This window comes from Oerskovia enterophila (genome assembly GCF_044748475.1).
GTDB lineage: Bacteria > Actinomycetota > Actinomycetes > Actinomycetales > Cellulomonadaceae > Oerskovia > Oerskovia enterophila.
The window spans coordinates 211,296-326,638 of sequence record NZ_JBIVFZ010000004.1 but is presented as its reverse complement, the minus strand read 5'-3'; the positions used below and the strand labels follow the sequence as shown (position 1 = coordinate 326,638).

At 71.0% G+C, this 115,343-nt stretch carries 83 protein-coding genes, 1 tRNA gene and 1 riboswitch (2 of these 85 cut by a window edge); of the genes, 46 read left to right on the top strand and 38 right to left on the bottom strand.

Translation table 11 applies throughout. The features are described from left to right. The 5 genes from ACIPWA_RS14435 to ACIPWA_RS14415 form a co-directional block, all read right to left on the bottom strand. Positions 1 to 674: the 5' portion of a tyrosine-type recombinase/integrase gene (locus ACIPWA_RS14435; RefSeq protein WP_400291188.1), read on the bottom strand. The gene continues 355 nt to the left of window position 1, outside the view; the window shows 674 of its 1,029 coding nt (coding positions 1-674); its start codon is at positions 672 to 674; its stop codon lies off the left edge, out of view. A 104-nt stretch (positions 675 to 778) separates the two neighbouring features. Continuing rightward, entirely contained in the window at positions 779 to 979 is a 201-nt protein-coding gene (locus ACIPWA_RS14430; protein WP_400291187.1) for a helix-turn-helix domain-containing protein, read from the bottom strand. Between the two features lie 163 nt (positions 980 to 1,142). After that, positions 1,143 to 2,543, bottom strand: coding sequence for a replication initiator (locus ACIPWA_RS14425; protein ID WP_400291615.1), 1,401 nt, complete (start codon positions 2,541 to 2,543; stop codon positions 1,143 to 1,145). Between the two features lie 26 nt (positions 2,544 to 2,569). Further along, positions 2,570 to 3,652, bottom strand: a complete 1,083-nt coding sequence (locus ACIPWA_RS14420; protein WP_400291185.1) for an FtsK/SpoIIIE domain-containing protein — start codon at positions 3,650 to 3,652, stop codon at positions 2,570 to 2,572. Between the two features lie 344 nt (positions 3,653 to 3,996). Beyond that, entirely contained in the window at positions 3,997 to 4,407 is a 411-nt protein-coding gene (locus ACIPWA_RS14415) for a plasmid replication, integration and excision activator (RefSeq protein ID WP_400291183.1), read from the bottom strand. A 159-nt stretch (positions 4,408 to 4,566) separates the two neighbouring features. Between ACIPWA_RS14415 and ACIPWA_RS14410 the strand changes: the two genes are divergently transcribed. Beyond that, positions 4,567 to 5,400, top strand: a complete 834-nt coding sequence (locus ACIPWA_RS14410; RefSeq protein WP_400291181.1) for a GntR family transcriptional regulator — start codon at positions 4,567 to 4,569, stop codon at positions 5,398 to 5,400. A gap of 569 nt (positions 5,401 to 5,969) precedes the next feature. Here ACIPWA_RS14410 and ACIPWA_RS14405 read toward each other — a convergent pair. The 6 genes from ACIPWA_RS14405 to ACIPWA_RS14380 form a co-directional block, all read right to left on the bottom strand. Continuing rightward, the gene (locus tag ACIPWA_RS14405; protein WP_400291179.1) at positions 5,970 to 7,766 is read right to left on the bottom strand and encodes an AAA family ATPase; all 1,797 of its coding nucleotides are present in this window, start codon (positions 7,764 to 7,766) and stop codon (positions 5,970 to 5,972) included. Positions 7,767 to 7,771: 5 nt separating this feature from the next. Continuing rightward, positions 7,772 to 8,251: an ABC-three component system middle component 2 gene (locus ACIPWA_RS14400; RefSeq protein WP_400291177.1), complete on the bottom strand. Its 480-nt coding sequence runs from the start codon at positions 8,249 to 8,251 to the stop codon at positions 7,772 to 7,774. After that, positions 8,248 to 9,171 carry an ABC-three component system protein gene (locus ACIPWA_RS14395; protein ID WP_400291175.1) on the bottom strand — a complete coding sequence of 308 codons (924 nt, stop codon included), beginning with the start codon at positions 9,169 to 9,171 and terminating at the stop codon, positions 8,248 to 8,250. Before ACIPWA_RS14395 ends, ACIPWA_RS14400 begins: the two co-directional genes overlap by 4 nt. A gap of 393 nt (positions 9,172 to 9,564) precedes the next feature. Then, a complete protein-coding gene (locus ACIPWA_RS14390; protein ID WP_400291173.1) occupies positions 9,565 to 10,098 on the bottom strand; it encodes a hypothetical protein in 534 nt (177 codons plus the stop codon). 232 nt (positions 10,099 to 10,330) lie between these two features. Further along, positions 10,331 to 12,961, bottom strand: coding sequence for a family 20 glycosylhydrolase (locus ACIPWA_RS14385; protein WP_400291171.1), 2,631 nt, complete (start codon positions 12,959 to 12,961; stop codon positions 10,331 to 10,333). A 269-nt stretch (positions 12,962 to 13,230) separates the two neighbouring features. Continuing rightward, positions 13,231 to 17,145, bottom strand: coding sequence for a ThuA domain-containing protein (locus tag ACIPWA_RS14380; RefSeq protein ID WP_400291169.1), 3,915 nt, complete (start codon positions 17,143 to 17,145; stop codon positions 13,231 to 13,233). Positions 17,146 to 17,399: 254 nt separating this feature from the next. Between ACIPWA_RS14380 and ACIPWA_RS14375 the strand changes: the two genes are divergently transcribed. From ACIPWA_RS14375 to ACIPWA_RS14365, 3 genes are all read left to right on the top strand, one after another. Then, complete coding sequence (locus ACIPWA_RS14375) at positions 17,400 to 18,293, top strand: sugar phosphate isomerase/epimerase family protein (RefSeq protein WP_056764557.1); 894 nt, start codon at positions 17,400 to 17,402, stop codon at positions 18,291 to 18,293. A gap of 85 nt (positions 18,294 to 18,378) precedes the next feature. Then, positions 18,379 to 19,005 (top strand): TetR/AcrR family transcriptional regulator, encoded by a 627-nt coding sequence (locus ACIPWA_RS14370; RefSeq protein ID WP_400291167.1) that lies wholly within the window; start codon positions 18,379 to 18,381, stop codon positions 19,003 to 19,005. A gap of 214 nt (positions 19,006 to 19,219) precedes the next feature. Next, positions 19,220 to 20,443, top strand: a complete 1,224-nt coding sequence (locus ACIPWA_RS14365) for a substrate-binding domain-containing protein (protein WP_400291165.1) — start codon at positions 19,220 to 19,222, stop codon at positions 20,441 to 20,443. A gap of 105 nt (positions 20,444 to 20,548) precedes the next feature. On the opposite strand, the gene ACIPWA_RS14360 is transcribed toward ACIPWA_RS14365, so the two are convergent. The 5 genes from ACIPWA_RS14360 to ACIPWA_RS14340 all read right to left on the bottom strand — a co-directional run bounded on the left by ACIPWA_RS14360 (position 20,549) and on the right by ACIPWA_RS14340 (position 30,581). Then, positions 20,549 to 21,043: an LbetaH domain-containing protein gene (locus tag ACIPWA_RS14360; protein ID WP_400291163.1), complete on the bottom strand. Its 495-nt coding sequence runs from the start codon at positions 21,041 to 21,043 to the stop codon at positions 20,549 to 20,551. A gap of 70 nt (positions 21,044 to 21,113) precedes the next feature. After that, a complete protein-coding gene (locus ACIPWA_RS14355; RefSeq protein ID WP_400291161.1) occupies positions 21,114 to 22,649 on the bottom strand; it encodes a GmrSD restriction endonuclease domain-containing protein in 1,536 nt (511 codons plus the stop codon). Between the two features lie 168 nt (positions 22,650 to 22,817). Then, a complete protein-coding gene (locus tag ACIPWA_RS14350; protein WP_400291160.1) occupies positions 22,818 to 23,186 on the bottom strand; it encodes an ArsR/SmtB family transcription factor in 369 nt (122 codons plus the stop codon). A gap of 67 nt (positions 23,187 to 23,253) precedes the next feature. Continuing rightward, positions 23,254 to 27,252 carry a discoidin domain-containing protein gene (locus ACIPWA_RS14345; RefSeq protein WP_400291158.1) on the bottom strand — a complete coding sequence of 1,333 codons (3,999 nt, stop codon included), beginning with the start codon at positions 27,250 to 27,252 and terminating at the stop codon, positions 23,254 to 23,256. Between the two features lie 86 nt (positions 27,253 to 27,338). After that, positions 27,339 to 30,581 (bottom strand): GH92 family glycosyl hydrolase, encoded by a 3,243-nt coding sequence (locus ACIPWA_RS14340; protein ID WP_400291156.1) that lies wholly within the window; start codon positions 30,579 to 30,581, stop codon positions 27,339 to 27,341. A 206-nt stretch (positions 30,582 to 30,787) separates the two neighbouring features. On the opposite strand from ACIPWA_RS14340, the gene ACIPWA_RS14335 reads away from it, so the two are divergent. The 6 genes from ACIPWA_RS14335 to ACIPWA_RS14310 all read left to right on the top strand — a co-directional run bounded on the left by ACIPWA_RS14335 (position 30,788) and on the right by ACIPWA_RS14310 (position 42,956). After that, positions 30,788 to 31,999: a LacI family DNA-binding transcriptional regulator gene (locus ACIPWA_RS14335; protein WP_400291154.1), complete on the top strand. Its 1,212-nt coding sequence runs from the start codon at positions 30,788 to 30,790 to the stop codon at positions 31,997 to 31,999. Positions 32,000 to 32,554: 555 nt separating this feature from the next. Beyond that, positions 32,555 to 33,844 (top strand): ABC transporter substrate-binding protein, encoded by a 1,290-nt coding sequence (locus ACIPWA_RS14330; RefSeq protein ID WP_068710067.1) that lies wholly within the window; start codon positions 32,555 to 32,557, stop codon positions 33,842 to 33,844. A gap of 195 nt (positions 33,845 to 34,039) precedes the next feature. Next, positions 34,040 to 34,945, top strand: a complete 906-nt coding sequence (locus ACIPWA_RS14325; protein ID WP_056652734.1) for a carbohydrate ABC transporter permease — start codon at positions 34,040 to 34,042, stop codon at positions 34,943 to 34,945. Then, complete coding sequence (locus ACIPWA_RS14320; RefSeq protein ID WP_082609024.1) at positions 34,942 to 35,856, top strand: carbohydrate ABC transporter permease; 915 nt, start codon at positions 34,942 to 34,944, stop codon at positions 35,854 to 35,856. Before ACIPWA_RS14325 ends, ACIPWA_RS14320 begins: the two co-directional genes overlap by 4 nt. A gap of 285 nt (positions 35,857 to 36,141) precedes the next feature. Then, positions 36,142 to 41,610 carry a GH92 family glycosyl hydrolase gene (locus ACIPWA_RS14315; RefSeq protein ID WP_400291151.1) on the top strand — a complete coding sequence of 1,823 codons (5,469 nt, stop codon included), beginning with the start codon at positions 36,142 to 36,144 and terminating at the stop codon, positions 41,608 to 41,610. A gap of 98 nt (positions 41,611 to 41,708) precedes the next feature. After that, entirely contained in the window at positions 41,709 to 42,956 is a 1,248-nt protein-coding gene (locus tag ACIPWA_RS14310; RefSeq protein WP_400291149.1) for an AGE family epimerase/isomerase, read from the top strand. 63 nt (positions 42,957 to 43,019) lie between these two features. Here ACIPWA_RS14310 and ACIPWA_RS14305 read toward each other — a convergent pair whose 3' ends face one another. The 3 genes from ACIPWA_RS14305 to ACIPWA_RS14295 form a co-directional block, all read right to left on the bottom strand. After that, on the bottom strand, positions 43,020 to 45,278 hold the full coding sequence (locus ACIPWA_RS14305) for an ABC transporter permease (protein WP_400291147.1): 2,259 nt from the start codon (positions 45,276 to 45,278) through the stop codon (positions 43,020 to 43,022). A gap of 88 nt (positions 45,279 to 45,366) precedes the next feature. Then, positions 45,367 to 46,227, bottom strand: coding sequence for a molybdate ABC transporter substrate-binding protein (modA, locus tag ACIPWA_RS14300; protein WP_400291145.1), 861 nt, complete (start codon positions 46,225 to 46,227; stop codon positions 45,367 to 45,369). Beyond that, positions 46,224 to 46,631 (bottom strand): TOBE domain-containing protein, encoded by a 408-nt coding sequence (locus ACIPWA_RS14295; protein ID WP_056653484.1) that lies wholly within the window; start codon positions 46,629 to 46,631, stop codon positions 46,224 to 46,226. Before ACIPWA_RS14295 ends, modA begins: the two co-directional genes overlap by 4 nt. A gap of 155 nt (positions 46,632 to 46,786) precedes the next feature. Here ACIPWA_RS14295 and ACIPWA_RS14290 point away from each other — a divergent pair, with 155 nt between their 5' ends. Continuing rightward, on the top strand, positions 46,787 to 46,972 hold the full coding sequence (locus ACIPWA_RS14290) for a hypothetical protein (RefSeq protein ID WP_056764564.1): 186 nt from the start codon (positions 46,787 to 46,789) through the stop codon (positions 46,970 to 46,972). A gap of 65 nt (positions 46,973 to 47,037) precedes the next feature. Here ACIPWA_RS14290 and ACIPWA_RS14285 read toward each other — a convergent pair. Next, positions 47,038 to 47,108, bottom strand: a tRNA-Gly gene (locus tag ACIPWA_RS14285). Between the two features lie 136 nt (positions 47,109 to 47,244). Between ACIPWA_RS14285 and ACIPWA_RS14280 the strand changes: the two genes are divergently transcribed. The 11 genes from ACIPWA_RS14280 to ACIPWA_RS14230 all read left to right on the top strand — a co-directional run bounded on the left by ACIPWA_RS14280 (position 47,245) and on the right by ACIPWA_RS14230 (position 58,784). Next, on the top strand, positions 47,245 to 47,886 hold the full coding sequence (locus tag ACIPWA_RS14280) for a TM2 domain-containing protein (RefSeq protein WP_400291142.1): 642 nt from the start codon (positions 47,245 to 47,247) through the stop codon (positions 47,884 to 47,886). A 197-nt stretch (positions 47,887 to 48,083) separates the two neighbouring features. Continuing rightward, complete coding sequence (gene dcd / locus ACIPWA_RS14275) at positions 48,084 to 48,659, top strand: dCTP deaminase (protein WP_056652708.1); 576 nt, start codon at positions 48,084 to 48,086, stop codon at positions 48,657 to 48,659. Positions 48,660 to 48,724: 65 nt separating this feature from the next. After that, positions 48,725 to 49,816, top strand: coding sequence for a hypothetical protein (locus ACIPWA_RS14270; protein WP_400291139.1), 1,092 nt, complete (start codon positions 48,725 to 48,727; stop codon positions 49,814 to 49,816). A gap of 136 nt (positions 49,817 to 49,952) precedes the next feature. Next, positions 49,953 to 50,588, top strand: a complete 636-nt coding sequence (locus ACIPWA_RS14265) for a PadR family transcriptional regulator (RefSeq protein ID WP_400291137.1) — start codon at positions 49,953 to 49,955, stop codon at positions 50,586 to 50,588. 255 nt (positions 50,589 to 50,843) lie between these two features. Further along, positions 50,844 to 53,912 carry a Na+/H+ antiporter subunit A gene (locus ACIPWA_RS14260; RefSeq protein ID WP_056764571.1) on the top strand — a complete coding sequence of 1,023 codons (3,069 nt, stop codon included), beginning with the start codon at positions 50,844 to 50,846 and terminating at the stop codon, positions 53,910 to 53,912. A gap of 89 nt (positions 53,913 to 54,001) precedes the next feature. After that, positions 54,002 to 54,556: a Na(+)/H(+) antiporter subunit C gene (locus tag ACIPWA_RS14255; RefSeq protein WP_056653481.1), complete on the top strand. Its 555-nt coding sequence runs from the start codon at positions 54,002 to 54,004 to the stop codon at positions 54,554 to 54,556. Beyond that, a complete protein-coding gene (locus ACIPWA_RS14250) occupies positions 54,553 to 56,127 on the top strand; it encodes a Na+/H+ antiporter subunit D (RefSeq protein WP_400291135.1) in 1,575 nt (524 codons plus the stop codon). The genes ACIPWA_RS14255 and ACIPWA_RS14250 overlap by 4 nt, the downstream gene beginning before the upstream one ends. Continuing rightward, positions 56,124 to 56,816 (top strand): Na+/H+ antiporter subunit E, encoded by a 693-nt coding sequence (locus ACIPWA_RS14245; protein WP_400291133.1) that lies wholly within the window; start codon positions 56,124 to 56,126, stop codon positions 56,814 to 56,816. Before ACIPWA_RS14250 ends, ACIPWA_RS14245 begins: the two co-directional genes overlap by 4 nt. Continuing rightward, entirely contained in the window at positions 56,813 to 57,268 is a 456-nt protein-coding gene (locus tag ACIPWA_RS14240) for an MrpF/PhaF family protein (RefSeq protein ID WP_082609020.1), read from the top strand. The genes ACIPWA_RS14245 and ACIPWA_RS14240 overlap by 4 nt, the downstream gene beginning before the upstream one ends. Beyond that, entirely contained in the window at positions 57,265 to 57,714 is a 450-nt protein-coding gene (gene mnhG / locus ACIPWA_RS14235) for a monovalent cation/H(+) antiporter subunit G (protein ID WP_082609019.1), read from the top strand. The genes ACIPWA_RS14240 and mnhG overlap by 4 nt, the downstream gene beginning before the upstream one ends. 44 nt (positions 57,715 to 57,758) lie before the next feature. Next, a complete protein-coding gene (locus tag ACIPWA_RS14230) occupies positions 57,759 to 58,784 on the top strand; it encodes a cation diffusion facilitator family transporter (protein WP_400291130.1) in 1,026 nt (341 codons plus the stop codon). Positions 58,785 to 58,892: 108 nt separating this feature from the next. On the opposite strand, the gene ACIPWA_RS14225 is transcribed toward ACIPWA_RS14230, so the two are convergent. Then, the gene (locus ACIPWA_RS14225; RefSeq protein WP_400291128.1) at positions 58,893 to 59,852 is read right to left on the bottom strand and encodes an alpha/beta hydrolase; all 960 of its coding nucleotides are present in this window, start codon (positions 59,850 to 59,852) and stop codon (positions 58,893 to 58,895) included. 215 nt (positions 59,853 to 60,067) lie between these two features. Beyond that, the gene (locus ACIPWA_RS14220; protein ID WP_400291126.1) at positions 60,068 to 60,733 is read right to left on the bottom strand and encodes a hypothetical protein; all 666 of its coding nucleotides are present in this window, start codon (positions 60,731 to 60,733) and stop codon (positions 60,068 to 60,070) included. A gap of 285 nt (positions 60,734 to 61,018) precedes the next feature. Between ACIPWA_RS14220 and clpB the strand changes: the two genes are divergently transcribed. The 4 genes from clpB to thiC all read left to right on the top strand — a co-directional run bounded on the left by clpB (position 61,019) and on the right by thiC (position 67,963). Then, complete coding sequence (clpB, locus tag ACIPWA_RS14215; protein ID WP_056652684.1) at positions 61,019 to 63,637, top strand: ATP-dependent chaperone ClpB; 2,619 nt, start codon at positions 61,019 to 61,021, stop codon at positions 63,635 to 63,637. A 203-nt stretch (positions 63,638 to 63,840) separates the two neighbouring features. Continuing rightward, positions 63,841 to 64,926 carry a CAP domain-containing protein gene (locus ACIPWA_RS14210; protein WP_400291124.1) on the top strand — a complete coding sequence of 362 codons (1,086 nt, stop codon included), beginning with the start codon at positions 63,841 to 63,843 and terminating at the stop codon, positions 64,924 to 64,926. 67 nt (positions 64,927 to 64,993) lie between these two features. Further along, complete coding sequence (locus ACIPWA_RS14205) at positions 64,994 to 65,977, top strand: diacylglycerol/lipid kinase family protein (RefSeq protein ID WP_056652677.1); 984 nt, start codon at positions 64,994 to 64,996, stop codon at positions 65,975 to 65,977. A 140-nt stretch (positions 65,978 to 66,117) separates the two neighbouring features. Beyond that, positions 66,118 to 66,227, top strand: a riboswitch (TPP riboswitch). A gap of 56 nt (positions 66,228 to 66,283) precedes the next feature. Beyond that, on the top strand, positions 66,284 to 67,963 hold the full coding sequence (gene thiC / locus ACIPWA_RS14200; protein ID WP_449870953.1) for a phosphomethylpyrimidine synthase ThiC: 1,680 nt from the start codon (positions 66,284 to 66,286) through the stop codon (positions 67,961 to 67,963). Between the two features lie 99 nt (positions 67,964 to 68,062). Here thiC and ACIPWA_RS14195 read toward each other — a convergent pair whose 3' ends face one another. The 4 genes from ACIPWA_RS14195 to ACIPWA_RS14180 form a co-directional block, all read right to left on the bottom strand. After that, positions 68,063 to 68,725 carry a response regulator gene (locus ACIPWA_RS14195; protein ID WP_400291120.1) on the bottom strand — a complete coding sequence of 221 codons (663 nt, stop codon included), beginning with the start codon at positions 68,723 to 68,725 and terminating at the stop codon, positions 68,063 to 68,065. Further along, the gene (locus tag ACIPWA_RS14190; RefSeq protein ID WP_400291119.1) at positions 68,722 to 70,212 is read right to left on the bottom strand and encodes a sensor histidine kinase; all 1,491 of its coding nucleotides are present in this window, start codon (positions 70,210 to 70,212) and stop codon (positions 68,722 to 68,724) included. Before ACIPWA_RS14190 ends, ACIPWA_RS14195 begins: the two co-directional genes overlap by 4 nt. 202 nt (positions 70,213 to 70,414) lie before the next feature. Beyond that, positions 70,415 to 71,308 carry an ABC transporter permease gene (locus tag ACIPWA_RS14185; protein ID WP_056652637.1) on the bottom strand — a complete coding sequence of 298 codons (894 nt, stop codon included), beginning with the start codon at positions 71,306 to 71,308 and terminating at the stop codon, positions 70,415 to 70,417. Next, positions 71,308 to 72,021 carry an ABC transporter ATP-binding protein gene (locus ACIPWA_RS14180; RefSeq protein WP_400291117.1) on the bottom strand — a complete coding sequence of 238 codons (714 nt, stop codon included), beginning with the start codon at positions 72,019 to 72,021 and terminating at the stop codon, positions 71,308 to 71,310. Before ACIPWA_RS14180 ends, ACIPWA_RS14185 begins: the two co-directional genes overlap by 1 nt. 195 nt (positions 72,022 to 72,216) lie before the next feature. Between ACIPWA_RS14180 and ACIPWA_RS14175 the strand changes: the two genes are divergently transcribed. The 3 genes from ACIPWA_RS14175 (at position 72,217) to ACIPWA_RS14165 (ending at position 74,467) form a co-directional block, all read left to right on the top strand. After that, positions 72,217 to 73,143: a hypothetical protein gene (locus ACIPWA_RS14175; RefSeq protein ID WP_400291115.1), complete on the top strand. Its 927-nt coding sequence runs from the start codon at positions 72,217 to 72,219 to the stop codon at positions 73,141 to 73,143. Next, complete coding sequence (locus tag ACIPWA_RS14170) at positions 73,140 to 73,523, top strand: GntR family transcriptional regulator (protein WP_400291112.1); 384 nt, start codon at positions 73,140 to 73,142, stop codon at positions 73,521 to 73,523. Before ACIPWA_RS14175 ends, ACIPWA_RS14170 begins: the two co-directional genes overlap by 4 nt. Before the next feature lie 206 nt (positions 73,524 to 73,729). Next, positions 73,730 to 74,467: a TetR/AcrR family transcriptional regulator gene (locus tag ACIPWA_RS14165; RefSeq protein WP_082609014.1), complete on the top strand. Its 738-nt coding sequence runs from the start codon at positions 73,730 to 73,732 to the stop codon at positions 74,465 to 74,467. Positions 74,468 to 74,654: 187 nt separating this feature from the next. Here ACIPWA_RS14165 and ACIPWA_RS14160 read toward each other — a convergent pair whose 3' ends face one another. The 3 genes from ACIPWA_RS14160 to ACIPWA_RS14150 form a co-directional block, all read right to left on the bottom strand. Next, positions 74,655 to 76,979 carry a glycoside hydrolase family 3 C-terminal domain-containing protein gene (locus ACIPWA_RS14160; RefSeq protein WP_400291109.1) on the bottom strand — a complete coding sequence of 775 codons (2,325 nt, stop codon included), beginning with the start codon at positions 76,977 to 76,979 and terminating at the stop codon, positions 74,655 to 74,657. 97 nt (positions 76,980 to 77,076) lie between these two features. Continuing rightward, complete coding sequence (locus tag ACIPWA_RS14155) at positions 77,077 to 77,736, bottom strand: DUF4190 domain-containing protein (RefSeq protein ID WP_400291108.1); 660 nt, start codon at positions 77,734 to 77,736, stop codon at positions 77,077 to 77,079. Next, entirely contained in the window at positions 77,733 to 78,395 is a 663-nt protein-coding gene (locus tag ACIPWA_RS14150) for a DUF4190 domain-containing protein (protein ID WP_400291106.1), read from the bottom strand. The genes ACIPWA_RS14155 and ACIPWA_RS14150 overlap by 4 nt, the downstream gene beginning before the upstream one ends. A 303-nt stretch (positions 78,396 to 78,698) precedes the next feature. Here ACIPWA_RS14150 and ACIPWA_RS14145 point away from each other — a divergent pair, with 303 nt between their 5' ends. Both ACIPWA_RS14145 and ACIPWA_RS14140 read left to right on the top strand, forming a co-directional pair. Further along, positions 78,699 to 80,921, top strand: coding sequence for an NTP transferase domain-containing protein (locus ACIPWA_RS14145; protein ID WP_056764607.1), 2,223 nt, complete (start codon positions 78,699 to 78,701; stop codon positions 80,919 to 80,921). A gap of 127 nt (positions 80,922 to 81,048) precedes the next feature. Then, positions 81,049 to 83,505 (top strand): glycoside hydrolase family 94 protein, encoded by a 2,457-nt coding sequence (locus tag ACIPWA_RS14140; protein WP_400291104.1) that lies wholly within the window; start codon positions 81,049 to 81,051, stop codon positions 83,503 to 83,505. Between the two features lie 88 nt (positions 83,506 to 83,593). Here the strand turns inward: ACIPWA_RS14140 and ACIPWA_RS14135 are convergent, their stop codons facing one another. Further along, positions 83,594 to 84,385 carry an exodeoxyribonuclease III gene (locus ACIPWA_RS14135; RefSeq protein ID WP_400291102.1) on the bottom strand — a complete coding sequence of 264 codons (792 nt, stop codon included), beginning with the start codon at positions 84,383 to 84,385 and terminating at the stop codon, positions 83,594 to 83,596. Between the two features lie 125 nt (positions 84,386 to 84,510). Between ACIPWA_RS14135 and ACIPWA_RS14130 the strand changes: the two genes are divergently transcribed. From ACIPWA_RS14130 to ACIPWA_RS14110, 5 genes are all read left to right on the top strand, one after another. Further along, positions 84,511 to 85,278, top strand: a complete 768-nt coding sequence (locus tag ACIPWA_RS14130; protein WP_400291100.1) for an SDR family NAD(P)-dependent oxidoreductase — start codon at positions 84,511 to 84,513, stop codon at positions 85,276 to 85,278. A gap of 61 nt (positions 85,279 to 85,339) precedes the next feature. Beyond that, the gene (gene pyrE / locus ACIPWA_RS14125) at positions 85,340 to 85,924 is read left to right on the top strand and encodes an orotate phosphoribosyltransferase (protein ID WP_400291098.1); all 585 of its coding nucleotides are present in this window, start codon (positions 85,340 to 85,342) and stop codon (positions 85,922 to 85,924) included. Positions 85,925 to 85,984: 60 nt separating this feature from the next. After that, the gene (locus ACIPWA_RS14120) at positions 85,985 to 86,719 is read left to right on the top strand and encodes a hypothetical protein (RefSeq protein WP_400291096.1); all 735 of its coding nucleotides are present in this window, start codon (positions 85,985 to 85,987) and stop codon (positions 86,717 to 86,719) included. Positions 86,720 to 86,863: 144 nt separating this feature from the next. After that, positions 86,864 to 87,460 carry a LemA family protein gene (locus ACIPWA_RS14115; protein ID WP_056652604.1) on the top strand — a complete coding sequence of 199 codons (597 nt, stop codon included), beginning with the start codon at positions 86,864 to 86,866 and terminating at the stop codon, positions 87,458 to 87,460. 245 nt (positions 87,461 to 87,705) lie between these two features. Beyond that, positions 87,706 to 92,781, top strand: a complete 5,076-nt coding sequence (locus ACIPWA_RS14110) for an HtaA domain-containing protein (RefSeq protein WP_400291094.1) — start codon at positions 87,706 to 87,708, stop codon at positions 92,779 to 92,781. Between the two features lie 563 nt (positions 92,782 to 93,344). Here the strand turns inward: ACIPWA_RS14110 and ACIPWA_RS14105 are convergent. The 3 genes from ACIPWA_RS14105 to ACIPWA_RS14095 form a co-directional block, all read right to left on the bottom strand. Then, positions 93,345 to 93,608, bottom strand: coding sequence for a hypothetical protein (locus ACIPWA_RS14105; RefSeq protein ID WP_400291092.1), 264 nt, complete (start codon positions 93,606 to 93,608; stop codon positions 93,345 to 93,347). Positions 93,609 to 93,764: 156 nt separating this feature from the next. Then, a complete protein-coding gene (locus ACIPWA_RS14100; protein ID WP_056652593.1) occupies positions 93,765 to 94,538 on the bottom strand; it encodes an HAD-IIA family hydrolase in 774 nt (257 codons plus the stop codon). Next, positions 94,538 to 95,488: a DedA family protein gene (locus ACIPWA_RS14095; protein ID WP_400291090.1), complete on the bottom strand. Its 951-nt coding sequence runs from the start codon at positions 95,486 to 95,488 to the stop codon at positions 94,538 to 94,540. The genes ACIPWA_RS14100 and ACIPWA_RS14095 overlap by 1 nt, the downstream gene beginning before the upstream one ends. Before the next feature lie 117 nt (positions 95,489 to 95,605). On the opposite strand from ACIPWA_RS14095, the gene ACIPWA_RS14090 reads away from it, so the two are divergent. Continuing rightward, entirely contained in the window at positions 95,606 to 96,352 is a 747-nt protein-coding gene (locus ACIPWA_RS14090) for a TrmH family RNA methyltransferase (protein WP_400291088.1), read from the top strand. A 162-nt stretch (positions 96,353 to 96,514) separates the two neighbouring features. Further along, positions 96,515 to 97,537: a class II fructose-bisphosphate aldolase gene (fbaA, locus tag ACIPWA_RS14085; RefSeq protein ID WP_056652591.1), complete on the top strand. Its 1,023-nt coding sequence runs from the start codon at positions 96,515 to 96,517 to the stop codon at positions 97,535 to 97,537. Positions 97,538 to 97,694: 157 nt separating this feature from the next. Here the strand turns inward: fbaA and ACIPWA_RS14080 are convergent, their stop codons facing one another. Further along, positions 97,695 to 98,150 carry an STAS domain-containing protein gene (locus ACIPWA_RS14080; protein WP_082609009.1) on the bottom strand — a complete coding sequence of 152 codons (456 nt, stop codon included), beginning with the start codon at positions 98,148 to 98,150 and terminating at the stop codon, positions 97,695 to 97,697. 114 nt (positions 98,151 to 98,264) lie between these two features. Between ACIPWA_RS14080 and ACIPWA_RS14075 the strand changes: the two genes are divergently transcribed. Beyond that, a complete protein-coding gene (locus ACIPWA_RS14075) occupies positions 98,265 to 100,655 on the top strand; it encodes an ATP-binding SpoIIE family protein phosphatase (RefSeq protein WP_400291085.1) in 2,391 nt (796 codons plus the stop codon). 39 nt (positions 100,656 to 100,694) lie between these two features. Here ACIPWA_RS14075 and ACIPWA_RS14070 read toward each other — a convergent pair whose 3' ends face one another. Further along, positions 100,695 to 101,036 carry an STAS domain-containing protein gene (locus ACIPWA_RS14070; RefSeq protein ID WP_056764619.1) on the bottom strand — a complete coding sequence of 114 codons (342 nt, stop codon included), beginning with the start codon at positions 101,034 to 101,036 and terminating at the stop codon, positions 100,695 to 100,697. Between the two features lie 69 nt (positions 101,037 to 101,105). Here ACIPWA_RS14070 and ACIPWA_RS14065 point away from each other — a divergent pair, with 69 nt between their 5' ends. The 7 genes from ACIPWA_RS14065 to purD all read left to right on the top strand — a co-directional run bounded on the left by ACIPWA_RS14065 (position 101,106) and on the right by purD (position 108,174). Next, the gene (locus ACIPWA_RS14065) at positions 101,106 to 101,546 is read left to right on the top strand and encodes a DUF3151 domain-containing protein (protein WP_400291083.1); all 441 of its coding nucleotides are present in this window, start codon (positions 101,106 to 101,108) and stop codon (positions 101,544 to 101,546) included. Positions 101,547 to 101,913: 367 nt separating this feature from the next. Beyond that, positions 101,914 to 103,200 (top strand): adenylosuccinate synthase, encoded by a 1,287-nt coding sequence (locus ACIPWA_RS14060; RefSeq protein ID WP_056652581.1) that lies wholly within the window; start codon positions 101,914 to 101,916, stop codon positions 103,198 to 103,200. Between the two features lie 348 nt (positions 103,201 to 103,548). After that, positions 103,549 to 104,088, top strand: a complete 540-nt coding sequence (locus tag ACIPWA_RS14055; RefSeq protein ID WP_400291081.1) for a SipW-dependent-type signal peptide-containing protein — start codon at positions 103,549 to 103,551, stop codon at positions 104,086 to 104,088. Position 104,089: 1 nt separating this feature from the next. Next, positions 104,090 to 104,809, top strand: a complete 720-nt coding sequence (locus ACIPWA_RS14050; RefSeq protein ID WP_400291079.1) for a hypothetical protein — start codon at positions 104,090 to 104,092, stop codon at positions 104,807 to 104,809. 121 nt (positions 104,810 to 104,930) lie between these two features. After that, a complete protein-coding gene (locus ACIPWA_RS14045) occupies positions 104,931 to 106,286 on the top strand; it encodes an RCC1 domain-containing protein (RefSeq protein WP_400291077.1) in 1,356 nt (451 codons plus the stop codon). Then, the gene (locus tag ACIPWA_RS14040) at positions 106,283 to 106,864 is read left to right on the top strand and encodes a signal peptidase I (RefSeq protein WP_400291075.1); all 582 of its coding nucleotides are present in this window, start codon (positions 106,283 to 106,285) and stop codon (positions 106,862 to 106,864) included. Before ACIPWA_RS14045 ends, ACIPWA_RS14040 begins: the two co-directional genes overlap by 4 nt. An 11-nt stretch (positions 106,865 to 106,875) precedes the next feature. Then, positions 106,876 to 108,174 (top strand): phosphoribosylamine--glycine ligase, encoded by a 1,299-nt coding sequence (gene purD, locus ACIPWA_RS14035; protein WP_400291073.1) that lies wholly within the window; start codon positions 106,876 to 106,878, stop codon positions 108,172 to 108,174. Positions 108,175 to 108,290: 116 nt separating this feature from the next. Here purD and ACIPWA_RS14030 read toward each other — a convergent pair whose 3' ends face one another. From ACIPWA_RS14030 to ACIPWA_RS14020, 3 genes are all read right to left on the bottom strand, one after another. Then, positions 108,291 to 111,017 (bottom strand): cellulose binding domain-containing protein, encoded by a 2,727-nt coding sequence (locus tag ACIPWA_RS14030; RefSeq protein ID WP_400291071.1) that lies wholly within the window; start codon positions 111,015 to 111,017, stop codon positions 108,291 to 108,293. Between the two features lie 185 nt (positions 111,018 to 111,202). Continuing rightward, entirely contained in the window at positions 111,203 to 113,269 is a 2,067-nt protein-coding gene (locus tag ACIPWA_RS14025; RefSeq protein ID WP_400291069.1) for a cellulase family glycosylhydrolase, read from the bottom strand. 83 nt (positions 113,270 to 113,352) lie between these two features. Further along, positions 113,353 to 115,343 carry the 3' portion of a glycoside hydrolase family 6 protein gene (locus ACIPWA_RS14020; RefSeq protein WP_056652563.1) on the bottom strand. The gene runs 256 nt beyond the window's last position, so the window shows 1,991 of its 2,247 coding nt (coding positions 257-2,247); the start codon falls outside the window, past its right edge — the gene reads right to left on this strand; its stop codon occupies positions 113,353 to 113,355.

Genomic DNA, 115,343 nt, shown 5'->3' with positions numbered 1-115,343 from the left:
GCCTTGGCGGCCATCGACGGGATCTGGAGTGCCCGGATCGACGAGCGGGTCTTCGGAGGGGCCGTCACGAGCTCCGTGCCGATGCGCTGGAGCGACCTCCGGATCATGAGGCTTCCGCCCGCCAGGTCGACGTCATGCCACTGGAGCCCGAGCAGCTCGCCCTTGCGGAGACCCATGGTGATCGCGACGATCCAGAGCGCCTCCCAGGGATCGCCGCGCACAGCCTGGAGAAAGGACCGCGCCTCATCCGAGTCGAACGGGTTGATCGACGACTCCCGTTCGATCCGGACAGACATGCTCCCCGCGACGTTGGCCGGTACGAGCCGTTCCCGGACGGCGTGCTGGAGGGCCACACGCAGCGTCGCATGCATCTGCCGGACAGTTCGAGGAGCGAAGCCCTCCTTCCGCTTGGCGGCGATCAGTGCCCGCACGTCGTCGGAGGACAGCGTGCCGATCCGCTTGTCGCCGATCACCGGGACGATGTGCCGGTTGACGAACAGCCGGTAGTTTACGAGCGTCTTGGCGCTGACCTTCTCGGCAGCTACGGCATCGAGCCAGTGCGCGAGGTAGTCACGGAGCGGCATTCCCCGGTCGTAGGCCGGGATGCCCTGTGCCGACTGCTCCTGGAGAGTGCGGAGCTTCGCGGCGACCTCACGTCGGGTCTTGCCGTACACGGTCCGACGACGCCGAGCACCGTCACGCGTGATGACGTACGCGGCCCCGGCATAGCGACCGTCCTGACGGGCGTAGATACTGCCCTCGCCGTTGGCGTTGCGACTCACGCGGTCACCGGCGCAAGAGACTGCTCAGCGACGAACCGGCGGAGCTCATCGACTGGAATCAACCGCGAGCGGCCGATCTTGATGCTGTGGAGCTGGTTGGTGCGCAGCAGGTCGTAGATGCGTGACTTGGAGACCCGCAGCGCTTCCGCGGCCTCCTCGGGCGTCGCGCAGAGCCTCTCGATCGGTGTGATGGTCATGCTTGGTCGTTCCTTCCGTGCGTCGTTGGCGGTCGGAAGGCGACGCCCTGATGCGCCAGTGTCCGAGCCGCTCGGCGCCATTCAAGGGCGCCTTCGGCGTCACTACGTGATCGGGCTCCGCCCGACCCTGGAGCGGCACCGAGCGGCTCTGGGGGCGCAGGTATCAGGACGACGCCGGGGTGTGACGTCGGTGTGCGCGGGTGACCTGCCACTCCCGCGCGGCTGCCGCTGCCTCGGCGGCCAGATCTGCGTCAGCCGTGGTGAGCCAGCCGCTACCGGCATAGACGAAGCTGTTGAGGGTGACGGTCGTCGACTCGTCGAGCTCATCCTCGTGCGAGAGCTCGGCGACAGGGCCGGTCGTCTGGAGGCTCTGTCGACGCTGGAAACGGCGGCGGGCTTCCCTGAGTCGGCCCATGGTCGTGGAGAACCGGCGCGACTTGCTGCCGACGTGACCACGGAACCCGAGCGCCCGGCTCCACTTCGCGAGGAGCAGGTAAGGCGATTCAAGGCCCTGGGAGACGCAGGCGCGCTGGGCCAGTCCTCGAGCGCAGTCGCGGATCAGGCCGAAGTGCCGCGATCGACCATCCGGCTCGGCGTCGGCAGCAGCCTTGGTCACGTACTTCGCGAGATACCCGGCCACCATGCGCGGGCTGATCTCGCCACCGTGCTCGAGCGCAGAATGTCGCACCGGGCGGGCATCGACCTGAACTCCGAACCGCAGCGCTCGAACGGAGTCGTGATCGTCGACGCCAGGCGCGATCACACGAACTGAGCGCGCAGCATCGGGAACCAGTGAAGCGAGGCCTGCCGCGGTGAGCGGGATCGGGGAAGCGGGGAAGGCGTCCTCGTCTGTTGCTGCACCGTCGAGCCGGATGAGTGCGTGGAAGTGGATCGCACCCCGGCGCTGGTACTCGGCGACCTTGGCGTACTGGAGACGAACGATCTTGCGCGCCGCATTCTCGGAGAGACCGAGGTGCTTGGCGAGGGTCCGGGACAGCGAGATGGTGAACCGGCGCCAGAGCTCGCTCGCGTGCCACTGCCACACGACGTGGCCCGCGTAGTCATAGCACTTGCCGCAGAGCGGTGAACCGACCTCGGCGTCGTCGATCGAGTGCACGCGCGTGCACGAGACGACCGTGCCGTGCTCGCAGAACCGTGAGCGCGAGCGCGGATGGCAGGCTGCCGAAGCCGAGCCGGGCTTCTTGGCTGCGTGGACTGCGCCGAACGAGGGGGCCGTGAGGGTCACGAAGACCAGCGGGTGGGAGGCGATCGATTCGGGGACTCCTTTGTCCCCACCGGCGACCCCGGCCGTCACGAGGTGCCAGTAGTCGCCCTGGTACTCACGAGAGCACGAGGGGCATTCTGACGACCTACGGTTCCCACACCGGACATACATGACGCCGTCCGGAAGGTCTTGGGTGTGCATCGAGCCGACGAGCTCGCCGGTCGACGTGTTGAACCGGTCCGCACTGCCGATGAGGCGGATCGGCCGGGCGCAGAACCCCGTGGAGGCAACCTGAGCCGCCCACTCGTCGAAGCGTCGCGAGACGATCCGTCGAGCCATCACCTCGGAGCCCTGCGCCCTGCCGTTCACGCCGCGCTCTCCTGCGTCTGACGCGACCGACGGCGTGGCGCGGAAGCGTCCGTTGCTGGCTGCTTCACGACGACCGGGATCTGTACCGGTGCAGCAAAGAGCGCCGCTGTGTACCGGATCGTCTCGTCGTCCACGCGCCATGCCCGGACACGGACGGGAGTGCCGCCCTCCGGCGGGACGACGAACGCGACACCAGGCGACGTCGCCGGGATGGTGTGGCACGCAGCCCCCGAAGCGACCGCCCCGTCACCGAGCACCATTGCTGTCTCCTCGCGGTCACGCAGCCGAAGCCCGACCGTCTGCGTGAAGAGTCCACGCATTCCCAGCACCTCCTTACGGGGGTCTTGGAGGCACGCCACGACCGAGACACCGAGCGCCCTGCCCTGCGAGCACAGCAGCGCGAGTGCGTCGTTCGCACGCCTCTTGAGGTCCCGGTCGTTCAGGTATGCCGTGAGCGCCGCGACCTCGTCTATGAGGACGACGACGAACGGATCAGCCGCGCTCGGCGTGTGCTGACGAGTCACCCCGGCCAGCCGAGCCGCACGTTTGCGCATCCTCTGGACCGCCTCCTCGAGCAAAGCCACCGCTTCCTCCGGTTCGGTGGCGTAGCAGGTGAAGAGCGGACGCCCCATCGAGAGCTCCATGCCCCCCTTGAGATCAACACCCCAGAGCTGCACCACGCCTGAGTGCACAGCCGGCGCAAGGCCGAGCGAGACGCCCCAGACCAGCGACGCCTTCCCGGATCCGGAGCAGCCGGCCACGAGGGTGTGCGTGCCGGCCAACCTGAGACGCCACTGCACGCCGTCCTCGGCGATGCCCATGGTGATCTCCCCGATCTCGGGCTCCGCAGTGAGCTGCGGACGAGGTCGAGGGACGACGTGTGCGAGCGTGTCGCTGAACGACAGGGTGACCACGCACTCGCCGTTCGAGATGACGTGGACCCGCGTTGCCCCGAAGGTCTGGCGGAACCGCTCGGCCGCCTGGAGGTAGTCCTCGACGGTCTGCCCGACGAGTAGCCGAGGCCGGAGTGTCAGGAGGCCGTCACGCCACCGAACACGCAGGGCAGGGACGACGAGCACCGGTTCACCATTCCGCCCCTTCCCGCGACGAGTGAGCCCCGAAACACCGGCAAGGGCCGGCCACGTGGCCTGGACATTGCGACGGACACGACGACGCCACAGCGGACCAGAGACCCATCGCCAGTGCGACTGCGGCGCGAAACGCAGCCAAGCCGCGAGACCGCCGAACCATGCGCCGACTAAGACGTACGGGGCCGTAGAACCACCGATCGCCGCGACTGCAGGCACGACGATCGTGAGGATCAGCCACCATCGCCAGGACAACGAGTACCGCCAAGCGAACTCACGCGCCGCCCAGCGCACCTCCAGCCAGATGCCTCGGAACACCACTGTCACCATCGCGCTCACGCAGCCTGGGTGACCTTGGCGGACTTCGGCGCACGCATCGCCGTCGCTCGGAACGAGTAGGCGAGCCGGGGTCGAGACCCGTTCGTGTCGACGTACGGCGTCACCGTGAGGTTCTCGAACTCCACCGGACGCAACGGCAGGCCGGGGAGCTCGGCAGGCGGCACGGGCTGGTGGTCCGCCAGGATCTTCACGGTCACCTCGCCGGAGCCCTTGCGGCCCGCGGGGTCGGTGTCCAGGACACGCACGTTCCACACCCGCTGGCCCGTCTCTTTGTCGCGCCGCTGCGGGTCAACGACGCCGCTCTTACGGATGTCGTAGTCCTCGTCCGGCATGACCTCACCGATCACGAACGCTCCGGACGGGAACACGTCGGTCATCTCCACCCTGATGCGGGTCTGCACAGCCATGGTTCGCTCCTCTGCTTGAGCCCTCGTCGACGACGAATAGGGGAGGCTCTAATCAGATCGAAGCAGTCCGAAGCGTTGCTGTCAATAGAGGAGGCTCTAATAAGTCACGACTCTTGGCGTGGTCCCCGGTAGGCTCGTCGGCACGAGGAGGTGTAGATCATGGCGGCGCAGTACGAGGAGATCGCAACCAAGCTCCGGGCGGCGATCGAGCGAGGCGAGTACCCAGCAGGGTCTACGCTCCCCAAGCAGGAGGTAATCGCCCAGCAGGAGGGCGTGAGCATCAAGACCGTGCGCGCGGCGGTCAATTTGCTCGCGCGTGACGGAGTGGTGACGCCGGTTCGCCGCCGCGGGACCGTCGTTCGGGAGACGCCGCGTCGGATTGGCCTCGGGGCGCTAACAGGGACGACCCGCGCTAGAGCCCACGCTGTGGAACTTCCGCTTAAGGAGGTCGGCTCGATCGGGGCGCTTACCTTCGGGTCGGCAGTGGAGGAACGGCTAGCGCGCAAGCTCGCAGAAAGTCTGCTTGAAGTCCGCCCGGTGGCGGGAGCCACGCGCGAAGTTGCGGAAGGACTCGGAGTGGAGATCGGCACGAAGGTGCGGTCGCGCAGATTCCTGATCAGCGACGAGCCTCCTGCCGTCACCAGGAGCATCACGACCTACGTTCCCGCAGCGATCGACGATGCGCTCGGTGCGCCGCCAGCCTGCCTTGACGACCAGGGGATGTTCATGGAGAGCCTCACCGCCTACGCCAACCTTGGCGTCGTCGTCGGTGAGTTGCGGGAACGCCTCATCAGCCGGCTTCCGACGCCAGAGGAGCGAGAGCTCATGGCCCTGCCGGAAGGGGAGTCCGTCATGGAGGTCCACCGCTCGGCGACGACCGGTTCAGGCGAGCCTTTGGAGTACTCCGTGTGGATCTGCCGAGGTTCGTACTTCGAGTGGGAGTACAAGTTCGAGCCTAGCGAGCAGAACGGCGCAACAGCCCGCCTCGGCTAGGAGACCGGGGCGCCGGGTGGTGGAATCTGTGGTCCTACGCGGGAGCCTGCCACCGACTGCTCGCTGTGCTCATCCCTCGTGCAAACTGAAGTGCCAGTTCGGGGTCGCGGAGATCAACGGCCGGACCGAGGTACAGAGTGTGCACGTCCTGAAGACCGCGCCAGCGAGACTCGGATGCAGCAACTTGCACGTCCACGGACGTCACGCCCTGCGCCTGCCGAACAGCCAACGTGTATGCAGCAGCGACGGGAGAGTGCTCGAAGAAGTACCAGTCGGACGTACCGGCTCGAACGGCCCATCCATGTTGCACCACGCGGCCTTCGCTGTGGACCTTCGCCGGGAGCACAGATGTCGCCGGAAGAACAATGACCTTCGAGAAATAACCAGTCACACCAGCACCATTAACCTCAAGCCGCATCTGCGTCATCCTTCTAAGCTGGATCGGGTGTGCGTTCTCAGAGATGTTCCAAGAACATGCCAGGGGAGATACTGCGGCCTAGGGCGCATCTAGCTAGCAGCGAGGCTAACGAGGACGAGGAGGCCGCCTTCGCGAAGTGAATTCACGGAATCTAAGAACGGTTCGGAAATAGCCCGTACCGACCAATCGTCAGGTTCTTGGAGAACTCGATGACCGTGGTGTCTGACATCACGTCGATCGTCGGTGCCATGTTCTCCAATACCAGTGACTGCCCGGGAAAAGTGCGATCCAAATACCGATAGAAGCGTTCCCCGACCTCCGGTGAAAGGCCCTCGGCGTCGCGGCCTTCATCCGCAGCTCGGTACGTAACTAGTGGTGAGTCAAGGACTATGAATCCAGGATGGGCGGTGCCAGCCTCGAAGCAGTACTCTGCCAGGGCCACCGTGAACGCAGCGTGCAGGAGAGCTCGCACACCTTTACCATGTGTCTTACGTGGTTGGTCACCGGTGAAGATCTCAAGTGTAGTGCGATCGAAACGCACATCTTGAGCTTCTGGATATCCCCATGCGTCCAAAATGCGAACCAAATGATGGGACAATCTGTCGGCCACTGCCGGAGAAATCTCGCGAAACTGCAGTTCGCCCGGATCGCCTGGATCTTCCGCAACGATGAGACTCTCAAGCCTCTCAATTTGCTCATGGATTGAGATCTCGCGTGCGATCTCGGCCCGGGATTCTGCCAGCGCGGCCAGTTCACCACGGCTGGGTGTGAGCTGACTGTCAAGCGTGCCAAATTCGTCATGGGAGGAAGTCAATCGCGCCGCCTCATGGCCCCAAGAATCTTCGAGACCCGAGATTTCGTTCGCTAGCGCGTCCTTCGCATCGCTTAGGTCCCTGAGTAGCGCGCTAGTTTCAGTGCGTTCTGCCACCACTGCGAGAGACATGTCCGGAACGGCCACCTCGGATCCATCGCGATGTTGGTGCTCGACGGATGCCCCACAGAATGGGCATGAACCAGGCGTGAGGTAGTTTAGGAGTGAACCAAATTCCTCGACTAGCGCAAGACGCTCCAAGTCCGAACGGTACTGGTCTTCCAGTAGTTCAAATCGAAACTCCAGACCCTTTAGCTCGCCAAGTTTGGCATCAATATTGCGCATCGAGGACTCGATCGTTTGTATAATTCCCAGAACTCGATCACGTTCCATGAAGCCGACCTGCATGTCCTGGGTTATGACATCGAGGCGTAGGTCTATGATTTCCGCTCGCTCTGAAAGTTCAGCGAACGGGGTCGTCGCTGATTCACGCAGCGAGTAGATTGCGGCCTCGATTCCAGATGTCTTCGCAGCGCCTATCGCAGCGGCCGTTCGGTCCACCGCAGAAGACTCCAGTCGAGAGTCATCTTGTCCGTCAAGCAAGTAACGAAGCGCGGAAGTCTCTGCGGTTCGAGACGTTGGAATTCCCGACAGGGCTGGCGCCTCGTCATCTTGGATCTTTGTTTCGTCGATTATTGAAAAGTGTGCCAGTGTCCTAATGGTGAACTTCTGGGTCTCCCCAAGTGCGTTCTTTCGTAGCATCACTCCGTTGATGCCAAGTTCGGAAAGGAGGAATGTGGAGTACGACTTTTTTGCGTTGTGACCTGCAGCGAACGTTTCGGATACGTCCGATCGAGGACCTCCATCGGTCGTTATGAAGAACTTCCCTCCAACCGTCGACCGTTGGATCTTGAGACTACGACCCTCAGTAGCCGTGAAGGCAATATGAACGTCGTCATAGGCCGAGCTTTCGGGGATCTGCTTTAGGCGAGATCCACCTAGCATGAAGCCGATCGAATCCGCGATAAATGATTTACCCGTGTCGGAGGGGCCGTGCACCACATTTAACCGTGGTCCGAACTGCAGACGAACTTCCTGGGCTGATGGTCCGGTGAATGAGAGGCTCTCGATCCACATCCGATTCATCCTGAGGTCTCCTCGGTGCCTGGTGTTTCAAACTCGTGCTGCCATTCGGAGGTGATACCACGTAGCACCTCACGCAATTGGTCGCGTGTGAGCCCTACTAGATTTCCCGCGATCCATTCAGAACGTTCTCGCAGCCGGACCCCTTGATCCGACTGGATGAGTTCGACGAAGGCGCCAGCAGATTCGCTCGCAGAGTACGCGATACCCGCATCTGTGGCTGTTGCGTCTATAAGGCCATGACGGATAAGTAGTGCGATGGCGGTCTGAAGTGTGGGCCGCCTGACCGCAAGCTCCCCCTGCTTTCCAGGAGTTGCAGGGTGGAGGCTCGGTGGGCCGCCAAGTTCCTCACTGTGGACAAGTGCGTAGTCTAGGAGAGCAAGGCTATTAAAGGTCACTCCTTGTGGCCATGCCGCGTCGAGTATGTAGAGGATGCGATTGGCGAGCTCGAAGGGGCCATTGAGGACCGTTGGTGTCATTCGGCCATCACCCAGTGGATCCTGTTCTGATTGGCCAAGTGGTGACAGATGCCGTTTCGATCGGCGTTTGTCACTCGGGTTGCTAGGAGATGGTTTTGGAGTGGTAGCAAGAGCGCCACTTTCTGGACTCCGTGAAGTCTCTCATACCCGCTCTGATTTGGTTGGTGGACCGTCTCGATGACCCCGTCGTGGACGTCGTCGAGTAATCTCTCAAAGTTGCCATCCGGTGTGTTGTCCCGCGCGTACATTCGAAGGGATTCTGCGCTGTAAAAGGAGATGCGTTGCCTTGCTAGGTGTTGCGTATCCCTTGGCCCGAGAGATGTTGGGATGGCTTCGGCGCCGTTTGCTTTCGCAGACTCGCCGTAGATATCCATGAGCCGCTGAATGTAAGTGGCTTCTTCGGGTTGCACTTCGTCGGGCGCGGGTTCCGGTTGTTGCCGAGGCGCGAGTGCTGTCCCAAATCTATAGGCATGGTATCGACTCGTGGAATGTGTGGTCAAGAGTTCATCCCGATTCAAGCAATCGAAAATCGCGAAATCTGCGGTTTCGGCAAATTGGCCTACTTGGTCGATTTCATCGCTCGGCGGCGGAGCGGATCGCTTGGGGAGACCTTCGAGGTGTTTGATGAATTCTTGACGAAGTTCGGTTGGAGAGCTCAGGAGGCGATCGAGGCTCTTACCGCAGTTCTGGGGCGCAATGAAACGGTATCTTCTAGGTAAGGTATATGACCCGTCGAGGACGTGTCTAAATAGCTTATAGATCTCCGGAAATGCGACAGCTTGTGTAATTGGCTTATTGTAGTGCTTTGCCTGGAAGCAATCCCACTCGCCTTCCCATCCGGATTCGGTCAGGAATCCGGCGATATCTACACCGCGGTCGTTCGAACCGCCAAGGCGTTTTACCGCAGCGTAGTCAAGCACGGTTGCCCACTCTCGAATCAGTTCTTCCCATTCGTCTGGGCTGTAAAAGTGTACGAGCTTGGCGGGAGTGGGCATTGGGCCGGAGAAAGCTGAGCCTGTGGTCGGCACTGGTGCGGGCGCTGGCAGTGCACTCACCGACGTCCTGCTCTCGGACATTGCGAATCTCCGTTCTCCGATGTGCCGAGGGTCACACTGCTGGCCTGATGGTACAGGTGACTCGTGAGGAGTTTCTCTACTCGTTCAAGGCAGCGGCTCCGCCGCTGCGGGCGCGCCTGACGCCGGCTGCGCCCGCGTGTCCTCGCTTCGCTGCGGGCCGCGGTACTCGCCAACGCCAGACACGCCAGAGGGGCAACCACTCTGTGATGGAGTGTCTGCCCCTAGGACATCGTCGCGCTACGTGAGTTCAGCCTGCGCGATCAGGGGGACGCCGGCTTCTCTCAGCATCGACACATCGACCCGCCACTCGATCGCACTTCGACGACGCCAGACCTCGAACGCTCGATCGATGTGCTCGAGGAGTCGGAGCTCGTCCCACCCGTTGAGGGCGATCATTCTCTCCTGGGCGGCCTCGACGTCGCCCTCGAGTTCGTTGTGACCGTAGTGGGTCGCCGCGTGACACCCGTCGCACAGGCACATCAGGCGCCTGAGCGTTTGGCTGCGGGTGGTCTCGTCGAAGTCCCACCGCTCGTGCGCTGCGTGGTACTGGCGGTTCGCGGGGTCGGCGATAGCCCCACACACCTCGCAGGTCATGTCTGCCCGTTCCCGGACAGCGAGGCTCACTCGCTTCCACGTCTCGGAGCGCATCGCGGATCGAGCGTAGCTGTACCAGCTCGATCGAGGGATGAGGTCGATGTAGAGACCGTTGCCGAAAGTGCGGTCTTCGCCGGGGATTGGGTCGGGCAGGGGCCAGGGCTTGCGACGGGCCATCGTGGTTCTTCGCCTTGGGTTGTGACAGCAGCAGTGACAGCAACGTAGGGAAGAGTGGTGGGGATCGACCGGCCCGGCAGGGGGAGTGGATGACAGGTATCCACAGGGATCCGGTGGTTTGCGCACAACTACGGATCAGAAGGTTGGGGGTTCGAATCCCTCCGGGCGCACAGAACACGAAGGCCAGGAACCGCAAGGTTCCTGGCCTTCGTGCTTTTCGCTGGTCTCTCGGTCAGCCGCAGTCCAGCGCCGGGTGGCCGGCCGTGACCTCGCTCTCGGTGCCCCCCGCCCCGCCCGTCGTGACCGTCACGGTCCCGGCGTCGATCGTCGAGGCACGGGTCGCGAAGGACTGGTGCGCGCTGGCCCCGGGGGCGACCGCGCTGAACGACTTCTTGCCGGCCGCGGTCACGACCTGGAGGTCGACCGCCACGTCACCGACGTTGACCGCACGGACGCTGATCACCACCCTGCCGGCGACGCAGCGCGTGGTCGCGTCGACCTCGACCGTCGCGGGGGTCGGCGAGACCACGTCCCAGAGCGCACCGACCGCGGCCCGGTCGAGGGCACCGGTGTAGACCCGCAGGTCGTCGACGTCGACGGCCGCCGCGTCGCTCGCACCCGGCCACCCCGGGGCGTTCATGAGCCGTCCGAGCTGGGCCAGCCCGAGCGTCGCGGTACCCGGGACGGTCGAGACCTGCGCACCGTCCGCGTAGACCGTGATGGTCGCGCCGTCCGAGACCAGCGTCAGGTGCACCCACTCGTCGAGCGGGGTGGCGTACTCGGACCGATGGTCGGCGACGCCGAGCTGCGTGAACCCGACCTTGGCCGTGGCCTTGTACTGCTCGAGCTTGATCGCGGTGCGCACCCCGGACGAGGTGTCCGAGAGCAGGGCGGAGCTGCTCCTGGCGCCCGTGCGACGGACCCAGGACGCGACCGTCCACGGTCCGCTCACGGGAGCGGCGCTGAGTGCCACCCCGTCGTCCACGCCGTCGAGGCTGACCGCACCGCCCAGCTGGCCGGGGGTCCAGGTGCCGCCGTCCACCGCGGCCCGCACACCGGTCACGACGTCCAGGGCCGACTGTCCGCTCGTCTCGTCGAAGGCCCAGTGGTGGACCAGCTCGGGCTCCACGGGGACGACGGGCTCCCACTCGACGTCGGGCGCGCGGAACCACTCGTACCCCAGGGCGTCCCAGCGGTCGTCGTGCTGCGTGAGGCGGGAGAGGAACTCGGTGTAGTCCTTGTCCTGCGCCGGTGACCAGGCGATCTCGGCGATCGCGGGCATGCGCGGGAAGATCATGTGGTCGGTGTACTGCTCGACCGGGATGAACTGGGAGTGGCTCGTGGGCAGGCTCGTGCTCCCGCGGTAGGCCCGGTCGGCCCACAGCGAGGCCTCGACCCCCGCGACCTGCTCCTCGGTCACGACCTTGACCGTGCCGTCGGTGCTCGAGAGCTCCGTCACGGGGTCCCAGTCGTAGGCGCGTCGCAGGTTGACGAGGCCGGCCCACGAGAGGCCGTAGGCCGTCGAGGAGCTGTACTTCATGTCGGTGTAGGACCGGTCGGCCGGCGACACGACGACGCGCGCCCCGGCCGCCAGGGCCGCGCGGACCTCACGGATGTCCGCGCTCTCGGCGCCCACGCCGATCTTGGGACGGTTGACGCGCCCCTCGGCCCAGTACTGGACCAGGCTGCCTGCGGGCAGGGTCGCCCCCTGTGCCCACTGGTGCCATCCGACGATCGTCTTGCCGTGCTCGGTCGCGATCTCGTTGGCCATGGCCGTGTACGCCTCGTACCAGCCCGCCGGCGGGTTGGGGACCTCGTCGCCGCCGAGGTGGATGTACTGGCCGGGGTTCTGCGCGGCGACCGAGGAGATGACCTTCTCGAGGTAGTCGCGGATGTTCGCCGAGTTGGCCTCGGTCGCGCAGACCATCGGCAGGTTCACGTCGAACCCGTAGTACGGCGCGGTCGGCACCCCGTCGCACGTGAGGCCCGGGACGGACGCCTGTGCCGCGAGGGTGTGTCCCGGGCCGTCGATCTCGGGGACGACCTCGATGTAGCGCGAGGCCGCGTACTCGACGATCTCCGCGTAGTCCGCAGGGGTGTAGAACCACGGATCGCCCGTGTTGCTGCCCGGGGCCCAGCCGCTCTGCGTCGAGGCACCGATCTCCGTCAGGGCGGGGAGCCCGTCGATCGCGATGCGCCAGCCCTGGTCGTCCGTGAGGTGCAGGTGCAGGGTGTTGAGCTTGTAGAGCGCGATCTGGTCGATGTAGCGCTTGACCGCGTCGACGGGGTAGAAGCGGCGGGCGACGTCGAGCATCGCGCTGCGGTACTCGAACCGGGGCTCGTCCTCGATGGTGACTGCGGGGACGACCCAGTCCGCGTCCTGCACCTGGGTCGCCTCGACCGCTGCGGGGAGGAGCTGACGGAGCGACTGCACACCGTGGAAGAGCCCGGCCGCCGTAGGTGCGTCGATCGCGACGGCCCCCTCGGAGACGGTGAGGTCGTAGCCCTCGGGGTCCGTCGAGGCGGCGTCGGTCAGGGTGAGCGTGATCGCGCCGGTCGCGGCTGACGCGTCGGAGACCGGCAACGAGAACCCCGTGGACGGTCGGAGCAGGTCGGCGAGGTACTCGCCGACCGGCGCGGCGTCGTCGGGAGCGACGATCACGCTCGTCGGGCCGAGCCGGAACCCGGACCCGGGCCCTCGCTCGAGGCTCACGGGCCTCGGGACGAGCGCGAGGGGTGCCTCGTCCTCGGAGGCGGCGGCGGGGGCGGCGGACGACCAGGCGGTCGTCGCCACGGCAGGACAGATCAGGGCAAGGGTCACGGCGACGGCTGCGACGCCGCGACCACGGTGCGGGATTCTCACGGGCACTCCTCATTGAGCGGTCGGGAACCCTTCGAGCCTCAGCCATCCCGACCAGTATGTCAATATCTGACGGATTACCAGTTCAAACAAGCATGAAAGTGCACCAAGCCTGCTGAGGGTACGGCAGAGCGCCCCGCCCCCGGGGAGTCGGGGGCGGGGCTGAGGACGAGATCGGCGTCGCTGTCCGACAGAAGAACGACGCTGACCTCGACCTCGGGTGGGGCCTCGCGCGCCTCAGGAGTGGAAGACGCGCGCGGCCTCGTGAAGCGTCAACCGCAGTCGACCGCCTCGTAGCCGGTCACGATCTGCGTGGTGATCGGACCGGATCCTGTGTCGCCCGTCGCGGTCACGGTGACCTCGCCGGCCGGGATGCTCGCGGCACGGGTCGCGAAGGACTGCTGGGCCGACTTCTCGGGAGCCACGCCCGCGAAGGTCTTGCGGCCGTGCGGGGTCTCGACGACGACGTCCACGGGGACGTCCTCACCGTTGACCGCCCGAACCGTGAGCGTCGTACGCCCCGCGACGCACTTGGCGGTGACCGTCGCCGTGACGGCGAGCTCGGGCTGCTCGACGTCGGGCACGTCGAGGAAGATGCCGCCGATCACGGCGTTCGGGCCCGTGACCTTGTCGGCCTTGACCCGGACCGAGGACTCGATCCGGTAGGTGAGCCACACGCCCGCCGCGTTGTCCGCGACCGAGAACGCCGGGTAGAGGACCGAGCCGTCGGCCCGCAGGACCTGGACGTCCTGCGTCCTCGCCGTGTCGTGGCTGTTGACGTAGACCGACAGGTCGTAGACCGAGCCCTCGGGGACCGTGACGTCGACCGCCGCCCCGGCGCCGAACCACGTCGATGCGCGACGCGCGGCGCCGTCGGGCGGGACCTGGAGCGCCGAACGCTTGGTGGTGCTCTGCTCCCACGTCCAGGCCTGGGTCCCCGTGACCGGAGCCACCGTGACGCCCTGGGGCAGCTGCGTCCCGATCTGAGGGATCGCGTAGCCCGCCGTGCCGTACTTCCCGATCCAGTCACCCTGGGTCGAGGTGTCCTGACGAGGTGCGCCCTCCGGTGGGACGCCGACGCCGGACCCGACGGCCTCGAACACGTCGAGCGTCATCGACCAGTTGACCCCGGGGTTCGAGCGGAAGACCAGGTAGACGTCGTGCGTCCCGGCGGGGGCGGTGATCGGTGTCGGGTCCGTCTCCTTGAACGTGAACCATCCGCCCGTGCTGTTCACGGGTGTCGTGGCCACGAGCTGACCGGTCGGCGAGCCCAGACGCATCTCGATCCGTCCGCCGCCCTCCGGACCTGCCGACACGCGATACCGCACGGCGTCGATCCCCTGGAAGTTCATGTCCTCGTAGCGCAGCCAGTCGTTGTCCTGGATGTCGCCGACGTACTGACCGAGCTCGGCCGCGGCGTTGTTCTCGACCGCGACCCCCTTGACCTCGTCCCAGTAGTGCGCCTGGAAGCGCGTGGGGCGGTAGACGTTGGTCGCGCTCGTCGTGATCGGCTGGACGCCCGCGGCCCCGCCCTTGTCGGTGTAGCGCGCGTCGATGACCCAGAACGCGTCCGCCTCGAGGTGCCCCTCGTCGAGGATCGTCGAGGCCTCGCCCTCGCACGCGTTGACGGGCAGCGTGGGGTGCGCGTGCTCGTCGTGGCCCAGGGCCGGCTGGACCGTGACGTCCTTGCAGTCGATCTGGCCGTCCTCGGCGTCGGTCACCTCGACCTTCCACGGCAGGACGTCGTTCCAGCGGAAGAAGCTGCCGTTCGGCGGAGCCGTGATCGTCACGACCGGGCTCGTGTTGCCCACCACGATCGGGACCGTGGCGGTACCCGTCTTGGCGGACTCCGTCTTCTCCGTGACCGTCAGGCGCGCTTCGAAGTTGCCGTTGGTCGTGTAGACGTGGGTCGGGTTCTGCTCGGTCGAGGTGCTGCCGTCGCCGAAGTCCCAGGCGAACTCGAGCTCGTCGCCGTCACGGTCGACGGTGCCCTCGCTCGAGAACGTCACCGACAGCGGGGCGAGACCGGTCGTGACGTCGGCCGTGGCCTGTGCCGTGGGAGCCCGGCCGTCGGCCGCGTAGTCGACGCGGTACAGGCCCGAGTTGGGGTTGTCACGGCCGAAGCCGCCGCCCCACTCGAGGAGGTACAGCGCGCCGTCGGGCCCGAACTGCAGGTCGAGCGGCGAGAGGAACTGCTGGCTCGAGAGCACCGGGTTGATCGCGAGCAGCGAACCGTCCGCGGCCAGCGGGAACTCCTTGATGAAGTTGCGCCCCCACTCGAAGAACAACGGCGTGCCGCTGAAGTACTCGGGCCACTTGCGGTCCGAGTCGAGCGCCTGGTCGAAGTGGTAGACCGGCCCGGCCATGGGCGCGCCCGCGCCGCTGCCGAGCTGCGGGAACTCGGCCGAGGCGCCGTACGAGTAGTAGACCTCGGCGGGGATCGACGGCGGCAGCGCGGTCAGCCCGGTGTTGTTCGGGGACGTGTTGACCGGGTTGGCGCAGTCGAACTTCGCACCCGACGTGTTCGTCACGAAGTCGAAGTCGTTGTACGCGATGTTGTTCGCGTGGCAGTACGGCCAGCCGTAGTTGCCCGGGGCCTTGATCGACTGCCACTCGACGTAGCCCGCGGGGCCACGGTTCGGGTTGGCGGTGCCGGCGTCGGGCCCGTAGTCGGCGAGGTAGACCGTGCCGTCGACGTCGACCGTGAAGCGGAACGGGTTGCGGAAGCCCATCGCGTAGATCTCGGGACGGGTCTTGTCCGCCGTGTCCTCGGCCTCGGGGAAGAGGTTGCCCTCGGGCACCGAGTAGGTGCCGTCCGGCTCGGGCGTGATGCGCAGGAGCTTGCCGCGGAGGTCGTTGCTGTTGGCCGACGTGCCCTGGGCGTCGAAGTGCGCGCGGCCCGGACGCTCGTCGATCGGGGTGTAGCCCGAGGACTCGAACGGAACCACGTCGTCGCCGACCGACAGCCACAGGTTGCCCTGGCCGTCGAAGCGCAGCGTGCCACCGGTGTGCCCGATCTCCTTGTCGTCACGGCCGGCGGGGATCTCCAGCATCACGACCTCGGAGTCGAGGTTCATGGTGTTGCCCTCCATGGTGAAGCGGGAGAGTCTGTTGACCGAGCCGCCGTCCCGGGGGGAGTAGTAGAGGTAGACCCAGTTGTTCTGCGCGAACTGCGGGTCGAGCGCCAGGCCGAGCATGCCGTCCTCGCCGCCCCCGTACACGGGGATCGTCGCGGCCGTCACGGTGCTCTTGAGCTCCGGGTCGTAGATCCGGACCTGGCCGCGGACGAGCTCGGTGAAGAAGACGCGGCCGTCGCCTGCGACCGCGATGCCCCAGGGGGCCGAGGTGTTGGTGTCGAGCGGCACCTTGTCGAAGTTGTCCCACACCGTGCCGCCGCACGCTCCGGGCTCGACGCCCGCCGCGTAGCGGATGCCGCCGAGGGCGTGCTTGCGCACGTTCTCCTCGCTGTACGACGACTTGGCGTGGCCGACCGAGGTGACCCAGGTCCGGCCGCCCTCGTAGTCCGAGCACCACGTCACGGGGTGGTCGAGCATGCGTCCGGGGGTCGAGGTGGGGACGCTCGTCGGGTCGAGCTGGGCCAGGACGTGCTTGTCGCCCCGGACCGACTTGGTGAAGCCGTACCACTCCTCGTTGCGCTCCCAGCGCTCGGGCAGGTCAGCGGTCGACGGGTGCTCGCGGTCGACGACGGTCATCTCGCCCGGCGTCCCGGCGGCGGAGTGCGCGGTGAACTCGGTGCCGATGAGCGCACGGTAGAACGGGAAGCCCGGCTCCATGTCGAGCGGGTTGTGCATGGCGACGACGCCGCCGCCCCCGCGCACGTACTTCTCGAAGGCCTTCTCCTCGGCCGGGTTCCAGACGTCCCCGGACGCCTGGGCCAGCACGATCACGTCGAAGTCCGCGAGGCCCTCGTCGGTGAAGAGCGTCGAGTCGGTCGCCTGGACGACCTCGAATCCGCCCTCGGCCGCGAGCTCGTCCCACATGGCCTTGGCCTCGGGGACCGAGTCGTGCACGAACCCGGCCGTCTCCGAGAAGATCAGCGCCTTGAACTCCGGGTTCTCGGGGTGCTCGTGCCCCTCGTGGGCGCCGGCCGGCGCGGTCAGCACCCCGGCCAGTCCTGTCGACAGTGCCAGGCAGGCCGCGATGGCTGCCCCTCTGCGCGTTCTCATCTGTGCTCCCTCATGTCCGCTCCGTTGCGTCGGGCCCCTGCGATCTGTTCATACGGCGATCTGGCAACTTTTGATCGATGGTCGTCAGAACGTGATCGTGATGCTAGTGTCAGCGGCACCACATTGCAATACTGGTCAGTATGGTGAAGACGTGCAAGGCTGAATGGCCCGACGGAATCTCAACGATGAGGCCCGCAGAACCGGATCTCAGACCCGCACCGACCAGTACGTTCCTATCCCGATGGAGGGGTCCCATGCCACAGATCGGAATCGGTTTCCACACCGACGCCTTCAACTCCAGCCACAAGTCGTTCGAGCAGGCGTTGGCCTGGGCGCAGGAGAACGACGTCCACTACATCGAGCCGGGCGTGATCGAGGGCGCCTGCTGGATCCACGGGCTCGGCTACTTCCCGCACATCTCGCTCCTCGAGGACCCGGCGCTGCTCCGCAAGAAGATGGAGCGGTACGGCGTCGAGTTCTCCCAGATCGACGCGGCCTACCCGCTGTCCGGCCGGGACGGGCTCACGGTCGGCGTCCCGTACGTCCAGAAGGCCATCGCCTGGGCCGCCCTCGCGGGCTCTCCCCGCGTCGCGACGACCGACGGGCTCCACAAGCCCGAGGGGCTCGAGGACCGCGAGGCCCTCGACCTCATGAAGCGCAGCTACGGCGAGATCATCCGGGTCGCCGAGGCGCACGAGGTCGTCGTGACGATCGAGGTCCACGGGTACTTCACGACCAGGGCCGACTGGCTCGCGGAGATGCTCGCGTTCTGCGGGGACTCGCCGTGGCTGCGCCTGAACCTGGACACCGGGAACACCTTCATCGCCGGCAACGACCCGGTCCAGTTCGCCGACCGGTTCCTCGACAAGATCGACCACGTGCACATCAAGGACGTCTCACAGTCGCTCGCCGACGCCGTCCGTGGGGGCGCGACGGGCATCGCGATCAGCCACGTGGCAGCAGGGGACGGCGTGAACGCCGAGAACATCCGGCAGATCCTCGCGAAGCTCAGCGACAACGGGTTCGACGGCGTCCTGAGCATCGAGTGCGAAGGGCAGGGCGGGCCGATGCTCGCGGACTCGTTGTCGTGGCTCCGCAAGGAGATCGCGGCGGCCGGGTTCACCGAGCGCGTGCCCGCGTTCGCCTGAGCTCCCCCGGTCGCGCGTCGGCAGGTGCGCGACGGGGACCGTCCCGTTCAGTACCGACGAGTATGGAAGGAGGTAGGGTGGCGTCATGCCGACGTCCTCGCCCACTGTTGCCAAGCCCGACGAGCTCGCGCTCGCAGCGTTCACGCTGTTCTCGACGCGAGGCATCGCCGGGGTCAACATGGACGCGATCGCGGCAGGCGCCGGGGTGACCAAGGGCAGCCTGTACTGGCACTACTCCTCGAAGAAGGAGGTCGTGCTCGCAGCGTGCGGGGTGTACTACCGCCAGTGGCGAGAGGCGATCACCGCCGCGACGGAGCAGTCGACCGGCGCGTTCGCGAAGGTCGAGGCCGCCGTGGAGTACTCGGTGCGCAGCTGCCTGCTGGACGATGCGAACCGTGTCTTCACGATGGAGATCGTCGCGCAGGCGCTCTACGACCAGGACGTCCGCGTGAGCTGGGCGGGCTTCCTGGACGAGGCCGAACGGTACTTCCTGGGACTGACCCATCGCGCGGTCGGTGCCGGAGAGCTCGAGTGCGACGACGTGGACAGCGCGGTCAGCGTGATGTTCTCCGCGATGGAGGGCATCAAGCAGATCTCGTTGTTCCGGCCGCAGTCCTGCGCGCCGGAGAGCGAGCTCCGGATCAGGGCCCAGCTCCTGTCGCTCCTCGGCACCCCCGTCCCGGGGCGTCCCGCCAAGGCCCCGAAGGCCTAGCGTCACCCCCCGCAGGCCCTGAGAACAGGACCTGCACCTTCTCCCGGCCGGGCTCGGTGTCGAGCCCGTGGCCCGGGAGCACCCTCGAACACCCTGTTCGACGCGGCGTACCCGTTTCCTGCCGGGCGGCTCGCCGCTGCCGTCATCACCCCGTTCAGCACCACCGTTCAGCGCATCCATCAGACGACGACGTCTCGATCATCAGGAGCAGGAAATGCGTTCTTCTCGAGTTCTCATGGCAGGGGCCGCGACCGCGGCACTGCTTTTCACCGCTGCGTGCACCACCGACGCCCCCACCGACGCGGTCCCCGAGGCGGGGGGCACGGCCTCGGAGGAGGCCGGGGCCGACGAGTCCGGTGCGAACAGCCAGTGGTTCGTGCAGGCCGACTACGAGCGCCAGCTCGCGCAGCGCTCGGCGGTCCCCGAGGGCCCGGCCGACCAGCCGTGGCTGCAGGCGATCGACCCCGAGTTCGTGGACACCGCGCAGTACGCCAAGGAGGGGGGCAAGAAGCTCTGCTTCTCCAACGCCTCGCTGTCCAACCCGTGGCGTGTGACCGCCTTCATCACGATGCAGCAGCAGGTCGAGGTCCTCAAGGCCTCGGGCGAGATCTCGGAGTTCCGCGTCTCGGACGCGGCCGACGACGACAACAAGCAGATCACCGACATCCAGGCGTTCGTCGAGGCCGGTGACTGCGACGCGATCATCATCTCGCCCTCGACCACCGCGACCCTGACCCCGGCGGTCGAGGCGGCGTGCGAGAGCGGCAAGCCCGTGATCGTGTTCGACCGCGGCGTCAACACCGACTGCATGGTCACCTACATCCACCCGATCGGTGGCTACGCCTACGGCGCCGACGGCGCCGAGTTCCTCGTGGACAACCTCGAGCCCGGCTCGAAGGTCCTGGCGCTGCGCGTGCTGCCGGGCGTCGACGTGCTCGAGAACCGTTGGGCCGCCGCGGACAAGATCTTCTCCGAGAGCGAGATCGAGGTCGTGGGCCAGGAGTTCACCGGTGGTGACGGCGCCAAGATCAAGGACATCGTGACGCAGTACCTGCAGCGCGGTGACGTGGACGGCATCTGGATGGACGCCGGTGACGGCGCCGTCGCGGCGGTCGAGGCGTTCGAGGACGCCGGCAAGCCCTACCCCGTGTTCATGGGCGAGGACGAGCTGAGCTTCATGCGCAAGTGGCAGGAGACGGACATGACCGCGCTCGGGACGGTCTACTCGACGTTCCAGTGGCGTACGCCCGTGCTCGCGGCCCAGAAGATCTGGAACGGCGAGCAGGTCCCGGTCGAGTGGGTCCTCCCGCAGTCGCCCATCACCGAGAAGGACCTCGACAAGTACCTCGAGGCCAACAAGGACATGCCGTCGCTGCACTACGCCAAGTTCGGTGGCGAGGACCTGCCCGGCTACCCCGAGGCCTGGTCCGACCGCTGAGCCGTCACCTCTCGAACGGAGCACACCGGGCCGCCCCGTCCCTCGACCGACGTCGAGGGACGGGGCGGCCCGCTGCGCGGCGGGTCTGGAGGGGGGCGGGCTGGATCAGAGGACCGCCTGTGCGCCCGTGAGGTGGGCGGGGTCGGGATCGAGCGCGACGTCGTCGGGCGTGACCCCCACCGACCTGGCGAGCGCCTCGACGTCGCTGCCCTGCAGGAGCGGCAGCGACTCCCGGACGTGCTCGTCGTCCCAGGTCCACCACCGGGCCCGCCAGAGCAGCTTGCGCCGCAGCGCGTCGAAACGATGGCGCACCACGCGCCCGTCACCCACGACCACAGCGAAAGGAGCGACGTCCTTCGCGACGACGGCGCGCGCCCCGATGATCGCACCCACCCCGATCTGCACGCCGCCCAGGATGGTCGACTCGTACCCGGTCCAGACCTCGTGCCCCACGACGGTGTCACCGATCGGCTTCCAGGCGTCGGCCGCGCCGTCGACGAAGTTGAACCCGTACGCGGTGACCGCGTCCATGTCGTGCCCTTGGTTGCCGCCCAGCAGGAAGGTCGTCCCCGACGCGAACTGGCAGAAGTTGCCGATCACGAGCTTGTCGGTCGGGACACCGTGGTAGGTGGGGGAGTCGGCGAAGAGGTACCGCGCGCGGTCGGCAAGGTCACCACCAGGCCCGCTTGAACCCTGCGGCCTCGGCCTCCTTGCGGTTGTCGAAGCACACGTCGGCCACGACCTCCTTGAAGTTCCACTCCTCGCCCCGCACGTAGTAGACGTTCGTGGCGCCGTCGGTCGGGCGCAGGAAGAGACCCTTCACCTTGCAGTCCTTGGGGATCGGCGTGGTCGTCGGAGTAGGAGTCGGAGCGGGCGTCGGTGCAGGCGTCTCGGGAGGCGCGGGCTCGGCCGCGACGGGCGGCGCCTCCTGCGTCGGGGTCGGCGTCGGGCTGGGCGTGGGCTTGGGCTTGACCGGTGCGGGGACGACGGGGTCGCGGGGCGGGGGCAGCGTCGACCCGGTGGGGAGCGGTTCGTCGGGGCACGTCGAGAGGACCGCGACCATGGCGGCCTGCTCGGCGGCCGAGACCCGCAGGCCGTACGTGTACTTGACCGCGACCTGGCGGGCGACGTAGGCGCACCGGAAGGACTCGGCCGGCGGGAGCCAGGCCGATGCGCTCCCATCACCCTTCTGCTGGTTGAGCGTGCCGTCCACGACCAGGAGGTTGAGCGGGTCGTTGGCGAAAGCCTCGCGGCGCGGCACGTCCCACGACTGTGCGCCGTGGCGCCAGGCGTCGGTCAGGGGCACGACGTGGTCCACCTGGACCGCGCCGGACGACAGGGGGCCGCGCTCGAACGCGACGTCCTTGCCGCTGTACGGGTCGCTCAGGAGCCCGGTCATGACCACGCAGTCTCGCGTCCCGGGCTTGAACGAGACCCCGGACAGGGACCGCGCGAGCGCGTCGTTGCGCGTGTCGCAGCCGTTGCCGTCGGTGTCCGCGAAGCGCGTGCCGAACGCGTCGGCCGAGTACCCGGTGACGGGGTTCGGCTCGCCGACCTCGAGGAGCGCGACCGTCGCGAGAGCGCTCTGCGACGGTGCCGCCGCCGTCACGGTCGCGATGTCGAGGGCCGCGAGCTCGAGGACGGCCGAGTTCGCGACCTCGATGTAGTCCGGGGTGCTGTCCTCGGGCGCCTCGTCGACGGGCGTCGGGGCGGTCGACGGCTTGGCGACCACGGCCGGCGGTGCCGGGTCTTCACCCTGCCCGGCGAGGGCCGCGGCGCTGCCGGTGACCGCGACGACCAGCACGGCAGCCCCGACCCAGAGCGCGGGCCTGGAGAGAAGACCCCGCTGCGGGGCGGGCCGACGCGCTCGGGTGCGCTGCGCCGTCGGGCCGGACGGGTGCGGGCCCGCGGGAGGTCCCGACCTCACGGCTCCCGCCGGCGGAGGCGGCACGGGGGGCAGCGCGCGCACCGAGGAGGCCGGCGCATACGTCGCGGGCTGCTCCTCGATCGATGGCCTGACCTCGGCGAACGGGGTCGCGGGCTGGTCCGTGCGGGGGAGCGCTGCGCCCACTCCGAGAGGCAGGCGCTGCGTGCTCGCGGGCAGGGCCGTGGGGCGCGTGTGCTGGGACCAGCGGTCGCCGTCGAACCACCGCTCGGTGCCGGCGGCCGAAGGATCCGAGTACCACCCGGGAGCGGTGCGACCCATCAGGCCTCCTGCTGCTCTGGCCGCCTGCGAGCAACCCTCCGGCGGCGTCCTGGACCGGCAGGGCGATCGAAGATTAGCCGAGGGTGGAGCACGGCGACGAATCCGTCCGGCCCGACGGCGGAGCGCGCCCCGGTGGTCGTCTCGCCCCGGTCGCACGGGCACCGGTGCTCAGGCCGTGGCCGACACCTGGACGGGACCGCGCGAGGAGGCCACCGGCTCCGGTGCCAGCAGGTACCGGCGGAGCGTGGCGAGCATCCGGTCGACCTTCTCGACGTCGGCGGAGTACCGCACGCGCCGTCCCTGGCGAGCCTCGCGCGGTTGGTCGGCGCGGACCAGGCCGTGCCGTTCGAGCCGACCCAGGACGTGCAGGACGGACTGCTGGTGGGCCCCCGTCGCGAGGGCGAGCTGACCGCTCATGAGACCGCCGTGGGTCGTGAGCTGCCGCAGCACCGCGCGGGTCAACGGGCTCGTGAGCTCGTCGATGACGGACTGGACCGCGTCGTTCTCCGGGTCGGGGACGTAGGCGTAGCGCGACATGGACTTCTCCTCGGGGTGGGGCCGCCGCGCCGCCCGGGGGGACGGGCGACGCGGCGGCGGCGATGGGCTACCCGCAGGCGGCCGGCTGGAAGGGGGACTCGACGACGGTGGTGCCGCCGCCTGACCCCGTGGCGGTGGTCTCGACGATCCCGGTGGCGTCACCGGCCTCGCGGACCCGGAAGGTCTGCGACGCGGACCGTCCCGGTGCGACCCCGACGAACGTCTTGGTGCCCGCGGGAGTCCGGACGACCACGTCGAGCGGGACCTGCTCGCCGTTCACGACGCGGACGGACAGGTACTGGACCCCGGCCGTGCACTTCGTGGTGACCGTCGTGCCGATCGACAGGTCGGTCGCGAGCCGGGGGTCCGCGGCGCCCGGCGCGAGGGCCTGGAGGCTCGAGAGCCCCGGCCCGCCGGCAGCCCACCCGTCGACGGTCAGGGCGACGTAGCGCGTGGTGGCTCCGACGTCGAGCGAGCCGCGGCCGGACCCACCCTCGATCCGGCCGACGTCCGTGAACGTCAGACCGTCGTCGCTGACCGAGACCGTGGCCGCCGGGGCGTCCCCGTCCCAGCGCGTGACGACCCGGCCGACCTCCTGCGGGGCGCCGAGGTCGGTGACCATGCGTCCCGTGGCGGAACCCGGCGACCAGGCGGTCGACGGGTCGCCGTCGACCGCGAGCGACGGCGACGTCATGCCCGACGGGAGCACCGAGGCCGGGAACGTGAGGGTGCTCAGGGCGTGGTCCGCCACGGGGAACGGGGTCGCTCCCCGGAAGCGGAGCGTGGTGGGCGTCGCCGTGCCCGGGACCGCGACCTCGCGGGCGTCGCCCGTCTCGGCATTGCGGACGACGAGCGAGACGGGGGCCGCCGAGGTGAGGACCACGGTGCGTGCGTCGGTGACGTCGGCGTCGAGCGACCCGGTGACCTGCGAGACGTCGAGCGTCGCACGGGGTGCCAGGACGACCGCGCTGCCGGCCGGGACGCTCACCTCGACCTGGGACCCGGCAGCCGTCACACGCTGCCTGCCCGGGTAAAGGGCCGCCGTCGAGGCGTCGTGGGCCACGGTGACCGTCGTGGTGACCGGCGCACCGGTGAGGTTGAAGACCGACAGGTAGCCGTCCAGACCGCTCACGAGCGTCCCGGGCGAGCTGCTCGTCGGGACGGCGCGCGCGGCCTGCTGCGCGGTCGTCGCCGCGTCGCCGACCACGGCCTCGACGAGCCGGGGGCCCGTCGCGCCGTCGGCCAGGCGCACGACGTGCTTGGCGTCGCCCGAGCGCGAGACGGTGACCGGGGCGTCCGTGCCGCGGACCACGAACCCGCCCTTGCCCTCGATGTTGATCCAGCCGCCCTGCGAGCGCAGGACCTCGGTGCCCTTCTCCTCGTGCCGCCCGGCGTCGTGCCAGGTCGTGCCGTCGGTCGAGGTCTGGATCACGTACACGTCTCCGGCCGACGCCTCCCAGCCCAGCTCGACCCGGGACACGTCCTGGACGGTGCCGAGGTCGATCTGCACCCAGGAGTCGGGCCGGGTGCGGTCCGTGCGCGAGACGGCCCAGCGGGTGTCGGCCTTGCCGTCCGTGACTGCGGTCGCGGGCTTGCCGTCGTCGGCGCTCGACGCGGTGGCGGGCCTGCCCGCCGCGAGGTTCGTCGACCCCTGCGGGCCGAACGCGCGCAGGTGGTAGAGCGAGTACCCGTAGTCGGCGTTGCCGCGGACGCCCTGCATCCGGACGAAGCGCGCGGGGGCGGGGGAGGACCCGTCCGCCGCCGTGAGGTCCACGGTGTCGAGGCGCGCGACGTTGGCGTCCTGGGCCGACTTCCCGTACCGGGTCGCGACGGTCCAGGTCGTGCCGTCGAGCGAGGTCTCCACGGTGTACTCGGCGCCGGCCGAGGCCTCCCACGCCAGGCGCACAGAGGCCAGGGTCCGCACCTCGCCCAGGTCCACCTGGACCCACGAGTCGGGGCGGGTGCGGTCGGTCTTGGAGACCGCCCACCGCGTCGTGGGGCTGCCGTCCGTGACGCGTGCGGCCGTGCGGCCGCCCTCGGCGTCCTGGCTCGACGCGGTCGCGGGCTTCTTCGCGGCCAGGTCGGCCGCCCCGTCCGGGCCGTAGGCGTGGAACGCGTACATCGAGTACCCGTAGGTCGCGTTGCCGCGGATGCCCTTCATCCGGACGTAGCGGGCCTGGACCTGGTCGAACGGCAGGTCGTCGACGCGCGCCGCGTTGGCGTCGGCCGGGTCCGTGGCCGGGACGACGGGGTTGGCCGCGGTGACCTCTCCGTCGGACGTCGTGTAGGTGCGCGACCCGTCGAGCCCGTTGTACCCGCCCATGTCGAGGTTGCGGACCGTCACGGTCCCGTCGGTGGGACCCGCGCCCGTCGAGGCGTAGATCGCAGACCCCGTCGGGAGCGTCACCTGGCCCGCGTACCCGTCCCCGATCCGGAAGACCGAGGCGGTCCCGTCGAACCCGTCCCTGGCAGCGGTCGAGACGTCGACCGACCGGGCGCTCACCTGGGCCGATGCGTTCGGGTAGAGGAAGGGCGAGCTGCCCGAGAGGTGGAAGAGCCACGAGTCCTGCTCGGGGACCCAGGGGAACTTGACGAAGCCCTGGCGGCTGACCGCGCCGGCCCAGGCGTTCGCGGACTGCTGGACGACCAGGCCCGGGCCCGCGCCGAAGTCACGGACTCCCGCGAGGCGCTCGAAGAGCTCGTCGGAAGGGGTCGGGACGACCGGACCCTCGGGGGACTCGGCGCTCGCGACGTGCAGGAGGTAGGAGATCGCGATCTCGGCGCGCGCCTCGGGCTCGTACTTGGCCTCGCCCGAGAACTTCGTCAGGCGGTAGACCGGCGCGTACATCTGGTAGTCCGCGAGAGCGTCCGCGAGGCTCGCCTCGGCGCGCGCCGCGTCAGGGTCACGCAGGACCTGACCGAGGAACGCCACGGGCAGCACGTCGCGGCCGTAGAGGAACTCGCGGTCGTTGACCATGGGCATGAACGGCTCGCCCTGCTCCGACATGACGAGCTGGATGGACCGCCACAGCTCCGCGGAGTTGGGCTGCTCGAGCAGGATCTCCGGGATCGGCTCGCCGGCCAGGAGGAAGTGGATCGCGTTGCGCGCCCCCGAGCGCCACACGTCCGACTGGTAGTGCGGCCCGAACGACCCGTGGTTCTCCACGATGTAGGTGTCGTAGATGTTCTGCATCGTGTTGTCCGAGACAGGAGCACCCGCCACGACCGCGGGGTTGTTCTTGTCGGCCGTCGGCTGGCCCGCGGCGTTGCGCCCCCAGGTCGCGAGCTGGTCGGCCCAGCGGCCGGCGTCGGGGTCGTCGGGCGCCCAGGCGAGGCCCGGTGCGAGGGCCTGCGTGTAGACGCCGACCTCCTCCTGCGCGGTGTCGCCCTTGTACCCGCCCGTGGGCCAGTGGGCGTTCCAGCCACCCGACAGCGGGTCCTGGGCGAAGTTCAGGTCGGCCGCGTAGCGCGACTGCTCGGTCGCGATCGTCGTGAGGTTCGCGCGCGTCGTCGCGTCGAGGTCGTCCCACAGGAGGCGGCCCGCGGCGAGGAAGTACGACTGGAAGGTCGACTCCCAGAACAGCTTGCGCCCCCAGGTGCCCTGGGGGTTCACGAGGCGGTTCGACGCCGCGTAGTGCGTGATCGTCGAGAGCGTGTGCGCCTTGAGGTCCTCGCGCGAGATGCCGGCGAGCTCGGCGTCGTACTCGCCCTGGGTCACGAGCACGGCGTTGCCGAGCACGACGGCGAAGTTCATGTCCTTGAGCTGGTAGACGCCTGCGGCAGGGTCGTAGACCGACTCGACCCAGCGGGTGTGGCGCAGCAGCGCCTCGTAGTACGTGGCGGCCGTCTCGTCGGGGGCGCCGTAGGCCGGGGCCGTGGACGAGGTGCTCGCGCCGGTGGTCGCGGGCACCCCGGTCGCGGAGGCCGTGGCCGTGAGGCCCGCGAGGAGGAGCGAGCCCGAGGTCAGGGCGACGACGGCGGTCCGGAGCGCACGTCGCCGGGGCCGGCGCGAGGGCCGTGGCTCGGGAGCGCGGTCCGCCCGGGGACGGAGGGGCGTGCGGTGCATGGTCGGCTGCTTCCTGCGTCGTCGTCGACGCATCGGAGGGGTGGAGCCCCGGGGGCGGGAGGGCGGTCCCGCCCCCAGGGTCGTGCTCACTGTCCGCAGGTCACCGCCGCGTGCTCGACGTCGGTGACGGTCTCGCGCACGTCCTGCGCGTCGCTCGGCCGTGCGGTCACGGTGACGCTCCCGGCCTCGACGTCGGCGGACCGGGTCGAGAAGGTCTGTGCGGCGGACCTGCCGGGGGCGACCTGCGAGAAGGTCTTGGTGCCCCACGCCGTCGCCACGACGACGTCGAGGGGGACCGAGTCGTCGTTGACCACGCGGACCACGACGGCCCCGGTCCGGCCCGTGCACTGCGCCCTGGCGCTCGCGACGACCTCGACCCCCCGGTCGACGATCGGCTCGGAGGTGCCGACCGCGAACAGGTGCATCACGCCCTTGTCGGTCCCCTGCGGCAGGATCACCGACTCGATCGTGCGGGTCGGGTCGACCGACACCGGCACCGTCCCGAAGACCTTGGCCTGGGTCGTGTCCTTGGTGCCGTTGGCCTTGTTGCGACCCGTCGTGGTCACGACCGGGACGTTGCCGAACTGGTAGGTGGTCCCCGGGGTCCAGTCCGTCAGCTCGACCTGGACGTCCTGCCGGGTGCCGTCGGTGTAGACGACCGTCGCCGTGCCCTTGGCCGGCCCGTTGGTGGCCAGACCGAGGAACGAGATCTTCTCGACCCGGACGCCCATCGGGACGCTCTGGCCGTGGGGGATCCAGTTGTCGGGCGCACCCGGCGCGGCATCCGGCCAGGTGTAGGTGACCCCCGTCGTGCCCAGGGGGAGGCGAGCGCCGGGAGTCGCGCCGGCCGCGGCAAGGTCGGCGCGGGACAGGGTGTTGTCGGACGCGTCGATCGAACCCGTCGCGCCCTTGCCGTCCGTCGTCGTGCCGATGTTGTTGAAGACGTCGCTCCCGTCGGTGAACGACGGCGGGACGTCGGCCTTCCCGGTGCCCCAGGTGCCCGGGGTCGAGCGCATGGTGAGGTCGAGCGTGCCGCCCTGCTGGGTGAAGGACTCCGGGAGCCACGAGGCCGAGGACGTGACGCCGTCGACCCGGAGCGAGTCCACGTAGCGCGATCCGCTCGACGCGCCGGGCGCCGTGAGCGAGATGACCCGGGGCGCACCGTCGGCGACCCGGCTCGTGATGGTGACCTGGTCGAACGCGGGCGAGGACACGAGCAGCTCGGCGCGGCCGAAGATCGCCGGGTAGAGGCCGAGGTTGGACCAGACGAACCACGACGAGAGCGAGCCCAGGTCGTCGTTGCCGGGAATGCCTGTGGGAGCGGTCGTGAAGAGCTCGGCCCGCGCCCGGTCCAGGGCGTCCGTCGTCTTCGCGGGCTGCTGGAGCCAGTGGTAGACCCAGGGCGTCGAGGTGCTGGGCTGGTTGCTCATGTAGGCGTACGGGGTGTTGTAGACGCCTGCGTCGAGCCGCGTGAGGTGCTTGTCGAGATCGGCCGTGACCTTCTCCACCCCGCCACGCTTGGCGATGAGCGTGCTCATGTTCTGCGGGACGGCCCAGCCGTACTGGTAGCCGGTCGCCTGGTCGAACTGGTTGCCCCGCTCACCGAGGTTGAACGCGCGGTCGAAGCCGTTGCGACCGCGGGGACGGATCTCGCGGGTGACGGGGTCGAACACGTTCTGCCAGTTCTGTGCGCGCTGCATGAACCGGTCGTACGCCGCGTCGTCGCCCAGACGCTGGGCGAGCTGGGCGATCGAGAAGTCGTTGGTCGCGTACTCGAGCGTCGTCGAGGTCGAGACGGCGTTCTTCGCGTTCTCGACGAACCCGAGTCCTGCGAACTGGTACCCGTTGTCGCGCTTGTTCCGCGCGGCGTCGAGAGGCAGGGCCTGCGAGGAGACGAGGTGCGCGAGCGCCGCCTCGCGGTCGTAGTCGGTGCTGCCGAACGCGTCGATGACCGAGAGGACGGTCGGCAGGGAGTCTCCGCTCATCTTCTGCTGCGCCACGCCGAGGTGCGGCCAGTTGGGCCAGTAGCCCGACTGGCCCACCAGGTCGACGATCGACTGGTTGATGTCGGACGCGACGTCGGGGAAGAGCATCGCGACGAGCTGTGCCTGGCCGCGGTACATGTCCCAGCCGGAGTACGTCGCGTAGTGGTGACGCCCGGGTTCCACCTGGCGGACCGTGCCGTCGTAGCCGAAGTACTCGCCGTTGACGTCGTCGTAGGTGTTCGGGTGCAGCAGCGAGTGGTAGAGCGCCGTGTAGAGGGTCACCTGCTCGGCCTCGGTGCCCCCCGCGACGTCGATCGTGCTCAGGGCGTCGCGCCAGGTGGTCTCCGCCGATGCGCGCGCCTCGTCGAACGTCACGTGGCCCGCCTCCGTGGTGGCGTTCTCCGCGGCGTTCTCGATGCTCACGTAGGACAGGCCTGCCTTGACCGTGACCTCGGCCCCGTCGGGGAAGGTCACGAAGACGCCCGCACCGTGCCGCTTCTGTGCGGACGCGCTGGTCGAGCCGACCGTGACGTCCCCGCCGGTCCAGGTGCCGGACGAGACGATCGGCTGGTCGAACGTCGCCGAGTAGTACGCCTTGTAGCGCCCGCCGCCTTCGCAGACCGGTGCGGTCTCGACCCAGCCGGAGATCGTGCTGCCCTCGATGGTCACCCCGCTGCCGAAGACGCTGTTGTTCGAACCCGTGGTGTTGAAGATCAGGGTCGACGAGTCGGCGTCCGCGGGGAAGTCGAAGCGGCTGATCGCGGTGCGGGTCGTCGCGGTGAGCTCGGTGGACACGCCGTTCGCGAGGTCGACCGAGTAGTACCCGGGTTCGCCGACCTCGTCCGCGTGGTCGAACGCGAGGTAGTACGGCTTGATGTCGTCGCCGGGGGAGGACGGGAGAGCGCCCTGGGCGGTGAGGGGGCCCGCGTAGGGCAGGACGGGAAAGTCGAACGCGCCGTTGCGGTTGACGCATCCCGTCCCGGACAGGCGGTTCATGCCGAACCCGCGGATCTTGTCGGCGCTGTACTCGTAGCCGCCACGCATGTCGCCGTCGCGGCTGCGGAAGGTCGTGGGGCTCGACTGCACCATGCCGAAGGGCACCGTCGCGCCGGGCCAGGTGTTGCCGTACGCCGCGTTCCCCTTGTTCTGGGAGAAGTCCTCGGCGGTACCGATCCAGGGATCGACGGCAGCGAAGGGGTCCAGGTTCACGAGGTCGGCGCCGGCGACGGGCTGGGCCGTGGCGGTGCTCGGGGCCGTGAGGCCGAGGCCTGTGACGAGGGCCGCCGCCGCGACCAGCGCGGGCAGACGGCCGCGGGTGCGGGAGGGGGAGGCTGGGACGGGCAAGGGACGTGTCCTCTCGGGGGTGCTGCCCACCCCGGGGCGCGCCCGGGAGCGGCGTCGCGCGTGGGGTGCGCGGCGCCGTCGGGCAGGTTCGGGGGTGAGGCAGGTGGTGCGAGGGTCGGGCGGGTGTCGGGTCTGTCGCCGCGGGTTGGGCGGCGGGCTGGTCCGCTGTCCTGTCTGTGTGCTCGTCTCGACTTGACAGCGCTGTCATGGTCGGGTGTACTCACCCTATACACACCGGGGTCGTCCTGACCAGCCCCTCGTTGCGACGAGTCGGTCAGGTGGCACTCCGGGCCGGGGCGCGCTGGGGTGTGGAAGAATCCCCGCCAGTCAATCGTGCGGGGGTGGATGTGGTGGCCAAGGACGGCCGAACTGCACGCGGTGGAGGTCGACCGACCCTCGCCGCGGTGGCCGAGGCCGCAGGAGTGAGTCTCAAGACCGCCTCCCGCGTGCTCAACAACGAACCCAGCGTCTCCGAGTCGACCCGGCTCAAGGTCCGTGCAGCGGCCGACGCGCTCGGCTTCCGTCGCAACGCCGTGGCGGCCGACCTCGCGCGCGGAGGCGTCTCGCGGCTCGTCGGCTTCGTCACCGGTGACATCGCCAACCCGTTCTACTCGGACCTCGCGAGCGGGATCGAGCGCGAGCTGCGCAAGCACGGGCTCCAGCTCATCACGGCGAGCTCCGACGAGGACGTGGACCGTGAGCGCGAGCTGATCGACGCGCTCATCGAGCGCCGGGTCGCGGCTCTCTTCATCGCCCCGACGGCCGACGACCACTCGTACCTGCGTTCCGAGCTCGCCGACGGCGTGCCGATCGTCTTCCTCGACCGCCCGCCGGGCGGGATCGACGCTGACACCGTGGTGCTCGACAACCGGGCCGGGGCCGCGGCCGCCGCGCGCCACCTCGTCGACCAGGGGCACCGCAGGATCGCGCTCGCGGGGGACCTCCCGCGGCTCTGGACGTTCCGCGAGCGTCGTGAGGGCTTCGTCAACGCCCTGCGGGACGCGGGCATCGGCGACCCCGAGCGCTACGTGCGCGACGGGCTGCACGACGCCGAGACGGCACGCGTCGCGGTCGAGGAGCTGCTGGCGCTCGACGAGCCGCCCACCGCGATCCTGACGGCCAACAACAAGATCACCCAGGGGGCGCTCCGGGCGCTGCACCCCGCGGCTCGTGGGGCGCGGCGCGACGTCGCCCTCGTCGGGTTCGACGACTTCGAGCTCGCGGACATCCTCGAGGTCAGCGTCGTCGGCTACGAGGTCTCCGCGATGGGCCAGGAGGCCGCGCGGCTCGCCGTGGCGCGCATCGAGTCGCCCGGCGAGCCTGCGCACCTGCGTGTCGTGCCCACGGTCCTCATCCCGCGCGGGTCGGGCGAGATCGCCCTGGCGGCGCCCCTGGAGGGCGTGCCGGCAGTCGGCTGAGGCGCACCCGTCGGCGGTGACGTCTCGATCCTCGGGCGCCCGCGCGACCCGTGCTCCCGCAGGGCGCCGCGTCCGCGCGGTGCTGCGGCGCCGCCCCGCGGCACCGCTGCCCGCTCCCGTGCCCACCGGTGCCTGCTCCCGTGCCCACCGGTGCCTGCTCCCGTGCCCACCGGTGCCTGCTCCCGTGCCCGCCGGTGCCTGCTCCCGCGGCGCATTCACGCCCAGGTGCCCGGTGGAGGTCGTGCGCGGCGGTGTCGGCTGAGCGGGACTGGGGCCCGCCCAGCGCAACGTGGATTCGATCAGCGCAACCCGTGCCGTCGGGAGTCAGGGCGCCACCGGGTGATCCGCGGAGCCTGCCCTGCCGCCCCTCGGACCGTGAGGAACCGCGGGATGTCCGGGTTCGTGGGGGAGGCCGCTTTGTCGCCGACGTCCTCTTCGGGGCGCCCTGAGGTCTCCCCCAGGTAACGATTCGGCGCAGCTCTTTGACAAGTGGCGTCGGGCCGCCGTACGTTCGTCCTGTTCCTGACAGCGCTGTCAACACGAAAGTAGGATCCCATGCGTAACGGATTGCGTGTCGCTGGGGCACTGGTGGGCACCGCTGCCCTCCTGGCCCTCGCAGCTTGCAGCGGAGACACCGGCAACGACTCGACCGAAGGTGGCACGGACGCCGCCTCGGGCGGCAACGTCGAGGTCTTCACCTGGTGGGCAGCCGGTTCGGAGAAGGCAGGGCTCGACGCCCTCGTCACCGTCTTCGACGAGCAGCACCCCGACTTCACCTTCGAGAACGGCGCGGTCGCCGGCGGTGCCGGTTCGGCCGCGAAGGACCTCCTCCAGACCCGCCTCCAGGCCAACGACCCGCCGGACACGTTCCAGGCGCACGCCGGCAAGGAGCTCACGGACTACATCGACGCCGCACAGCTCGAGGACATCTCGGACCTGTACGACGAGTACGGCGTCAAGGACGTCTTCCCCGCGGACCTGATCGACCTCCTCACGGTGGACGGCAAGATCTACTCGATGCCCTCCAACATCCACCGCTCCAACATGGTCTGGGCCAACCCGGCCGTGCTGACGGAGGCGGGCCTCGACCCGGCCGCCACGTACGAGACCATGGACGACTGGTTCGTCGCCCTCGACGCCGTCAAGGCCACGGGCAAGACCCCGCTCTCGGTCGCCACGACGTGGACCCAGGTCAACCTGCTCGAGACGGTCCTCATGGCCGACCTGGGCGCCGAGGCCTACAACGGCCTGTGGGACGGTTCGACCGACTGGGAGAGCGCCGAGGTCACGGCCGCTCTCGAGGACTTCCAGAAGCTCATGAGCTACACCAACACCGACCGTGACGGTCTGGACTGGCCCGAGGCGACGCAGCTCGTCATGGACGGCCAGGCAGCGTTCAACGTCATGGGCGACTGGGCCGTGGCGGCGTTCGAAGAGGCCGGCAAGACCGCCGGCACCGACTTCACGTACTTCCCGGTCCCCGGGACGGACGGCATGTTCGGCTTCCTCGCCGACTCGTTCACGCTCCCCGTGGGTGCCAAGAACGCCGACGGTGCCAAGGCCTGGATCGAGACCGTGTCCAGCCTCGAGGGCCAGACCGCGTTCAACAAGGCCAAGGGCTCCATCCCGGCCCGTACCGACGCGAACCCTGCTGACTTCTCCGAGTACCAGCAGACCGCGATCACGTCCTTCGCGGACGACACGATCGTCCCGTCGCTCGCTCACGGTGCGGCTGCCTCGATCGCCGTCCTGAACGGCATCTCGGACGCGACGAGCAAGTTCACCTCCGGCGCCTCCGACCTCGCGCAGTACCAGGCCGACCTGGCCGCCGCTGCCGCCGAGTAAGGACGCCTGACCCGGCCGACCGGGGTCGTCCGTCGCGGAGCTGCTCGCGCAGCTCCGCGACGGGCCCCGGACGGTCCGCCCCACCCCGCCGTACCCGCAGCTCGTTTCCACCGCACCGTCCCCGGCAGGGCCCCGTCGCACCTTCGTGCGCCGTGAGAGCCGTCGGGAGGTGCCCACACCTTGGGAGGATCACCGGTGATCCAGTCCGCTCGACGATGGGGCCCGCCACTGCTCCTCGTCGCCCCGTCACTGATCTTGGTGGGGGTCTTCGTCTACGGCCTCATCGGGATCAACTTCTCCACCTCGACCACGGACATGCACAAGGCCGCGCAGTCCACGGGGCAGGCCCCCGTCTCGCGGGTCGGCTTCCAGAACTACCTCGACCTGCTCGCGAGCCCTGAGTTCCAGCACTCGCTGATGAACCTCCTGATCTACACCGTGGTCTTCCTGGTCGGCACCATGGTCGTCGGCTTCGTCTGGGCCTGGCTCCTCGACAAGCCCATCAAGGGCGAGGGCTTCTTCCGCGCCGTCTACCTCTTCCCCATGGCGGTCTCGTTCGTCGCTTCGGGTGTCGTGTGGCGCTGGCTCCTCAACTCCAACCAGGGCGAGAACGCGAGCGGCCTCAACCGGCTGTTCCAGATGATCGGTCTGGACGCCCTCCAGAACAACTGGTGGAACAACGTCACGTTCGGCATCGCGGCCATCGCGATCCCCGCGATCTGGCAGCTCTCGGGCTACGTCATGGCACTGTTCCTCGCCGGCTTCCGCGGGATCCCCGAGGAGCTGCGCGAGGCGGCCCGCATGGACGGCGCCAACGAGTGGAAGCTGTACCGCCACGTGCTGTTCCCGCAGCTCACGCCGATCGCCCTCTCGGCCCTCATCATCGTGGGCCACATGTCCCTCAAGGCGTTCGACCTCATCATGTCGATCTCCAAGCCCTCGAACTACCAGACCAAGGTTCCGGCCGTCGACATGTACGTCTTCAAGTCCAGCTTCGACTACGCGAACGCTGCGGCCGTCGGTGCGATCCTGCTGGTCATCGTGGCCTTCGTGATCGTGCCCTACCTGATCTCCCTGAACCGCAAGGAGAAGATCCGATGACCGCCGTCGCCACGCCCGTCGAGGCGCAGACCCCCGGCTCGGGATCGGGCTCCGGAGCGGCAGGCTCGCGCCGGCAGAAGAAGCCCGTCCAGCGCTTCTCCGTGGGGCGCACGCTCCGCTACGCGATCCTCATCCTGTTCGTGCTGATCGTCCTCGTGCCCGTCTACGTCCTGTTCGTGACGAGCTTCAAGGGGGCGGGCGACGCGGCCCCGAGCCGCGCGTGGAATCTTCCCCAGGTGTGGACCACGGAGAACTGGCAGGCGGCCTGGACCGCGCTGTCCCCGGCGATCCTGCGCACGCTGCAGATGGTGATCCCCTCGGCGATCATCGCGGCGTTCCTCGGGTCGCTCAACGGGTTCGTGCTCTCGCGCTGGACCTTCCGCGGGGCGAACCTCGTCTTCACGCTCATCCTGTTCGGCATGTTCATCCCGTACCAGGCGGTGATCATCCCGCTCAACCAGCTGGTCCAGGACCTCAACCTGCCGAGCGGCATCCCCACGCTGATCCTGCTGCACGTGATCTACGGCCTGCCGATCACGACCCTGATCTTCCGCAACTACTACCAGACCGTCCCGAACGAGCTCATCGAGGCCGCCCGCGTCGACGGCGCGGGCATGCTGCGCACGTACTGGTCGATCGTCCTGCCGATCTCGATCCCGAGCTTCGTGGTCGTGCTCATCTGGCAGTTCACCTCGGCGTGGAACGACTTCCTCTTCGCGGTGTTCTTCTCCTCGAGCCAGAACGGCCCGGTCACGCTCGCGCTCAACAACCTCGCGAACGGTGCCCTGCTCCAGAACTACGGCGTCTCGATGGCGGGGGCCCTGTTCGCCTCGCTCCCGACGCTCATCGTGTACATCCTGCTCGGCAAGTACTTCATGGGCGGCCTCATGTCCGGCTCCGTGAAGGGCTGACGCCTGGCTGCCGGTCCGTCCCGGGGAACCCCGGGGCGGACCGGCAGCCGCGCCGAGCCCCAGACTTCCGGTGTCCGACGCTGTGCACCGGGGAACGGCGCTCCCTCGTCGACCCTCTGAGAAGGGTCGACGAGGGAGTTGCTTGCACCAACTTGACAGCGCTGTCGGCTTCCCGGGGGGACGGGAGGCCGAGACCCGCGGACCACCACCCGGTGGCCCGCACCGCACGGAAGAAGACCCCGCTGCACCAACTGTGGCCGGAACGATCGAAGGAGATCGCACGACATGAGCTGGTACCCACCCACGCACGAACGCCCGACGGCGGATGCGCCGTCGGGCAGCAAGCCCACCTCTCCCGGCACACCCGCGGGCAAGGGCCGGCGCCGCATCGCGGGCGTCCTCGCGGCCGGCCTCGCCCTGCACATGCTCCCGGTCGGCGTCGGGACGGCCTCGGCCGCACCCGAGCCCGGCGACTTCTCGACGTCGTTCGAGACCGGTGACGCCGCCGCGCTCGACACGACCGTCGCCCAGCGCGACGGCGCCCCCTGGCAGTCCAACGTCACCGGACCCGTCAGCACGCTGCCCGGCAGCGCGCTCGGCAAGCTCGCGGGCGTGACCGCGAGCGGCGAGAACCTCCCCAACGAGGGCGCGGCCAAGCTCGCCGACGACAACTCCGGCACCAAGTGGCTCACCCGGACCACGACCGGCTGGGTCGCCTACGCGTTCACCGAGCCCGTGCGGATCACGGGCTACTCGATGACGTCGGGCGACGACGCCGAGGGGCGCGACCCCAAGAGCTGGACCCTGGAGGGGTCCACGGACGGCACCACGTGGGTCCCGCTCGACCAGCGGACCAACGAGGACTTCCCCCAGCGCAAGCAGGCCCGGGTCTTCGAGGTCGCGACGCCCGGCACCTACCAGCACTACCGCCTCAACGTCACCGCGAACTCGGGCGAGCCGCTCCTCCAGCTCGCGGACTGGAACCTCTCGACCGACCTGAACGCTGCGCCCGCGCAGACGCCCATGGTCACCAAGGTCGGTGCCGGCCCGTCGAGCGGCCCGACCATCAAGACCAACGTCGGCTTCACGGGCACCAAGGCCCTGCGCTACGCGGGCAGCCAGCTCGCGGACGGGCCGTCGAGCGCGACCAACATCCTGTACGACGACGTCGACGTCGCCGTGGGCGAGGACACGCGCCTGAGCTACACGATCTTCCCCGAGCTCCTCAACGACCTCGCGTACCCCTCGACGTACGCGTCGGTCGACGTGCGGTTCACCGACGGGACGTACCTGTCCGAGCTCGGCGCGCGCGACCAGCACGACACCCCGTTCTCGCCCGAGGGCCAGGGCACGGGCAAGATCCTCTACGCCAACCAGTGGAACTCCATCCAGGTGGACCTGGGCGGCGTCGCGACCGGCAAGACGGTCGACGAGGTCCTGCTCGGCTACGACAACCCCACGGGCAAGGCCGGCACGCGCTTCCAGGGCTGGGTCGACGACATCGCGTTCACCGCGAGCCCCGAGCGGATCGACGGGTCGAGCCTGACCAACTACGTCGACACGCGCCGCGGCACGTTCGCGACCGGCGGGTTCTCGCGCGGCAACAACATCCCCGCGTCCGCGGTGCCCAACGGCTTCAACTTCTGGACGCCCATGACCGACGCGGCGTCCCAGAGCTGGCTCTACGCGTACCAGCAGCAGAACAACGCGAACAACAAGCCCCAGCTCCAGGGCATCGGGGTCTCGCACGAGCCCAGCCCCTGGATGGGTGACCGCAACCAGCTCGCGTTCCTGCCCGCGGCCGGCGGCGGCACGCCCAACGCCACGCTCGGCACGCGCGCGCTCGAGTTCACGCACGACGACGAGACCGCGCAGCCCGACTACTACGGCGTGAGGTTCACCAACGGCATCCAGGCCGAGGTCACCCCGACCGACCACGGCGCGGTGCTCCGCTTCTCCTACGCGACCGACCAGGGCCAGGTCCTCGTCGACAGCGTGAGCGGCGACGCCAAGCTGGCCTACGACGCCGCGAGCGGCACGCTCTCCGGCTGGGTCGACGGCGGCAGCGGACTCTCCGCCGGACGCTCGCGCATGTTCATCTCCGGGACGTTCGACCGCCTGCCCAGCGCGGTCGGGACGGCCGCGGGCAACCGCGCCAACGCCCGGTTCGCGACGTTCGACACCTCGTCGGACAAGACCGTCGAGCTCCGCGTGGCCACGTCCTTCATCAGCCAGGCGCAGGCCCGCAAGAACCTCGACCTCGAGGTCACGGGCAGGTCCTTCGAGGACGTGCGCTCCGCGGCGCAGTCCGCCTGGAACGACCGACTGAAGGTCGTCGAGGTCGAGGGCGCCAACGAGGACAAGCTCACGACGCTCTACTCCAACCTCTACCGCCTCAACCTCTACCCCAACTCGCAGTTCGAGAACACGGGCACGGCCGAGGCACCGAAGTTCCAGTACGCGAGCCCCGTCGCCGCCAAGACGGGCAGCGCGAGCGACACCACGACGAACGCCAAGATCGTCGACGGCAAGATCTACGTCAACAACGGCTTCTGGGACACCTACCGCACGGCCTGGCCCGCCTACTCGCTCCTGTACCCGGAGCTGGCGGCCGAGCTCGTCGACGGGTTCGTCCAGCAGTACCGTGACGGCGGCTGGGTCGCCCGCTGGTCCTCCCCGGGCTACGCGGACCTCATGACCGGCACCAGCTCGGACGTGGCCTTCGCCGACGCGTACCTCAAGGGTGTCCCGCTCGCGGACCCGCTCGCGACGTACGACGCCGCGCTCAAGAACGCGACCGTCCTGCCGCCGAACAACGCCGTGGGCCGCAAGGGCCTCGACACGTCGCAGTTCCTCGGCTACACCCAGGCGTCCACGCACGAGTCCGTGTCGTGGGGCCTCGAGGGACTCATCAACGACTTCGGCATCGGCAACATGGCCGCGGCCCTCGCCGAGGACCCCGCCACGCCCGACGAGCGCCGCGAGCAGCTGCGCGAGGAGTCCGAGTACTTCCTCGAGCGTGCGACGCACTACGTCAACCTGTTCGACCCGGCCACGGGCTTCTTCCAGGGCCGCAACGCCGACGGGACGTTCGAGAAGTCGCCCGAGACGTTCAACCCCGAGGACTGGGGCGGTCCCTACACCGAGACCAGCGGCTGGAACTTCGCGTTCCACGCCCCCCAGGACGGTCAGGGCCTCGCCAACCTCTACGGCGGTCAGGACGGCCTCGAGGCCAAGCTCGACCTGTTCTTCAGCACCCCGGAGAAGGCCCCCAACGGCGGCATCCACGAGCGTCTCGAGGCACGTGACGTCCGCATGGGCCAGTGGGGCATGAGCAACCAGGTCTCGCACCACATCCCCTACCTCTACGACGCGGCCGGCGCCCCGTCCAAGGCGCAGGAGAAGGTCCGCGAGTCGCTGCGCCGCCTGTTCGTGGGCAGCGACATCGGCCAGGGCTACCCCGGCGACGAGGACAACGGCGAGATGTCGTCGTGGTGGATCCTGTCCTCGCTCGGTATCTACCCCTTGCAGGTCGGCTCGGAGGAGTACGCGATCGGCTCGCCGCAGTTCACCAAGGCGACCGTGCACCTCGAGAGCGGCGACCTGGTCGTCAACGCCCCGCAGAACAGCGTCGACAACGTCTACGTCCAGTCGCTCACGGTCGACGGCGAGGCGCACACCTCGACGTCGATCAAGCACTCCGACCTGGTCGGCGGCACCACGCTCGACTTCGAGATGGGCCCCGAGCCCTCCGCGTGGGGCACGGGCGAGGACGACGCACCGCCGTCCTTGACCACCGGTGACGAGGCGCCCGAGTCCGACACGGACGTGACGACGTCGGGCCTGGGGACGGTGACCGTCTCCGACGGCACGCCGGCCGCCCAGCTCGCGTCGCTCACCGACAACACGTCGCAGACCCGCACGACCTTCACGACGGGCACGCCCGTCGTCACCTGGAAGGCCGCAGGCCTCCAGCCGACGGTCACGTCCTACACCCTGACCTCGGGGGCGACCGGCACGGCCGCACCCAAGGCCTGGAAGGTCGAGGGCTCGAACGACGGCCAGACCTGGACGACGCTCGACGAGCGCACCGACCAGCAGTTCCGCTGGGCAGTCCAGACGCGGCCGTTCACGCTCGCCGAGCCCGCCGCGTACTCGCAGTACCGCGTGGCGATCACGGCGACCTCGGGCGAGGGGGCGCTCGCGCTCGCCGAGCTCGAGCTGCTCGCCGACCCCAAGGCCTCGACCGGCGCCGAGCTCACGCTCACGGCCGGCCAGGACGTGGCGACCACGACCGGCACCGAGGTCAAGGCGTCGCTCGCGACGCTCGTCGGGGTCACGCCCGAGGAGGTCGCCGCAGGCGACGTCTCCACGACCGTGACCTTCGGGGACGGCAGCGAGCCCGCCACCGGGATCCTCACCAAGGTCCAGCTCGGCGGGTACACCGTCACCGCACCGCACACCTTCGCCGCACCGGGCGTCTACCCGGTCACGGTCACGGTCACGCGCGGCGACAAGACCGTCACGGCCTCGCTCGACGTGTCCGTCGAGCTGGTCCGGGAGGGCTCGCTCCTCGCGGCCTACGACAACGTGTGCATCGGCGACGTCGGGACCACGTTCGGCAGCTGCGACGGCCAGGGCGTGTTCTTCGACCGGGCCCAGCTCGCGGCGAAGGGCTTCGTGCAGGGCCAGCGCGGCACGGTGCCGGGCACGGACCTCGCGTTCGACGTCCCGGCAGTCCCGGTGGCGCAGCCCGACAACGCGACAGGCGACGGCCAGACCATCGAGATCGACGTCCCCGCGGACGCCGAGCAGCTCTCGGTGATCGGCACGGGCACGGAGAAGAACCAGGTGGCCTCCGGGACGCTGACGTTCGACGACGGCTCGTCGCAGCCCATCGACCTGAGCTTCGGCGACTGGTCGGGCGCTGCCCGCAACCCGGTGTACGGCAACATCCCCGTCGCGGTGACCGACCACCGCCTGCGCGGTGGCAGCCCGCAGACCGGCACCCCCGCCGCGATCTTCGCGACGGCGCCGGTCACGCTCCCCGAGGGCAAGCGGCCCGTGAGCCTCACGCTCCCGGACCAGCCGGGGTCGCTCTCGAGCGACGGACGCATCCACGTCTTCACGGTCGCCTCCGACGGCACCCCGGTGGAGCACGCTCCGCTGGTCGTCGAGGCGGCAGCGGGCGTGAACGTCGCGGCAGGTGCCTCGCTCGAGGCGACGCTCGCCACCGTGACCGGTGGACGCGCGACGGCCGGTTCGCCGCTGCGGGCGGCGATCACGTGGGGCGACGGCAGCGACGTGACCTCCGGGACGGTCGTCCCGGGTGACGTCGCCGGCACGGTCAAGGGTGCGCACACCTACGCGCAGCCCGGGACCTACACCGCCTACGTGACCGTCGACGACGGGTACGCGAGCAAGAGCACCCCGGTGACCGTCACGGTCACCGAGGCCGCTCCGACGCTCGACGTCGCGACGACCGTCAAGACGCAGTGCACGGCCAAGAAGGTCACGCTGTCCGTCACCGCGGTCAACGGGGAGTCCTTCCCCGTGACGATCAAGGTCGTCACCCCGTTCGGCACCAAGACGTTCACGAACGTCGGGTCGGGCAAGAGCGCGCACCAGTCGTTCGCGACGCGTGCGGGCTCGATCGAGGCGGGCACCGCGACGGTGACCGCCACGGCGACGGTCGACGGTGAGGAGGTCGTCGTCACCAGCGAGGTCGCCTACGGCGCGGCCACCTGCGGCTAGCCGCAGAAGTACCTGAGCGGGTGCCCCGCCGCCGGACGTCCGGCGGCGGGGCACCCACCCGGGGGAACATCATTGACAGGTACGAGGAACGGGGAACCATGACCACCAGGGACGACGCAGCCGGAGCACCGGACGCTGCCACGTGGCGCCGGAGCCAGCTCGACGGGCTGCTCACCTTCGCGGAGGCGTCGCTGGGAGCGGACGGCGGGGCTCGCTGGCTCGACGACAAGGGCGCGCCGGACCCCCGCGAGCCCGTGCACACGTGGATCACGGCGCGCATGGCGCACATGTACTCGCTCGGCTCCCTGCTGGGCGTCCCGGGTGCGGACGAGCACGCCGACCTGGCGCTCGAGGGCCTGCGGACCTACCTCGCCGACCCCGTGGACGGCGGCTGGTTCGCCTCGCGAGGGCCGGGGGACGCGGTGGACGACACCAAGAGCGCCTACGCGCACGCGTTCGTGGTCCTCGCGGCCGCGAGCGGGACGGTGGCCGGGCGGCCGGGCGCACGCGAGCTGCTCGACCTCGCCCTCCGGATCCTGGAGCAGGAGTTCTGGGAGGCGGAGCAGATGCTGTGCGACGAGTGGGACCGCGCCTGGACGACCTGCGCTCCTTATCGTGGTGCGAACGCGAACATGCACGGGGTCGAGGCGATGCTCGCGGCGCACTCGGCAACCGGTGACCCGCTCTGGCTCGCTCACGCGACGGCCGTCGCCGACCGGGTCGTCGCGGTGGCCGCCGAGTGGGAGTGGCGGGTCGTCGAGCACTTCGACGAGTCCTGGAGCCCCGAGCCCGAGCTCAACGCCGAGCGCCCCAACGACCAGTTCAAGCCCTACGGCTCGACCCCGGGGCACGGCTTCGAGTGGGCGCGGCTGCTGGTGCAGCTCGATGCCGCGAGCGACTCCGCGGGTGCGGGCGCGTCCGCGGGCATCCCGGGTCCGCACCTCGAGGCGGCCCGCCACCTGTTCGACCGGGCGCTCGCCGACGGCTGGGACCCGGACGAGGGCGGGTTCGTCTACACCGTCAACTGGCACGGCCGCCCCATCGAGCGGCGTCGCTTCCACTGGGTCGCGGCCGAGGCGATCGGTGCCGCCGAGGTGCTCGCCAAGGCCACGGGGGAGGAGCGGTACGCGCGGCTCGCCCAGGAGTGGTGGGCGTACGCGCAGGCTCACCTGGTCGACGTCGAGCACGGCTCGTGGCACCACGAGCTCGACGTCCACAACCGCCCGTCGGGCGTCGTGTGGGACGGCAAGCCCGACATCTACCACGCGGGGCAGACCCTGCTCCTGGCCGACGTGCCCGTGACGGGGAGCCTCGCGGAGTCGGTCAAGGCTGCCGTCTCGCGCTGAGCCTCCTGCCGGGTGCGGAGCTCGTGCGCGGCACGCCGGGCGCGTCGCGCACGGGCTCGGCACTCAGCGCGTGCCGTAGATCTGCACCTCGGCCGCCTTGACGGCGAACCACACGCGCTCGCCCGGGGCGAGGCGCAGGTCGGCGACCGAGCGGGGGGTCAGGTCGGCGGCCAGGTGCCCGACGGCGTCACGCACCTCGCGCGGACCCGGCACCTCGCCCCAGGCCCGGAAGAGCTGCCCGTGCGGCTCGATCGAGGTGATGGTCACCGCGAAGGCGTTCCGCGGGCTGCCCGACGGCGCCTCACGGTGGACGGCGACCGCGCGGGGCTCGAACACCGCGACCGCGGGATCGCCGGGGACCAGGTCGGCCGCGTCGGCGACGACGCCCGCGACCATGAGCGCCGGTCCGAGGCCCAGGTGGCCGGTGCCGGTGCCGCCGCGGGGCGCGGTGTCCTGGGCCGGGCTCGTGGTGACGGTCGGACCGCCGACGGACCCGTCGCCGGTCGTGAGCAGCAACCCGCCGTCGTCGGTCGCGATGCCCGCCAGGAGGTTGATGCCCGCGAGCCGCGCCGCGAACCGGGACCGGGGCCGGGTCAGGACCTCGCGCGCCGGGCCGTCCTCCACGACCCGGCCCTCCTCGAGCACGACGGCCCGGTCGGCGAGCAGGAGGACGTCGAGCAGGTCGTGCGTCACGAGCAGGGTCGTGCGCGGAGCGGCGCGCTGCGCGTCGTGCAGGACACGGCGCACCTGCTGCGCGACCCCGACGTCGAGCGAGGCCAGCGGCTCGTCGAGCAGCAGGACGCGCGGGTCGGTCGCGAGCGCCCGCGTGATCGAGACCCGCTGGGCCTGGCCGCCCGAGAGCGCGCCGGGGCGACGTGCCGCGAGCGGTCCGGCACCGAGCCCGTCGAGGCGCTCACGGGCGTCGGCCCGTGCCGCACGGCGGGGCACACCCCGAGCCCGTAGGCCGAACGCGACGTTGTCCGCCGCGTCGAGGTGCCCGAACAGCAGCGGCCGCTGGGTCAGCCAGCCGACCCCGCGGCGGCGCGGCGGGACCGAGAGGCCGCGCGAGGTGTCGGTCAGTACCTCGCCGTCGACCGTGACGCGGAGCTCGTCGGGCGGGGGCACGGGCACAGGCGCGTTCGTCCGCGAGCCGGGAGCGGCGCCGTCGGGCAGGGGGCGCGGTGCGCGGGACCCCGCGCGACGCGGGGGGTGCGCGCGGTGGGGGAGCAGGCCCGTGACGGCCTGGAGGACGGTCGACTTCCCGGCGCCGTTGGGCCCGAGGATCGCGACGACCTGGCCGGGCTCGACCGTGAGGTCGAGGTCGACGCCGCGTCCGGCGAGGCGCACCCGCACGCCGAGGGTGACGGGCTCGCCCGCCACGGGGGTCGCGCCCGGCTCCCGGGGGTGACCGGGCCGGTCGTCGTCGCCAGGACGCTCGTCGGCCTGGGTGAGCCCCCGGTCACGCCCGGTGCCCCGGTCGGGGTCGAGACCCCGGTCGTCCTCGGCGGACGGCCCCGCCTCCCGGACGCGAGGCTCCGTGCTCCCGAACGGCCCGCCGTGCACGGCCGCCGTGACGATCACGGCCACGACCACGAGCAGGAGCGAGAGCGCGACCGCTGCGTCGGGGTCGGCGCTGCGCTGCAGGTAGATCTCGAGCGGCAGGGTCTGCGTGACGCCCTGGAGCGCCCCGGCGAACGTGATGGTCGCGCCGAACTCCCCGAGGGCGCGCGCGAACGCGAGCACCGCCCCGGACACGAGCCCGGGAAGGACGAGCGGCAGGGTCACGCGGCGCAGCACGGTCGTGGGGGAGGCGCCGAGCGTCGCGGCGACCTCCTCGTAGCGCGCGTCGTGGGTCCGCAGCGACCCCTCGAGGCTCAGCACCAGGAACGGCAGCGCGACGAAGGTCTGCGCCATGACCACCGCGGTGGTCGTGAACGCGACCTCGATCCCCAGGACGGACAGGTGCTGGCCGATCAGCCCGCGCCGCCCGAACGTGTAGAGCAGCGCGATGCCCCCCACGACCGGTGGCAGGACGAGGGGGAGCAGCACGAGCGCACGGGCGACGCGCTGCCCGGGGAACGTGGTCCGCGCGAGGACCAGGGCCATGGGTGCGCCGAGGAGCACGCAGCACACGGTCGCGACGAGCGAGGTCCGCACCGAGAGCCACAGGGCGTCGGTCGCGGTGGGCGAGGTGAGCAGGTCCCAGATCCCGCCGAGCCCCCCGGACACGTCGAGGCGCGCGACCATCGCGACCACGGGCACGACGACGAACAGGGCGCCGAGCAGCGCGGGCGCGAGCACCCAGCGGGGCAGGCCACGCATCAGCCGGCCTCCCGCTGCCGCCCGAGGCCCCGGTCCCGGGCGCGGCCGGGGATCGAGCCGAGACCGGTCCCCTCCCCGCGTCCTGGCCTCACGGTGCCCCGAAGCCCGCCTTCGCGAGCGCGGCCTGGCCGACGGGGCCGGTCACGAGGTCGAGCCACTCCTGTGCCAGTGCGGCGTCCGCGGCGCCCGACGTCATGGCGATCGGGTAGGTGTTGACGACGGTCCTGGTCTCGGGCACGTCGATCACCTCGACGTCGTCGCCCGCGAGGGTCGCGTCGGTCACGTAGACGATCCCGGCGTCGGCCTCCCCGGCGGTGACCTTGGCGAGGACGTCGGTCACGCTCGCCTCCTCGCTCACGCGGTGGACGGCGGTGCCGGCAGCGGCCTCAACCTTGGCGGTCGCGGACCCGCAGGGCACCTCGGCCGCGCACACGACGACCTTGAGGTCCTCGCGCGACAGGTCGGCGAACGACGTGACGCCGCCGGGGTTCCCGGCGGGGACGACGACCGTGAGCGTGTTGGTCGCGAACACCACGGGGTCGGCCGCGTCGCCGCCCTCGACGACGCGGTCCATGTTCTTGGTGTCGGCCGACGCGAACACGTCGCCGGGGCTGCCGGCGAGGAGCTGGTCGGCGAGGTCGGCCGACCCGGCGAACGACAGGGCGACGGTCACACCGTCGTGCTCGGTCTCGAAGCCCTCGGCGAGCTCGGCGAACACGTCGCGCAGCGACGCGGCGGCGAGCACCGTGAGGGTCTGCTCCTCGACGGCCGCGTCGGGTGACGAGGTGGCGCCGGCGGCGGGGGCCTCGCTGCCCGACGACGTCCCGCACGCTGCGAGGGCAGCCGTCAGCAGGGCGGTGGTCGCCACGGCGAGCGCACGCCTCGTGGCTCGCCGGCGGGGTGCGGCGGACGACCGTGCGGTCCGGGGAGCGGGGGTGGTGCGGTTCACGCGATGCCTCCTGGCGTCTCGACGATCACGGTGGTGGCCTTGACGACGGCGACCGCGAGGCTGCCGGGCTCGAGCCCGAGCTCGCGCACGGCCTCGGTGCTCATGAGCGACACGACGCGCTGCCCGCCGCACAGCATCTCGACCTGGGACATGACGGTGTCGCTCACGACGTGGGTCACGATCCCGACGAACCGGTTCCGGGCCGAGCGGGCCACGCCCGAGGGGTCGCTCGTAGGGGACTGGGCGTTCCGGGTCGCGAAGCGCGCGAGCTGCGCACCGTCGACGACCTTGCGCCCGGAGTCGTCGAGGGTGACGTCGAGGTCTCCGGCGTCGACCCAGCGGCGGACGGTGTCGTCGCTGACACCGAGCAGGTCGGCAGCTTCGCGAATCCGATAGTGCGGCATGAGAGCGAGCATAGTGCCGCAGATGCGGAAACATTGCGACACGATGTCACGATACGAACGGGTTGGCGGCGATATGCCTGATTCTGTGGGTCGTGCGTGGCATGCTCCGAGAGGCGTGCGGGGCGCGCGCCGGGGAACGGGGAGGGGTGCTTGTCGTGAGTCGGTACTGGAGCTCGCTGGCCCTGGTCGTGATCGGTGCGATCTGGGCCGTCGGAGGAGTCGTCACGGCGATCGCGGGAGGTGACGAACCCGGCTCGCCGATGCTCTGGGTCGTGCTGGGCGTGGTCGCGGTCGTCGCCGGGGTCGCGAGCTACGTGGTGCGTGCTCGGCGCGACGTCTGACGATCCCTCACGCCTCAGGGACGCGAGAGGCCCCGCACCGTGTCGGTGCGGGGCCTCTCGAGCGGAGCGGATGACGGGAATCGAACCCGCGCTATCAGCTTGGGAAGCTGAAGTTCTACCATTGAACTACATCCGCATGACGTGGAACCCTGCAGCTCGCAGGCCGTCTCCGGCCGGTGCGAACCGGTCAGGAACCGGCGTGCGTCCACGATCATACCCAACACGGGCCATGATGCCAGCATCCGAGCCTGCACTACGCCTGAGGAGGCGCCTTGTCCGAGAACCCGTACCAGCAGCAGCCCACTGATCCTGCGGCTGGAGCGGACCCGTACGCGGCGCAGCAGCCCGCGTACGGCCAGCCGGCCCAGCCCGGCTACGGCACGCCCGCCGGTTCGCCCGCGGCCCCGGGGGTTCAGGGCTACCCGCCCGTCGACCCGACTGCGGGCCAGCAGGGCGGCTACGGCGAGCAGACCGGCTATGGGTACGCCGCCCCGGCGGACCCCTACGGCCAGCAGGCCCAGCCCGGCTACGGTGCCCCCGCGGACCCGTACGGCCAGCAGCCCGGCTACGGCTACGCCGCTCCGGCAGACCCGTACGGCCAGCAGGGCCAGCCGGGCTACCAGCAGCCCTACGGCGCGTACGGTGCCCAGCAGACCGGCTACTACGAGGACCCGAACGCCAAGTCGCGGCTCGCGGCGGGTCTGCTCGGCATCTTCCTGGGCAGCCTCGGGATCCACCGGTTCTACCTGGGGTACACCGGGATCGGCGTGACCATGCTGCTCATCTCGGTGCTGTCGCTGGGGATGCTCAGCTGGGCCGTCGCGATCTGGGGGCTCGTCGAGGGCATCCTCTACCTGACGTCCAAGACAGGGCAGTACGCGGTCGACTCGACGGGTCGCCCGCTGCGCAGCTGACGCAACCGGCTCCGCGAGAGTCGGCCCCGAGGCCGGTCAGGCGTCCGAGCCCACCTGCCTGACCTGCCTCGGGACCGGCGCCTCGGGACACTGGCTCGCGCCCGGCTCGCGGCGGCCCACCGCCGCCGAGGCAGTGCTCCCGCAGGCCGCCCCGGACCGCCTCCCGGCGGCGACCCGGCGCGGAGTACCGTTGCCCCGTGCTCCTCTCCGACCGCGACATCACCGCCGAGATCGACGCCCAGCGGGTCCGCCTCGACCCCTACGACCCCGCGATGCTCCAGCCGTCGAGCATCGACGTGCGCCTGGACAAGTTCTTCCGGTTGTTCGACAACCACAAGTACCCGTTCATCGACCCGTCGACGGACCAGCCGGACCTGACGCGCCTCGTCGAGGTCGAGCCGGGCGAGCCGTTCATCCTGCACCCGGGCGAGTTCGTCCTGGGCGCTACCTACGAGCAGGTCTCGCTGCCCGACGACGTCGCGGCCCGCCTCGAGGGCAAGTCCTCCCTGGGGCGCCTCGGGCTCCTCACCCACTCGACCGCCGGCTTCATCGACCCCGGGTTCAGCGGCCACGTGACGCTCGAGCTGAGCAACGTCGCGACGCTCCCCATCACGCTGTGGCCCGGGATGAAGATCGGCCAGCTGTGCTTCTTCCGGCTGTCGTCGGCGTCGGAGCACCCGTACGGCTCGTCGATCTATGGTTCTCGGTACCAGGGTCAGCGGGGCCCGACGGCCTCGCGCTCCTGGCAGAACTTCCACCGCACCGACGTGTGATCCCCAGCCGGCTCACCCGAGCCCGCCAGATCGGACGTTCTCACCGCAGAGAGGCTGACACCACCGTGTCCCAGGCGCCCAGCTCGACCCTCCAGCCGTTCCCCGCGTCGTCGGCGCAGGGCCACCAGGCGCGGCACCTGCTCGCGCTGCCGGGGGACGTCGAGATCGACGAGGTCGAGACCCTCGCCGTGTCCAGGTTCGCCGGGGCGCGGTGGGACGTGGCGCCGTCGGGCACGGATCCCCTGACCCCGGCGCCCCGCACGGCCAAGCCGGGCGAACCCGGGGTCCTGCGCACCTCGCGCCACTCGACGCTCACGGGACCGTACTCGCCGTGGTCGGCGGACGGCACCAACCCGGGCCTGCCGCCCGGCACGGCGCAGGTGTACGACGTCGTGTGCCCGCGCGAGCGCGGCGACGTCCCGTTCCCCGGTGGTGGGGACCGCGACGGCGTCGGGCGAGCTTTCCCCGCGGGCCTGCCCACGCGCGAGGAGGAGCGTGTCATCGCGTGGCTCGTCGAGGTCGCGCGCCGCCTGGGCGGCTCGATCCGGGTGGACGCGGGCAACCCGGCCGCGCCCGCGGTCGTGCTCACCCCGGACCCGGGCGTCGCGGTCGACATGTCGGTGTTCTCGGACGTGTGGCTCGACCCGGAGGCCGCGCTGTCGGTCGTCTCGACCGTCCACCCGCGCGTGGTGCTCGCGACAGAGGGGCGCTCGTACGGTGGCCCGCCCCAGGGCATCGGCGAGCTGCCGCTGTACCGCGGCGAGAAGATGGACCCCGAGCTGCGGCGCGCGCTGCACGCCCAGGCCGACGACATCGACATCGCCGCACTGACGAGCGGCAAGGTGCTCGACGGCTACGGCCTGATCCTCGACATGGGGGTCGACGGCCTGGTGGCCGTGGAGATCGGCGGCGAGGAGCAGCTCCCGCTCCTGCTGCGCAACCTCCCGTGGGCCTCGCAGGGCGCTGTCGCCTACCGGTTGCGCTGGGAGCCGCGCGACCTGGTCGAGGCACAGATGGAGTCGCCGTCGTTCGAGCTGAAGATCGCGCGCAAGCGTGCGGCCGAGCTCATCGCGACCGTGACGCGGGCGCTCTACGCCGCGGTCGGTGGCGAGATCGCCGACGAGGCCGACTTCCTCGTGGACCCGCAGGACATCTGAGCGACGGGTGCGGGCCGGCCGGCGGCCCGCACCCAGCCAGGGTGCCTCGGGAGGCCGGAGCGTGGTTGCGCTCCCAGGGGCCCGCGAATACTCTGTGCCGAGTAGTCGAAGACGGGCGAGAACGGGCGAGGCGGACATGGTTGACGACGCAGCGTCCGGCGACGCGGCCACGGTACGGCGCCGCGCGAACGCCCTGGCGCTCGCGGTCCTCGCGCAGCTCGCGGAGCGGCCCATGCACCCGTACGAGATCGCCCGCACGCTCAAGGACCGCCGCAAGGACGAGTCCGTGCGGCTCAACTACGGCTCGCTCTACTCGGTCATCACGGCGCTCGTGCGCGACGAGCTCATCGAGCCCGCGGGCACCGAGCAGGACGGGAACCGCCCGCAGCGCACCGTCTACCGGTTGACCGGGGCGGGGCGCACCGAGGTCGACGACTGGATGCGCGCCCTGCTGGGCGCGCCCGTCAAGGAGTACCCGCAGTTCATGGCGGCGCTCAGCTTCCTCCCGCTGCTGGCGCCCGACGACGTCGCGGACCTCCTGCGCGCCCGTCTCGTCGCGCTGCGGGTCAAGATCCGTAGGCTCGAGGACGACCTGGAGGACCTCGACCTCTCCGGTGGGGCACGGCCCGAGGTGTCCGAGCTCGCCGTCGCGGACTCGCGCTACGAGCTGGCGATCCTGCGCGCCGAGCTCGCGTACACCGAGGTGCTGGTACGACGCATCGCCGACGGGACCCTCGGGGGGATCGAGGCGTGGCGGTCGGCCGTCCGCTGACGCCCTCCGGGGGCACCGGCGGCTCGCCGCGTCGTGGCCCGCTCGTGTGTTCCCGCTGAACCTGTGACATCACCCACCGATCCTCGGGGCGCCGAGTGGTCACCAGGGCCTCGTTGAACGGTAAAATACTTACCGGACCCGGTGTGTCTCCGGGCCGTCCTCTGCATGCGCGCTGTCGCGTCGTCCTGGTCGGTCCTGACGGCAGCCCCTGGTCCACGTTCTCGCCCACCCGCCCCCGACCAGGACGGAGCGGACGTGCTCTATCTGCTCGTTGCGCATCTGGCAATGGCACTCGGCGCGCCCGCACTCGTGTCGGTGCTGGGCCGCAAGGCGTTCTTGGTGATGGCTCTCGCGCCCGCCTCCGCCGCTGTCTACGCCCTCAGCTGGACCACACGCGTCATGGACGGCGTGCACCCCACCGAGGTCACCCAGTGGGTGCCCGGGCTGGGGCTCGAGCTCGCCTTCCGCATGGACACCCTGTCCTGGCTCATGCTGCTGCTCGTCGGCGGCGTGGGGGCCCTGGTCCTCGTCTACTGCTCGGCCTACTTCTCTCCCACCGCGTCCGGCCTCGGGCGCTTCGGCGCCGTGCTCACGGCGTTCGCGGGGGCCATGGTCGGCCTGGTCACGGCCGACGACATGCTGCTCCTGTTCATCTTCTGGGAGCTCACGACCGTCTTCTCCTACCTGCTGATCGGCCACTACGCCGACCGCAAGGCGAGCCGGCGAGCCGCGATGCAGGCCATCATCGTCACGACCGCAGGCGGACTGGCGATGCTCGTGGGCGTCGTGATCCTGGGGGTCCAGGGCGGCACCTTCCGCCTCTCGGAGATCATCGCGGACCCTCCGACGGGCGGGGCCGTGACAGCCGCGACCGTGTGCCTGCTGGCCGGGGCGGCGAGCAAGGCCGCCCTCATCCCGCTGCACTTCTGGCTCCCCGCAGCCATGGCCGCGCCCACCCCGGTCAGCGCCTACCTGCACGCCGCGGCCATGGTCAAGGCCGGCGTCTACCTCGTGGCGCGGTTCGCCCCCGCCTACTCCGACACCACGGTCTGGCGCACGATCGTCATCGTCCTGGGTGTGGGCACGCTGCTCGTGGGCGGCTACCGCGCGCTGCGCCAGCACGACCTCAAGCTCGTCCTGGCGTTCGGCACCGTGAGCCAGCTCGGCCTGATCGTCCTGCTCGTCGGGCTCGGGACGCGGTCCGCCGCCCTCGCGGGCCTGGCGATGATCGGCGCGCACGCCATGTTCAAGGCCTCGCTCTTCCTCGTGGTCGGCGTGGTCGACGCCGCGACGGGCACCCGTGACCTGCGCCGGCTGACGGGCGTCGGGCGCGCGCTGCCGCTGACCGCGCTCGCGGGCGGCCTCGCGACCGCGTCCATGATCGGCCTGCCCCCGCTCGCGGGATACGTCGCCAAGGAGGCCGCGCTCGAGGCGCTCCTGCACGGCGAAGGACCGACCTGGGTCGACGCCGTGGTGCTGATCGGCGTCGTCGTGGGCTCGATGTTCACGGTCGCCTACGGCGCCCGCTTCTTCTGGGGCGCGTTCGCGACCAAGAAGCACGTCGCCGCGGCCGTGGCCCGGGCCAACGAGCACGTCCGCCTCAACGCGACCGGCAAGCAGCTCGTCGCCCAGCGCGGCGCGGGGCTCCCGCTGCCCGACGAGGCCCCGATCGACCCGGCCCGCATCCACCGCCAGCCCGTCCTCCTCGTGTGGCCTGCGCTCGTCCTGGCGCTGCTCGGCCTCGCGGCCGCGCTCGTCCCGCACTTCGGCGAGAACCTGCTCGCGCCCTACGCCGACACCTACCCGACCGGCGAGCCCGGGCACCTGACGCTCTGGGCCGGGTTCACGCCGGCCCTGGGGCTCACGGTCCTGATCCTCGCCGTCGGCGCGCTGCTGTTCTGGCAGCGCAAGGCCGTCGAGCGGTTCCAGGCCTCGCTCTGGACCGGCCCGGAGGCCGACCGCACCTACCGCCGGATCATGCGCCGCCTCGACGACGTCGCTGCCGACGTCACCGCGGTCACGCAGCGTGGTTCGCTGCCGTTCTACCTCGGCGCGATCCTCGTCGTGCTCGTCGTCGGGCCCGGCCTCCTGATGTTCATCGGCGGGCAGTGGCCCGAGCAGGTCAAGGCATGGGACCGCCCGGCGCAGATCGCCGCGGTCGCGGCCATCTGCGTCGCGTCCGTCCTCGCGGCCCGCTCGCGCCGTCGCCTCAAGGCCGTGATCCTCGTGGGCATCGCGGGCTACGGCAACGCCATGCTGTTCCTGCTGCACGGCGCCCCGGACCTCGCGCTCACGCAGGTCCTCGTCGAGACCATCACCCTCGTGGTCATGGTCCTGGTGCTCCGCAGGCTCCCTCCGTACTTCTCCAACCGGCCGCTCGCGACGTCGCGCTGGGTGCGGCTCGTCCTGGGCGTCGCGGTGGGCGTGGTCATGATGGGCTTCGCCCTCACGGTCCCGCTCGCCCGCGTGGCGAGCCCCATCTCGCTCGACTTCCCGGCCGAGGCGTTCATCCACGGGTACGGCAAGAACATCGTCAACGTGACCCTCGTGGACATCCGCGCCTGGGACACCATGGGCGAGATCTCGGTGCTGCTCGTCGCGGCGACCGGTGTCGCGTCCCTGGTCTTCCTGCGGACCCGCAGCGGCGAGATCCTGCGCGAACGCAACGCGACGTCGTCGGGCGCCGCGACCCCCGGGATCTGGGCCAACGAGGAGGACCCGGGCGCCGCGCTGCGCCGCCGAGGCGTCGACGAGGCGACCGCGGAGGGCAAGCAGCCTCGCATGCTCGTGTGGCTGAGCGCGGGACGCACGCTCGCCCCGCAGCGACGCTCGGTCATCTTCGAGGTCGTCACGCGCGTGCTCTTCCACTCGATGATCGTGTTCGCGATCTTCCTGCTCTTCTCGGGGCACAACGCCCCCGGTGGCGGCTTCGCGGCCGGGCTCGTGGTCGGGATCGCGCTGATCGTCCGCTACCTCGCGGGCGGACGCTACGAGCTCGGCGAGGCCGCTCCGGTCCACCCCGGTCTGCTGCTGGGCACGGGGCTGTTCCTGTCCGTCGGGGTCGGGTTGATCGGCCTGATCATGGGCGGGAGCGTGCTGCAGAGCGTCGCGATCGACCTGACCCTCCCGCTCGTCGGGACGATCCACCTGGTCACGTCGCTGTTCTTCGACATCGGGGTGTTCCTCGTGGTCGTCGGCCTGGTCCTCGACATCCTGCGCACGCTCGGTGCCGAGATCGACCGCCACGGCGAGGCCGCGGCCCGGGAGGACGCGGGCCCCATGGAAGCGATGGAACCGGACCAGATCGGAGGGGGGCGACGATGAACCCGACGAACCACCTGCTCGCGCCGCTCCTGCTGCCGGCAGCCGACATCGACCCCGCAGAGGTCGCGCGGACCACCGACAGCATCGACATGACCCCGAGCCTCGTCCTGGTCCTGGCGATCGGCGTCCTGTTCGCCACGGGTGTCTACCTGCTCCTCGAGCGCAGCCTGACGCGCGTGCTCATCGGCTTCATCCTCATCGGCAACGGCGCGAACCTCATGTTCCTCGTCGCCGGAGGGCGGGCCGGGGGCGCACCGATCATCGGGAAGACCGAGCCGGCCCAGATGAGCGACCCGCTCGTCCAGGCCATGGTCCTGACCGCGATCGTCATCACCCTGGGCCTCACGGCCTTCGTGCTCGCCATGGCCTACCGGTCGTGGCAGCTGCACGGCCACGACGAGGTGCAGGACGACCTCGAGGACCGCCGCGTCGCGCGCCACGCCGCGCGCAACGCCCCGGCGTTCGAGGACAGCGACACCGAGGAGAGCGGAGCCACCCTGGACGACGAGGCCGCCGAGGTCTACGACGAGACCGACGGCGACGGGGACGGGGAGACCGACGCGCGCGACGGGAACCGTCCTGGGCCGGACAAGGCGGCACGCAGACAGGGCAGACCGGGCACCGGAGGAGGTGAGGGCCGATGACCTTCCCCTACAGCTTCGCGACCCTCGTCCCGCTGCCCGTCGTCCTGCCGCTCTTCGCGGCGGGCCTCGCGCTCGCGCTGTGGCGCCACCCGCGCGCCCAGCACATCATCTCGGTCGCCGCGCTGACGCTGGTCCTGGCCGCGTCGATCGGACTGCTCATCGGCGCCGACAGCGGCCCCATCGTGGTCGACGTCGGGGAGTGGGCCGCGCCCGTCGGCATCGACCTGGTCGCGGACCGGCTCTCGGCGCTCATGCTCACGGTCTCGAGCTTCGTGCTGCTGTGCGTCCTGCTCTACTCGCTGGGGCAGGGCGTGGCCGACGGGCACGACAAGGCCCCCGTCTCGATCTACCACCCGACCTACCTGGTCCTGGCCGCGGGCGTCGCCAACGCGTTCCTCTCGGGCGACCTGTTCAACCTGTACGTGGGCTTCGAGATCCTGCTCGCCGCGTCGTACGTCCTGCTGACGCTCGGCGGGACGGGGGAGCGCATCCGCGCCGGGTCCATCTACGTGGTCGTCGCGCTCCTCTCGTCGGTCATCTTCCTCGTCGCGATCGCGCTGACCTATGCCGCGACGGGCACGGTCAACCTGGCCCAGCTCGCCGAGAGGCTCCCGGACGTGGACCCCGGGGTCCGCATGACGCTGCAGCTCCTGCTGCTGCTCGCGTTCGGGATCAAGGCGGCGATCTTCCCGCTCTCGGCCTGGCTCCCCGACTCGTACCCGACGGCGCCCGCCCCGGTCACGGCGGTGTTCGCGGGGCTGCTCACCAAGGTCGGCGTCTACGCGATCATCCGCACCCAGACGCTCCTGTTCCCCGACAACCGCCTCGACACCGTGCTCATGTGGCTCGCGCTGCTGACGATGGTGATCGGGATCCTGGGCGCCGTGGCGCAGAACGACATCAAACGTCTGCTGTCGTTCACCCTGGTCAGCCACATCGGCTACATGATCTTCGGCATCGCGATGGCGTCCGAGGCCGGGATGGCGGCGTCGATCTTCTACGTCGTGCACCACATCACCGTCCAGACGACGCTGTTCCTCGTCGTCGGGCTCATCGAGCGGCGGGGCGGATCCACGTCGCTCGACAAGCTGGGCGGCCTCGCGAAGATCGCGCCGGGGCTCGCGATCCTGTTCTTCGTCCCCGCGATGAACCTCGCGGGCATCCCGCCGCTGTCCGGCTTCCTCGGCAAGGTCGGCCTCCTCCAGGAGGGCGTCGCCCAGGGCACGCCGCTCACGTGGGCGCTCGTCGTGGGCAGCGTCGTGACCTCGCTCCTGACGCTCTACGCGATCGTCAAGGCATGGAACAAGGCGTTCTGGCAGACGGCACCGGTCGAGCTTCCGTCGACGGGCACCCCGCGCGGCATGGTCGGGCCCACGACGGCGCTCGTCGCGTTCGGTCTGGCGCTCACGTTCGCCGCGGGCCCCCTCTACTCGTACGCCGAGCGCGCCGCAGGGAATCTCATGCAGCCCACGACGTACGTCGACGCGGTGTTCCCCGACGACTCGGGGCGTGGGCAGGGAGTGTCGAGCGACCTCGTCGAGGAAGAGCAGCAGGGAGGTGAGGACTCATGAGCCTGCACCGTCGGAGAGGTCCGCTCGCGGGCGGCTGGTTCGGCCGGCTCACCGCGCAGTGGCGGACCGTTGCCTGGCTGACGGTCGTGTGGGTCATGCTCTGGGGCGACCTCTCGTGGGGCAACCTCATCGCGGGCGTGATCATCGCGAGCCTGCTCATCACCTTCATGCCGCTGCCGTCGATCGCGACGAGCGGGACGGTCCGTCCTTGGCCCCTGCTCGTGCTGGTCTCCCGGTTCGTCGCCGACCTCGTGGTCGCCTCGTTCCAGGTGAGCATGCAGGCCTTCCGCTTCCACCACACCCCGCACGGGGCCGTGGTCGGTGTCAGGCTCCGCAACCCCTCGGACATCTACATGACCATCACGGCCGAGCTCAGCTCGCTCGTGCCCGGATCGCTCGTCATCGAGGCGCACCGGCTCACGGGCATGCTCTACCTGCACGTGCTCGACCTCGACGCCGCGGGCGGCGCCGACAAGGTCCGTCAGGACACGCTCGACCTCGAGGCGCGGGTGCTCCGCGCGTTCGCGTCCAACGAGGAGCTCAAGGCCGCCGGGCTGTACCACCACCCGGGTGAGCCGTCCGTGCCCGCGGGAGCGGCGCCGTCGGGCACGCGCGGGGCGGGCGCCGCCGCCGACGACGCTGCACGCCGGACCGATCGACGTACCGACCGACGGGAGGGGAAGCGATGATCGTCGTCGTCCTGATCTGCGCCGTGCTCCTCGCCTCGGCCGCGACGCTCGCCGTCGTGCGTGCCGAGAAGGGGCCGTCGATGCTCGACCGCACCATCGCGCTCGACGTCTTCACGACCACGCTCGTCGGCACCATCGCGCTCGAGGCCGCCTGGTCGCGGCGCACCGAGACCATCCCGATCCTCGTCGTGCTCTCGCTCGTGGGCTTCGTCGGGTCCGTGACCATCGCGCGCTTCGCGTCGGTCGAGCCCGAGGGCGAGCGGCGCATCAAGACCCGCGAGGAGATCGCGGCCGAGGAGGCCGAGCGGCTCGCGGCCGAGGACGACGAACGCGACATGGCTGCCGACCCCGAGCACGGCGCGGAGCACGAGCCCGACGATCTCGCGGAGGCAGAGCCCGCCGCCGCCCCCGAGGTCGACGGCACGACCGGACCCGAGGAGGCACGCTCATGAGCTGGACCGTGGTGGCCGACGTCCTGGCCGCGATCTTCCTGCTGTGCGGGGCGTTCCTCGCGTTCGCCGCGGGCGTGGGCGTCGTGCGGTTCCCGGACCTGCTCGCGCGCATGCACGCCGCGACCAAGCCGCAGGTGCTGGGCCTGATCCTCGTGCTCATCGCGCTCGCGCTGCGGATCCGCAGCTGGTCCGCCGTGGGCATGCTCGTGCTCGTCGTGATCTTCCAGCTCATGACGTCGCCCGTCGCGGCGCACATGGTCGGGCGCGCGGGCTACCGGACCGGGAAGGTGCGTCCGGACCTGCTGGTGCTCGACGACCTCACGGCCGACCAGGAGGCCGCCGACCGGGAGAAGGTCGAGGCCGACCGCGACGCGGCGCAGGCTGCGACCGATGCCGAGGGTGACGGCCGGCCCGTCGAGGGGGACGGGGACACCCGCCGAGGGTGACCTGTCCCCGCGCGCCCCGCCGGGTCCGGTGATAGACCCGCTACATGACCTCGTCGTCCCAGCCGCCCTCGACCACCCCCGTCGCCGACAGCCCCCGGGTCGTCAAGACCGAGGAGCACGCCGAGAGCGCGCTCACGGTGATCGTCGCGTTCGGCGCGAACCTGCTCATCGCGGTCGCCAAGTCGGGCGCCGCGGTGATCACGGGCTCGGCCTCGATGGTCGCGGAGGCCGTGCACTCCTGGGCCGACACGGGCAACGAGGTGTTCCTCCTGCTCGCGAACAAGCGGTCGCGCAAGCCCGCGGACCACGACCACCCGCTGGGGTTCGGGCGCGAGGCGTACGTGTGGTCCATGTTCGCGGCGCTCGGGCTGTTCGCCGTGGGCGCGGGGGTCTCGATCACGCACGGCATCCAGGAGCTCGTGCACCCTGAGCCGGCCGACGACTTCGGGATCGCGTACGCGGTGCTCGGCGTCGCGTTCGTGCTCGAGGGGGTCTCGTTCCTGCAGGCGAACCGGCAGGCGCGCAAGGAGGCGAAGGCGGCCGAGCGAGACCTGCTCCAGCACGTCCTGGTCACGTCCGACCCGACGCTGCGGGCCGTGTTCGCGGAGGACGCCGCGGCGCTCATGGGGCTCGTGGTCGCGTTCGTGGGCATCTTCCTCCACCAGGTCACGGGGTCGCCCGTCCCGGACGCGATCGGCTCGATCGTCGTCGGCCTGATCCTCGGGGTCATCTCGTGGATCCTCATCGACCGCAACCGGCGCTTCCTCGTGGGCGAGCCTGCGGGGGCCGCGACGCGCGACGCCGCGCTGCGCGAGCTGCTGGCCGACCCCGAGGTCGACCGGGTGACGTACCTGCGTCTCGAGTACGTGGGTCCGCGCTCGCTCTACCTGGTCGCGAGCGTCGACCTCGTGGGGGACGACGACGAGCACGTGGTCGCCGAGCGCATCGACGCGCTCGAGCGTCGGGCGACCGCTGCGCCCGTGATCGCGGGGGCCGTGATCTCGGTGTCCCCGGCGAGCGAGCGTTCGCTCGTGCCGTCGGACGAGCCGGGCCGGCGCGACCTCGCGTGAACCTCGGCTAGGTCCGGTCCGGTGCGGGTTCCCGGTCTACCTCGTCGTCGCGGATGACGAGGTGCGTCAGCAGTCGGCACGACGAGCGCGCATCCGGCCGGTCACGCATCAGCCGGGCAGCCGCTCGTCGAGCCAGCCGAACACCTCGTCGAGGAACGCGCTGCGCGCCGGCTCGGGGGACAGGACCAGGTCGTGCGCGCCGCCTTCGATCTCCACGAGTGTCACGTCGTCGCCGAGCCCGGGGGCGCGGTCCTTGATGTGCTGGACGTCCAGGACGCTGTCCGTGGTGATGACCTCGGGGTGCCAGCCCTTGTTCGGGCCGGACCGTGTCGAGGTCAGGACGAGCACGGGGCACTCGATGTGCAGCCCGCGCGCGATCTGCTCGTGCCCGCGACGGATCTCGCGCAGCCAGCCGGCGCGGACTGGGAAGCCCTCGTGGGGCTTCCAGCCCAGCTCGTAGTCCCACTCGCCTCCGGTGCCGGCGTGCAGCGCCTGCCCGTAGGCGTCGTCGAGCGACCCGACCTTCAGGCGAGGGGCGAAGCGCCCGACGACGTCGATCACCCGGGTGGAGACCACGCGGTCGAACCAGCTCGAGTTGAGGTCGAACCACGGGCTGTTGAGGACGAGCGCGGCGATCCTGCCCGGTCGTGCGTTGGCCCACAGGCTCGTGACGAGACCGCCCGTCGAGTGCCCCACGACGACGAGCTCGTCGTGGCCCTCGGCACGGATCGCGGCGGCCGCGGCGTCGAGGTCCTGGGCGTAGACGCTCAGGTCGTCGACCATGTTGGGGTCCTTGCCCGCCTCGGTCCAGTGCGCGAGCGAGCGGCCGTAGCCCCGCAGGTCGATCGCGTAGAACGCGTAGCCGTGGTCCTCGAAAGCGTCCCCGAGGTGGGCCTGGAAGAAGTAGTCGACGAACCCGTGGACGTACAGCACGGCCCGACGGCGGCGCTCGCCTCCCGCGGGAGGCGTCGCCTTGCGGACGAGCGTCGCGGTGTCGCCGTCGGGGAGGTCGAGCGTGCGGGCGACCCACTCGGGGCCGAGGACGTCCTGGTGCCAGCCGTTCGTCATGGTGCAGCCCTTCGCCCGCGTACTCGGGCGGTATCGCGGTGCCGCCATTGTGCCCCTTGCGGGGTGCCCTGTCAGGACGAGCGAGGAGGCGTGCCTCGCTCGTCCTGACAACCCCTTCCGGGGGATGCCCTCGGTCGGTACGACCGGGTTCGCGCGGTCGCTCCCGCCTCGCGAGCGGGAGCTTCCCGCCCTGCTCGCCGGACGGGAGCCGCGGATCAGGCGGGTGGTGCGGGGCTCGCGGGCGGAGCCGGAGGAGCAGCAGGCGCCGCGGGCGGTGCCGGGCGGAGGTCCTCGCGCAGGCGTGTGGTCTCGTCGAGCTCGGAGTCGTCGGTCTGCTCGGTCCAGGGCTCGGTGACCTCGGCCGTCCAGGTCTGCGCGGGCTGCGGGTGGGCAGCCGGCGGTGCGTACTGCGCCGGCGCGTGCGGCTGTGCGACCGGTGCCGGCGGGACCGCGGAGGCTGGCGCGTCGGGAACCTGCGGGGCCGGCGCGTGCGGCGGCGCGAACTGCTGCCCGGCGGCCGGCGCAGGCGGTCCGGGCGGGGCCGGCGGGCTCTGCTGCGGTGCGTACTGGTCGACCGGGACGGCCTGGACCCCGGCCCCGACCGCGTGCGAAGGCTGCACCGGGTAGGGCGCCGGGACCGGTTCGGCGCCCGGGGCGGAGGCCGCCGGGTCCGGAGCGCCGAAGGGCTGACCGGGCTGCCCCGGGTACGCCGGCTGCCCGGGATACGGGGGCTGTGCCGGGTACCCCTCGACGGGGGCGCCGTACCCGTACGGCTGGGCGGCCGGTGCCTTGCGAGGGCGCAGGAGCAGCCAGGCGACGAGCCCGATGACGACGAGCCCGAGGAGCACGATCACCACGATCGCGACGAGTGCGAGGTTCACAGGGCACCCCCGGCGGGGAGGTCGGAGGAGAGCTGCTCTCCCGGGTGGGCCGGCGCCGTCGTGCGGTCGCCGCGGTCCGGTGCGAGGGTGGCGGAAGGTTCGAGCCGTCGTGTAGTCACGCCCCCAGCATCCCGTGGATCGCGGGACGAGAAAAGGGGAACCACCGGCTGGTACGGCAGCCGTCCGACACAGTTGCCGACATGACGGACAGACTTGAGTGGAATACGCTCAAGTTTGGTCGCGTTGATCCAGGTAGACCCAGACCCCAGAAGTACCGGAGACCCCATGGACACCAAGTTCACCACCATGTCCCAGCAGGCCATCGGCGAGGCCATCCAGACCGCCTCGGCCGCCGGCAACCCCCAGCTCGAACCCGTCCACCTCCTCGCCGCACTGCTCACGCAGGAGGGGGGCGTCGCCGTCGGGCTCCTCGATGCCGTGGGCGCGAACGCCCAGGCCATCGGCCAGAAGGTGCGCGCGGCGCTCGTCTCGCTGCCCACCGCGAGCGGATCGGCCGTCGCGCAGCCGACGGCGTCGCGCGCGACGTCGACCGCCCTCGACCTGGCCTCGAAGGAGGCCCAGGGCATGGGGGACGAGTACGTCTCGACCGAGCACCTGCTCATCGGCATCGCCGCAGGTTCCTCGCCCGCCGCACAGATCCTCACGGACGCCGGGGCGAGCGCCGACGCGCTGCGCTCGGCCCTGCCCGCGGTCCGCGGCTCGGGCCGCGTCACGAGCCCCAACCCCGAGGGCACCTACAAGGCCCTCGAGCAGTACGGCCAGGACCTCACCGCGGCCGCGGCCGAGGGCAAGCTCGACCCCGTGATCGGGCGCGACTCGGAGATCCGGCGCGTCGTGCAGGTCCTGTCCCGGCGCACCAAGAACAACCCCGTCCTGATCGGTGACCCCGGCGTCGGCAAGACGGCCGTGGTCGAGGGGCTGGCCCAGCGCATCGTCGCGGGCGACGTCCCCGACTCGCTCAAGGGCAAGAAGCTCATCTCGCTCGACCTCGCGGCCATGGTCGCGGGCGCCAAGTACCGCGGTGAGTTCGAGGAGCGGCTCAAGGCCGTCCTGGAGGAGATCAAGTCCTCGGACGGCGAGGTCGTGACCTTCATCGACGAGCTCCACACCGTGGTCGGTGCGGGCGCGGGCGGAGAGGGCGCCATGGATGCGGGCAACATGCTCAAGCCCATGCTCGCCCGCGGCGAGCTGCGCCTGGTCGGTGCGACGACCCTCGACGAGTACCGCGAGCACATCGAGAAGGACCCGGCCCTCGAGCGCCGCTTCCAGCAGGTCTTCGTGGGCGAGCCCTCGGTCGAGGACACCGTCGCGATCCTGCGCGGGCTCAAGGAGCGCTACGAGGCGCACCACAAGGTGACCATCGCCGACTCGGCGCTCGTGGCTGCCGCCGCGCTCTCGGACCGCTACATCACGGGCCGCAAGCTCCCCGACAAGGCGATCGACCTGGTCGACGAGGCCGCGTCGCGCCTGCGCATGGAGCTCGACTCGTCGCCCATCGAGATCGACGTGCTCCAGCGCGCCGTCACGCGCCTCGAGATGGAGGAGGTCGTGCTCTCCGAGTCCGACGACCCCGCCTCGCGCGAGCGCCTCGAGAAGCTGCGTGCCGACCTGGCCGACCGCCGCGAGGAGCTGTCCGCGCTGACCGCGCGCTGGGACGCCGAGAAGGCGGGCCACAACCGCGTCGGCGACCTGCGCGCCAAGCTCGACGAGCTCCGCGTCCAGGTCGAGCGGGCCATCCGCGAGGGCGACCTCGAGACCGCGGGGCGCATCCAGTACGGCGAGATCCCGCAGCTCCAGGAGCAGCTCCAGGCGGCCGAGCAGGAGGAGGCGTCGATCGACAGCGACGAGTCCGCCACGGCGCCGCCCCAGGCGCCGATGATCGCCGACAAGGTCGGTGCGGACGAGATCGCCGAGGTCGTGTCCGCGTGGACCGGTATCCCCGCGGGCCGCATGCTCCAGGGCGAGTCCGAGAAGCTCCTCCACATGGAGGACGTGATCGGTAAGCGCCTGATCGGGCAGAAGGCTGCGGTCGCCGCGGTGTCGGACGCCGTACGACGTTCCCGCGCAGGCGTCGCCGACCCCGACCGCCCCACGGGCTCGTTCCTGTTCCTCGGCCCCACGGGCGTCGGCAAGACCGAGCTCGCGAAGGCGCTCGCGGACTTCCTGTTCGACGACGAGCGTGCCATGGTGCGCATCGACATGTCGGAGTACAGCGAGAAGCACAGCGTCTCGCGCCTGGTCGGTGCCCCTCCGGGGTACGTCGGCTACGAGGAGGGCGGCCAGCTCACCGAGGCCGTGCGGCGCAGGCCGTACTCGGTCGTGCTGCTCGACGAGGTCGAGAAGGCGCACCCCGAGGTGTTCGACATCCTGCTCCAGGTGCTCGACGACGGCCGGTTGACCGACGGCCAGGGCCGAACGGTCGACTTCCGCAACGTCATCCTGGTGCTGACGTCGAACCTGGGCTCGCAGTTCCTCGTGGACCCGCTGCTCGACGACGCGGCCAAGCGTGAGGGCGTCATGTCGGCTGTGCGGGCGAGCTTCAAGCCCGAGTTCATCAACCGGCTCGACGACGTCGTGATCTTCGACCCGCTCAACCTCGACGAGCTGGGACGGATCGTGGACATCGCGGTCGACCGGCTCGGCGAACGGCTCGCGGACCGTCGCCTGACGCTCGAGGTCACGGCCGGAGCGCGCGAGTGGCTCGCGCTCGAGGGCTTCGACCCCGCGTACGGAGCGCGTCCGCTGCGCCGCCTGGTGCAGCGCGAGATCGGCGACCGCCTCGCGCGCAAGCTGCTCGCGGGCGAGATCGCGGACGGCGACACGATCGTGGTCGACCGCTCGCAGGTCGAGGGCGAAGGGCTCGAGCTCCGCGTCCAGCAGTGACGCCCCGGTGAGGTGCGTGCCGTCGGGCGGGGGGATCCTCCTGCCCGACGGCGTCGCTCGCCTCGTGCGTGGAAGGCCCGGTCCCCTGAGGGGTCCGGGCCTTCGTGCGTGCGCAGCCTGGTCTCGCTCCCACGGAACGGGCATACTGGACGATCAGCCCACGTTCCCTCGACGGAAGGTCATTCGTGCTGCCGGACTCTCCCGTGCCCGACCACCTTCCGCAGACCCGCGCCGCCCGCCGCCGTGCCGAGGAGATCGCGTCCTCGCCGTCGCGCGCGGCCAGGCGCCGGCGCCGTGCCGAGGCCGTCCGGCACGCACGCCCCGGCGCCGAGGTGCGTCGCGCGAGCGCGCTGCCTCAGGTCATGGTGGTCACGCTCGGCCTCGTGGGCGGTCTGCTCGCGGTCCCGGCCGTCCAGGAGCTCGACGGCGAGGGGCCGGGTCTCGAACCGATCGGAGCGCGCTGGGACGCCGCGCTCGGGCGGGACGCCGACCGCGCCAGCCGGAGCGACGGCCCCCGCGGAGCGGTCCTCGCCGAGGCGGACCCCGCTGCGCAGGCGCCTGTGGCGCCGACGGTCGAGCGACCGGGCGGGGGAGCCGGGGGTCCGTCGGACACGCCCCCCGCGCCCGACCCTGCGCCGACCACCGAGGCTGCGCCCGAGGCACCCGCCCCGACCGGCCCGCCGCAGCTCGGCGCGACCGGACCCGAGGTCCAGGCGATCCAGGAGCGGCTGCAGGTGCACGGGGCCACGGTCCTGGCCGACGGCGAGTTCGGTGCGGGGACCGACCGCGCTCTGCGCACGTTCCAGGCGGCACGAGGCCTCGAGCCCGACGGCGTGGCCGGTGCGGCGACCCGGGCCGCGCTGCTCGCCGACCCCACCACCTCGACGGGCGGAGCCGGCTCGACCGGGGGAGCGCCGTCGTCGGGCACCGGGGACATGGCCGCGGTGCTGAGCCTCGTCAACGGGCAGCGCACGGCCGCGAGCTGCCCGGCCCTGCGGGCCGACGACCAGCTCGCCCGCGCCGCGACCCTGCACGCGCAGGACATGGTCGACCAGGGGTACTTCAGCCACACGAGCCTCGACGGGCGGACGTTCGGCGACCGCGTGACCGCTCAGGGGTACGCGCGACCCGGCGGTGAGAACATCGCCGCGGGCCAGCAGACCGCCCAGGCCGTGGTCGACGCGTGGATGGCGTCCGAGGGGCACCGTGCGAACATCCTCAACTGCGACTTCACCGCGATGGGGATCGGGCGCGTGGGCAACACCTGGGTGCAGGTCTTCGGGTACTGAGGACGCCCGGAAGGTCCGAGGTGTCCGCTTGCCGGGCGAGCCAGCGCGCGCCGCGACATACTCAGGTGTGAACCCGTCCCACGAAGCAACGCCCGAGCCCGCCGCCCAGCAACGTCTCGACCACGCACCGCTCCGTTCCGCGGTCATCGTCAACCCGAACCGGGTCGAGGGGCTCGACGAGCTCCGCCGGACCATCGAGGCCCAGCTCGCCGACGCGGGCTGGCCCGCCCCCGCCTGGCTCGAGACGACCGCCGAGGACCCCGGCACCGGCCAGGCCCGGCAGGCCGTCGAGGACGGCGCCGAGGTCGTGTTCGTGAGCGGCGGCGACGGCACCGTGCGCGCCTGCATCGAAGGGCTCGTCGGGACCGAGGCGGCGCTCGCGGTCCTGCCCGGCGGCACGGGCAACCTCCTCGCGACCAACCTCGGTATCCCGCCCAGCCCGGAGGACGGCATCCGCCTCGCGCTCGACCGCGGGCGCCGCGCCGTCGACATCGGCGAGGTCGACGGGCAGGCGTTCGCCGTCATGGCCGGCATGGGGCTCGACGCCGCGATGATGGAGGACGCGCCGACGGCGCTCAAGGCCAAGGCTGGTGCGCTCGCGTACGTCGTCTCCGCGTTCAAGCACCTCGCCGACGACGAGATGAAGGTCGAGGTGCGCGTCGACGACCGGCCGGTGCTGCGCCGTCGTGCACGCAGCGTGCTCGTCGGGAACGTCGGCAAGCTCCAGGCGGGCGTCAACCTGCTGCCCGACGCGGTGCCCGACAACGGGCAGATGGACGTCGCGATCCTCGCGCCCCGCAACCTGGGCCACTGGGTCCAGCTCCTCGTCGGGGTGCTGCGAGGGCGCAAGCGCGTCCCCAACATGGAGGTGCTGCGCGGGTCACGGATCTCCGTGATCTCCGACCGGCCGCAGCCACGCCAGCTCGACGGCGACGTGATCGAGCCGTCGAAGAAGCTCGAGGTCAGCGTCCGTGCCGGGGCGCTGTGGGTGTGCGTCTACCAGCCCGACATGTCCGACGACATCGCGGAGGGCGCGCCGGCGGACGGGTGATCCGTGGCCGCACTCACGGGCAAGCGCCGAACGCGGGACGGTCGCGCCGACGCCCGGCGCGGTGCGCTACGGTGACGACCGCACCACCCAGCACCACCGCACGACCCAGCACCACCGCACCACCAGCACGACCCACAACTCCACACACCCACGGGAGCTCGCAGCAGCGAGCTGAGAGGGCGGCTCAGCGCCGCCGACCGTTCGAACCTGTTCGGATCATGCCGACGTAGGGAGAGAGCCATGAGCTCTGAGACCGCTGTGCCCACAACCACCGGGCCCACCGCCGCTGCACCAGCTGCACCCACCGTGCCCGCCCCGACCACCGGGTCGTCCGCGCACACCATCACGACCGGACCCATCGCGGGGTCCGCCAAGGTCCACCACCCGGTCCCGGGCGCGGAGCACCTGCGCGTCCCCGAGCGCCGCGTGCTCCTGAGCAACGGCGAGCACCTGGACCTGTACGACACCTCTGGCCCCTACACCGAGTCGGACGACCCCGCGGCGTTCGACCTCGCGGGCGGCCTGCCCGCCCTGCGGGCGTCCTGGCTCCGGCCCGACGCCGTCCCCACCGAGCGCGGCACGGGCGGCGCCCGGACGCAGCTCGCCTGGGCGCGCGTCGGGGTCGTGACCGACGAGATGCGCTTCGTCGCTGCCCGCGAGGGCGTCGACGTCGAGCTCGTGCGCGACGAGGTCGCGCGTGGCCGGGCGGTGATCCCGGCCAACCGTCGGCACCCCGAGATCGAGCCCATGATCATCGGCAAGGCGTTCGGCGTGAAGATCAACGCGAACATCGGGAACTCGGCCGTGACCTCCTCGATCGAGGAGGAGGTCGAGAAGATGGTGTGGGCCGCGCGCTGGGGCGCCGACACCCTCATGGACCTCTCGACGGGCAAGGACATCCACGAGACCCGCGAGTGGGTGCTGCGCAACTCCCCGATCCCCGTGGGGACGGTGCCGCTCTACCAGGCGCTCGAGAAGGTCAAGGGGGACCCCGCGAAGCTCACGTGGGAGATCTACCGCGACACCGTGATCGAGCAGGCCGAGCAGGGCGTCGACTACATGACCGTGCACGCGGGCGTCCTGCTGCGCTACGTCCCGCTGACCGCGCGCCGTGTCACGGGCATCGTGTCCCGCGGCGGCTCGATCATGGCCGCGTGGTGCCTCGCGCACCACCAGGAGTCGTTCCTGTACACGCACTTCGCGGAGCTGTGCGAGATCCTGCGCGACTACGACGTCACGTTCTCGCTCGGCGACGGCCTGCGACCGGGGTCCATCGCGGACGCCAACGACGCGGCCCAGTTCGCCGAGCTGCGCACGCTGGGCGAGCTGACCAAGGTCGCGAAGTCCTACGGCGTGCAGGTCATGATCGAGGGTCCGGGGCACGTCCCCATGCACAAGATCGTCGAGAACGTGCGCCTCGAGGAGGAGCTGTGCGAGGAGGCGCCGTTCTACACGCTCGGCCCGCTCGCGACCGACATCGCGCCCGCCTACGACCACATCACGTCCGCGATCGGCGCCGCGATCATCGCCCAGGCCGGGACTGCGATGCTCTGCTACGTCACGCCCAAGGAGCACCTGGGGCTGCCCGACCGCGACGACGTCAAGACGGGGGTCATCACGTACAAGATCGCGGCGCACTCCGCCGACCTGGCCAAGGGGCACCCGCGTGCGCAGCTGCGGGACGACGCGCTGTCCCGTGCCCGGTTCGAGTTCCGCTGGCACGACCAGTTCGCGCTCTCCCTCGACCCCGACACCGCCCGCGCCTTCCACGACGAGACGCTGCCGGCCGAGCCCGCCAAGACCGCGCACTTCTGCTCGATGTGCGGGCCCAAGTTCTGCTCGATGCGGATCTCCGCGGACGTGCGCGAGTATGCCGAGAAGAACGGCCTGACGTCGGTCGAGGCGATCGAGGCCGGCATGGCGGAGAAGTCGAGCGAGTTCACGGACGCGGGCGGCCGGGTCTACCTGCCGGTCGCGGGCAGCTGAGCCGCCCCGGCCACCTGCCCGACCGCTGAGTGCGGAGTACTTGTCGTCGAACGAGCCGATCGGCGACAAGTACTCCGCACTCAGCGGGGTCGGGCGGGGTCAGCTCGTGCCGGGCGCCGCGATCCCGTGCTCGTACGCCCACACCACGAGCTGGACGCGGTCGCGCATGCCCGTCTTGGTCATGATGCGGCTCAGGTGCGACTTCACGGTGCTCGCCTCGAGGTAGAGCGTCGCCGCGATCTCGGCGTTCGACTGCCCCCGGCACAGCAGCGCCAGGATGTCGTGCTCGCGCGAGGTGAGCAGGCCCGAGGCGACCTCGTCGGGCGCGGCGGGGGACCGCCGTCGGGCGAACTCGTCGATCACGCGCCGCGTGAGCGTCTGGTCGACGAGACCCTCACCCGACGCCACGCGCCGCACCGCGTCGACCAGCACGTCGGGCTCGGCGTCCTTGAGCAGGAACCCGCTCGCCCCGGCCTCCAGGGCACCGAACACGTAGTCGTCCAGGTCGAACGTGCTCACCACGAGCACCGGGACAGGGTCGACGACGCCGGGCCCCGCGAGCGCGCGCGTCGCCGTGATGCCGTCCCCGCCGGGCATGCGGACGTCCATGCACACGACGTCGGGGCGCTCGCGGCGCGCGACGCGCACGGCGTCCGTGCCGTTCGCCGCCTCGCCCACGACCTCGAAGCCCTCGCTCTCGAGGATCACGGTGAAGCCTGCGCGGACGACGGCCTGGTCGTCGACCAGCACCACTCGGGTCATGGGGCCTCCTGCCCGACGGCGGAGCCCGGCTCGTCCGTGGACGTCGCCGAGCGCTCGGGGATGGTGGGGGTGGGAGCGGCGGCTTCGGCCGCTGCGGGCCGGGGGACCGTGAGCCGGACCCGCCAGCCGTCGCCCGGGACCGGGCCCGCGCTGAGCGTCCCGCCGACGAGGGTCGCGCGCTCGGTCATGCCGATGAGGCCGTGCCCGGGCGCAGCCTGGGTGACGGCCGTCGCGCTGGTCGACCTGTCGGGCACCGCAGCGGCCGCCGGGGCGCCGTGCCCCTCGCGCGCGTCGAGGTCACGGCCCGCGCTCCGACCGGTCCGGCCGCCCGAGATCGCCGCGACCGGCAACCTGTTGGTCACCGTGAGGACGAGCGCGGCCTGCTGGTAGTCGGTCACGACCTCGATCGCGCGCCCCGGGGCGTGACGGCGCGCGTTGCTCAGCGCCTCCTGGAGCACGCGGTACACCGTGAGCTGGACGGCGGGGGAGAGCCCGAACGGCGCGCCTCGACGGACGTCACGCACCTCGGCCCCTGCGCTGCGTGCGAGGTCGAGCAGCTCGCCCGCGTCGTCGAGCGTGGGCTGCGGTGCGGCCGGGGCCTCCTCGCCCGGTTCGCCGGGACCGGCCTGCGACGAGCTGCGCAGGATGCCGACGACCAGGCGCAGGTTGTCGAGCGTCTCGCGCCCCTGGGTGCGGATCCAGCGCATCGACTCCTTGGCGCGCTCGGGGTCGCGGTCGACCAGGCGCTCGGCCGCGGCCGCCTGGACGACGATCCCCGACAGGTGGTGCGCGGCGACGTCGTGCAGCTCGCGGGCCATGCGGCCGCGCTCCTCCAGGACGGCTTGCGCCGCGAGCATGTCGCGCTCACGCTCGGCCTGGGCCACGCGCCCCTGGAGCTGGGCGAACAGCTCGCGGCGCGTGCCGACGTACGCACCCACGAGCGCCGAGGCCACGTAGGTCAGGAGCGCTGACGCGAGGCCGCCCCAGACCTGGACCGCGACCGGCGCGGGACCCGTCGAGGTGATCGGCACGGGCCCGCCGAGCACGAAGCTCAGCAGGACCTGCACGCCCGCTGCGGCCGCGGCCGCCCACAGGGCCGTGCGGCGCGGTGCGTACGCACCGACCGAGTAGGCCGCGACGAGCGTCGCGGGCGCCTGGAACGAGACGAAGGCGGGAAGCACGGGCACGAGAGCGACCTGGCCCACCACGGTCAGCGCGAGCGCGAGCAGAGGGGCCCGACGGCGCAGCGTGAGCGCCATGGCCTGCGCGACGACGAGCACGATCGCTGCGACCCGCCCGCCGGTCGAGAACCGCAGGGAGTCGGGCCCGCCCTCGACCACGATGCCGAGGTCGGTCAGGGCGACCCGCTCGACGGCCAGCAGGAAGCCGACCGTGAGGACCGCGACGACCACGCCCAGCAGGGCGTCGCGACCCGTCGAGGTACGGATGCCGACCGCGGCGAGACGGCGGTGCAGTGTGTCGAGCACGGGGTGTGTCCTCTCTGGTCGGGCGGTCGGGCGGTCGGGCGGTCGGTGGTCGGGCAGAGCGGCGTGCGGGGTCACCGGTGCCGGGAGGCCCGGGCTCAGGTGCCCCGCACCCAGGCGACCCGCCCACCCGGGGGAGCGGCGCCGTCGGGCACCACGGTACGTGGCCGTGGCGCCCGACGGGCCGCCCCTCCGGGGCAAGGCGTCAGACGAGGTCGCGGCGACGGAACGTCACCGCGCCCGACCCGAGCGCGACCGCGACCCACGCGGCCAGGCCCAGCACCGCGGCCCCGACGCCCAAGGGGGCGAGGCCGCCCAGGACCGACGTCGCGCTCTGGCCGGTCGACGCGAGCGACCCCAGCCCGAGCGGCAGCCATGCCGCGGCGTTCGACGTGCCCCCCGAGAGCAGCAGGACCGCGGCCTGGACCAACGGCTCGACCACCACGAGCCCCACGACGACGAGGATCGCCGCGACCTGCCCGCGGATCAGCGTCCCGATGCCCAGCCCGAGCCACGCGAACAGCACGAGGACCACGAGCCCACGCCCCCACACGCCCAGGACGTCGCCCGCGCCGACCATGAGCTGAGCGCCCGGTGTCGACGCGACGGCCACGAACAGGCCCAGGGCCGTGAGCACCGCGAGCGCGGCGCCGGTCACGAGCGCGACGACCGCGGTCGCGCCCGCCTTGCCCCCGAGGATGCGCAGCCGGGACGGGACCACGAGGGCCGTAGGGACGATGCCGCCCGTGCGGAAGTCGGTCGTGACCGCGAGGACGCCCAGCAGCAGCATGCAGATGACCGACACGCCTGCCGAGCCCGAGCCCGCGGGGCCGTTGCCCAGCAGGTCCAGCATCGCGCGCTGCACGGGTGCCGCGCCCAGGTCGGTCAGTCCGGTGAGGTCGGGGGCGAGGTCCGCGGTCAGCTCGGGCGAGGCCTGGAGGCCCACGGTGGCACCGCCACCCAGGCCCTCGAGGCCCGACAGGACGCGCGGCAGGGCGATCGTCAGGGCCTGGACGAGGACCATGCCCGCGAGGGCGACGATCCCCAGGATCCAGGGCGTGCGGGTCGTGCGTAGCTTGAGCAGCTCGGCGCGGAACATCAGCGCACTCCTTCGGTCTCGGCGGTCAGGTTCAGGTAGAAGTCCTCCAGGGACTCGCCCCGGACGAGGTCCGTGAGCGGGCCGTCGGCGATGACCTGGCCCTGGCCGATCACGACCAGGTCGTCGGCCACCTGCGTGACCTCGGCCAGGACGTGGCTCGCGAGCAGCACCGCCCCGCCGCCGTCCGCGAACGAGCGCAGGACCTCGCGCATCCACCGCATGCCCGCGGGGTCCAGGCCGTTGGCGGGCTCGTCGAGCACCAGGACCTGCGGGTCGCCCAGGAGCGCCGCAGCCAGCCCGATGCGCTGGCGCATGCCGAGCGAGTAGGTCCTGACGCGCCGGTCGGCGGCACGGTCCATCCCGACGAGCGCGAGCACCTCCTCGACCCGTCGGCCCCCGATCCCGGCCGCGGTCGCGAGGACCCGCAGGTGGTCGCGTCCGCTGCGACCCGGGTGCAGGCCGCCCGCGTCGAGCAGCGCGCCGACGACCTGGCCGGGCTTCTCCAGCGCCGCGTACGGGCTGCCCTGGATCGCCGCGGTCCCGGCGCTCGCGGACGCGAGCCCCAGCAGGACGTTGAGGGTGGTCGTCTTGCCCGCGCCGTTGGGGCCGAGCAGCCCCACGACCCTCCCGGGCTCGACGGCGAAGCTCACGTCGCGGACGGCGTCGAACGTCCCGTAGGACTTGCGCAGGCCCACGATCTCGATGGCTGGCATCGGGGATCCCTTCTCCTCCGGCCGCGCAGCCGGGGTGCCGCGCGCCGTGCCTCCAGCCTGGCTTCCGGGCTGTGACGGGCGCTTCTGGCGGAGGGGGGAAGGTGAGTTGCGACTTCCGGCGGAGGTGGGCTCTTGACACCTCGAACCTTAATGATCATAGTTTGTGTTCAATAGTCATTCTGACGAGGGGGACCCATGTTCGAGATCGTGCCCCCGGCGATGCTGGCAGTGGCGCTCTTGGTGTGCGCCACGCTGGGAGCCGGAGCCTTCCTGTGGTTCGACGGACGACGGGTCGTCGCGCCCTCGACCGCAGCGCGACGGGCAGTTCGTCATGCCGTTCTCACCGCCGTGGTCGCGGCGGTACCCCTCGTCGTGGGCCTCGGTCTCCCGCTGTTCGAGTTCGTGTCCGTTCGGCTGCCGTCGCCTCATCTGCTCGCGGTGCTGCCCATGGCGTCGCTCGTGGGGGTCCTGGCGATCTACGGAGTCGGTGAGGTGACCTGGCCCAGGCCGCAGGGAGCCACCCGGCAGGCGACACTGACGGCGAGGACCGTGGCGGACGTCGCTCCCTCCGCCCTGCGGCGCACGGTGTGGGGCTGGGCGGGAGCCATGGTGCTCGCGGCGATCGCCTTCGCCCTGGTCGCGTCAGGTCCCCGCCGGGTGTCGCGAGTGATCGACCAGCACGACGCCTTCACGGTCGGGTCCTTCCCTGGTGTGCTCTGGACCGGCCCGGTCGTCGCCGTGATGCTCGTGGTCCTCGTGCTGTGCGAGACGGTGCTCCGCCTGGTCGCGTCCCGATCGGCCGTCCTCGACGTGAGTGAAGGGTGGGACATGTGGCTGCGGCGTCGGGTCGCGCGCCGCATCCTGCGGATCGTGCAGCTCGTGATCGGTCTGACCCTCTCGGGCCTGGTCATGCTCGCCGGTCTGTCGATGCGGTGGCTCGGACTCGGTAACGGTTCGGGGGTCTACGCCCCCTCGCCAAGCACGGCGCACGTGGTCGCCGGGAACTCGCTCCTGGTGCTCGCGCTCGTGCTGCTCCTCGTGGCGGTCGCCACCGCGGTGTGGCCCGCCGGCGACCCGTCGCCCGAGGTCGAGTCGGTCCGACCGGTCGGGGCGACCTCGTGAGCCTCGCGGTCCGGATCGACCTCGACTCGTCGACCCCTCACTACGAGCAGCTCCGCGCGCAGCTTGCGGCTCTCGTCACGGCCGGGACCCTCGTGGACGGGCAGCGGCTCCCCACCGTCCGTGCCCTTGCGAACGACCTCGGCATCGCCCCGGGCACCGTGTCCCGGACCTACCGCGACCTCGAGGCGGCCGGGCTGGTGACGACCCGCCGTCGGGTCGGGACGCTCGTCACGGCGCCCCCCGCGACGCTCGACCGCGCGGCCGTGGTCGGCGCGGCTGAGCGCTTCGTCCGCATCGCACGCGACCACGGCCTCTCCGACACCGAGGTCCGCGACCTCGTGGCGGCCAGCCTCCTCACGGTCCAGGACCCGCCCGCGTAGCGCCGAGGTAGAACGTGCTGCGCGAGGTAGAGCGCGCCACGTCCTACCTCGGCGCAGGACGTTCTACCTCGCGTGCACCGGGCCGTGGCGGCGGCCCTGCGGGACGATCCAGCCGCAGGAACCCCTGCGGCGGTAGGGTCACGGAATCGGAACATCGCGGCACGCACCGCAGGACCGTTCACGCAAACACTCATGGGGGAGGGCGCATGCCCAGCAGGACGTCAGAGACCACGCAACCACGCGAGGGTGCCCGCGGGGTACCTGAGCGCGCGCCCGACACGTCGGCGACGCGCGAGGCCCCTGGGCGAGGCTCCGGCGCTGCACCCCGTGGCTACGCCAAGGGCCGCGCCAAGCGCGACGAGATCCTCGAGGCGGCGACCGGGCTCTTCGGCGAGGTCGGCTACCACTCGGCGTCGCTCCGCGAGATCTCCTCGCGCGTCGGCATCTCCCACCCCGGTCTGCTGCACCACTTCCCGACCAAGGAGCTGCTCCTCCAGGCGGTCCTCGAGCACCGCGACGAGGTGGACTTCGCGCTGCTCGCGGACGACCTGGCGCAGGGTGTCGCGTACTTCGACGCCCTGGTCAACGTCGTCGAGCGCAACGCGGCCCGCCCCGGGATCGTCGAGCTCTACTGCATCCTGTCGGCCGAGGCCACGGCTCCCGACCACCCCGCGCACGAGTACTTCCAGCGCCGATACGACGACGTGCTCGCCCGGAGCCGACGTGAGCTCACGGACCGCGCGGCCCAGGGCCGGCTGCGGCCCGACGTCGACATCCCGGCCACCGCGCGAGCGATCGTCGCCCTCATGGACGGGCTCCAGGTCCAGTTCCTGCTCGAGCGCAACGGGCCGCGCCCGCCCGTCGACATGGCGGCCGGCCTCCGTGCCTACCTCTCGCTGATCCTGCCGGACGCGGCACCGGCAGAGGCCGAGACCTCCGACTGAGGTCGCAGGCATGACGCCTGGCGCTTGAGGAGCTGGTGGCTGGTGGCGGCCGACGGCTGGCCGCTGACGCAGCTCGCCGGCCGGTGGCGGCCGACCTCCGACCGCTGACGGCCGGGTCGCTGTCGGCCCGACACGCGAACGGGCGCCCCCGGATCCGTCGATCCAGGGGCGCCCGTCGGTCGTCCGGTCAGGCCGCGCCGGACGCTGCGAGGAGCTGGTCGAGCTGGGCCTCGTCGAACAGCATGCCGTCGAAGGCCGCGATGACCCGCAGCGGCATGTCACCGGCGAGCGCCAGCATCCCCTCGTCCAGGGGCATCGCGGAGGTGTCGTCGGTCTGCGCCATGGCGGTCCGGATGATCTCGCCCGCGACCGGGTGGGCGAGGGCCTCGCTCAGCGTCGACGACGGGGTCAGCGGAGGGGTGATGTCCTCGCCGACCACGGTGACGGTGGCGGACCCGCGCAGGTCACGGGACGAGGCGCCCACGGACACCACGAACTCGCCGCCCTCGACGACCCAGCGCCGCAGCACGGGGTGCCAGTACGACAGGTCGCGTGCGTCGAGCTCGAACGAGAGGGTGCGCGTCCCGCCCGGAGCGAGCGCGACCTTCCCGAACGCCTTGAGCTCGCGCTCGGGGCGCTCGACCGCGGCCTGCGGGTCGCCCACGTAGACCTGGACGACCTCGGCTCCTGCGACGGCCCCCGTGTTGGTGACGGTCACGTCCACGGTGAGCGACGCCGTCGGGCCCTCGCCCGAGACCGTGACCGACAGGTCCTCGTACGCGAAGGTCGTGTACGACAGGCCGTGGCCGAACGGGAAGGCGACGTCCATGCGCTTGGCGTCGTAGTAGCGGTACCCGACCAGGACGCCCTCGCCGTAGCGGACGTGGCCGAACTCGCCCGGGAAGTTCCCGTACGACGCGTTGTCCTCGAGCCGGAGCGGGACGGTCTCGGTCAGCTTGCCCGACGGGTTGCGGACGCCGAACAGCAGGTCCGCGACCGCGCCGCCGCCTGCCTGGCCGCCGAGCCAGCCCTCGAGGATCGCCGCGGTGTGGTGCTGCCAGGGGGCGATCGTGACGGCCGACCCGTTCGCGAGCACCACGACGACGCGCGAGCACACGGCGGCCACGGCCTCGAGGAGCGCGACCTGGTTCGCGGGCAGGTCCATGTCGTCGCGGTCGAAGCCCTCGGACTCGTGGCTCGCGGGCAGGCCCAGGAAGAGGACGACGGTCTCGGTGCCCCGTGCCAGCTCGACAGCCTCGGCGCGGAGGGCGTCGTCGGCCGCCGACGTCTCGGCCGTGATGCCGAAGCCCGCCGCGAACGGGACCTCGGTGCCGGTGGTCGCGCGGATCTCCGTCAGGGCGTCGTCGAGGCGCGTCGGCTGGACCTGGCTCGACCCGGCGCCCTGGTAGCGCGGGGTGCGTGCGAACTCGCCGACGACGGCGAGCGACGCGGCGGCGGCCGGGTCGAGGGGGAGGACGGGCGTGCCGTCGACGGGCTCGTTGCGCAGGAGGACCGCGCCCTCGGCGGCGGTCTCGCGGGCGAGGGCGTGGTGCTCGGCCACGTCGAAAGCGCCGGGCTCGGCGAGCGCGGGCAGGGCGCGGTTCAGGAGCGTGAGGTGGCGGCGGACCGCCTGGTCGAGGATCGCCTCGTCGAGCTCGCCGGCGCGGACCGCGGCGACGACCTGCGCGTCGGTGCGGCCGCCCGTGGCGGGCATCTCGAGGTCGAGACCGGCGGCGAGCGCGGCGACGCGGTCGGAGACCGCTCCCCAGTCGGAGACCACGACGCCGTCGTAGCCCCACTCGTCACGCAGGACCTCGGTGAGCAGCCAGTGGTCCTGCGACGCGTACGTCCCGTTGATCTTGTTGTACGAGCACATGACGGTCCACGGCGAGGCCTTCTTCACCGCCCGCTCGAAGCCCGTCAGGTAGATCTCGCGCAGCGTGCGCTCGTCGACGTCGGCGGAGACGCGCATGCGGTCGGTCTCCTGGTTGTTGGCCGCGAAGTGCTTGAGCGAGGTGCCCACGCCCTGGCTCTGGATGCCCCGGATCAGCGCGGCGCCCAGGTCGCCCGAGACCACGGGGTCCTCGGAGAAGTACTCGAAGTTGCGGCCGCAGAGCGGGGAGCGCTTGATGTTGATGCCGGGGCCGAGGAGCACGGCGACGTCGTTGGCGCGGGTCTCGCGACCGAGGGCCTTCCCGACGCGGTCGAGCAGGTCGACGTTCCACGTGGAACCGAGCGCGGCGGCCGTGGGGAAGCACGTCGCGGGGACCGAGTTCGCGAGGCCCAGGTGGTCCGAGGCCCCGCTCTGCTTGCGCAGGCCGTGCGGGCCGTCGGTGACCATGACCGCAGGAACCTCGGTACCCGCGCGCTCGACGGGCTGCGTGTGCCAGAAGTCCAGCCCCGACGTCAGCGACGCCTTCTCCTCGAGCGTGAGCTCCTGGACGAGCCGCTCGACATCGAGCGGTCCGGCGGTGCGCGCAGTGGTGGGGGTGGCGGTGTTCTCGTTGCTCACGGTGCACTTCCTCGAGGGTTCGCGGCCAAGCCGCTCTGCTTGTTCCTCCGAGACTATCCGAGAAACCTACCGAGTGGTAGGTGTGTCGCGGCGGGCGTCAGTCGATGAGCGATCCTTCGGTCAGCACGGGCGTCGCGGCCAGGCAGAGGCCCGTCCGGTCACCCTCGGCCCACGACTCCTCCGAGGGGGTCCAGATGGAGAGCTCTATCCCCGCGGGGTCGACGTCGCCGGCCAGGACGGCCGGCACGCAGACGCGCGAGACCCTCGACTCGACGTCGCCCTGCCCGGGCCAGAGCGAGTCTGCCGAGAAGTCGGTGCGGGCCACGACCTGGGCCTCGTGAGGTTCCGCGCACGGGACGACGCGCACCGTGGTGACGGGACCGTCGTCGGGCAGGTCGGCGAGGCAGTTCCCCAGGACGAGCTGCCGCGCGTGCGCGTCCTGCGGTGCGCTCACGTCGGCGGGCAGCGCGCGCGTCGCTGCGCCGCCCAGCAGCAGGGCGACGGTGACGGCGATCGCCGTCACCGTCGTGGCCAGACCCAGCGCGATCCCCGCCCAGGCGAGCCCGACGCCTCGTGTGCCGTTCCGTCGGATCCGCGCGAGCGCCGCGGCCCCGACGCCCACACCGACCGGCCCGAGCAGCAGCCCCGTCGGGATCGCCGCATAGGCCAGGGGCTCGGTCCGGGCAGCAGCGGGCTGCCAGCCCGGCGCGTAGTAGACGTCCTGGTCGTACCCGGACGGGGGAGGTGGGGTGCTCATACGGAGCCCGCTGCGATGCCGATGAACCAGAGCGCGAGGAGCGCCGTCATGACCGCGCCCACCGCGATCCCCGTGATCGCGTACCCGCGTCCGGTCGTCCCGTCGCGCGAGATCTGCTGGAGGGCCACGATCCCCAGGACCAGGCCGACGATCCCGGGGAAGAAGCACAGGGCGAGCCCGGCGAGCGACGTGATCATCGACGCGAGAGCCAGTCCGCTCTGCCGCGGAGGGGGAGCGAACGACGCCGTCCACGCTGGGCCCTGGGGGCCCTGCTGCCAGGCCGGCGGCATCCCCTGCGGGGCGCCGGGATACGGCGTGGTCGGACCGGGGGGCCACTGTCCCTGGGGGTACGCACCGGGGGCAGGCGGGTAGGGAGAGCCGTACGGGTTCCCGTGGACGGGCGTCCCCGGTGCGCCGTACGGAGGGTGTGCCGGGCCGCCCGACGGCGGAGGCGCCGTCGGGAACCCTGCGCCGGACGGCCCGGCGGGAGGGTAGTACGGGTCCGGTTCGACGGGCGCGTCCTCGATGCCGGCCGCGGGTGGCTGGTACGGGACGAGCGGAGGCTGACGCGTCGGTCCGCCGGGGGAGAGGTAGGGGTTGGGCGGAGGCGTCGGATCTTGGTCCGGTGCGCCGGGGCCCTGCGGCGGGTAGGAGGTCATGGGAGAACCGTAGCGACGTGGCGCGGACCTCGGTGGAACTCCCCACAGGACTCACCCTGCGGAGGCCCGTCGCGGACGAGGGCGGATGCTCGCGCATATTTTGTGAGGATTCCACCCCAAACCACCCCTGGCCCTCGTTCGCACGGCTCCGCGCGTCTATGATCGTGGTGGTACCGGGCATCCGCGGTCTCTCGTACGAGGGATTTGGAAGGAGTCGTGCTTTTCTCGCTCGGCTCTCCGGTGCCCTACCGAGCGCGGCCGGCACAGGTCGCGCGCGACGCATCACCGAGCAGTGAGGACGTCATGACCCTGCCACAGGCCGCACAGGCTCCCGCCACCACGAACGATCGAGCGGCGGTGGTTCTCGCTGCCGGTCACGACGACGCGTCGCGCGAGCTCATCACGCGCCCGCTCGGCGAAGCGACCGTGGTCGAGCTCGCCGTCGCCAACGTCCGCAAGATCGTCGCCGACGACCGCATCGTGGTGGTCGTCGCCCCGGGCGACACCACGGTCCGCGGACTGCTGGGTGACGACCTCACGTACGTCGAGCAGCAGGACCTGCCGGGGACGGGCGGGGCGGTGCTCGCGGCCCGAGCCACGATCGAGGCCTTCGCGACCCCCGCGCGAGAGGTCCTCGTCGCCTACGCCGACACGCCGCTCCTGCGCTCCGAGTCGCTGCTCGGCCTCCTGACCCGTCACACGCTCAAGGGCGCGGACCTCTCGCTGCTCGCTGCCGTCGTGACGGAGGACCTGCCCACCTACGGGCGCATCGTCCGCGAGGACGGCGAGATCACCGCGATCCTCGAGGAGGAGGACCGCCCGGCCGACGCCGGGACCGGCGGGGCCCCCGCCGAGGTCAACGTGGGTGCCTACGTCGCGTCCCCCGGCCTGCTGTTCGCCGAGCTCGAGGCCATGCTCGCCGGCGGCGAGCACCGGCTCACCGAGCTCGCCCGCCGCGTCATCGCCAAGCACAAGAGCATCTCCTCGTACCGGATCTACGACACCGACGAGGTCCGGGGCATCAACACCCCCGAGGAGCTCCAGGAGGCCGCGGACATCCTCCTCAAGCGGCTCTTCATGCCCAAGAAGAACACCGACACCAAGATCGTGTTCGGCACCGGCGGGTGGCGCGCCATCATCGGCGAGGGCTACACGCTCGCGAACGTGCGTCGCCTGTGCCAGGCGATCGCGAACGAGACGGTCCGCAAGGGCATCGACGGGCTCGGCGTCGTGATCGGCGGCGACCGCCGCTTCCTCTCGCGCGAGTCCGCCGTCGCGGCGGCAGAGGTCTTCGCGGGCAACAACATCCCGGTCACCCTCCTGCCCGACGACGTCCCCACGCCCCTCGTGACGTTCGCGGCCCCGTACCTCGGCGCGGCCTACGGCATCATCGTCACCTCGAGCCACAACCCGCCCGAGTGGAACGGCATGAAGGTCTTCCGCCAGGACGGCTCCCTGCCCCTCGACGACGAGACCGACCGCTACCAGGACGAGGCCAACGCGCTGAGCGTCGACGACGTCATCACCCTCGACCTCGCGGTCGCCCGCAAGGCCGGCCTGGTCGTGGACAAGGTCCTCACCGAGCCCTACGTCGACGCGATCGAGAAGATCGTCGACGTCGACGCCGTCCGCGGCTCGGACCTGCGCGTGATCGTCGACCCCATGTACGGCACGAGCCAGCTCACGCTCGGCACCATCCTCAACGACATGCGCGTGCGCTCCGAGTTCATCCACGCCTCGCACAACCCGCTGTTCGGCGGGATCGCGCCCGCACCGGACCTGCAGCGCCTGTCGACCCTGATCTCGATGATCAAGCAGGGCGACGGCCGCTACGACCTGGGCATGGCGACGGACGGAGACTCCGACCGCATCGGCATCGTCGACGAGACCGGCGAGTACATCTCGACCAACGACCTCCTCCTCCTCCTCTACTGGTACCTGCACGAGTTCCGCGGCGAGAAGGGCGGCGTCGTGCGCAACCTCGCGACGACGCACCTGCTCGACCGGCTGGCCGCGCACTTCGGCGAGGAGTCGCGCGAGGTCAAGGTCGGCTTCAAGCACGTCACGGCCGGCATGGAGGAGATCGGCGCGGTGCTCGGCGGCGAGTCCTCGGGCGGCCTCACGGTCCGCGGCTGGATCCTCGGCAAGGACGGCATCTTCGCGTGCGCCCTGGTCGTCGAGATGCTCGCCCGCACGGGCAAGAAGATCTCCGAGCTGCGCGAGATGATCTACGAGATCACGGGTCGTCTCTACACGCTCGAGGCCGGCGTCGACTCGACGCCGGAGATGCGCGTCGCCGTGCCGCGCCGCCTCGAGGCGGACCCGCTCACGCACATCGGGCCCTACCCGGTCGTGAGCATCTCCCACCTCGACGGCACCAAGATCGTCCTCGAGAACGACAACTGGGCGCTCCTGCGGTTCTCCGGGACCGAGCCCGTGCTGCGCATGTTCGTCGAGGCCGACTCCCCCGAGAAGGCCACCGAGCTGCTCGACTGGCTCAAGGGCTTCGTCACGGCGGGCGTCTGAGCCTCCTTCCCCCGGGGTCCTACGACCTCGGAGGCTCGGACACGGGCCCGCGGCGCCACGACGCGCCGCGGCCCGGCCCACCTCATCACCTCCCCACCCCACCTCACCGACAGGAACCGACCCGACGATGCGCTACGGCCACTTCGACACCGCTCGCGACGAGTACGTCATCGAGCGCCCAGACGTCCCCGTCTCGTGGACGAACTACCTGGGCACCAAGGACTTCTGCACCGTGCTCTCGCACAACGGCGGCGGCTACTCGTACTACAAGTCGGCGCAGACCGGCCGCATCTCGCGGTTCCGCCAGAACGGCGTCCCGCTCGACCGCCCGGGGCACTACGTGTACCTGCGCGACGAGGCCGACGGCGATTTCTGGTCGGTGTCGTGGCAGCCGGTGGGCAAGCCGCTGGCGGAGGACGGGGCCCCTCTGGACCCCTCGGGCGGGGCGGGCCGCTGGACCACGCGCCACGGCCTGAGCTACTCGACGTTCGAGGCCCGGTACAAGGGCATCGACGCCCAGCAGACGATCTTCATCCCCCTGGACGACGACGTCGAGATCTGGGACGTGCGCCTGACCAACACGACCGACGAGGTCCGTGAGCTGACGGTCGGGTCGTACGTGGAGTTCTCCTTCCACACGATCACGATCGACAACCAGAACCTGCAGATGTCGCTCTACTCGACGGGGTCGTCCTACGAGGACGGCATCATCGAGTACGACGCCTACTACGAGCCGTGGACGTTCCACTACTTCGCGTCGAGCGAGACGCCGTCGTCGTACGACTCGCTGCGTGACAACTTCATCGGCCCCTACCGCTCCGAGGCCAACCCGATCGCGATCGAGCGCGGGTACGGCTCGAACGAGAGCGCGACGACGCAGAACCACTGCGGTGCGCTCCAGCACAAGATCACGCTCCAGCCGGGAGAGACCAAGCGCCTCGTCTACATGCTCGGCTACGGCTCGCGCGCCGAGGCCGGTCGTGCGATGCAGGCCAAGTACGCGGACGTCGCGACGGTCGACGCCGAGCGTGCCCGCCTGGCCGCCTACTGGAAGGCCAAGCAGGACAAGCTGCGCATCCGCACGCCCCACGAGGGCATGAACACGATGATCAACTCGTGGACGCTGCTCCAGGCGGAGACCTGTGTCGTGTGGTCGCGCTTCGCGTCGTTCGTCGAGGTCGGCGGACGCAGCGGCCTGGGCTTCCGCGACACGGCCCAGGACGTCATGAGCGTCATCCACACCAACCCGACCAAGACGCACCAGCGCATCGTCGAGCTCCTGCGGGCCCAGACGGAGGCGGGCTACGGCCTGCACCTGTTCGAGCCCAAGGCGTTCGACCCAGACGCGCCCAAGCTCCCCGACGTCCCGTCGCCCACGATCGTCCCGACGCCGGACCCCAAGGACCTCATCCACGGGCTCGAGGACACGTGCTCGGACGATCACCTGTGGCTCGTGCCGTCGGTCGTGGAGTACGTCAAGGAGACGGGCCGCCTCGAGTTCCTCGACGAGGAGATCCCGTTCGCGGAGGGCACGCCCGCCACGGTGTACGAGCACCTCACGCGCGCGCTCGACTTCTCGAGCCAGCAGGTCGGTCAGAACGGTGTGGCCCTGGGCCTGCGTGCGGACTGGAACGACTGCCTCAACCTGGGCGGCGGCGAGACCTCGCTGGTCACGTTCCTGCACGCGTGGGCCATCCAGGCGTTCCTGGAGCTCGCACGGCACCGTGCCGCTGCCGGGGACGAGGCCGCGGCAGCGGACGTCGCCAAGTACGAGGCCGAGCTCGAGCGCATCGCGAAGGTCGCGGACACCCAGCTCTGGGACGGCGCCTGGTGGATCCGCGGCTACACGCGCGACGGCGTGAAGATCGGCTCGAACGACAATGACGAGGGCAAGATCTTCCTCGAGCACCAGGCGTGGCCCGTCATCGCGGGCATCACGACCCAGGAGCGCGGCGAGGCGTCGATGGACTCGGTGCGCGAGCTCCTGGGCTCGGAGTACGGCAACCACCTGAACTGGCCGGCGTTCACCAAGGTCGACGACACGGTCGGGTTCGTGACGCGCGTGTACCCGGGCATCAAGGAGAACGCGGCGATCTTCTCGCACCCGAACGCGTGGCCCATCATCGCCGAGGCCATGCTGGGCCGCGGTGACGAGGCCGTGCAGTTCTACGACGCGATCCTGCCGTACAACCAGAACGACAACATCGAGGTCCGCGGGGCCGAGCCGTACGCCTACGTGCAGTTCCTGTACGGCCGTGACCACGAGTGGTTCGGCAAGGCGCAGAACCCGTGGCTCACGGGCACCGCAGGCTGGATGTACACGGCCGCGACCAAGTACATCCTCGGAGTGCGCCTGGCTCTCGACGGTCTGGTCGTCGACCCGTCGATCCCCAAGGACTGGGACGGCTTCGAGGTGCGTCGCGAGTGGCGCGGAGCGGTCTACGAGATCGAGGTCCGCAACCCCAACCACGTCTCGAAGGGCGTGACGTCGGTGACGCTCGACGGCGTCGAGCTCGACCCGACGCAGCCGATCCCGGCCCAGCCGGAGGGCTCGGAGGTCAAGGTCGTGGTGACGCTGGGCTGACCGCCTGCGGCTGAGTGCGGAGCAGTTGTCGTCGAACGGCTCGTCCGACGACAACTGCTCCGCACTCAGCGTCTGCGGGACCCGGTGGTCAGTCCGAGAAGTCCACGATCACCGGAACATGGTCCGAGGCGCCCTTGCCCTTGCGCTCGTCGCGGTCGATCTCCACGCCCGTCGCGCGGGCCCGCAGCGCGGGGGACAGGTAGGCGAAGTCGATCCGCATGCCCTGGTTCTTGGGGAAGCGCAGCTGCTGATAGTCCCAGTAGGTGTACTTGTGCTCCTCGGGGAAGAACTCGCGCGTGACCTCGGTGTACCCGGCCGCCGCGAACGCTGAGAACGCCTCCCGCTCGGGCGGGGAGGTGTGCGTGTGCCCCGCGAACACGGCCGGGTCCCACACGTCGGTGTCGAGCGGCGCGACGTTCCAGTCCCCGACGAGCGCCACCTGCGCCGCAGGATCGGCCGCGAGCCAGCCCGCGGCCTGCTCGCGCAGGTTGCCGAGCCACTCGAGCTTGTACGGGTAGTGCGGGTCGTCGAGCGCGCGCCCGTGGGGCACGTACAGGCTCCACACGCGCACGCCGCCGCACGTCGCACCGATCGCCCGGGCCTCCAGGTGCGGCTCGGCACCGAAGTGCGGCTGGGTCGCGAAGCCCGTCTCCACGTCCTCGATGCCCACGCGGGACACGATCGCGACCCCGTTCCACTGGCTCAGCCCGAAGTGCGCGACCTCGTACCCTGCGGCCTCGAAGACCTCGTGCGGGAACTGGGCGTCCTTGCACTTGGTCTCCTGCAGCGCGAGCACGTCGGTGCCCGAGCGTTCCAGGAAGGCCACGGCCCGCTCGGCGCGGGCTCGGATCGAGTTGATGTTCCAGGTGGCGAGTCGCATGGCGCCCAGGCTAGCCGGGGCGACCCACGCCCGGTGCGGGCGGACGGCGAGCCGGCGGCCCGAGGTGCGTGGCGCCGTCGGGCACGGGGGTCCCCCGACCGCCGCGCGCCCCCTAGGCTGGGCCCATGGCGACTGCACTGATCACCGGCGCGAGCGCCGGCCTGGGCCTCGAGTTCGCGTGGCAGCTGGCCACGGCCCGTCACGACCTGGTCCTCGTCGCGCGCGACGCCGAGCGCCTCGAGCGCGTCGCGGCGCAGATCCGCGCGGCCGCGGGCGTGCGGGTCCAGGTCCTCCCGGCGGACCTCTCCGTGCCCGACGACGTCGCGCGCGTCGCAGCACGTCTCGCCGTGGTCGACGAGGACGAGGCAGGGCAGCGACCCGTGGGCCTGCTCGTCAACAACGCCGGCTACGCGGTGCACCAGCGCTTCGTGGGCGGGGACGTCGACGCCGAGGTCAAGGCGCTGGACGTCATGGTGCGCGCGGTCCTGGTGCTCTCGCACGCCGCGGCGGGCCAGATGACCGAGCGCGGGCGCGGCGCGATCCTCAACGTCGCGTCGGTCGCGGCGCTCACGGCGAGCGGGACCTACTCGGCCGCCAAGGCGTGGGTGCGGACGTTCACCGAGGGGCTCGCGGTCGAGCTGCGCGGGACGGGCGTGACGGCCACGGCCCTGTGCCCGGGGCTCACGCACACCGAGTTCCACGAGCGGGCCGGGATCGACTACACGCAGCTTCCCGAGGTCGCGTGGCTCAACGCGGACCGGGTCGTCGCGGCGGCCCTCGCGGACGTGCGCCGCGGCGTCGTGATCTCGACGCCCTCGCTGCGGTACCGGCTGGCGTCGGGGCTGCTCAAGGTCGCGCCGCGTGCCGCCGTGCGGGCGTTCGAGGGGCGCTGACCGGTCTCGGGACGCGGTCGGGCGCGGAGGACGGACCCGCAGGAACGCTAGCCTTGACCCCATGACCGACACCTCCACGCACCTGTCCCCGACGCCCCGCGAGCAGCTCCGCGACCTGATCGCCGAGCTGGCGATCGTGCACGGGAAGGTCACGCTCTCCTCGGGCAAGGAAGCTGACTACTACGTGGACCTGCGCCGCATCACGCTGCACCACCGCGCGGCGCCGCTCGTCGGGCACGTCCTGCTGGACCAGCTCGAGGAGGCCGGGCTGGGGACCGCGGAGGTCGACGCCGTGGGCGGACTGACGCTCGGTGCTGACCCCATCGCGACCGCGCTGCTGCACGCCGCGGCCTCGCGGGGCCAGGACCTCGACGCGTTCGTGGTGCGCAAGGCCGCCAAGGCCCACGGGATGCAGCGTCAGATCGAGGGGCCGGAGATCGCGGGGCGCCGCGTCGTCGTCGTCGAGGACACGACGACGACGGGCGGCTCGCCCATCACGGCGATCGAGGCGGCGCGGGCAGCGGGCGCCGAGGTCCTGGGTGTCGCGACGATCATGGACCGCGACACGGGCGCGCGCGAGAAGATCGAGGCGCTGGGCGTGCCCTACTTCTCGATCTTCGGCCTGACGGACTTCGACCTTGCCTGAGCAGGCCTGAGCAGGGCCTGAACGTCCCGTGAGCGGGCCGGCAGCGGGAGGGGGCACGTCGTGACCTGGGTGGCGTGGGTCGTCTTCGTCGTCGTGGACGTCGTGGCGATCGGTCTGATGTACGTGTTCTGGCGGGCCGGCAAGGCGCGGCTGCGCATGTTCGAGGCGTGGGCCGCGCGCCACGGGTGGCGCTACGAGGCCCTCGACCGCGAGCTCGCCAAGCGCTGGCGGGGGACCCCGTTCGGGGCGGGGCACGACCGCAAGGCGACCGAGGTCCTCGCGGGCGAGTACGCAGGCCGCCCGGCGCTGTCGTTCACGTACGTCTGGACGGTCGGGGGCGGCAAGAGCGAGACGACGCACACGGCGCACGTGGTCGCCCTGTTCCTGCCGGCGGTGCTGCCCGCGCTCGAGCTGACGCCCGAGGGATTCGGGGCCAGGGTCGCCAAGGTGTTCGGCGGGCAGGACGTGCAGCTCGAGTCGGAGGACTTCAACCGGGCCTGGCGCGTCGAGACGAGCGACCTCCGGTTCGCGCACCAGGTCCTGCACCCGCGCCTCATGCACCGTCTCCTCGAGCCGGACTTCGCGCGACGCAACGTGCGGATCGAGGGGGACACGATCCTCGGGTGGACGGGTGGCAGGACGGTCCTGGACAACGTGTTCCCCCTCATGTCGCGGCTCGCGGCCGTGGCCGACGCGATCCCGGACCACGTCTGGCTCGACCGCGGGGCGTCGCCACCGCGTCGGCAGGGAGACCCGCCCCGCTCCGCGCCGACGTGGGGGACGCCGGCTCCCTGACGCCTCGGTCCGGGGTGCCGTGCTCCCCGCTACGATGCACGTACCTTCCGCGTCGCCCGACGACGTCACGCACCTCGGCCTGTCGGGCCCGGGCGCGCGGGCGTCCGGGCCGGGCGGTCCGACACCTCAGCCCAAGGGGGCAGCATGTCAGGCGGCATCATCGCCTTGATCGTCATCGGCGTCATCGTCCTGATCGTCCTCTTCTGGGCGGTCGCGCAGTACAACGGCTTCGTCCGGCTGCGGAACCTGGTGCAGGAGTCGTGGCGTCAGATCGACGTCGAGCTGCACCGACGCCATGACCTCATCCCGAACCTGATGGAGACCGTGAAGGGGTACGCCGCGCACGAGCGGGGCGTCTTCGAGCAGGTCGCCGCGGCGCGTTCGGCAGCGGCGGGACCGGTCTCCGGTCCGGCGGACCAGGCGGCCAAGGAGAACCAGCTGACGCAGGCGCTCGGTCGGCTGTTCGCGGTCGCCGAGGCCTACCCGCAGCTCCGTGCCAGCGAGAACTTCGGTCAGCTCCAGGCCGAGCTGACGAACACCGAGGACCGCATCGCGGCCGGTCGTCGGTTCTACAACGCGAACGTCCGCACGCTGAACACCAAGGTCGAGACGTTCCCGCCGAACGTCATCGCGAAGATGTTCGGCTTCCAGCGGGCCGAGTACTTCGAGGTCGACAACCCGGCGGTGCGCAACGCGCCGCGCCTGGACTTCAACGGCAACGGCCCGATCCTCGACCGCTGAGGTCGAGGACCGGCCGCGACGTGCGGCACGGACGGACGAGGGGCGGTGCGCCAGGGGCGCGCCGCCCCTCGGCGCGTCCCGGTCCGACGGGCGTCTGAGACGAGGGTGTGACTCCGACCACAGGAGATAAGGTAATCCTTGCTTTGGTGAGGCACGCCTTATATGGTCCACAGGGCGATGGTCGAGAGACCTGCCGCCCTGACGCCGCCATCGCGGGCGGCCCACGAACCATCACGGGAGACCGAGTGCTCATCACGCAACGAGGAGGGCGCCGTCGCGCTCTCGCCTCACTCCTGACCGGAGCGCTCGTCGCCGGTCTCGCAGTCGTCGGGGTCACTCCCGCCAGCGCCGCGGACACCGTCATGGTGTCGGGCGGCAGCGCCACCTGGAACCTCAAGGACAGCTGGACCGGCTACGTCGGCGGTGCGGGGACCATCACGCCCGCGCTGACCAACGGCAAGTCCGTGTACTCGCCCGCGAGCGGCAGCATCGACCCCGTGACGGGCGTCGGCGCGCTGCGCTTCGGTGGATCGACCAACTACAAGGCGCACGGCGGCGTCCTCGACATCACGGTCGCCGACCTGCGTCTCGCGATCAGCTCGCCGACGACCGGCGTCCTCACCGCGGACGTCACCACGGCCGCCGGGTTGGCAGACGACGTCAAGGTCGCCGACGTGGCCGTGAGCACGGCCCGCGCGGGCGACACGCTCACCGTCACGGCGGACGGCGCCCTGTCCAGCGCGTTCGGTGCGCTCGACGGCAACTTCGTCGACTACGTCGGCCAGCCGATGTCGACCTTCACCGCCACGCTCGACGCGCCGCTCCCGGTGGCGCCGGCCGCGCCGACGACCACGACGCTCGCGGTCGCCCCGGCGGGCACCTCGGTCGAGGGCACGGCGGTAGCGCTGAGCGCGACGGTCGCCCCGGCAGCGGCGGGCAGCGTCGAGTTCCTCGACGGCCCCACCTCGCTGGGTACGGCCACGGTGTCCGACGGCGCCGCTCGCCTCGACGTCGCGGCTCCGGCAGTGGGGGAGCACGCCTACTCGGCACGCTTCACCCCGGCCGACGCAGCCGCGTTCGTCGCCTCGACGTCCGCGTCCACCGCGCACACCGTGACGGCCAAGACCGTCGACCCGCCGGCTCCGGTCGCAGACCCCAAGGTGACGGTCACGCCGAGCGCGGATGTCGACCCCGCGGTCGAGAACACGTTCACCGTCTCGGGTACCGGTTTCGTGGGTGCCGGCGCGAAGAACGGTGCCTACGTCCTGCTGGGCGAGTCGTCGATCTGGAAGGGCGAGGGCCCGCTCCTGGCCGAGGGCTGGCTGCAGCAGGTCTACGTCCGCTCGATCGTCGACGGCGCGTTCACGACCACGATCACGGTCCCGGCAGGCTCGTTCGACGTCATGAAGGAGTACGTGGTCGCGACGTCGGCCGCGCACGCCCTCTCGGTCACGGATCGTTCGCTCGACACGTTCACGCCCGTCACGTTCAAGGGCGAGGAGCCCACGGCTCCGGTGTTCGAGCCTGCGATCGAGGTCTTCGCTGCTGATGGTGTGACGCCGCTGGGCGACACGCTGGTCCGTCCCGGTGACGCGATCGTGGTGAAGGGTTCCGGTTTCGATCCGGCGGCGAACGTCGGTGGTCGTGGGGCGCCGATCCCGGCGAACCTGCCGCAGGGCACGTACGTGGTGTTCGGCTCGTTCGCGGACGAGTGGCAGCCGTCGACCGGTGCGCCGACGACGGCTCGCAAGGTCGGGCCGCAGGCGTGGGCCCTGGCGGAGTCGGTGCTGGACCAGGTCCCGCCGGCTTTCCAGGGGACGATCCGCAAGCAGTGGGTCGACATCGCCGAGGACGGCTCGTTCACGGCGACGCTGACGCTCGCCGAGCTCGAGGCGATCGAGGGCGGTTCCTTCGGGGTCTACACCTACGCGGCCGGTGGCGTGAAGAACGCCGCTCAGGAGCTCGCGTTCCCCGTGAGCTTCACCAACGACCCGGCCCCGGTGTTCGAGCCTGCGATCGAGGTCTTCGCTGCTGATGGTGTGACGCCGCTGGGTGACACGGTGGTGCGTCCTGGTGACGCGATCGTGGTGAAGGGTTCCGGGTTCGATCCGGCGTCGAACGTCGGTGGATACGGCAACCCGATCCCCAACACCCTGCCGCAGGGCAACTACGTCGTGTTCGGCAGCTTTGCCGAGGCGTGGCGCCCGTCGGAGGGCGTGGCGAGCTCGGCACGCAAGGTCGGCTCGCAGGCATGGGCGCTGTCGGAGACCGTGCTGAACCAGCTCAGCCCCGCGAACCAGTCGATCATCCGTGGACAGTGGGCCGACATCGCCGCTGACGGCACGTTCACGGCCAAGCTCACGCTGAAGGCCCCCGCGGCTCTCGAGGGTGGGCGCTACGGCGTCTACACCTACGGTGCGGGCGGCGTGAAGAACGCCGACCAGGAGCTCTCGGTCCCGGTCAACTTCACCAACGCCCCGGCGCCTGCGCCGCTCACGGTCACCCTCGGCGCGCCGTCGGTCACGGCGGGAGCCAAGCTGTCGCTCACCGTCGCGGGTCTTGCGACCGGCGACAAGGTCTCGTCCGTCCTCCTGGGCGACACCTCCGCGAGCTTCGTCGCGAGCGGCGACTCGGTCGTCGTGACGGTGCCGGCGGACCAGGCCCCTGGTGAGCTCACGGTCACCGTGACGAGCGCGCTCGGTGCCACGGGGACGGCGACCGTCACGGTCGTCGGCAAGCCGGTGGTCCCGGTGGCCGATCCGAAGGTGACGGTCACGCCGAGTGCGGACGTCGACCCCGCGGTCGAGAACGTGTTCACGGTGACGGGTACCGGCTTCGTGGGCGAGGGCGCCAAGTATGGCGCGTACGTGCTGCTGGGCGACGCCTCGATCTGGAAGGGCGAAGGCCCTCTGGTGGCGTCGGGTTGGCTCGGTCTGCAGTGGGTGTCGCCTGCTCAGGTCGTCGACGGGAAGTTCACGACGACGATCACGGTTCCGGCGGGGACGTTCGACCCGGCCACGGAGTACGTGGTCGCGACGTCGGCGGCGCACGGCCTGTCGGCCACGGACCGTACTCTCGACTCGTTCACGCCCGTCACGCTCAAGCCTGTGGTGCCGGTGGCTGACCCGAAGGTGACGGTGACGCCGAGTGCGGACGTCGACCCTGCGGTCGAGAACGTGTTCACGATCTCGGGTACCGGGTTCGTGGGTGCTGGCGCGCAGTACGGCGCGTACGTGCTGCTGGGGGACGCGTCGATCTGGAAGGGTAACGCCCCTCTGGTCGCTGATGGTTGGCTCGGCCTGCAGTGGGTGATGCCGGCTCAGGTCGTGGACGGGAAGTTCACGACGACGATCACGGTTCCGGCGGGTTCGTTCGACCCGGCCACGGAGTACGTGGTCGCGACGTCGGCTGCGCACGGCCTGTCGGTCACGGACCGTTCGCTCGACACGTTCACGGCGCTGTCCGTGAAGCAGCCCGGGAAGGACGCGGAGGCGACGAGCACGACGCTGCGTGCTTCGTCGGCGAGCAGCGTCGAGGGCACCGGCGTGACGTTCACCGCGACCGTCGCACCGGCGTCGGCCGAGGGCGTGGTTCGCTTCGTCGACGGCTCCAAGGACCTGGGCTCCGCTGCGGTCAAGGACGGCGTCGCCGTCCTGGTCGCGAGCGACCTCGCGGTCGGTCCGCACTCCGTGACCGCCGTGTTCACCCCGACGGACAGCACGTCCTTCCTGGGTTCGACCTCTGCGGCGGCGACCGTCACGGTCACGGCCAAGCCCGTCACCCCGCCTCCCGCAGGTGCGGCAGGCAGCCTGCAGTGGGGCGTCAAGGAGTCGTTCCGGACGTACATCGCAGGCCCGATCGCCCAGGGAGGCGTGACGACCTCGAACGGTGCGACAGGGGCCGCGACCGGTCTGTACTCGTTCCCGCAGTCCGCGAAGAGCTCGTTCGACACGGCCTCCCGCAAGGGCTCGGTCGACTTCGCCGGTACCGTCCGGTTCACGGGGCACGGCGGCATCCTCGACGTCCGCCTGAGCAACCCGCGCATCGTCGCGACCGGTGACAAGGCGACGCTGGTCGCCGACGTCGACTCGAAGGACATCGAGGGCGGTTCGTTCGTCCAGTCCGGCGTGACGGTCGCGACGCTCGACCTGGCCGCCGCGAAGGTCACGACCGCGAACGGCACCACGACCTACGCGAGCGTCCCCGCTGCCCTCACCGCATCAGGCGTCCCGGCGTTCGGTGCGTTCTACACGGCCGGTGACGCGCTCGACCCGGTGACCTTCACGGTCGGCTCCGCGGTCGAGAACCCCGGCAAGACCCCGGGCGAGAGCTCGGGCAACACCGACGGCTCGGGCACGCAGCAGGACCCCGCCAAGGCGACGCTCTCCGTCTCCCAGGTTGCCCCCGGCGACCAGGTCACGATCAGCGGCGTCGGGTTCGGGGCCGACGAGGCAGGTCTGCGCGTCGAGGTCCACTCCAGCCCGCAGGTCCTTGCCACGGGCATCACGGCCAACGCCGGTGGTGCGGCCACGTCGACCGTCACGATCCCCAAGGATCTCCCGGCGGGCGAGCACACGCTGCTCCTCATCGGCGCGAACCACACGGCGTCCGCGGCCATCACGGTCACGGGTTCGAGCACCTCGGGCAGCGGTTCAGCTGCTCAGCAGTGCTACGCGCAGGGTGTCAACGGCGCCACGTTGACCTGGGCCGTGAGCGACAAGTTCCGCGCGTACATCGCGGGGCCGATCGCCAAGGGTTCCGTCTCGGCCAGCGGTGCCAAGGACAACGGCTCCACGACCACGTGGAGCGGCGGCAAGGGATCGTTCAACACCGACCTCGGCAAGGGCCGAGCCTCCTTCGCAGGCTCGGTGCACTTCACCGGTCATGGCGGCATCCTCGACCTGCAGATCTCCAACCCGCGGGTCCAGGTCAACGGCGGCAGCGGCACGCTCGTCGTCGACGTCGTCAGCAGCGACATGGAGGGCAACAAGTCCACGAGCAAGGGCGTCGCGTTCGCGAGCCTCGACCTCTCGGGCAAGAAGTCGACCTCGGGCACCACGATCACGTGGACCGGTGCGCCGGCCACGCTGACGGCCGCAGGCGCCAAGGCGTTCGCGGGCTTCTACGAGGCAGGGACCGCTCTGGCCCCCGTCACGTTCAGCTTCCCGATCGGGGGCGACGTCGAGTGCGACGCGTTCTCGGGACTTGCCGCCACCGGCACCGAGGCGGGCAACGTCACGGCCCTCGCGGTGATGCTGCTCCTGAGCGGCGCGGGCCTGCTCGCGGTGAGCAGGCGCCGTCGGGCACGCGCGACCGTCTGACGTACCACCGCAGGACCGCTCAACGAACGGCGGGCGGGCCGGGACCACTCCAGGTCTCGGCCCGCCCGCCGTTCGTCGTCCTCGCCTCAGCCGGTCGCAGCGACGTCGGACGCGGGCCGGTAGCGGTGCTCCAGGCGCCCCGCTAGGCCGTGGTGGGGGTTATGCCTCGGCACGGCCGATCGCAGGCCTGCGAGGCCCCGCAGCACGCTGCCCTGGTACCCCGAGGGCGAGTTCTAGCGGTCGTCGCAACACCCAAGCGATGGGCATGCGATGGGCTTCGAGATTCGTCAGGAGCGGCAGAGTGCTGGGCGGAGGGCTGAGGTTCGAGAGGGCGGAATACTCCCGCCTCATGGACCTTGGTTACGCCAACGCCGAGGCGTGCGAGCGAGCAGGTATCAACCCTCGAACGGGCAGGGAGTGGCGCAACGGTCGTCCGGACGGGCGAAAGAGGCCCCCGCCGCCGAGCTCAACGCCCGGCCTCGCAAGACGCTGGGCTGGCAGACACCAGCCCGGCGTCTCCGCGAACTCATCACTCGGCCGATGTGATGCCCCTTCACATCACGCTAGGTATCAATGCCATGGCCAGGTATAGCCACCGCCGACTTCACCGCTCGAGCTAAGACGGGAACCGAAAGCTGGCCAGCGTCATCGGCAGGCGCGTCCTCAAGTTCGCCGGCCAACCTCTGGAAGAACGCCTCTGCGGCGAAGGTGCTCCATAACTCAGGTGTGTCGTAGGCCGAGTCGCGCAGGTCCCACAAGGCACCGACAAGCTCGTCCGTCGTGCGGGCCGCATCGAGCCGCTGCAGCGCAATCGAGAGTCCGTCCATGCGCCGATCGTAGAGGTGAACGTCGGTCACGTGACCTTCGATGCCTACCCCTACGATCGTGATGGGACGCTGTGCTATACACACCGTGTTGCGACGACCGCTAGAACTCGCCGAGCTGGTCGGGGGCCGGGGCAGCGTGCTGTCCGGGAGCGTGGGTCAGACGAGGTCGACGAGGTTCGCGATCGAGTCGACGACCTTGCTGGGGCGGAACGGGAACGTGTCGACCTCGTGGATCTTGGTCGAGCCCGTCATGACGAGGTAGGTGTAGAGCCCGGCCTCGATGCCTGCGACGACGTCGGTGTCCATGCGGTCGCCGATCATCGCGGTCGTCTCGGAGTGCGCGTCGATGCGGTTGAGCGCGGACCGGAACATCATGGGGTTGGGTTTGCCAACGAAGTACGGCTCGCGTCCGGTGGCGGCCGTGATCATCGCGGCGACCGCACCCGTCGCGGGCAGCGGTCCCTGCTGCGAGGGGCCGGTCGTGTCCGGGTTGGTGCAGATGAAGCGCGAGCCGCCCAGGATCAGGCGGACGGCCTTGGTGATCGCCTCGAACGAGTACGTGCGGGTCTCGCCGAGCACCACGTAGTCGGGGTCGGACTCGGTGAGCGTGTAGCCGGCCTCGTAGAGGGCCGTGGTCAGACCCGCCTCGCCGATCGCGTAGGCACTGCCGCCGGGGACCTGGTCGCTCAGGAACTGCGCGGTGGCCAGGGCGGACGTCCAGATCGACTCCTCGGGCACCTCGATGCCCGAGGTCGCGAGGCGCGCGCGCAGGTCGCGGGCCGTGAAGATCGAGTTGTTCGTCAGGATGAGGAACGGGCGTTCCTTGTCGCGCAGCGCGCGCACGAACTCGGCCGCTCCGGGGATGGCGTGGCCCTCGTGGACGAGCACGCCGTCCATGTCGGTGAGCCAGCTCTCGATCACGCGCGTCATCAGTGGTCCTCTCCAGGGGTGTGCTCGACGGCGTCCGGCGTCTTCTCGGACCCGGTCGGCGAGGCGGTGGTCGCCTCGGCCGTCGTCAGGGGGGTGTCGCTCGCACCTGCGGTCGGGACGGCGGGTGTGGCAGCGGTCGGGACGGCGGGTGTGGCAGCGGTCGGGACGGCGGGTGCGGCAGCGGCCGAGGTCGCGTCAGCCGCAGCTGCGGCCGTCCCGACCGCGGCGAGCTGGGCCTTGGCGCTCTTCGCCTCGCGGCGGGCCCGCAGCACCTCGATCACCACGGGGACGACCGAGACGGCGACGATGAGGACGAGGATCGTCTCGATGTGGTCGTTGACGAACTGGACGTTGCCGAGCCAGTAGCCGAGCAGCGTCACGCCGACGCCCCACACGAACGCGCCGACCAGGTTGTAGGTGACGAACGTCCGGTAGCGCATGCCGCTCATGCCTGCGGCGACCGGGGCGAACGTCCGCAGGAAGGGGACGAACCGCGCCAGGATGACCGTGCGTCCGCCGAAACGCTCGAAGTAGTCGTGGGCCTGGTCGATGTACTTGGTCTTGAGGACGCGCGCGTCGGGCGTGAAGAGGCGGGGGCCGATCTTGTTGCCGATCAGGTAGGCGAGCTGGTCCCCGAGGAACGCGGCCGCGAAGATCATGGCGCACACGACCCAGATCGACAGGTTCAGCTCGTCCTGGGCGACCAGGAGGCCTGCGGTGAAGAGCAGCGAGTCGCCGGGCAGGAACGGGAAGAGCAGCCCGGTCTCGATGAAGACCACGGCGACGATGCCGAACACCGCGTACACGCCGAAGCGCTCGATGAAGCCGCTGATCATGGTCCGCGCGTCGAGCCAGTCCGGCCCGAGCGCGACGACCTGGCCCCCGTCGACGGCAGAGAGCGCTGCGGCGGCATGGGGCAGCGCTGAGGTCAGGAGCAGGTCGGTGAGCACGCCACCAGCGTAGTGGGCGTGCGGCTGCACGGGCCCGGGCCGTGTCGAGCGCCTGTCGAGCACTCGTGAACATCCTGGGAGGATCCGGTCCGGGTGGGCGCCGGGGACAATGGAGCCGTGACGAACACCCCCGCGCACGACGACCGTCCCCCGGCACTCTCCCGGACCGAGGCGCCGACCGAACGGCCGAGCGAGCCCTCGCCCGAGCCGCCGCTCGCCCGCGGCGAGGACGAGGTCGAGGTGGGCGTGGGCCCCTGGCCGGGCGGACGGGAGGCCTGGCCGACCGACGCGCGCTACGACGTCGACCTGCTCGAGCACGGTGACCGGCGCAACGTCGTGGACGCCTACCGCTACTGGACGGTCGAGGCGATCGTCGCGGACATGGACGCGCGCCGCCCTGCGGACCGGCGCCTGCACGTCGCGATCGAGAACTGGGGCCACGACCTGAACATCGGGTCGGTCGTGCGCACGGCCAACGCGTTCAACGCGGCGGGCGTGCACATCGTGGGCCGGCGGCGCTGGAACCGCCGCGGCGCCATGGTCACCGACCGCTACCAGCACGTGAGCCACCACCCGCAGGTCGAGGACCTGCTCACATGGGCCGCGGCGCAGCACGACGGCGCGGGCATCCCGGTGATCGGGATCGACAACGTCCCGGGCTCGATCCCGATCGAGGGCTTCGCGTTCCCGCCGGAGTGCGTCCTGCTGTTCGGGCAGGAGAGCAGCGGGCTCTCGGCCGAGGCGCGTGCGGCGAGCCGGGAGATCCTGCACATCACGCAGCTCGGGTCGACGCGGTCGATCAACGCGGGGGCCGCGGCGGCGATCGCGATGCACGCGTGGGCCGTGCAGCACGCCTACCGGTAGCAGGCCGTCCCGACCCCCGGGACGTCCCAACCAGTGGTGACGGACGTCCACCAGTGGGACGGGCCACACCGCCGGTAGGGATCCATGGCAAAATCATGGGGATAACAGGGCGCGCGGCAGTGTCGTCGGCACCCACCTCCTTCCGTCATTGGAGTTCTGCAGATGGCTATCGCAACCCCCGAGGTCTACGCCGAGATGATCGACCGCGCGAAGGCAGGCAAGTTCGCCTACCCCGCCGTCAACATCACGTCGTCGCAGACCATCACCGCCGCCATTCAGGGCTTCGCCGAGGCCGAGTCCGACGGCATCATCCAGGTCTCCGTCGGCGGCGCCGAGTACGCGGCGGGCTCGACCATCAAGGACCGCGTCACCGGTTCGCTCGCCCTCGCGGCGTACGCGACCGAGGTCGCCAAGAACTACGACGTCACCATCGCGCTGCACACGGACCACTGCGCCAAGCAGAACCTGGACTCCTGGGTCCGTCCGCTGCTCGCGCTGGAGATCGAGCAGGTCAAGGCCGGCAAGCTCCCCACGTTCCAGTCGCACATGTGGGACGGCTCGTCCGTGCCGCTCGACGAGAACCTGATCATCGCCGAGGAGCTCCTCGAGCTCTCCGTCGCCGCGCGCACCATCCTCGAGATCGAGGTCGGTGTCGTCGGTGGCGAGGAGGACGGCCACACGGCCGAGATCAACGACAAGCTCTACACGACGGTCGAGGACGGTCTCGCGACCGTCAAGGCCCTCGGTGCGGGCGAGAAGGGCCGCTACCTGACGGCCCTCACGTTCGGCAACGTGCACGGCGTCTACAAGCCGGGTGCGGTCAAGCTGCGTCCGTCGATCCTCGCGGACATCCAGAAGGCCGTCGGCGAGGCCATCGGCAAGGAGAACCCGTTCGACCTCGTCTTCCACGGCGGTTCGGGCTCCACGGCCGAGGAGATCACCGAGGCCGTGGACAACGGCGTCATCAAGATGAACATCGACACGGACACGCAGTACGCGTTCACGCGTCCGGTCGTCGACCACATCTTCCGCAACTACGACGGCGTCCTGAAGGTCGACGGCGAGGTGGGCAACAAGAAGGCCTACGACCCGCGCGCCTGGGGCAAGCTCGCCGAGGCCGGCATGGCTCAGCGCATCGTCGAGGCGTCGCAGCAGCTGCGTTCCGCGGGCCAGAAGATCCGCTGAACGGCTCGCTGAGCCGCCCGCGAGGGCGGTGAGCCCGGCGGGAGCGTCCCGCCACCAGCAGTGCCAGCAGGCCCCGGTCCGTCAGGACCGGGGCCTGCTGCGTGTCGTGGGGCGGCTCGGGCTGCCCGACGGCGGAGCGTCCGTCGGGCGGTCGGCCTCAGCGGTCGCTGCGCGGGAGGCGACGGCTCCCGTTGAGGTGAGTGACGCCGTCGGGCAGGTCGAAGCCGGGGTCCTCGTCGACGATGTCGAGCATGTCCCCGATGCGCGTGACCTCGAGCAGGAAGCGGACGGTCGGGGGAGCGCGCAGCACCCGGACACGGTGCGGCCCGCGTGTCGCGAGCCGCGCGAGGAACGCCACGCCCGAGGAGTCCATGAAGGTCACGTGGTGCGCGTCGATCTCGACGGGGAGGCCCGTGGCCTCGGCGTCCGCGGTCGCGTCCAGCAGGTCCGGGCCCAGATCGGCGTCGATCTCGCCCGACAGCACGATGCGGGCGCGTGTCGCCCCGACGATGACGTGAACGCTCGCAGGGTCGGACTGCTCCGTCACGACGTTGCTCGACCCGGTCGCGGGGTCGTCAGGCTCGCTACCAACCGTGGTGTTACCGTCGCGCACGTTGCTCCTCCCAGCGTGGACCGGACCCGCACAGGTCTCGGAGATCACCAATCTACGGTTGAATGTCCACTCGGGACAGTAACGCGCTCACGGCAATCTCGGTCGGAGGTGGGAATGGTCGGCTCGTCGAGCCTCGGGCTGGGCTCCTGGGCACATGGTCCGCGCGCGGCCGGGGCCTCCCTGCCGGCAGGCGGACCGGAGCTCTTCGCGCGCGCCGCGCAACGCTCCGGGGTCGCGTCCTTCCTGCTGGGCAGCCGGTCCCAGGGCATGCCGATGATCTGGGTCAACGACGCTTTCTGCCGGCTCACGGGGTTCACGGCCGACGAGGTCCTGAGCCGCAGCCCGCGCTTCCTCGCCGAGCTCCTCGCGGACCCCGCCGAGGCGGACCTGTTCCGCGCCGCGGTCGAGGAGGGGCGCGACGTCGCGCGCACGGTCCGCAGCGACCGGCACGACGGCGCGTCGTTGTGGACGCAGGTCTCCCTGTCCCCGGTCGACGAGGCCGACGGCGAGGTCGCCCACTGGATCGGCATGATGATCGACGTCTCCGAGCACATCGACCGGTCTGCGGCCCAGCTCGCGTCGCTCGAGCTCGAGCGCCGGGAGCGCGTCAGCCTCGCGATCATCACCGAGACCTCGGACCTGCTCAACGACCTCGACTACCCGCTCGCGCTGCGCGAGATCTGCGACGTCCTCGAGGGGGCGCTCGTCGGGTGGGCAGGTTTCTACATGAACGACGACGGGCTGCGCTACGCCGAGGGCATCGACACGACGACCCCGCCGAGCGGCCGTGGGCAACGTCACGGCCGCTACATCGCGGACGGGGCGGGCGTCGTCGAGGGGGCCATGGGGCTCACGGACGCTCTCGGGGACGCCACGGGTCCCGCGGGCCTCGTGCCCGGCACCGTGATCGACCTGCAGGACACGGTGCAGGACCTGCTCGACGGCCGGATCGACGGCCCGGTCCGCCTGGACCTGACGGCCGACTACCCGCAGTGGTCCGCGTCGAGCTGGCTGAGCCGGGACGTGCGGCAGCGCACCTCGTCGAACGCCGATGCGCCCAGCGCCGTCCTGCTCCACGCGATCGCCGGCCGCCGCCGCGTCCTGGGGCTGCTCGCCACGAGCGGGCTGCCCGCCTCGGTGACGACGGCCCCCGACGCGTCGGGCACGCAGGCGGTCCTGCGTGCGCTCGCCCGGCGGGCGGGCCTCGCGATCGACAACGTGCGCCTGTACGCCCGCGAGCACCGGCTGGCCGAGACCCTCCAGCGCGCCATGCTGCCCGAGCAGGCGGACGTCACGGGGCTCGACGTGTGGACGTACTACGCGCCCAACTCCGAGCACGCGCAGGTCGGCGGCGACTGGTACGACGTCCTGCAGATCTCCCCCGACGTCGTCGGCCTGGTGATCGGGGACGTCGTGGGCCACGACGTCGAGGCCGCGGCCGCGATGGGGCAGCTGCGGTCGGTGGTCCGTTCGTACGCGTACGAGCTCACGACCCCGGGGCCCGTGCTCGAGCGCGTCGACCAGCTCGTCGTCGGGATGCGCATCCCGCGGTCCGCGAGCCTCGTGTACGCGGCGCTCACGCACCGTCCTCCGGCTCGGCCTGACGCGCGTTCGCCCGAGCTCGACCCCGAGGCGTTCGAGGAGAGCACGACGGTCCTGGAGGCCACCACGGCGGCGACGACGGCCACGACCGACGGCGCAGCCGACGAGGGCGACGACGCGAAGACCTGGGCGATCGAGTACTCGCGGGCGGGGCACCTCCCGCCCCTGCTGCTCCGGGGTGGTGCGGTGACGCAGCTCAACGAGGCGGGCGGCTCGCTCGTCGGGTTCGGTACCGGCACCCGGGCGACGGGGCGCGTCGAGCTCGAACCCGGCGACGTCCTGCTCTTCTACACGGACGGGCTGATCGAGCGGCGCGACCGCGCGCTGCGTGTCGGGCTCGACGCCCTCGTGGAGGCGACCCGGTCGATCACGGCCATCGACTCGGCCGGCATCGGCGAAGAGCTCCTCTCCCGCCTCGCGGACGCCCCCGAGGACGACGTGGCCCTCGTGGTCGTGCGGATCCCGGACCCGGTCTCGGACCCCGTCACCTCGGCCCTGAGCCCGCGGAGCCGTCGCTGGCTCCTCCCGAGCGAGCCCGCGTCGATCGGGCGCGCCCGTCATGCCGTACTGCGCACGTGCCAGGCCTGGGACCTGGGTGACAGCGCCAACGCCGAGCTCGTGGTCTCCGAGCTCGTCGCCAACGGGGTCCTGCACGGCTGGGGTCACCTCGCGCTGCGGCTGTTCGACACGGGCGACGGCCTGCGCGTCGAGGTCGAGGACTCCAACCCTGCGCCGCCCGTCTCGACCGACGGGCACGCGCACCGGATGGGCGGGTTCGGGATGCAGATCGTCGAGCGCCTCGCGGACTGGGGCTGGCGTCCGGCGGGCTCGGGCAAGCTCGTGTGGGCGCGGTTGCGCCCGCTCGGGGAACGCCCGGACAGGTCGGCGAGCGCCCGGGACTGAGGGGCGGTCAGGCGGGTCGTCGGTCGAGGAACGGCTCGGTCAGGACGCGCCGGCCCCGGCGGGCGGGTCGCAGCGGTGGTCGACGTCGATCCGGAAGAGGTCGAGCGCGCCGCACACCTCGAGGACGAACAGGTCCCGGTCGTCGCACCCGCGCAGGACCGTCGCACCGCCGCGCTTGCGTCCCGAGTCGGCGAGCGAGATGAGGAACGCTGCGCCCGTGGAGTCCATGAACGTCACCCGGCACATGTCGATCACCAGGAGCTGGCGTCGCAGCCCGACGACGCGGGCCGCGATCTCGGGGAACTGGTCCCGTTCGGCGAGATCGAGGTCCCCGGCGATGACGAGAGTGGTCGTCGCGGGGGAGGTCGAGATCTCGATCATGGTCCTGACTCTAGGCGGGTGCGCCGCTCGTTGCACATGCGCTCGTCAGGGGCCTGCGAGAATCGACGGATGTCGACCACACCAGTGCGCCCCAACCTCCTCGACGGACCGGCTCCGGTGCGTCTGCCCGCCGAGCCGGACGTCGTCGCCGGCCTCGCGCGCGGCGACGAGCCGTTCGGGCTCGCGGCCACCCACCCCTCGTCCTCGCTGCTCTGGGCGCTCCTCGCCGAAGCGACGCTGCGCGACGGGGGAGAGCACGCCCCGGTGACCGCGTACGCGTTCGCGCGCACCGGGTACCACCGGGGCCTCGACGCGCTGAGGCGGGCAGGGTGGCGCGGCCAGGGGCCGATCCCGGCCGACCACGAGCCCAACCAGGGGTTCCTGCGGGCGCTACTCGCGCTGCACCGCGCCGCCGCGCTCATCGGTGAGACCGACGAGGCCGACCGTTGCGCCCAGTTCCTGGTCGACTCGGGTACCTCGGTCGACGAGGTCTCCGCGCTCGTCGCCTGACGCGCGCAGCACGCCGCAGGCCGACGGTGCTGCTCGACGCCCGGCGCGCCCGGCATGCACGGCGCACTCGGGGCGCGACCCGCACCCGCGCCCGGGGCGGGAGCGGCGCCGTCGGACACCTGGAGCGCACCTGGTGGACCAGGGGAGCCGTCCAGGGCAAGGACAGGTAAACTCGTCCCGGCTTCCGGGTGACTGCCGCCCGGACGTGCCTCGGGCCCGCAGAGGACCCGCCGGTGAGACACGACACGCATCGACCCCGTCGTCAGTGCGTGCCGCCGTTCGCCGGCCGGCCCGTCCCCTGTACGTGCCGGTCGGTGCTGGTCCGTGACCCGGTCCGAGGAACAGGCAGTCTGAAAGTGGGGAATCCATGCCAGGCGTGGTGCTCATCGGTGCCCAGTGGGGCGACGAAGGCAAGGGCAAGGCGACCGACCTCCTCGGTTCGCGGGTCGACTACGTGGTCAAGTTCAACGGCGGCAACAACGCCGGGCACACGGTCGTCATCGGGGACGAGAAGTACGCCCTGCACCTGCTGCCCTCCGGCATCCTGTCGCCGGGCGTGACCCCCGTCATCGCGAACGGCGTGGTCGTCGACATCGAGGTGCTCTTCCAGGAGCTCGACGACCTGATCTCGCGCGGTGTGGACGTCTCGCGTCTCCTGGTGTCCGGGAGCGCGCACGTCATCACCGGGTACCACCGCACCATGGACAAGGTGAGCGAGCGGTTCCTCGGCAAGCGCCGCATCGGGACGACCGGGCGCGGGATCGGGCCGGCGTACGCCGACAAGATCAACCGTGTCGGGATCCGCATGTGGGACCTGTTCGACGAGAAGATCCTGGCCGAGAAGATCGAGGGGTCGCTCGACCAGAAGAACCACCTGCTGGTCAAGGTCTACAACCGCCGCGCCATCACGGTCGACGAGACCGTCGAGGAGCTCCTCGCGTACGCGGAGCGCGTCAAGCCGATGGTCGCGGACACCTCGCTGATCCTCAACCAGGCGCTCGACGCGGGCAAGAACGTCCTCTTCGAGGGCGGGCAGGCCACGATGCTCGACGTCGACCACGGCACCTACCCGTTCGTGACGTCGTCGAACGCGACGGCTGGTGGCGCGGTGACGGGCTCGGGTGTCGGACCCACCAAGATCTCGTCGGTGATCGGCGTCATCAAGGCTTACACGACCCGTGTGGGCGAGGGCCCGTTCCCCACCGAGCTCTTCGACGAGATGGGCGAGTACCTGCTCAAGACGGGTGGCGAGTTCGGCGTGACCACGGGCCGCGCGCGCCGCTGCGGCTGGTACGACTCGGTGATCGCGCGCTACTCGAGCCGCATCAACGGGATCACGGACCTGGTCGTGACCAAGCTCGACATCCTCACGGGCATCCCCAAGATCCCCGTGTGCGTCGCCTACGACGTCGACGGCGTCCGGTACGACGAGATGCCCACCGACCAGACGGCGTTCCACCACGCCAAGCCGATCTACACCGAGTTCGACGGCTGGACCGAGGACATCTCCGGCTGCCGGACCTTCGAGGACCTGCCGGCCAACGCCCAGGCGTACGTGCGTTCGCTCGAGGAGCTCTCGGGTGCGCGGGTCTCGGCGATCGGCGTGGGGCCGTCGCGCGACGCGATCATCCCGCTGCACGACCTGCTGCACTGAGACGCCGGTACCGCACCTGTTCCCGACCGGACGGAAGGTTCCAGGTGCGTTGACGAACGTCTGACGGTAGAAACGGACGTAGCGGATTCTCGATCTCGTATCGAGCGTCCGTTGCGTCCGTTTTTATGTTTTGGTGCTGTGACGTGCGTCGAACATGCCGGAAGATTCCGACAACCTGCGTGAAAGGGTCAGGTTTCATCCTCGATTCCGTCAAGGATGGTCGATATGGTATAGGCGTACCAAGAAAGTCCAGCAACGGCGCTTCTTGGGGGGACCGCAAGGAATCTTCAGGGCGAGCGTCGGCGTTCTGGCCGTTCGCACCCTGACCGACAGAAACGGGTGTGTGACATGCAGGAATCTCGTAGCCGCAAGATCAAGGTCGGGCTCGCCGGACTCGTCGTCCTCGGCGTGGGCGTCGCCGCGACCAGCGCGCTCTGGAGCGACAACGTCTGGTTCCAGGGCGACGTGACGTCCTCGAAGTTCAACCTCGTGGGCTCGCTCGACGGGACGACCTGGCTCGAGTCCGACGACGGGACGAACATCGAGCTGACCATCCCGACGGTCGAGAACCTCTCCCCGGGAACGCCCGTCACCAAGACGGTCTACGTCAAGAACGACACCGACTCGACGAACCCCGCCAACCTCGCGGCCCCGGTCGTCGAGGTCACGAGCACCAGCCCCGAGCTCGAGGGCGCGCTCGCCGTCACGGCCGCGTACGCGGACCCCGCCGCGGCGGCGAACCTCGCGCCGGACGCCCAGGTCGCGATCACCGTGACCTACACGCTCACGATCCCTGCCGGTTCGAGCGCCGCCGACAACGCCGCGCTCCAGGGCCAGACGGCCGACTTCACGATCCAGGTCACGGGCACCGAGGTCGTGACTCCCTGACATGACCCGAACCTCACGCACGGCTCGCGCCGTCGTGGGGGTGGCGACGCTCGGTGCGCTCGGCAGCGCCGGACTCCTCCCGGGGACCGGTGCTGCCGTCGCCGTCGAGGCACCCACCGTGGTGGCGGCCGGGGAGGTGAGCCCCCAGCCCTTGTCGTTCTCCCTCGACGGCATGTCCCCGGGGCAGACCCGCTCCACCGTCGTCGACCTCGTCTCGACCCACGCGTCGGACGGGGTGGTCGTCGACGTCCGCGTCACGACGACCGGTGACCTGGGAGGCTCGCTCAGTACCTCGATCGACGCGTGCACGAGTCCCTGGCGGGGTGACGAGTGCCCGAGCGGCGCCGTCCGACTCGTCGACGGCTGGCGCGGGCCGCAGTCCGGGCCCGCCGCGCAGGACGTCGTCCTGCCCGCGGGAGCGACCACGTCGCTCCGCGTCCTCGTGACGCTCGACGACGACGCTCCCGGCGGCGCAACGGGCACCGTCCGGTACGACCTCGCGCTGCAGGGGGAGACCACGGCCGGGGGCGGGGGCGGGGGCGGGGGCACCACCGACCCCTCCGGTCCCGGAGGGCCTGGTGGACCGCTCGCGGCGACGGGCGCCGCCGTGTGGTCGGTCGCGGCGCTCGCAGGTGCTGCGATCGGCGTCGGGGCAGCGCTCCTGCGCCGCAGGAGACATCCTGAACCCGGCGCGACGACCGGGCAGCCGGTCGGGCCGTGAGGCGCAGCGGAGAGACAGGCGCACTCCACGGCTCACGACCTCCGCGCCACCTGCGCGGCAGGTGCTTCGACACGCAGGGCGGTGCGCCCCGCTCGCACGACGACCAGGAGAGGAGTCACCCGTGATCGATCGACCGTCCCCGCGGCCCGGCGTCCGGCGGCTCGCCCCAGTCCGTGCCGCGGCACGGGTGGCCGCCGTGCTGGCGCTCCTGCTCCTGGTCGGAGTCACCCTGTGGAGCGCAGGGCAGTCGCGTCCGACCTCGGCGGCGTGGGTCGACTCGGTCTTCGCCGACGGCCGCGTGACCACGGCGTCGATCTCCGCCGCTGTCGACGTGGTCGCGGGCGACTACCACTCGTGCGCGCTCGTCGAGGGCGGCGAGGTCTGGTGCACGGGGGCCAACGACCGCGGCCAGCTGGGGACGGGCACCACGGCGTCCTCGGACGTCCTCGTGGGACCGGTCGGAGGGCTGCTCTCGGGCAAGGAGGTCACGTTCCTCGACGCCGGCGACAAGCACACGTGCGCGTTCGCCGAGGGCTCGGTGTACTGCTGGGGCGACAACTCGAGCGGGCAGATCGGCGTCGGCGGTGCGGCCTTCTACACCGAGCCGGTGGCGATCCCGCCCGGGAACGCCGTCGGTCCGGTGACCGAGCTCGAGCTCGGAGCAACCGGCTCGTGCGCGGTCGCGGGCGGCAAGGGGTACTGCTGGGGCGACACGCTGGGGCCCGCAGGGACCTCCTCGGCCCCGGTCGAGATCTCCGGTGGGGCCATGCCGGCCGGGGCGACCGTGACCGACATCGCGATCGGTGCCGGCCTCGGGTGCCTCCTGGCCGACGGGGCGCCGTACTGCTGGGGTGCGAACGACGTCGGGCAGCTGGGCGACGGGACGACCACCCCCAGCCCGACCCCCGTGGCGGTCGTGACGAGCGGCGTGCTCCAGGGAGCGGAGATCCTCGACATCTCGGTCGGCGGCAAGTCCAGTTGCGTGATCGGCAGGACCACGACCTGGGAGGTCGTCCAGGCGCCGTTCTGCTGGGGCGACAACACCTGGGGCCAGCTCGGCACGGGGAGCACCGGCGGAAGCTCGACGGTCCCCGTCGCGACGGTCCAGGGCGGCGAGCTCGCCGGGACGCCCGTCGTGTCGGTCGACCTGGGCGACGGGACGACGTGCGCCATGAAGTCGACCGGCATCGCGTACTGCTGGGGGAACAACTCCGCGGGCCAGACCGGCACCAACGTCACCTGGAACGCCATCGTCAACCGGCCGACCGAGGTCGACCGCGGCAACATGAATGCCGTCACGGACGGTGCGCGGTTCCGGACGGTCGACGTCGACGCGACGCACGGCTGCGGGGCCGCGACGGACGGCATGCTCTACTGCTGGGGCCTCAACACCTCGGGGCAGCTCGGGACGGGCAGCACGGTCCAGTCGTACCGCCCGGTCATGATGAGCCCGACCTGGTCGGGATGGGCCTCGTGAGGTGCCTCAAGCGGATCGGCGACGCGTTCCTGACGGTCGCCGCCGTCGCCGGGGTGCTCGGTCTGCTGCTGTTCCTCGGCATCCAGACGGGACGGCTGCAGACCATGGTCGTCATCTCCGGATCGATGGTGCCGACCTACGAGGTGGGTGACGCGATCGTCGCGCGCCGCGTCCCGGCGTCGAGCCTCGAGGTCGGTGACGTCGTGAGCGTCTTCACCCGTGACGGCGTCCTGGTGACGCACCGTGTCGTCGCGATCGAGGGCGGACCTGGCGACGAGCGGACCCTCACGCTCCGTGGGGACAACAACTCCGTCGACGACCCCGAGCAGTACGTCGTCGGCGACGCCCTGGTGCCGCTCGTCCGGATACCGGGGGCCCGCGACGCCATCGAGACCCTGCGTCGGCCCGCGGTCGGCATCCCCGTCGTCGTCGCGGCGTGCGCACTCGTCGGGTTCGCGCTCATGCCCTCCTCGAAGAAGCGTCACGAACCCGACGACGAGCCGATGCCGGACGGTCCCGCAGCGGGACCGGTGCCCGACGACGTGGACGCCCCGGGCCCACCGCGCACCGATCGGTAGACTGCGTTCCCGTGAAGATCCTCGTCATCGGTTCGGGTGCCCGCGAGCACGCCATCGTCCACTCCTTCGCCCAGGAGTCCGTCGCCACGGGCGCGGAGGCGCACGAGCTGCACGCCGCCCCGGGGAACCCGGGGATCGGAGAGCTCGCGACGCTCCACGCGGTCAGCGCGGTCGACGGCGAGGCCGTCGCGGCGCTCGCGGTCGAGCTGGGAGCAGAACTGGTCGTGATCGGCCCGGAGGCGCCGCTCGTCGCCGGTGTCGCGGACGCCGTGCGGGCGGCCGGCATCGACTGCTTCGGCCCTAGCGCCGAGGCCGCCGCGCTCGAGGGCTCCAAGGCGTTCGCCAAGGACGTCATGGCCGCAGCGTCGGTCCCCACCGCGCTCGCGCACGTGTGCACCGACATCGACCAGGTCGCCGACGCGCTCGACGCGTTCGGTGCGCCCTACGTGGTCAAGGACGACGGGCTCGCCGCGGGCAAGGGCGTCGTCGTGACCGACGACCGCCAGGAGGCGCTCGAGCACGCGCAGGCCTGCTTCGCGACGCCCCGCCCCGGCGCGGGCGACCCCGTGGTCGTGATCGAGGAGTACCTCGACGGACCCGAGGTCTCGCTCTTCTGCCTGTCGGACGGCACGAGCGTCGTCCCCCTCGCCCCCGCGCAGGACTTCAAGCGCGCGTTCGACGGCGACGCGGGCCCCAACACGGGCGGCATGGGTGCCTACAGCCCGCTGCCCTGGGCTCCCGCGGGCCTGACCGAGGAGGTCGTGACCCGGGTCGCGCAGCCCACGATCGACGAGATGGCCCGCCGCGGCACTCCGTTCGCCGGAGTCCTCTACGTGGGCCTCGCGCTCACGAGCCGCGGCACGCGCGTGGTCGAGTTCAACGCCCGCTTCGGTGACCCGGAGACCCAGGTCGTCCTCTCGCGGCTCGTCACGCCGCTGTCCGCGGTGCTGCGCGCAGCGGCCCGCGGCGAGCTCGCGGACTTCCCGCGGCTGCGCTGGTCGGACGACGCGGCTGTGACCGTCGTCGTCGCCGCGAACGGCTACCCGGCAGCGGTCCGCAGCGGGGACGCCATCACCGGGGTCTCCGGGGCCGAGTCCCTCGAGGGCGTGCACGTCCTGCACGCGGGCACCGCGCTCGACGACGAGGACGTGCTGCGCAGCGCCGGTGGGCGCGTGCTGTCGGTCGTCGCGCGGGGCCAGGACCTCCTGGAGGCCCGCCGCCGTGTCTACGCAGGCGTCGACAAGATCGTCCTGCCCGGTTCGCACCACCGCACCGACATCGCCGAGAAGGCCGCGCGCGAGCAGCGCTGAGCCCGTGCTCGACGAGGGCCCGCGAGCTGTTGCTCGCGAGCCCTCGCCGTCCCCGGCCCGTCCGACGGGGCCCGGTCCATGGGGGCGCCTCGGCCGCAGGCCGCAGGCGCCCCCGGTCAGGAGGTCGAGCAGGCCTTCCCGCCGAGCGTGATGCTCGTCGGGGTCCCGGCCGTGCCCGACGCGATGAAGCCGACCGTCGCGCTCCCCCCCGGGGCGAGGGTCGTCGACCAGGCCGGTGCCGCGACGGAGACGGTCGCACCGCTCTGCGTCAGCGTGCCGCCCCAGCCCTGGGTGACCTGCTCGCCGCTCGCGAACGTCCAGCCGGCCGACCAGCCCGTCACGGGCGTCGTCGCGGTGTTCTTCACCGTGAGCGACCCCTGGAAGCCCCCGGGCCAGGAACCGGTGACCGCGTACTGCGCGGTGCAGGCACCCGTGCCGGGCTGTTCGGTGGGCTGCTCCGTCGGCTGTCCGGTGGGCTGTTCGGTGGGCTGCTCGGTCGGCTCGGGGGCCGTGCCCGTGAGGTCGCCCACGACGATCCCTCGCCCGTTGGTCCCGACGAAGACCCGGCCGTACACGTCGGGGTCACCCGTGATCGTGCTGCCCGTCCAGGCCCACTGGTGCTCGTCGTCGTTGATGCGGACCCACGTGGCCCCCGCGTCGTCCGAGCGGAACAGGCCTCGGACGCCGTCGATCTTCGACGACGTGTAGACGGCGGGGTAGCTGTTCCCGGGAGCAGCCTTGCCGAACCCGACGGCGTCGCCCTCGTCGACCGCGGAGACGCGGGTGAACGTCGCTCCCTTGTCGGTCGAGCGCCACATGCCGTAGGTCTTGTCGGTCGCGCCGCCCGCGAGCCATACGTCTCCCTCGTGACCGGGGACCGCCGCGAACCGTACGTTCCCGTCCGCGGGCAGGCCGGCCGCGGTCGACGCGGTGAACGATGCCCCGCCGTCGGTGCTGCGGTAGAAGGTCCCGGCCGCGTAGCCGTAGAAGACCTGCGGGTTCACGCGGTCGGACTCGACGCGGGCGCCTGCCGGGATCCCGGTCGACGCGGTCCAGCCCGACCCGAGCGTCGTCGAGACGTGCACCCCGGTGCCGGCCGGGCTCCACACGATGCGTCCGCCGTCCGCGGCCACCGCGACCGTGCCGGCGCCGGTCACCCCGGCCGGCTCCTGCCCGGCCCACCACGAGGAGCCGCCGCTCGTGGAGATCCCGATGTGCGACTCGACGTCGCCGTCGACGCCCTGACCGACCCTGACCACGGTCGAGGGCGACAGCTCGGCGAAGTCGAGGCTGTGCACCGCGCCGTGGTACGGCTGGGTGTACATGCCCGACGGCACCTGCGTGACGTCGGTGTGGACGAACCCGCCGATGTCGGCGAGCCCCGAGATGAGCTCGGCGCCGCCCGGAGGTGCGACGAGGTCCAGGACCGCTGTCTCCTCGATGCCCTGCGCCTTGACGGAGATGTCGACGGTCCCGCCCGTGTCCCACTCGGTCAGGTCGGTCCCGCCGTAGATCGTCGCGCCCGTGCCGTAGAAGAAGCGGTCGGAGTCGAACGGGTCGATCTCGAACGACTCGGTCATCCAGCCGAGCTTGGGGCTGGGCTCGGGCGGGTTGGGCTGCTCGCCGAAGTCGAGCCACGGAGCTCCGCTGATGTCGAGCGTGTACCGGAGCGTGCGGTTCGGATACCCGTCCCAGTCCCAGATGCGGCTCCAGGTCTCACCGCGGTCGGTGCTGCGCCAGATCACGATGTCCGGCCACCACGAGACCTGGCTCACGACCATGAGGGTGTCGGGGTCCTGCCGGTCGATCGTCAGGCCGGAGTACCCGTAGTAGGCGTCCGCACTGCTCGACGGGACCGGGCTGATCCGGTCCCAGGTGCCGGTCGCGACGTCGAGCCGCCAGACGTCGCCGCTGCCTCCGTCGTACGGGCCGCCCGTGTCCGAGGTCGCGACGTAGAGCTGGCGACCCGTCGCGTCGAGCACGCCCTTGTGGGGGAGGAACCCGGTGGGCTGGCCCGGGACGCGTTCCCAGGTGGCCCCGGCGTCGGTCGAGCGGTAGACGCCGTTCTCCTTGTCGGCGACCCCGACGTAGATGGTCCGGGTCGGCTGCGTGCCCGTCGAGCTCGACGGGTCGAACGTGACCCAGACGACGCCCTGGTTCGAGCTGAGGTAGCCGTTCTCGTCGTCGGGGTCCTGCACGTAGCTGCCCGGGTTGGGGAACTCCGTGACCTCGGACCACGTGACGCCCTTGTCGGTGCTGCGCCACAGCCCGTTGCCTCCCTCGGTGCCGAGGTAGAGGACCCGGTTGTCGTGCGGGTCGACCGAGAGCCGTTCGCCCATGCCGCGGCCGGGCATGTTGCCCCCGACCTTGAACGGCAGGTCCGTCTTCTGCCAGGTCTCGCCGCGGTCCGACGACCGCAGGACCGCACCGTCGTTCGGGTCCCACGAGTTCGTGTACGTGCCGACCGCGACGTAGACGTTGTCCGGGTCGACGGGGTCGGTCGCGAGGCTCAGGACGCCGTTGTGGTTCCAGTCGTCCCAGCCGACGTGGTCGAGCAGCGGGATCCAGCGCTGCGTCGCGGCGTCGAGCCGGTACGCGCCCCCGATGTCGGTGCGGGCGTAGACGAGTCCCGGTTCGGTCTGGTTGAAGACGATGCCGGGGACGAACCCGCCACCGACGATCTCGACGTTCCCCCAGTCGTACGCCTGCGCGGCGCTCGCGGCGGGGGCCGCGGCGAGTCCTGCGGGGGTCAGGCCGCCGGTCGCGGCGACGGCGCCCGCCGCGCCGAGCCCGGCGGCGAGACCGAGCCCGGCGAGGGACGCGATCAGTGGTCGATAGCTCATCCGTGGCACTCCTTCGTGACGGTCGGTCGGGGCGGGCCCGTCGTCACCCCCTCCGACGGACCCGCGCGGCCGACCTTAGCGAAGCGCTTCGACGATCGGCACCGGGTGAAACGTTTAGGGGACGTCCGGGCGGCCCGTCGCCGGGCCGCCCGGACGGTGGGCGTCGGGTGGGCGTCGGGCGCGCCTCAGGCGCTCGTGCAGGCCTGGCCGTCGAGCGCGAAGCCCGACGGGCCCGCCCCCGTGCCGTTCGCCGTGAAGCCGACCTCGACGCTCGCGCCAGGGGCCAGGGTCCCGTTCCACGGCGCGTTGACGACCGTGACGGTCGTGCCCGACTGGCTGAACGTGCCCGACCAGCCGTTCGTGACCTGCTGCCCCGCGGGGAGCGAGAAGGTCAGCGTCCACCCGTTGCGGGGTGTGGGCCCCGTGCTGGTGACCTTCACGGACCCGGTGTATCCCGTGCTCCAGCCGTTCGTGGAGGACGTCACGGCGCACTGGCCCGTGGGGGTCACGGGCCCGGCCGACGTGGTCACGGTCCGTGCGCCCGACGCGGGCGAGACGTTGCCTGCCGCGTCGTGCGCCCGCACCGTGAACGAGTAGGTGGTCGCGGGCGAGAGCCCCGTCAGGGTGGCGCTCGGCGTGCTCGTCGTGGCGACCTTGGTGGCCCCCGTGGCGTCGTTCCGGTAGACGTCGTAGGCGGTCACGGCCCGGTCGTCGGTCGAGGCGCCCCAGGCGAGCGTCACGCCCGACGACGTCACGTCCGTCGCGCTCGGGGTCCCCGGCACGGTCGGTGCCTGGGTGTCCGGGACGGGCGTGGTGCCGCCGTCGCCGTACAGGTCGCCGAGCGACTGCCCGGTCGTCGAACCCACCCCGCCGAGGGGCACCTGATGGTCGAGCGAGACGAACTTCCCGCCCTCCTTCCACAGCGCGGGCTCGAGCAGGTCGTACTTGGCCTCGTCCCACGTGGTCCAGTCGTGGTTCAGCAGACCGCCCGTGTCGCCCGAGTTCGGGTTGATGCACCAGAACGTGTGGCTGATCCGGTGGTCGACCATCATGTCGCGCAGCGCGCGCATCCACTTCTCGTTCTTGCCGCCGTCGAGCAGCCCGCCCCACTCGCCCACGAGCAGCGGAGCCGTGCCCTCCTTCCACAGGTACAGCCAGCTCGGGTCCCACACCTCGGCCTCGAGCGAGGCCCGGTCCCAGTCGTCGCCCTCGAACCACGGCTGCGGCGAGACGAGCGGCCCGTAGTCGTGCGGCGAGTAGACGAGCTGGTCCTGGTGCGCACCCAGGTCGACCGGGTGGTCGGCCGCGCCGCGCAGGTTGCCGCCCCACCACGTGTTGTGGAAGTCGTCGAGGCCGCGGTCGGCCCAGGTCTTGCCGGCCTTCGGATAGACCTGGACCCCCTCGACGAGGATCAGCAGGTGCGGGTTGATCGCGAGGATCCGTGCGGCGGCCTGCTCGGCGACGTAGCGCCAGTTGTCGGCGTCGCTCGACCCGTCCCACTTGGCGCGCAGGGCCTCGGACTGCGAACCGTGCGGCTCGTTCTTGAGGTCGGCCGCGACGATCGTGTCGTCGTCGGCGTACTCCTGGGCGAACCACTCCCAGCCCGCGTAGAAGTCCTCGACCGTGAACCCGCCGTGGGTCCACAGGGGGTGGACGTGGCCCGAGTTGTCGGCGGTCGCGCTGTGGAGGTCGATCATGACCTTGAGCCCGTACCTCTCGCACAGCGAGAGCCAGTGGTCGAAGATCTCCTTGTTGTCCATGCCCACGAGCTCGGGGTTCACGAACGTGTTGACGTTGGGCGACGCGACGGTCTCCCCGTCCCTCCACTCGAGCAGCAGCTCGGTCGAGACCGGGACGCGCACGATGTTGATGCCACGCTCGGCCATCGAGCGCGTGATCGCCTCGAGGTTGCCGGACCACAGACCGTGGAACACGCGCTCGCTCGCGTTGAAGCCGAACCAGTTCGCGCCGGTCAGCCAGACCTCGTCGCCCGCGGCGTCGACGATGGTCGAGCCGTCGGTGTGCAGCCAGTCGTCGGCCGGGACGGCGGCGAGGGACACGTCCGCGGCCGCGGACGGGGTGAGGGACGCCGAGGTGGGCGTCGAGGACGAGGTGAGCGGCGCCGTCGGGCCGGCGAGGGCTGCCGCGGACGGCAGCGCGCCCGCGACCAGGACCGCGCCCGCCGCGATCGCGGCGTACGCGGCCCGGCGCCGGGGGCGGGGCCGGGAGATCGGATCCTGCAGAGGACTCATGGAAAGCTCCTGGAAGAAGGACCGGGCTGCCCGGGGCCGCGAGGTGCGGGCCCGGACAGCCCGGTCGGGTGCTGTCGGTCAGGTCAGGCGACGGTGCAGGCCTGGCCGTTGAGGGTGAAGACGGCCGGCACGCCGTTCGTGCCGCTGTGGCTCGCGTTGAAGCCGACCTCGGCGGACCCGCCCGGGGCGAGGTTCGCGTTCCAGGAGAGCCCGGTCACCGTGACGTTCGCGCCGGTCTGCGTGAACTGGCCCGACCACGAGTTGGTGATCGTCTGGCCCGACGGGAACGTGAAGGCCAGGCTCCAGCCGTTGACCGTGCTGGTCGAGGTGTTCGTGACCTTCACGGTGCCCGTGAAGCCCGAGCCCCAGCCGTTCGCCGAGTAGGCGACCGTGCACGAGCCGGGGGGCGGGACGACGACCGTCGTGGTCGTCGCGCTCACCGCGGCCGAGGCCGCCGAGAGGTTGCCCGCGGTGTCCTTGGCCCGGACCGTGTACGAGTACGTGGTGCCCGCCGTCAGACCCGTGTCGGTGAAGGACGTCCCGGTCGGGGTGCCGACCTGGGTTCCGTTGCGCAGGACCACGTAGCCGGCCACGCCGACGTCGTCGGTCGACGCGTTCCAGGAGAGCGGGACGGTGCTCGCCGTGGTCGTCCCCGCGGTCAGACCCGTGGGCGTCGAGGGCGGCAGGTCCGTCTGGCCCGCCGCGGTCGTGACCGACCGGGCGGCAGACGGCGTCGAGACGTTGCCCGCCGCGTCGCGCGCCGTGACCGTGAAGGAGTACGTGGTCGCGGGGCTCAGGCCCGTCGCCGTGAAGCTCGTCGAGGTCGAGGTGCCGACCTGCACGCCGTTGCGGTAGATCGTGTAGCCCGTCACGCCGACCGCGTCGGTCGAGGCCGTCCACGAGAGCGGGACCGAGGTGGCCGTGGCCGTGCCCGCGGTGAGGCCCGTCGGGGCCGTGGGAGCCGTCACGTCGCCGGGCGTCGTGCCGCCGCCCTCGATGACCGGGTAGGCGTTCTCGACGAGCATCTCGAACTGGGCGTCGAACCACTGGCCCGCGAGCGGGGCCCCGCCCAGCGCGCCCGTCAGCTGGTTGGAGAGCTTGGGTGAGACGAACGTCGGGTCGCACATGCGGTCGAACCGCTTGCCCTGGTCGTTCGGGATGTCGGTCGAGGCGCCGTCGGACTCGCCCGGAGGCTTGACCCACACGAACGCGTGCAGGTGCGACTCGGGGTAGCCCGACGGCGTGGCCTGCGGGCGCTCACCGATGCCCGCGCCTGCCGGGTTGCACCACGCGCCGCGGTGGATGCGCTTGTCCACGCGGGACTCGTTGACGTAGGTGTTGTAGTTCGTCGACGTGCTGACCGCGGTCGGTCGGGCGTCGCCGCCCCACCCGTTGCGGGACGTGTCGATGAGCATGCCGATCGAGGCCGGGAAGCCCTCGGCGACCAGGAGGTCGTAGAGGTGCGCGGTCCAGTCGGCCTCGTCGAAGTCGGCGTTCCACTCGTAGAAGCTCGACGACCGGATGGGCGTGCCGCCGATCTGGATGTCCTCGAGGAACGGCTCGACCAGCGGCGTCGAGTTCGCGGTGTTGGTCACGAAGCCCGTGACCGAAGCGAAGCCCGCGTTCGTCGACCTCACGACGTCGGCGAAGAGCTTGGCGGCGGGGCCCGAGTTGCTCGGCCAGCCCAGCCAGCCCGCGTGCGCGGCGTCGATGTAGGAGTAGACGTTGCCGACCGTATAGAGCTCGTCGAGCGCGTACTTCACGCCCGCGCGGTAGTACGGGGCGGACTGCTGGCAGTCGGGCGTGCTGATGTTGGTGATGAGGTTGGGGAGCGAGTCGGGCTCGATCGTCGCCGCGATGCGCAGCGAGTCGTACTTGGGGTCGTCGAGGATGTCGACGATCGGGTCGATGTACTCGTTCTTGTAGCGCACGAGCCCGGCGTCCGTGGCGGGCAGCTCGCCGTTCGACGCGAGCGCGTAGCAGTCACGGCCGGGCAGGTCGTAGATGACCAGGTTGAACACGATCGGCACGCCCGCGTCCTTCTGGGCGAGCGCCTCGTCGAGGTGGAAGCGCA

Coding starts and splice junctions, on each gene's coding strand:
- ACIPWA_RS14100 (WP_056652593.1), bottom strand. CDS start 94,538: ATGACGCGCGTGATCGAGAGCTGGCTCACCGACATGGACGGCGTGCTC.
- ACIPWA_RS14240 (WP_082609020.1), top strand. CDS start 56,813: ATGATCGTCGTCGTCCTGATCTGCGCCGTGCTCCTCGCCTCGGCCGCG.
- ACIPWA_RS14415 (WP_400291183.1), bottom strand. CDS start 4,407: ATGGCTGTGCAGACCCGCATCAGGGTGGAGATGACCGACGTGTTCCCG.
- ACIPWA_RS14105 (WP_400291092.1), bottom strand. CDS start 93,608: ATGGACGGACTCTCGATTGCGCTGCAGCGGCTCGATGCGGCCCGCACG.
- ACIPWA_RS14030 (WP_400291071.1), bottom strand. CDS start 111,017: ATGAGCTATCGACCACTGATCGCGTCCCTCGCCGGGCTCGGTCTCGCC.
- ACIPWA_RS14375 (WP_056764557.1), top strand. CDS start 17,400: ATGCCACAGATCGGAATCGGTTTCCACACCGACGCCTTCAACTCCAGC.
- ACIPWA_RS14365 (WP_400291165.1), top strand. CDS start 19,220: ATGCGTTCTTCTCGAGTTCTCATGGCAGGGGCCGCGACCGCGGCACTG.
- ACIPWA_RS14370 (WP_400291167.1), top strand. CDS start 18,379: ATGCCGACGTCCTCGCCCACTGTTGCCAAGCCCGACGAGCTCGCGCTC.
- ACIPWA_RS14065 (WP_400291083.1), top strand. CDS start 101,106: ATGTCGACCACACCAGTGCGCCCCAACCTCCTCGACGGACCGGCTCCG.
- pyrE (WP_400291098.1), top strand. CDS start 85,340: ATGACCGACACCTCCACGCACCTGTCCCCGACGCCCCGCGAGCAGCTC.
- ACIPWA_RS14295 (WP_056653484.1), bottom strand. CDS start 46,631: ATGCCGCACTATCGGATTCGCGAAGCTGCCGACCTGCTCGGTGTCAGC.
- ACIPWA_RS14310 (WP_400291149.1), top strand. CDS start 41,709: ATGACCACCAGGGACGACGCAGCCGGAGCACCGGACGCTGCCACGTGG.
- ACIPWA_RS14380 (WP_400291169.1), bottom strand. CDS start 17,145: ATGAGAACGCGCAGAGGGGCAGCCATCGCGGCCTGCCTGGCACTGTCG.
- ACIPWA_RS14155 (WP_400291108.1), bottom strand. CDS start 77,736: ATGAGCACCCCACCTCCCCCGTCCGGGTACGACCAGGACGTCTACTAC.
- fbaA (WP_056652591.1), top strand. CDS start 96,515: ATGGCTATCGCAACCCCCGAGGTCTACGCCGAGATGATCGACCGCGCG.
- ACIPWA_RS14410 (WP_400291181.1), top strand. CDS start 4,567: ATGGCGGCGCAGTACGAGGAGATCGCAACCAAGCTCCGGGCGGCGATC.
- ACIPWA_RS14165 (WP_082609014.1), top strand. CDS start 73,730: ATGCCCAGCAGGACGTCAGAGACCACGCAACCACGCGAGGGTGCCCGC.
- mnhG (WP_082609019.1), top strand. CDS start 57,265: ATGAGCTGGACCGTGGTGGCCGACGTCCTGGCCGCGATCTTCCTGCTG.
- ACIPWA_RS14150 (WP_400291106.1), bottom strand. CDS start 78,395: ATGACCTCCTACCCGCCGCAGGGCCCCGGCGCACCGGACCAAGATCCG.
- ACIPWA_RS14390 (WP_400291173.1), bottom strand. CDS start 10,098: ATGGCCCGTCGCAAGCCCTGGCCCCTGCCCGACCCAATCCCCGGCGAA.
- clpB (WP_056652684.1), top strand. CDS start 61,019: ATGGACACCAAGTTCACCACCATGTCCCAGCAGGCCATCGGCGAGGCC.
- ACIPWA_RS14195 (WP_400291120.1), bottom strand. CDS start 68,725: ATGACCCGAGTGGTGCTGGTCGACGACCAGGCCGTCGTCCGCGCAGGC.
- ACIPWA_RS14070 (WP_056764619.1), bottom strand. CDS start 101,036: ATGATCGAGATCTCGACCTCCCCCGCGACGACCACTCTCGTCATCGCC.
- ACIPWA_RS14130 (WP_400291100.1), top strand. CDS start 84,511: ATGGCGACTGCACTGATCACCGGCGCGAGCGCCGGCCTGGGCCTCGAG.
- ACIPWA_RS14180 (WP_400291117.1), bottom strand. CDS start 72,021: ATGCCAGCCATCGAGATCGTGGGCCTGCGCAAGTCCTACGGGACGTTC.
- ACIPWA_RS14430 (WP_400291187.1), bottom strand. CDS start 979: ATGACCATCACACCGATCGAGAGGCTCTGCGCGACGCCCGAGGAGGCC.
- ACIPWA_RS14145 (WP_056764607.1), top strand. CDS start 78,699: ATGACCCTGCCACAGGCCGCACAGGCTCCCGCCACCACGAACGATCGA.
- ACIPWA_RS14350 (WP_400291160.1), bottom strand. CDS start 23,186: ATGTCGCGCTACGCCTACGTCCCCGACCCGGAGAACGACGCGGTCCAG.
- ACIPWA_RS14335 (WP_400291154.1), top strand. CDS start 30,788: ATGGTCGGGTGTACTCACCCTATACACACCGGGGTCGTCCTGACCAGC.
- ACIPWA_RS14255 (WP_056653481.1), top strand. CDS start 54,002: ATGACCCCGAGCCTCGTCCTGGTCCTGGCGATCGGCGTCCTGTTCGCC.
- ACIPWA_RS14405 (WP_400291179.1), bottom strand. CDS start 7,766: ATGTGGATCGAGAGCCTCTCATTCACCGGACCATCAGCCCAGGAAGTT.
- ACIPWA_RS14135 (WP_400291102.1), bottom strand. CDS start 84,385: ATGCGACTCGCCACCTGGAACATCAACTCGATCCGAGCCCGCGCCGAG.
- ACIPWA_RS14175 (WP_400291115.1), top strand. CDS start 72,217: ATGTTCGAGATCGTGCCCCCGGCGATGCTGGCAGTGGCGCTCTTGGTG.
- ACIPWA_RS14245 (WP_400291133.1), top strand. CDS start 56,124: ATGAGCCTGCACCGTCGGAGAGGTCCGCTCGCGGGCGGCTGGTTCGGC.
- ACIPWA_RS14050 (WP_400291079.1), top strand. CDS start 104,090: ATGACCCGAACCTCACGCACGGCTCGCGCCGTCGTGGGGGTGGCGACG.
- ACIPWA_RS14230 (WP_400291130.1), top strand. CDS start 57,759: ATGACCTCGTCGTCCCAGCCGCCCTCGACCACCCCCGTCGCCGACAGC.
- ACIPWA_RS14075 (WP_400291085.1), top strand. CDS start 98,265: ATGGTCGGCTCGTCGAGCCTCGGGCTGGGCTCCTGGGCACATGGTCCG.
- ACIPWA_RS14305 (WP_400291147.1), bottom strand. CDS start 45,278: ATGCGTGGCCTGCCCCGCTGGGTGCTCGCGCCCGCGCTGCTCGGCGCC.
- ACIPWA_RS14355 (WP_400291161.1), bottom strand. CDS start 22,649: ATGGGTCGCACCGCTCCCGGGTGGTACTCGGATCCTTCGGCCGCCGGC.
- ACIPWA_RS14060 (WP_056652581.1), top strand. CDS start 101,914: ATGCCAGGCGTGGTGCTCATCGGTGCCCAGTGGGGCGACGAAGGCAAG.
- ACIPWA_RS14025 (WP_400291069.1), bottom strand. CDS start 113,269: ATGAGTCCTCTGCAGGATCCGATCTCCCGGCCCCGCCCCCGGCGCCGG.
- ACIPWA_RS14330 (WP_068710067.1), top strand. CDS start 32,555: ATGCGTAACGGATTGCGTGTCGCTGGGGCACTGGTGGGCACCGCTGCC.
- ACIPWA_RS14315 (WP_400291151.1), top strand. CDS start 36,142: ATGAGCTGGTACCCACCCACGCACGAACGCCCGACGGCGGATGCGCCG.
- ACIPWA_RS14345 (WP_400291158.1), bottom strand. CDS start 27,252: ATGCACCGCACGCCCCTCCGTCCCCGGGCGGACCGCGCTCCCGAGCCA.
- ACIPWA_RS14140 (WP_400291104.1), top strand. CDS start 81,049: ATGCGCTACGGCCACTTCGACACCGCTCGCGACGAGTACGTCATCGAG.
- ACIPWA_RS14400 (WP_400291177.1), bottom strand. CDS start 8,251: ATGACACCAACGGTCCTCAATGGCCCCTTCGAGCTCGCCAATCGCATC.
- ACIPWA_RS14225 (WP_400291128.1), bottom strand. CDS start 59,852: ATGACGAACGGCTGGCACCAGGACGTCCTCGGCCCCGAGTGGGTCGCC.
- ACIPWA_RS14055 (WP_400291081.1), top strand. CDS start 103,549: ATGCAGGAATCTCGTAGCCGCAAGATCAAGGTCGGGCTCGCCGGACTC.
- ACIPWA_RS14250 (WP_400291135.1), top strand. CDS start 54,553: ATGACCTTCCCCTACAGCTTCGCGACCCTCGTCCCGCTGCCCGTCGTC.
- ACIPWA_RS14320 (WP_082609024.1), top strand. CDS start 34,942: ATGACCGCCGTCGCCACGCCCGTCGAGGCGCAGACCCCCGGCTCGGGA.
- ACIPWA_RS14265 (WP_400291137.1), top strand. CDS start 49,953: ATGGTTGACGACGCAGCGTCCGGCGACGCGGCCACGGTACGGCGCCGC.
- ACIPWA_RS14425 (WP_400291615.1), bottom strand. CDS start 2,543: ATGGCTCGACGGATCGTCTCGCGACGCTTCGACGAGTGGGCGGCTCAG.
- ACIPWA_RS14115 (WP_056652604.1), top strand. CDS start 86,864: ATGTCAGGCGGCATCATCGCCTTGATCGTCATCGGCGTCATCGTCCTG.
- ACIPWA_RS14185 (WP_056652637.1), bottom strand. CDS start 71,308: ATGTTCCGCGCCGAGCTGCTCAAGCTACGCACGACCCGCACGCCCTGG.